Here is a 115,343-nt window from a genome sequence, read left to right as displayed (position 1 = left end):
GGCTATTGGTATATAACACGTTTTGAAGTAGGTAAGGACTATCCCATTTTCACAAGAAAAAAGGAAACTTTGGAAGCTGAAGAAGAGATTCTTTTTGATTGTAACAAAATGGCCAAAGGTCACTCATATTTTAAGTTAGGGGGATTAAATATAAGTCCGGATAATAATTTGGTTGCTTTCGGTGTCGATACGGTTTCCAGAAGAAAGTACACCATTCAGATTAAAAACTTAAAAACTGGTGAGATTTATCCTGAAAAAATCGAAACTACCACTGGGGGAAGTACTTGGGCGAATGATAATAAAACGTTGTTTTATACCCGGAAAGATGAGAAAACCCTAAGAGCGGATCGTATTTTTAAGCACAAGCTTGGTGAGGATGCTGTTAAAGATGTAGTGGTTTATAGAGAGGCAGACGATACTTTTGGAACATTTGTTTATAAAACAAAATCAAAAAAATATCTGGTAATTGGATCATACAGTACCTTAACTTCTGAATACCGGATTCTGAACGCTGATAATCCTGACAACAATTTTGAGGTATTTCAATCACGAGAACGGGGGTTGGAGTATAACATAAGTCATTTTGAGAACCACTTTTATATTGTAACCAACAAGGATGAAGCTACTAATTTTAAATTAATGAAAGCGTCTGAGGCTAAAACTTCAAAGGAAAATTGGGTAGAAGTCATTCCACATAGAAAAGATGTGCTGCTAGAAGATATTGAAATTTTCAAGGAATACCTGGTAGTAAGTGAGCGCTCAAATGGTCTAAATAGAATTCGCATTAAACGTTGGGATGGGGACGATGATTATTATTTGCCTTTTGATAATGAGACCTATTTTGCCTATACATCGACTAATGTCGATTTTGATACCGAAGTATTGCGTTATGGCTATACCTCATTAACGACACCTTCTTCTATTGTTGATTTTAATATGAATACCAGGGAAAAAACGGTAATGAAAGAGCAGCAGGTGCTGGGTGGAGATTTTGATAAAGCTCATTATACTTCAAAACGACTTTGGGCAACAGCTGCAGACGGTACTAAAATTCCGATTTCACTGGTTTACAAAAAGGGAGTGCTGTTGGATGGATCCAGTCCGTTGTTACTATATGCCTATGGTTCTTACGGTTCCACAATCGATCCGTATTTTTCTTCTACGCGTTTAAGTCTTTTAGATCGTGGTTTTATATATGCAATTGCGCATGTACGCGGGGGACAGTACTTAGGAAGACCGTGGTATGAAAATGGAAAGCTATTAAATAAAAAGAATACCTTTTCTGATTTTATAGATTGTTCAAAATACCTGATTCAAGAGAAATATACATCACCAGAACATTTATATGCGATGGGTGGTTCCGCGGGCGGGCTTTTAATGGGGGCTGTTGTTAATATGGCTCCCGAGTTATACAACGGAGTGATCGCTGCCGTACCCTTTGTTGATGTGGTAAGTACGATGTTAGATGACAGTATTCCTCTTACCACTGGTGAGTATGATGAATGGGGGAATCCGAACGATAAAGAGTTTTATAAATATATAAAATCGTATTCCCCATATGATAACGTAAAAGCTCAGAAGTATCCCAATATGTTAGTAACAACAGGCTTGCATGACTCACAGGTGCAATATTGGGAGCCTGCAAAATGGGTTGCAAAGTTACGAACGTTAAAAACTGACAGTAATAAATTGTTGCTTCACATCAATATGGAAGCTGGTCATGGAGGAGCCTCAGGCCGGTTTGAAGCACTCAAGGAAACCGCAGAAGATTATTCTTTTTTATTAGACCTAGAAGGGCTTGTTAAGTAGTAATTTCGTTATAAATCAGTCTAATTGTCAAAAATTAAATATAAATTTGCATCGTTTTTGACTATTGTTTACAACAAGGGTTAAGAAAGGCAAAAATGTTATGTATGCATAATCAGATCAATGCGAAAGAAAACGTATTATCCTTAATAGGAAATACTCCCCTAATCGCACTTAAGAAACTTACTGCAGACTTTGTCGGTGAGTTTTATGCTAAGGTCGAGGCATTTAATCCTGGTCATTCTGCCAAGGATAGAATTGCACTTCATATAATTGAAGAGGCAGAACGCAGAGGTATTATCAAACCTGGTGATACTATTATTGAAACAACATCTGGTAATACAGGGTTTAGCCTAGCGATGATTAGTGCTATTAAAGGCTATAAATGTATTTTAGCGGTAAGTTCAAAATCATCTCCTGATAAAATAGACATGCTTAAGACAATGGGCGCTCAAGTATACGTGTGCCCGGCGCATGTGAGTGCAGATGATTCGCGTTCGTATTATCAAGTGGCAAAAAGGTTGCATGAAGAGACCCCGGGTTCTGTTTACATCAACCAATATTTTAATGAGTTGAATATTGACGCACATTATAAAACTACAGGGCCTGAAATTTGGAATCAAACGAATGGTGCAATAACACATTTAGTTACTTGCAGTGGTACAGGAGGAACCATATCAGGAACAGCACGTTTTTTAAAAGAGCAAAATCCTGATATTAAAGTTATTGGAGTAGACGCTTATGGATCCGTTCTAAAAAAGTACCATGAAACAAGAGAGTTTGATGCTAATGAGATATATCCTTATCGCATTGAGGGCCTTGGTAAAAATTTGATTCCTACAGCAACTGATTTTGATAGCATAGACTATTATATTAAAGTAACTGATGAAGATAGCGCACATACTGCAAGAGACATTGCAAAAAAGGAAGGATTATTTGTAGGTTATACAAGTGGAGCAGCTTTTCAAGCAGTGAAACAATTAGTTGATGACGATGTATTTGACGAAAATAGCCGAGTGGTAGTTATATTCCCTGATCACGGATCGCGTTATATGAGCAAAATATATAGTGATGAATGGATGCAGAAACAAGGCTTTTTGGAAGACCTTCCAGAAATGAAAAAAGAGCAAATAGCGTATATTAAATAGTAAATAAAATCCAACAAAAAGGCACCTTAATAGGGTGCTTTTTGCATTTTTACGGAGCATATTTTATTGAAAAATAGGATTTGATAAGCTCATAAAAATGGTTAGTTTTGCAAATTGTTTGAACTAAGTTTACCTAAATAATAATAGTATTCCCTAGATGAGAGATTTATTTGATCGGATAATTGAAAACAAAGGCCCTTTAGGAAAATGGGCTTCACATGCAGAAGGGTATTTTGTCTTTCCTAAACTGGAAGGGCAGATAGCAAATAGAATGGAGTTTAATGGCAAAAAAGTCATTACATGGAGTATTAATGATTATCTCGGTTTAGCCAATCATCCAGAGGTTAGAAAAGTAGATGCAGAAGCTGCTTCTGATTATGGTTCGGCTTACCCAATGGGAGCGCGTATGATGTCAGGTCATACTTCGATGCACGAGCAATTGCAGGATGAACTGGCAGCTTTCGTAAAAAAGGAAGCGGCTTATTTATTAAATTTTGGTTATCAAGGTATATTATCAACCATTGATGCCTTAGTTACCAAAGATGACATCATCGTTTATGATGTAGATTCTCATGCCTGTATTATCGATGGTGTTCGATTGCATATGGGTAAGCGCTTTACTTACAAACATAATGATATTGAAAGCTTAGAAAAGAATCTTGAGCGGGCAACGAATATGGCCGAGCAAACCGGAGGTGGGATTTTGGTAATTTCTGAAGGTGTTTTCGGTATGCGGGGTGAGCAAGGTCGCTTAAAAGAAATTGTTGAACTTAAAAAGAAGTTTAAATTCCGTTTATTAGTTGACGATGCTCATGGTTTTGGTACCTTAGGTGAGACTGGTGCAGGCGCGGGTGAAGAACAGGGTGTACAAAATGATATTGATGTGTATTTCGCAACATTTGCAAAATCTATGGCGAGCACAGGAGCTTTCATAGCAGCCGATCAAGAAATAATCGACTATTTAAAGTACAACTTACGTTCGCAAATGTTCGCTAAGTCATTGCAAATGCAATTGGTCAAAGGTGCTTTAAAACGTTTAGATATGTTGCGTACCATGCCAGAACTTAAGAATAAGTTATGGGAAAATGTAAATGCACTTCAAAATGGACTAAAAGAACGTGGATTTGATATAGGTACTACCCAAAGTTGTGTAACACCGGTATATTTAAAAGGAAGTATTCCAGAAGCAATGGCTTTGGTTAAGGATTTACGTGAAAATCATGGTATTTTCTGTTCTATTGTAGTGTATCCGGTGATTCCTAAAGGATTAATCTTGTTAAGAATGATCCCAACGGCTTCTCATACGCTGCAAGATGTTGAAGAAACATTGGAAGCATTTTCTGCAATTCGATCTAGATTAGAAAATGGTACTTACAAGCGTATGTCGGCTGCAATTGCAGCGGCAATGGGTGAGTAATCGCTGATTATATAAAATATATCAAAACCTGATAATTTTTTTATCAGGTTTTTTTATTGGATAAATTCTATTAGAAATTATTTCAATTGTATTGAGAGGGTACAATTAATTTTTTGAAATTTATGGTTTAGAAAAAAAAATCCATATTCATGAAATTGAAGATAACGATTCTGGTTTTGTGTTTGATCACAGCTTGTAATAACGCTAACAAGAAAGAAGAAAAAATTATGATAGCACCGAAAGCAGGAGACTCATTTTTTCTGGGTACTTATACCGATACCTATAGCGAAGGTATTTATCGCTTTACTTTAAATGAAGATGGTACTTTTGAAAATAACGGCTTGGTAGCGAAATCGAACAATCCTTCCTTCTTAGCATATAGCGATAATCGTAATTATGTGGTAGCGGTAAATGAAATAAGTGATGAAAATAAAATGGGGACTATTGAGTCGTATTCGGTGTTGAACGATAGCCTGCAATTTATAAATAGAAGTTCAACAGGTGGGGCCCATCCTTGTTTTGTTACGGTTAATGAAACCGGAACGATCTTGGCAGCAAATTATACAGGAGGTAATCTTGGGTTATTGAATATAGCTAGCGACGGAAAGTTATCGGAGCTGAAATATGTTAAACAATACGAAGGTAAGAGTGTTACCGATCGTCAAGAGGCTCCCCATGCACATTCAGCTTGGTTTGATCCCAATAGTGATAACATCATAACCGTAGATTTGGGTACCGATAATCTTTGGTTTGCATCACTTAATGAAAAGAACGAAATAATAAGTACGGAGCCGGAAAAGAATTCATTGCCACCAGGATCAGGACCACGTCATATTGCCTTTCATCCTACTAAAGCATGGTTTTATGTTATTAACGAATTGAATAATACGGTCAGTTTGTTCGTGAAATCTAATTCTGGAGGTTATGTGGCTGCTTCGACAATATCAACGTTGCCAGCTGATTTTGAAGGAGACAGCTTTTGCGCCGATATTCATATTTCCAGTGATGGTAAATTTGTATATGCTTCCAATCGTGGGCACAACAGCCTTGCAATATTTAGTGTGAATGAATCGAATGGCGAATTAAAATTGGTTGGTCATGAGTCTGTAAAGGGCGATTGGCCCAGAAATTTCTCATTATCTCCAGATGAGAATTATCTAGTAGTCGCAAACCAAAAATCACAGAATTTGGTTTCTTTTAAACGAGACAAAAACAGCGGACTTCTTACATACACCGATCAAATCAAAGCGCCAAGCCCTGTATGTGTGTTATTTTGATTTATTGGAGTATATATTCAAGAAAACGGGGATTAAACTAAAACCTATAACAGTCAACTATAATATCTGTTAACAGAAGGCAAATCACAATTCCCTGCGATACGTACTTCGTCTCTTGGCAATTCTTGGGTCGAAATTTTTCCATAACTGCTGGATAGCAATATTATCCTCGAGTTCTGGGGTACGAATACAATTCTTTATACCGGCTGCTGAAAATGATTTGTGATACTCGTCAAATAAAATGGCTGTGACACCCTTATTTTGATAATCAGGATGTACACCAATAAGGTAAAATATGGCATCTTCATTTTTCTTTTTCGCTTTTAGAAAATGAAGAAACCCAAACGGAAACAATTTTCCTTTTGATTTTTGTAGTGCTCTAGAAAATGATGGCATCGTAACTGCAAAAGCAACCAGGTTATCATTTTCATCGGCCACATATTTTATGAATTGTGGATTAATAAAACTGATATACTTTTCTTTAAAGTACTTTTTTTGTACTTTATTAATGGCTACAAATGAAGATAGTTTTGAGTAGCTTTCGTTAAAAAGATCGAACATACTATCAACATATGGCATGATATCCTTGCTCGATTTGAAGTTTATGGCTTTTAGCTTATACCTTTTTTTAATAAGTCCGGCTGCCTTACTAAAAAACTTAGGATCAGCATTTTTAAATGGAAAACGGTATTCTAAATACCCTTTTTCCTTTTTAAAACCTAATTGCTCTAAATGATCTTTGTAATAAGGGTGATTATACCAGGTTATCATGGTGCCAAGTTCATCAAAACCATCAGTTAAAACTCCAACCTTATCAAGATTAGAAAACCCAACTGGGCCCTCGATAAACTCAAGATTATGTGACTTGCCGATCTCTTGAACTTTATTAATAAGTGCTTTAGAAACTTCAGTGTCATCAATCATATCGAACCATCCAAAACGCATTTTCCTGACTTCTTGCTTATTAATCTCATCCCAGTTGACAATTGCAGCAACACGGCCAACAATATCCTTACCGCGATAGGCTAGGAAAAATCGAGCTTCAGCGGTATCAAAGGCCGGATTTATGGTGGGGTCAAAACTATCGACTTCGGCATTGATTATTGGAGGTACCCAATATTTGTTGTTTTTATAAAGAGAAAAAGGAAAGGTAACAAACTGTTTCTTTTCCTTTTTTGTGGTAGCTTCTTTTATGGTGATCATTAAATACTTTCGTAAATGAATTAATTTGTTTTTCTACTGTTTACTGTATTCCAATAATAGTTGTAGAATTTTCTTTTTTTCTTATCGTTTGCTCGTATTAATGCAACAACGGTATCAACGATAGAATTTCTTTGATTAACCTGAGACAATTGATCCTCTCCTAGGCCATTTGTTACAATAATAGAAGCATATAGTTCTTCGTTACTTTCTTTACCTTGAGCAACAATGTTATATCTAGTCTTGTCATCTTTTATTAAAATTCTGTTTTCCCAAACCAACATAGGATGTCGCGCATTATTGGGAAAAACAGCAGCATCCCAATCACCAAAACTATCAAAAAGCACCTTTTGAGTAAGCATAGCGGTAGTAACACATTCAAATTTTATTTCAGTTAGTCTAAAAGTATCTTTTTCAACAATAGACAAAAATGTGTCTTTTATCATGTTACTAAAACTATTGTAATAAAACTTTGGGCACTTGTTATTAGTTTTGACAAAAGTATTTACTCGGTAATCTTCTTTATAAGCCGTTTTCTTAGTCCTACATCCAAAAAACAGAATGGCAGAAAATGCAATAGTAAAATACTTGATTTTAAGACGATAAGTTAGTTGGCGAAAATTAGATTTAATCATCTAGCCTTATTAATTACTAATTTTTCATTTTTCATTAAGAACTCCGCCATCATCTTCAAACTTCTTTTTGGAGTTTTTAGCTTTTTGACGTTTGCGTTCTTTTTTATTGTTAATATTATTTGTCTTTTTAGAAAACTCATCATTCTTAATTTCTTTATCCTGATGGTTGTCTATTCTGTAAGAAATACCAATGTTTCCGAATACTTGAAAAGGCGTATTTTTAAAATTACCGCCGTAAGTAGCTTCTACTTGTATATCTTTATTTAATAGATAGGCGAGTCCGCCTCTAAAAATGACATCAGCATAATTATCACTTTTAACCCCTTGATTTTCTACATATAATGACCAGTTACCATTAAATGAGTGGGTAAGCGTTACAACATAGCCATATTCCGGAAAATCTTGACCAATATTGGCATAACTAAAGTTGGTTACCAATACCAAACGTCCTAAAAAATTATGTTGCGTGGCAACCATTACCCTTGGACTTACACTAAACTCGTTTGGAAAGGTAAAAGGTGGGTCTTGAGAGGTGTATAAGTTGGCTCCTGCAAAAACTGATACTGCCGGTAATAAATCTCTCCATTGAAATTTATTATTGGCATTCCAGCTATATAAATTAGGTTTTTGTTCCTTTTTCCAGGGGTCGAAAACCAGATATTTAGCACCAACCAGGGTTTGTTTTAGTCCACTTTCCTTTAACTCAGTTCCTGATGCTTGAAACAAATAATCTGCAAATTCATAACTTACTTCTGCACTTAGTTCCAGCTGCTCTAATAAAAAGCCATATCGAATTTCAAGATTCGCATCAAAGCCTGTTGCTTCTAATCTTCTTAATTCATGATCAACCTTTCTGTATTGAAACCCTCCTTCAAATTGCAGAACACCTGTTCCCACTGAAAATGGACCTTTGGAAACCCCCGGCCTATTGCTATTAATTACTTCGGTGTATTGCGAGTGAACAGAAAATGTACTCAAAATGGCGATTAGGCTAAATAGTGGGCGCATAGTGTAAGCTTTGTGGTAAATATAAATATTTAAGATGATTTTTTGATTTTTGCTTAGTAGCTGTTGTATTTTTGTTTTTTAACATTTAAGAAAAAGTCTTAGTTTACAAACTAATATTTAATGGGTTTATTACGTACCATCTTAATTATTCTGCTAGTGTATTATGGCCTCAAAATCTTTTCGAAGCTTTTTGGACCGGCTATAATGAAGTCAGCTGCTAAGAAGATGGAAAAGAAGTTTTCTCAGCAATTTAACCAACAACGGCCTCAACAAACCGTTCGCCCTGAGGGTGAAGTCACTATTGACAAAGCTCCAGAGAATTCTAAAAAATCGAATGATCGGGTTGGGGAGTACGTAGATTTTGAGGAAATTGAATAAGACCACCAACCACCAACTTAATGATACAACATCTTAAGAAACTAGCACCTCACCTTTTAGTACTTGTAGGATTTATAGCTGTAGCATTGGCTTATTTTCACCCTGTTTTACAAGGTAAACAAATGTACCAAAGTGATATTGTGTGGAGTAAAGGAATGTCGCAAAAACAATTAGATTATCGAGAGGATTATCCTGGAGAGGAATTATATTGGACAGACAGCGCTTTTGGAGGAATGCCGACTTATCAACTAGGAGCACGCTATCCGCATGATTACATAAAAGCAGTAGATGGATTCATAAGGTTTTTACCAAGACCAGCGGATTACTTATTTGTTTATTTCTTTTCATGCTACTTATTGTTACTGGTCTTAAAAATTGATTTTAGAATAGCCATATTGGGAGCGCTAGCCTTTGGTTTTTCAACGTATTTTTTAGTCATACTAGAGGCTGGACATAATGCAAAAGCACATGCTATTGGCTATATGCCGCTGGTACTTGCAGGTATATTATTAGCATTTCGAAAAAAATATATTTGGGGTGGAATTTTGACCGCTTTAGCAATGGGACTTCAAATTCATGCTAACCATTACCAAATGACTTACTACCTATTGCTACTAGTATTAGTTTTAGGAGTAGTGTATTTGATATACGCTTACAAAAAGAAAGAATTACCTCATTTTTTTAAAACAATCGGAGTATTATCAGTAGCCGTTGTTATCGGGTTGCTTATGAATGCAACACCTCTAATGGCAACTAAGGAATATGCAGATACCAGTACACGAGGTAAAAGCGAATTGACCATTGCCGAAGATGGTTCAAAGAAAGAAGTAACTAACGGACTTAATAAAGATTATATTTTAGAGTATAACTATGGCATATTTGAGAGCTTAAACCTCTTTGCGTCTCGTCTGATGGGAGGGGCGAGTTATGAGGCGTTAGATAAATCATCAAATATTTATAAGTTCTGGTTAAGTGCCAGATTACCAAGGGCACAAGCTGCTGATTTTGCATCACAAACCCCGACCTATTGGGGCAAACAACCGGGAACTTCTGGCCCCGCTTATGTTGGAGCGGTAGTGCTCTTTTTGTTTGTACTTGGGTTATTTTTGGTTAAAGGCAAACTTAAATGGTGGTTGCTATGCGGTGCTTTATTGTCTTTATTTCTCTCTTATGGGAAGAATATGGCCTTTTTAAGTTATTTCTTTATTGACTACTTCCCGCTTTATAATAAATTTAGAGCAGTCACTTCTATTCAGGTGATTTTAGAACTTTGCGTTCCTGTACTCGCAGCCCTAGGTTTGGCGGCATTTTTTAATAAAGATGTTGAAGCTTCAAAAAAATTAAAAGCATTATTAATTACAATAGGTATTACTGGGGGGACAGCTATTTTATTGTTACTAGCTAAAGGTACTTTAGGTTTTGAAGCAGATAGGGACGCGTATTTTGTGCAACGTTTTGGTCCTGATTTTGCCAAGCAATTGGGGGGCGATTTTATTAATGCACTTGTTGCCGATAGAAAATCGATGTATACCTATGACCTAGTCAGAAGTTTGATCCTGGTCTTATTTGCAGGAGGTGGTTTATGGTTGTTTTTAAAAGAAAGAGCAAAAATCAATGTTGTACTTATTCTCATTGGGGCACTCATTCTTTTTGATCTCGTTGGTGTAAATACCCGTTATGTAAATGAGGACGATTTTGTTTCAGCAAGACAAGTCAATAAGCCATTTAGTCCAACTGCAGCAGATAATGAAATTTTAAAAGACGATAGTCATTACAGGGTATTTGATACGACTGACGGTGCCTCACGCGCCAGCTATTTTCATAATTCTATTTGGGGGTATCATGCTGCTAAACCAGGAAAATATCAAGAGCTGTATGACTTTTATATTGCTAAGCAGAATACAGAGGTAATTAATATGCTTAACATTAAATATATCATAGGAGGAGAAGATCAAGTAATGCAAAATGAAGAAGCCTATGGTAATGCTTGGTTTGTAAACAGTATTAAGTGGGTTGATACTGCTGATGAGGAAATGCAAGCGTTAGAATCAACGAATGCGAAAACTACTGCTGTGGTTAACAAAAAGTACTTAATAGGGGGGGAGCAGTTTAATCCAACCGCTCAAGATCAAATTATTTTAAGCAATTATAAACCAGATCACCTTATCTATAAAACATCGGTTTCTTCAAGACAATTTGCAGTTTTTTCTGAAATGTATTACGAAGATGGTTGGAATGCCTATGTTGACGGTAAGTTAATACCACATGTTCGCGTAAATTATGTTTTAAGAGGTTGTGAAATACCAAAAGGTGATCATACTGTCGAATTTAAGTTTGAACCTCAGGTGGTACAAACAGGAAGCACAATAGCATTAGCTGGGTCTCTTATTTTTGTATTGATCTTTTTTGGGGCATTATATAAAGAATTTAAAACCGGAAATCTTGCTTAAATTCGCTTACTATGAATAAGCGAGTGCTAATCATTACTTATTATTGGCCACCTGCGGGTGGACCAGGTGTGCAGCGTTGGTTGAAATTCGTAACGTATTTGCGAGAATTTGAAATAGACCCTGTTGTTTTTATCCCCGAAAGTCCATCGTATCCTATTGTAGACTATTCAATGATCAATGAGGTTCCTGAAGATATTAAGGTACTAAAACAACCCATATTTGAACCTTATAGCTTGGCAAAATTGTTGTCGAAAAAGAAAACATCGCAGATAAGTTCAGGAATTATTCAAGATAAAAAACAGTCTTTGGTGGAACGTTTTATGTTGTTTGTTAGAGGCAATTTTTTTATTCCAGATGCAAGAAAGTATTGGGTAAAACCCTCGGTTAAGTTCCTATCTGGCTATCTTCAAGAAAATAAGATCAATACTATAATTACTACTGGTCCGCCCCATAGCGTACATTTAATCGGGCTTGAACTAAAAAAACTACTGACTATAAAATGGATTGCTGATTTTAGGGATCCATGGACCACGATAGGGTATCATAATCAGTTAAAATTGACCAGCCAATCACAGAAAAAACATAAAAAGCTAGAATCTGAGGTTTTAAATTCGGCAGATGAAGTAATAGTCACTAGTTTTCAAACTAAAGAAGAGTTTCAGTCAATATCTAAGAAGCCAATAACCATTATAACAAATGGTTATGAAGACAATGAGGAAACCGACAAAGTTTTGGATACTAAATTCTCGATATCGCATGTTGGCTCTTTATTAACAGCTAGAAACCCGCTGGTTTTGTGGCAAGTTGTAAAGGAATTGATTGAAGAGGATAAAGGATTCGCTGAAGATGTTTCCATACAACTCGCGGGAAAAGTGAGTGAGACTGTTATAAAGAGCATAGAAGATCATGGCCTAGAACATTGTGTTAACTTAATGGGTTATGTAAGCCATGAAGAAGCGAGGACAATTCAGGTAAAAAGTCAAGTGTTACTTCTTGTCGAAATAGACTCCGTTGAAACCAAAGGTATTATTGCGGGTAAATTATTTGAATATTTGGCAGCCAAACGTCCCCTTTTGGCCATTGGCCCGCAAAATGCTGACATCGCTACCATCATTGAGCAAACACAGAGTGGATATTTCTATTCTCCCGTACAAAAACAAGAATTAAAGAATACGATTGTTAGTCTTTATAATCAATTTAAAAACGGATCGCTAACTTGCCAAAGTGTCAATATAGAACAGTATCATCGCCGTAACTTGACCGCTAAGCTGGCAGAATTATTATAACATGGGAATTGTACTAAACCAATCGTTTAAAAATATGCTGGCCACTTATGTTGGTTTTGGCTTTGGGGCGGTAAATACCCTTTTTTTATACACGAATTTTTTAGGTGAAGAGTTTTTTGGGCTGGTGATGTTTATTCTTGCTGGAGCCTTAATCATTCAACCATTATTATCATTTGGTATTCAGGATACTATCATTAAGTTTTATAGTAGTTACACGGACGAAAAGAATCAAAAAAGGTTTTTAACGTGGATGCTAATTTTACCACTGGTAGTAGTTGTCCCGTTTGGTGTCATAGGTTTTATCTTTAGAAATAGTATATCGGAATGGTTATCGATTAAAAATGAACTAATTAAACCGTACGCATTTCTCATATTTATTATTGGCTTTTCAATGGCATATTTTGAAGTGTTCTATGCCTGGTGTAAAGTGCATTTGAAAAGTGTTTTTGGAAATGTGATGAAAGAGATTTTTGCAAGGGTATGCGTTAGTATACTGCTGATATTAGTTTTTTTGAAGGTAATTACCAATGAGCAGTTTTTATATGGATTAACCTTTGTTTATATAGGTCGCACAGTTTTTATGATGTGGTATGCCTTCTTCCTAAAAAGACCTTCTTTGGGCTTAAAACCACTTAAAAATATCAATGAAATAATACGCTACGCCACTTTTATTGTCCTGGCAGGTTCTGTTGTAATTGTGCTGTTAGAGATTGACAAACAGATGATCGGTATTTTAAAAGAAGGTCTGGGTAACGTCGCTTATTATGGCGTTGCAACATTTATTGCTACTGTGATTGTAGTACCCAATAGAGCGATGAGTCAAATAACACACCCTCTTACTGCAGAGCTTATAAATAAAAATGATCTTATAGGATTGAATTCGCTATACCGAAAAACGTCATTGAACCTTTTTACTGTGGGAGGGCTCATTTTCTTATTGATTATTTTAAATGTCGATCAACTTTATGAAATCATTGATCCAGCTTATAAGCAAGGAATTTTGGTTGTTATTTTGATAGGAATTGCTAAACTAATGGATAATGTAATGGGTAATAGTACAAGCATTTTATACAATTCCAAATACTACAAAATGGTATTGGTGTTAGGAGTTGCGTTAGCAATTTTCACCATCTTATTCAATTGGATTTTAATCCCGAAAATGGGAATCAATGGTGCTGCAGTAGCCACCTTGTTATCTTTATTAATTTACAATACAATCAAAGTGATCGTGGTATGGCGATCGTTTAAGATTCATCCTTTCCAAAATGAACAACTCATTATTTTAGCTGCGCTATTAGGATTTAGTGGGCTATTTTATTTTTGGAATTTTTGGTTTCATCCTATCATTAATATCCTCTTAAAATCAGTTGTAGTGGGAATACTGTATCTCTTTTTAATATACAAACTGCAGGTATCTACAGATATTAATACCCTAGCGGATAGTTTTTTGGGTAAGCGTAAAGCCCAGTAATAAAAAACGCTCCCGAGTGACTAGTTCGAGAGCGTAATTGATTTACTAACTAATTCAAATATCTAAAAGCCTAACTTCTAGTTCTTGCGCTTCTTCCTGAAGAACTTCTTCTTGAAGAGCTACTTCTTTTAACCGAAGCTTTTGGTCTGCTTGATGAAGACCTACTTACGGTACTTCGCGATCGCTTTTGCGGCGCTGATCTTTTTACAGAAGCCGACCGTCTTGAGTTATTCGACCTGCTTACTCCACTAGAACGGTTTGATGAATTACTTCTTCGTACCGATTGATTTCTTTTACTATTACTACTTCTTTGAGCAATGGTGTTTGAACTTCTTCTTGAGTTACTAGATCTGTTTATTGTGCTCGATCTTCTAGTAGTCGTACTACTTCTTCTTACTTCATTGTTACCACTGCGTCTCGAGATTGCACTATTATTACTTCTGTTTACAGTCCCGCTTCTTCTAGAAACAACACCATTATTTCTTCTTGTTGTTGAGCTTCTGCGAGAAACTCCGTCAGTACTTCTTCTTGCTGAAGACCTTCTATTGTAATACGCTACATCATTTCTTCGAGAGACTCTTCGATCATTTCGGTATATAGATCTTCTGCTGTTAACATTTGCATATCTATGCTCACGACCTACTCGATAAAAAGATCTTCTAAAGTTATTTCTATACGGTCTATAATAACTGTATCTAATAGGGGTATAAAATCTTCTGTAAGGTCTATAATTAACTAAACACAAATCTAAACGTGGTCTAGCAAAAAAGTCGAAATAAGGCCTATAAATATATCGTCTATTAAACACATTGATAAAACCAGTGCAATAATCAAAAGCGCCAAAGTTGTTGTAGAAAACTCGTAATCCACCTACGCGAGTTACACGGTTATTTCTATAGTTGATATAGATATCACCAATTCGGTTTACTCGACCATAAAAATCATAAAATATAGGAGTGTTTTCAACTTGTATGACGGCACCATAATCATCATACTGCACATAAGCACCATAATCATAACCAGAATTGAAGCTAATATTTACATTTCCAAAATTTGCATTAGCACCTATAATATCATCTCTGTAGATCTGGAAATCAAACTCTCCGTCAGGAAAAACAGAGAAGGTGATATTTCCTTCAACAAATACAAACGACCTACCATAGCCATTATAACCAGTTACAGCGCTAAACATGGGTGCTGTAAAAACTAAAGCGATTAAAAGTGCGAATTTTTTCATCTTAATACATTTTGGTTTGAGACTTGTTTAAAATCTCTTCGCTTAGTAGATATCAAAGCGCGTGCCAAAATTTTATTCGAAGATTTTAAAGTAACACTTTTAAAATTTAAATTATTGATTTACAATACATTAAATTTGTGTTGCTCAATGTGACTCGTTAAATAGGAATTAAATTGAATTCAACTAAACTAAAAATTGAGCAATTAAGAAGTTGAGTGATATCGTGTTAGATTATATATTCCCCAAACTGCATATACAGCTTCTAAGATCATACCAATGCCATACTGAATAGAGAATCCATCCATAATGGTACTTACCAATCTACCTAAAGCAAGACCTCCCATGAATACAATGTTGGAAATAGTAGCTCCCCTCCACAATTCAGTTTTACGAACGCCCACTATCCAGTAAATACCAAGAGCAAGGTATAACCCCATCTGGGCTCTAAAAATGTTTTTCAGTTCAAGGTCTTCAACATCAAAACCAAATAGCCAAGGCATAATTTTACTAGGAGCTGCCCCGTAAAGTAGTCCTACGCTAATAACAATCACAGCAGAAGTTATGAGATGTAAATGTTTGAGGTCAAGTAGTTTTTTCATTGTGCATCATACCTGAATCACTCCTAGATTAAATCGTTTTTCGATAGGAGCTTGATTGGCTGCTTCAATGCCCATGCTAATCCATTTTCTAGTATCTAAAGGATTGATAATCGCATCTGTCCATAACCGAGCTGCAGCATAATACGGAGATACTTGATTGTCATAACGGGATTTTATCTTGTTAAAAAGCTCAGTTTCCTCTTCTTTACTGATGGTTTTCCCCTGTTTTTTTAAGGTGGCGGTCTCGATTTGTAGCAAAACTTTTGCTGCTGAGTTTCCGCTCATAACTGCAAGCTCCGCGCTTGGCCATGCTACTATGAGCCTAGGATCATATGCTTTGCCACACATCGCGTAATTACCCGCACCATAACTATTACCAACGACCACTGTAAATTTGGGCACTACCGAATTACTAACTGCATTTACCATTTTGGCGCCGTCTTTTATAATACCACCATGCTCACTCTTGCTACCCACCATAAATCCGGTTACGTCTTGTAAAAAAACTAGTGGAATTTTCTTTTGGTTGCAGTTAGCAATAAACCGCGTTGCTTTGTCGGCAGAGTCGCTATAAATAACACCTCCAAACTGCATTTCTCCTTTTCTGTTTTTAACTACCTTTCGTTGGTTGGCTACAATCCCTACCGCCCAGCCATCAATACGAGCATAGGCAGTTATTAAGGTTTTACCATATCCTTCCTTGTATTCTTCGAATTCAGAGTTATCGACCAAACGTTTAATGATCTCTTTCATATCATATTGGTCTGACCTTTTTTTGGGTAATATTCCAAAAATGTCATATTCATTTTCAGTAGGTTTTTTGGATTGCACTTTTGAAAAACCGGCATCTTCAGCTTTGCCAATTTTACCTACTATTTTACGTACTCTAAAAAGTGCATCTTTATCATCTATTGCTTTATAATCAGTTACCCCACTAATTTCACAGTGCGTAGTTGCACCACCAAGTGTTTCATTGTCAATATCTTCTCCAATCGCTGCTTTTACCAAATAACTCCCGGCGAGAAAAATACTACCGGTTTTATCAACGATCATCGCTTCATCGCTCATTATTGGTAAGTATGCTCCTCCCGCTACACAGCTACCCATTACAACAGCAATTTGGGTAATACCCATGCTACTCATCACTGCATTGTTTCTAAATATTCGACCGAAATGTTCTTTGTCAGGAAAAATTTCATCCTGCATGGGTAAATACACCCCAGCACTATCAACTAGATATATAATAGGTAATCTATTTTCAATGGCAATCTCTTGAGCACGTAAATTCTTTTTCCCTGTTATAGGAAACCAGGCACCTGCTTTTACTGTAGCATCATTAGCGACAACAATGCATTGTTTACCACTAACGTATCCAATTTTAACCACTACACCTCCCGAGGGACATCCTCCATGTTCTTTGTACATATCGTCACCAGCAAACGCGCCAATTTCAATTTGCTCTTTTTTCGGGTCAAAAAGAAGTTCGACCCGCTCTCTGGCAGTTAATTTACCTTGATTATGCAGTTTGTCTATTCGCTTTTGGCCACCACCAAGTTTCACCTTTGCAAGTCGTCTTTTAAGATCAGATAGCAGTAATTTATTATGGTCTTCGTTAGCGTTAAATTTTATGTCCATTCTGGTTTTTTCAATACATGGCTAAAGTACAAAATAGCACTATTTTTTTTGGTAACTTAGTTTAGGTAAAAAAAACGATATTTGCCATCTAGACTTTAATAATGTCATCAATCCCCCTAATACTAATCTAAAATTATAACAAGATGGGAATGAATAAAAATACGGTATTGGCATTGGCAACCTTTATCATGATTATTGTTGGCTGCGCACTAATTGCACTTGGTGCTTTTAGATATGATGAGATTGCTGGATGGGGGTTTGCTGCTGTTGGAATTGGATTTTTTGCTATCGCCTGGGTTTTTAATGCCTTGAAAGGAAGAGTTTAATAATTACCAAAATATAATTGTAACAACTTATGTCTGATGATAAGAAGGTTATTTTCTCCATGTCTGGAGTGTCTAAAACCTATCAGAGTGCTAATAAACAGGTTTTAAAAGATATTTATTTGAGCTTCTTTTATGGAGCTAAAATTGGAATTCTTGGTCTTAATGGGTCTGGTAAATCAACCTTACTTAAAATAATTGCGGGTGTTGATAAAAACTATCAAGGTGATGTAGTATTCGCACCAGGATATTCTGTTGGTTATTTAGAGCAAGAACCGCAGTTAGACCCCGAAAAAACAGTTATTGATGTCGTCAAAGAAGGAGTAGCAGATGTGGTTGAAGTCTTGGATGAGTATAACAAGATTAATGACATGTTTGGTTTGCCAGAAGTATATGAAGATGCTGACAAAATGCAGCAGCTTATGGATAAGCAAGCTCAACTTCAAGATAAGATTGATGCAAGTAATGCATGGGAACTAGACACTAAGTTGGAAATTGCAATGGACGCGCTTCGCACTCCCGAGGCAGACAAGAAAATTGGAGTACTATCAGGAGGTGAGCGAAGAAGAGTTGCTTTATGTAGACTTTTATTACAAGAACCTGATGTGTTATTATTAGACGAACCAACTAACCATTTAGACGCCGAGTCGGTGCACTGGTTGGAACATCATTTAGCGCAATATAAGGGCACTGTTATAGCTGTAACCCACGACCGTTATTTTCTAGATAATGTTGCTGGATGGATTTTAGAATTAGATAGGGGAGAAGGCATACCTTGGAAAGGAAACTATTCTTCATGGCTTGATCAAAAATCGAAACGTCTTGCGCAAGAACAAAAACAAGCTTCAAAACGTCAAAAGACCTTAGAAAGAGAATTAGAATGGGTTCGCATGGCTCCAAAAGGAAGGCAGGCGAAGCAAAAGGCTCGTTTAAATAATTACGACAAGCTTTTGAGTCAGGATCAAAAACAGCTCGATGAAAAATTAGAAATATATATACCTAACGGTCCCCGACTAGGAACCAATGTGATTGATGCAAATGGTGTGAGTAAGGCATATGGAGATAAGTTGTTGTATGAGAATTTGAATTTTAAACTACCGCAGGCAGGTATTGTTGGCGTCATAGGCCCAAACGGAGCAGGGAAAACTACCATTTTTAGAATGATCATGGGAGAAGAAAGCCCGGACAAAGGAGATTTTAAAGTAGGCGATACCGCCAAGATTGCTTATGTAGATCAAAGCCATTCTAATATTGATCCTGAGAAATCTATTTGGGAAAACTTCTCGGAAGGCCAAGAATTAGTAATGATGGGAGGGAAGCAAGTTAATTCGCGAGCATATTTAAGCAGATTTAATTTTAGTGGTAGCGAGCAAAACAAAAAGGTAAGTACGCTTTCCGGAGGTGAACGGAACCGGCTTCATCTGGCAATGACCCTTAAAGAAGAAGGTAATGTTTTATTACTCGATGAACCTACGAATGATTTGGATGTGAATACACTTCGGGCTTTAGAAGAAGGGTTAGAGAATTTTGCTGGATGTGCAGTTGTAATATCACATGACCGTTGGTTTCTAGATAGAATTTGCACCCATATATTAGCATTTGAAGGAGATAGTCAAGTGTACTTTTTTGAAGGAGGTTTTTCTGATTATGAAGAGAATAAGAGAAAAAGACTTGGAGGTGATATTATGCCGAAACGCATTAAGTACAAAAAATTAGTTAGATAAATAATTACCTACTTGCGCAATTGCCCCCTAAACAGATTGGTGTTGATAAAGAAAAATAGATTTTTGGTCTTATTGGTCGTATTGATCAACGTGGGGAATATTGGAGCGCAAGTATTAGATACTTCTAAACTGTATATAGATAGTTTGATTCAAAAAGCAACAAACTATCATGTCAAATATGAGGTTAAAGCATCTATAGAAACGGCAAATAAAGCCATCAAATTTGCTGATAAAGTTGAAGATCATTATAACCGCGCTCACGCCTATAATCTTATCGGACTTAATTATGAGTTAATTAAGAATTTTGATGAGGCCGAACGCAGTTATAACAAAGGTATTTATCATGCCAATAAAGCGAAAAATGATACGCTGCTTTGTTGGTTACATAATAATATTGCAGAAGTATACGCATCGGGTTATAACAACAAAGAAAAATCTATTGGTAGTTATCAGCAAGCATTAAAATATGCAAAAAAGATAAATGACACATTAGAGGTTTTAACTCCTATTTTAAATATTGGGTGGACACATATTGACGATAGTGATTATGAAAAGGCGTATCCGTTTTTAGTAGAGGCTAAAACTTACATTGATAGCGCTGGCGACACCCAATCCAAGGCCCAGGTAAATTATCTTTTTGGTAAATACAATACACATAAAAATGATTTAAAATTAGCCTCACAAAATTATGCTGACGCTGTAGTGTTTGGCGAGGCGGCTTTTATGCATGATCAACTTGCTGACATTTATATGGATTATGCGCTACTTGAGCAGATACAAGGTAATATTCAGCATGCCAATGAATTGTTGTTAAAACATATTGAGGCGAAGGATAAAGTACTAAATGAGCAGAAAATTGCTCAAGCATCAATTGCGCAATCAAAGTTTATTGTTGATGAATATAAACGGGAGTTAGAGGTTGCTACCGAAAGACAAATAGTGCAAGAAAAATTGAGTCAGAAACGCCGTATGATGCTCATCATTGTAGGTGTCACTACGCTTCTTCTGCTTATTCTTTTGTTTATCTCATTTAGAATGATGGGGTCTAAGAATCGCTTGAGTACAATGTTGAAAAAGAGGAATGCGGAACTTTTTCAGGCAAAAAAGGAAGCGGAGGATTTAGCTAAGGTTAAATCGGAGTTTATTTCAACCGTAAGTCATGAGTTAAGAACACCTTTATATGGTGTGGTCGGGTTAACTTCCTTGCTATTAGATGACGCTTCGTTTTCTAAGAAGGAACATTCCATACTTAAATCTTTAAAGTTCTCAGGAGACTATTTACTTAATTTAATAAATGACGTGCTTCAATTAAGCAAGATAGAATCAAAGAAGGTAGTACTTAACAATACTAGTTTTAATATTAAAGCACTGCTGAAAAATATCCAACATTCTTTTGAATATCAAGCTGAACAGCGTAATAATAAAGTTAAGATAAAGCTTGATAAAAATGTGCCAAGACAGTTAAAGGGAGATTCAGTTAGACTTTCTCAGATTTTAATAAATCTAGTGGGTAATGCTATAAAATTCACGGAGAATGATACGGTAGTTATTGCAGTACAGAGCCATGGTATTGATAATAGTAAAGCCAAACTGAGATTTGAAATAATTGATAATGGTATTGGGATTCCTAAAGAACGACAAAAGGAGATTTTTGACAGTTTTACTCAAGTAGACAGGGCACAAGGTAATATTGTTGGTACCGGACTGGGGCTTACTGTTGTTAAGCAATTAGTGAATCTTTTTGGAGGAGATATTGCCTTAGAAAGTGAGGCAAATAAAGGTTCAAATTTCTCTTTTACGATTGATTTGGAAGTTGATGTTCATATGCACGAAAATGCTAGTAATGAACTTGGCTTTTACAAAGGAGGTAAAAAGAAAAATGTGTTGATCGTAGAGGATAATAAGATTAACCAAATGGTTACTAAACGAATCTTAGAGAATGCCAATTTTACCTGTGAGATTGCCGAGAATGGTAAAGACGGAGTTGATTTTATGAAAGACACGAAAAAGCAGTTTGATTTGGTATTAATGGACATGAATATGCCAAAAATGAACGGAATTGAGGCTTCGCGTGCCATTCGCGAGTTCGATACCCATACTCCGATTGTATTTTTAACCGCCACCGAATTAGAGGAGATAAAAGATGACATCTTCAATGCAGGAATTAATGATTACATTATAAAACCCTATGACAAGTATGAGTTTTATCAGGTAATTATGAGAAACTTAAATGGCAATTAGATAAGTTACATATTGTGTAACTTTATAACATGGCAGAATTGGTTAAAATTTATCCTGAAAATCCTAATCCAAAGGAAATAGATAAAGCTGTAAAATGTTTAAGATCAGGGGGACTGATTATTTATCCAACGGATACTGTGTATGGTTTAGGTTGTGATATTACTAACACACGCGCTTTAGAACGTATTGCTAGAATTAAAGGCGTAAAACTAGAAAAAGCCAATTTTTCATTTGTATGTCATGATCTTAGCAATTTGTCAGATTTTGTAAAACAAATCGATACCCCAACATTTAAAATACTGAAGCGGGCATTACCCGGTGCTTATACATTTATTCTTCCAGGAAATAATAACTTACCCAACGTATTTAAACGAAAGAAAACTGTGGGTATTCGCGTACCTGATAATGAAATTGCTTTATCCTTGGTAAGGACTTTGGGCAATCCGATTGTTTCAACTTCTATTCGTGATGAAGATGAATTAATTGAATACACCACTGATCCTGAACTCATCTTAGAAAAATGGGATCATCTGGTCGATATGGTGATTGATGGGGGCTATGGTGATAATGTACCATCCACGGTTATTGATCTTACTTCAGATCCAGAAGTTATTCGTGAGGGAAAAGGCAGTTTAGCAATTTTATAAAACAAAAAAATGCCACTTCATTAAAGTGGCATTTTTAATTATTTATTGTCAAGTTTGACTTTATTTTCCGCCTTGCGTTGCTTCTTTCATTCCTTCTTCAATCATGCTATAAAACTGATCTAGTTTAGGCAGCACCACCACCTTAATACGACGGTTTGTTGCTCTACCTGTTGCAGTCGAATTTTCAGCAATTGGAACATATGAACTTCTTCCGGCTGCTGTCATACGCTCTGGCGGCACACCAAATTTAGTTTGAAGTCTTCTTACAATTGCGGTAGCGCGCTTTACGCTTAAATCCCAGTTATCTTCTAAAATACCACTTTTGTAAGGTACGTTATCAGTATGGCCTTCAACCATAAATTCCATATCTGGTTTGTTCAGTACCACCTTAGCAACTTTTGCTAAAATATCGTTTGCACGGCTCGATACTTTATAACTTCCTGTCTTAAACAATAGCTTATCAGATATTGAGATGAAAACAACTCCTTTTTCTACATTTACTTCGATATCCTCATCCTGAAGATTACCTAATGCACCTTTCAAGCTTGTCACTAAAGCTAGTGTTACAGAATCTTTTTTGTTGATAGCATCTCGCATTGTTTTGATTTGCATATCTTTTTCCTTGATGCTTTCTAAAGAGCGTTCTAGGTTTTCAGCACCTTTTTGAGAAAGTGTAGCTAACCCCCCTACATTATTTAAAAGGGCACTGTTGGTCTTCTTTAAATTCTCTACCTGATCTTTAAGACTTTGCATACTTGCAGTAGCAGCATCTTTCTCAGATAAACAGCTGTTTAACTTAACCGTAGCGCTGTTTAATAAATCTTGTGTTTCTTGTTGTTTAGCTTCTAACTCAGCGTATTTTTTATTAGACACACATGATGACATAAATATCATAGCTGATGCCGATAGCAGAAGTATTTTTTTCATTATTCTTGGTTTAATTTACGTATTACTTATTCAAAATTAACAATTATAAAGCCCTTGTAGCAACTGTTAACAAAACTTTGTTATTGGGTTATTAACAGACTAAAAAGTTTCTTTTTATATACGTAGTAGTTAAGAACAATAGATTTTAAAGCGTAATAATATTGATTCTTTTTTGATAGAGTACGTTTTCTGTACATTCTATTAATATTGATGTAAAAACTAAAATGAGCTTTTATAACGGCAAGAAAATGAACTGGTTTAAGGGTTAAAATGAATTGAAGCGCAGCAATTCCGTCCAAAACCATTCTACCAAACAATATTGGAATAATTTTTTGTTTGGGAAGGTTTTTCAAGAGCATAAAAAGGGAGTTCCTAAAATTTAGAAAGGTTTTTTTCGGATTTGAAGCTTCTAAAGTTGCACCACCCACATGGTATATTACTGATTGTGGCTCAACATACGTATTAAAGCCAAGATTGAAAGCACGCCAACACAAGTCTATTTCTTCTTGATGAGCAAAAAAGTCTTCGTCAAAACCTCCTATATCTTGAAAAACTTGTTTTTTTATAAAGAAACAAGCTCCCGAAGCCCAAAAGATAGTGGTTGCATCATTATATTGATCAACATCTTCTTCTAGAGTGTGAAAAACCCGTCCCCGACAAAAGGGATAACCGTATTTATCGATAAACCCACCTGAGGCGCCAGCATATTCAAAACGAGTTTTATTCTTGTAGTCCAATATTTTTGGTTGAATAATGGCAACTGTTTCATCAGATTGAAATCTTTTTACCACGGGAACTAACCAATTTGAAGTTACTTGGACATCAGAGTTTAAAAGACAAACAACATCCTCTTTAACATATTGTAATGCATCGTTATATCCCTTTGCGTAGCCTCCATTTTCTTGATTTTGAATAATTGCAACTTCGGGATAATTGCTTTTTACATAGGCAACGGAATCATCGGTAGATGCATTATCGGCTAGATAAATAGTGGCATTTCTTGAATGGGTAACTACTGATGGTAAAAACTTTTCAAGTAATGCTTTACCATTCCAATTTAAGATGACGACTGCAATTTTCATAAAGACTGATAAGCGGGCAATTTTTCTAAGTAAGTGTAATTTTGAGTACCATAGTCAATGGTACAATAGTAATGATTAAGTCCGTTAGTAACCATTAACATCTTTGCCTCTAGCGCCATATTATATTGTGCAATTTGATCAAAAGTTTTTTGCGTAATAGATACGTTCGGCGCTTTGCATTCAACTAATATCTCAATACCTCCATTCAGATTATGGACTACAATATCATAACGTTTTTTTATGTTGTTAACTAAAAGTTCTTTCTCAACATTAATATGAGAAACCGGATAATATAATGCTTTTTGTAGGTATTGAATAGTATGTTGTCTTACCCATTCTTCAGGTGTTAAAATCACAAATTTCTTTCGAATTGGGTCGAATATCGTGGTTTTATTTTCCTTATTTTTGAATCGAAACGAATAGTCCGGGAAAGACAACTTTATCATAGTGTAAAATAAATTCTTTTCTTAGGTATAGCCATCAAAATTTGCAGATTTTTTGCTAATGGATGAAATTAAGAGAATAGTAACTGACATTAAAAATAGAAACATTAAGCCCATCTACCTATTACAGGGGGATGAACCTTACTATATCGACAAGATTTCAGAATATATTGAAGATAACATCTTAAGTGAAGAAGAAAAAGGTTTTAACCAGGTAATTTTATATGGTAAGGAAACTACTGTTGGCGATATTATTGCGAGCTCAAAACGTTTTCCTATGATGGCAGAACATCAGGTCGTCATTATCAAAGAAGCTCAAGATTTGGCCCGCACAATAGATCAGCTTGAGGATTATGTTCAAAATCCACAGCCAAGTACGGTACTGGTATTATGTTACAAATACAAAAAACTAGATGCCCGTACAAAGGTTTTTAAGGGGATCAAAAAAAATGGACTCGTTTTCGAAAGCAAAAAGCTCTATGATAATCAAGTAGGAGACTGGATACAAAAAGTGCTTGCAGGTAAACAATACAAAATAAACTATAAGGCATGCCAAATGCTGGTTGAATTCTTAGGAACTGATCTTGGAACGATCAGTAAGGAACTTGAAAAACTGCGACTCATCATCCCTCCAGGAAATGAAATTACACCTGAAGATATTGAGAAGAACATAGGCATTAGTAAGGACTATAATCAATTTGAATTACAAGCTGCACTTGCGACTAAAGATGTTACCAAAGCCGTAAAGATTATTAACTATTTTGGAGAAAACGAAAAGAATAACCCCATGGTTTTTACCGTTACCATGCTTTTTACGTTCTTTTCGGCTTTACTAAAATATCATGGTGCTTCAAATAAATCTTGGGATCACATGACCAAGAAAGTTGGAATACGGTCTTACCTGTTGAAAAATTTGAAACCGGCTGCTAGTTTATATCCTTTAAAAAAAGTTAGTACTATTATTAGTATTCTTAATGAGTATGATGCGAAAAGTAAAGGCATGGGTTCTAAAGCAGCCAATACTGATTTGATGAGGGAGATGATTACGAAGATTATGGCTTAATCTAGTGGTCAGAGGGGAGAAATTCATGTGTGGTGAGACTCTCTTCCTTCAATGGTTTTTCAACATAATCTTTAATATGCTCATACATACTTGCTTTTTTCTTGTCTTCGGGATCTACTGAAGAAGTGACCATAATGATATATACTTCATCAGGATCTTTTTCATCTTTTAGTTGCTCCATGAATTGAAAGCCGTCCATTATAGGCATTTTTATATCTAATAAAACGACATCATAATTTCGTTTTTGTAAACAAATAAGTGCTTCTGATCCGTCTTCAGCGAAATCAATTAAACTATCTTGATGTACTTTTTGAATCACCCTTGAATTGATCATTCTATCAATTGGATTATCATCAACTACAAGAATGTCTAATGGTGATTCGTAAGAAAGGGAAGGCATTGTATATGGTTGTAGATGTTTAGCGTTCAAAAGGTTAATCTCATTTTAGATTTGTACTCACAATCTACAAAAAAAAGTTTAAAGAGCTAATAATCAGATAATTTCGTCGTTAACTGAACTTTAAATTAAGATGTTTGGCTATTTTTTGATAATTTTTTTGACCTATGAAGAATGTTATTCATCTCCTTAACAACATCGTCCATCTCATTGGCGGATTGGATTAGGCACTCCATCAAATCTTTTTCATCTTTTTTTAATGAGGAGGTTTTGAGCAAATCAATAATTCCTAAAATCCGCGCCAGTGGTGCCCGAACGTCATGTGAATTCATTTGAGAATACTTTAAAAGCAGTTCATTTTTTTCCTCAAGATCCATGGTCCGATCTTTAATAATTGTCTCAAGGTTTTCATTAATTCTAGAAATTTCACCATTAGATGCGCTTAATTCATTTGCAATCTCGGTGATTTCCTTATTTTGATTTTCAATTAATGAGTTCTGCGCATGCAATTCCTTATTATTCTGTTTAATTGTTTGGCCCTGCTTTAATAAAAAAAGTAAGGCTACAAGAAATAGAACAGAAACGAGACTTATCAATACCGTAATACGGGTCGTGTTCTCTAATCGATCACTGGTTTTTTTTAGGTTTTCATTTGTTTTTTCAAGATTATTGGTAGCTTCCTCATTTAAGATCGCCAATTCTTTATTTTTTGAAATAGTATATTCCAAACGCTTGTTTTCAATACTTTTTTCAGCGATCAGATTGATTAATTCGTCCTTTCTTTCTCCCAATTTAATGTGTACATTCAGCGCTTCTTCCACATTGTTTAATGCATATGCATTTTTATATATGAGGTCTAAAGCTTTAATTTCATTATCGAAGTTCTTAGTTTGAAGGGCTATTTCTAGGCTTTTTTGAGCTAGGTCTTTTGAAGTTTGAAACTTCTTCTCATTGTACAAAAGTTCGCTTAGAATAAGTCTGTTGCGATTAATTTCTAAATTATAGTTTATCTTTTTGTAGGTGATATCAGACTTTTCAAGCATCTCATGGGAAAGTTCATAATCACCAGTTTTCATATGAGCTAGGGATAGTTCTTGATAAGCTAAGGCAAGCCCATATGGGTTTGTTGTTTGTTGGTAATATTCAAGTGCTTCGGTATATAAATTGATACCATCTTGATAAAGACCCAAATTAATTTTAAGCTCTCCAAGGTTGATATTTGCGAAAGCGATCTCACGTTTTAGATCATGTATTTTAGCATATGCTAAAGCCTTGGTTAGATACTGATCGGCTTGTTGGTTTAATTTGACATCTCTATAATTGATCCCGATTTTAGAAAGAATTCGTGCATGTATTATGTGATTATCGGTGTTTTCAACCATTTCTAAGCCTTCAAATAGAGCAGTTGCAGCGCTTTCATAATCCCCGATAGCGGTGTAAGCTTCCCCGGAGAAACTTAGGGTGTAAATGAGTCCTGTTTGATCGTCGATCTGGCTATATAATTGTTTGGCCTCGTTCCATTGATTAAGAGCGTCAATAAAATTGTTATTTGCGTATTGATAAACTCCCCAATGATATTTTGTATAAGCCATGGAAGGTGTATCATTAGCTTTTTTGGTGAGTTGATACAATGCATTGATATTTTTATTGAATACGTTTGAATCAATCTGATTGTATGTCACTTTCCGAATGAATTTTTTATACCATACAATTCTGATAGAATCCGTTGCGGCAGCTTTGATTTCATTTTGAATTTTTTCTATCGATTCGATAGGAGCAGGAACCATTTGCGCAAAGCAAAAATTAACTTGAAACAGAAAAGCAAATATTACAAAAAGCTGTCGCATAGGTGACTTGGGGTCTTCAGTTTCTTATTAAATTAATGAAACATCCTAAGTAATGCGTATTATACTTCCTTACTTTGAACTGTTTTCGACAAACATATAGGCTTCATCGATAAACGACTCAAACAATCTCATAATGAACACATTACATCGACTTTGTTTTATAGAAGGATCAAGGAAGTTTTTAAAATTACAAAAGCTAAATGACAAGCACTTTTTATAAGATTAAAGTTAGAAATCAATTAAAAAGTGCAGGATATTTGTTAGGAGCAGCTTCATGCATTATTTGATATATTTTTTCAAAAATATCTTCGGCACTTGGTTTTGAGAAATAATCACCATCTGTACCATAGGCAGGTCTATGCGCTTTGGCGGTTAGTGTTTGTGGTTTGCTGTCAAGATACTCATAGGCATCTTGCTTTTCCAGAATTTCCTGTAAAATATATGCGGATGCACCTCCAGGCACGTCTTCATCAATTATAAGAAGTCTGTTTGTTTTTATAATACTTTTTACGATGTCGTGATCAAGATCGAAAGGTAGTAAAGATTGAATATCGATTACTTCAATATTGATATCAACTTCCAACAGCTCTTTGGCTACCTGTTCAACAATACGAAGGGTAGACCCGTAAGAAACAACTGTAATATCTGATCCTTCCTTTACCGTTTCTACCTTACCCACAGGAGTTCTCAATGTACCGAGATTGGTTGGCAAAGGTTCCTTTAACCTATAACCATTTAAACACTCAACTACTAATGCAGGTTCGTCACTTGCGATGAGTGTATTATAAAACCCAGCAGCTTTAGTCATATTTCGTGGTACTAAAATATGTATACCTCTAAGCAGGTGAATAAGTCCGCCCATTTGAGATCCTGAATGCCATATTCCTTCCAATCGATGGCCTCTTGTACGAACAATAACAGGAGCTTTTTGTTTACCTACTGTGCGATATTGTAATGTGGCAAGGTCATCGCTCATTGTCTGTAACGCATATAAAATGTAATCGAGGTATTGTATTTCTGCAATAGGACGAAGACCGCGAAGTGCCAGTCCTATTCCTTGCCCTAGAATAGTAGCTTCCCTAATTCCAGCATCAGCAACACGAATATCGCCGTACTTTTCTTGTAGGCCTTCTAAACCTTGATTTACATCTCCAATAGTGCCCGAATCTTCACCAAAAACTAGTACTTCTTGATTGTTTTCAAAGAGTTTGTCAAAATTATCTCTTAAGATTATTCTGCCATCGACCAGTTCGGGATTATCGTCATAAGAAGCCTTAATTTCTTTGATATTGGCTAACTTATTTTTGGTCTCACTATAAAGATGTGAGCTGTATTTTGGTTGATAGGTGTTAAAATAGTCGTTAATCCAGTTTTGTAAGCTAGTTTTTGCTGCAGTAGCATCACCTATACAATATCGTAACGCCTTACGGGCCGTTGCGATTACATCCTTTCTGTTAGGTTCATCAAGTTGTGAAAGGCCAACCGCAATTTTTTCAATGAACACGCCATTAGTACTTTCTTTTGAAAGCGTATCTAAAAGCGAAACAAGTTCTTTTTGCTCTGCAATAATGGGTTCGATAAAGGCGCTCCATGCATTTTTCTTTCCCAAACGCACCTGCTTTTTTATCTCTTTATCAATCGCTGTAAGTTCGGCGTCTTCGGCAATACCATTGGCAATCATCCACTCTTTCATCTTGGCAATGCAGTCGTGTTCAGTTTCCCAAACTAATCGTTCTTGCGTTTTATATCGCTCATGAGAACCTGAAGTGGAATGCCCTTGTGGCTGGGTCAACTGTTGTACATGAACCAATACAGGTACATGTTCTTCACGTGCGATTTTGGAAGCTTTTTGATAAGTTTCAATCAGAGCAGGGTAATCCCATCCGTTAACAACTAATATCTCATATCCGTTTCCATGTTCGTCACGTTGGAAGCCTTTAAGAATTTCCGAGATATTTTCTTTTGTGGTCTGATGTTTCGCATGCACTGAAATACCATACTCATCATCCCATACACTAACAACCATTGGTACTTGAAGCACCCCAGCTGCGTTAATCGTTTCAAAGAAAAGTCCTTCACTAGTACTGGCGTTTCCAATCGTCCCCCATGCTACTTCGTTTCCATTTTTAGAGAACTTATGGCTGTCAATATCGTTTAGATGACGGTATACTTTGGATGCCTGAGCGAGTCCCAAAAGTCTAGGCATTTGCGCTGCAGTAGGAGATATATCTGCGCTAGAATTTTTTTGTTGCGTTAGATTTTTCCAACTGCCATCTTCATTTAAGCTGTGGGTTACAAAGTGCCCTCCCATTTGCCTACCAGCAGACATTGGCTCAACCTCAATATCAACATGCGCATACAGACCGGCAAAAAACTGTTCAATTGTAAGTTCATCAATAGCCATCATGAAGGTTTGATCTCGGTAGTAGCCAGATCTAAAATCTCCATTTTCAAAAACTTTTGCCATCGCAAGTTGTGGCAATTCCTTACCTCCTCCAAAAATTCCAAATTTGGCCTTTCCAGTAAGCACTTCACGTCGACCAAGTAAACTACATTCTCTACTGGTTACCGCAATCTTATAATCGTTGATTATTTGGTCTTTGAAATCTTCAAAAGAAATTGCTGAATTGGTAACTGTATCTGTCTGCATGTGCATCGCTTAAATTGACTGCAAAGGTAGTTAAAAACAAGGGCAATAGCAAGATGTGAAAACCACAAATAATTAGATAATTATCAGTTTAACGATGTAAAATCTGATAATATCTCAAAAAAATATAGAAAAATAAAATTCTGTTGCCAAATTGTTAGTTTTCTTAACTAGAACCATTTTCTTGTAAAGAGGCCAGTAAATGATCGTGGACTTAAGGTTATAACAAATCGGATGCGCTCAGCATATGAAGGTTGCGCAATTTCCCATCCTAGTTTTGAATAAACGGGAAAATAAAGCTCAAAATAATCGGGCACTAAGTTTAATCGAATACCACTATCGTATACAAACTGGGTTGGTACGTTTTTGTTTTTGACCAAACCAACATCACCATAAACTTCGATCCAACTCCAAATGTTAATACCGGCGTTTACAGTGGCAATCCAATCATTGGAGAAACTTGGTTGTAGTTTTGACTTAAAACCACCTTCAGCAGCTATAAACTGTTGACTCACCAGCCCAGTACTTTCTGATCTACCTAAATAATCAAAATCGAATAAATAATCTGTTGGTCGGTCTAAAGCAAAGCTAAAAAAGTTACCGCTAGAAGCTTGAGAGTCATTATACAAGAACTTACCAGCAAATAGCCTAAGCGTTACTTGGCGATTGTTGGTAAATAGTCTACGGTATTCATAGTTAAATGAGACTTTTGCAAATTGATTGGCCACTTGAAAGTCTGCGAACCATGATTTGAAGTTAATGGCTCCAGGAGATGATTCTATAAAACGAGCGTTAAAAACACTATAATCGGGATCAGCCTCCAGTGCTAGTTCAGAAGCATCCCGATCTCTTAATATATTAACGAAGCGAAAAAAGATGGCTTGACGTTTGTTATCCCTGAAGTCATCAGTTCTAAAATTAAAGCTGACCGAAGGTGTAATGCTTGTAAAAAATAGGGAAGGAGCATAATGAAAACGCCTCACGTTAAATCGGTAGTCAATTTTGAATAGATTGCCTTCTTGCAAGTATTGATTATACTGTAGTTTAGCACGACCAATCAGTGCTTTTTCTTTGGTGCTGTACGTGGGTACAATATCATAAACAAAAGGTTTAGTCAAGAATGGTTTATTGTAAAAACGCAGCCCTGGTGATAAGCCATCATATACATTAAAAGCGATTTCCGGAACGTAGAATATCTGGTTTTTATCCGGGTCTTCTGCATCTTTGAAAAATTTGAAACTTAGTTTTTTATTATTTGAAAACAAGCCGCCAAGTGTTTTCCAATTATCTCTTTTATTTATTTCTGGAACTGTTTTGTCATAATTTAAAACAAGTTTTGTCGCATCTTCTTTTGGAATGGTTACCACCTGTTTATCAGTAATATCTTTAAACCAATATTTATTGATCACTGAATCTTTTTTTAAGCTAAACAAAGAGATAGGTGCTTTTGACCCTGTTTTATTTTTGATAACAACATCTAAAGAGTCTCCGCGTTTCTTTATTTTTTTGATTTTATAATCAATCTTTTTTCGGGTAGCTACGTACTCATCAAAATACCACTGTATATCTTTTGTGGCGATTGCGGTTAGTTCATTTTCAAATTCTTCCCCAGTGGTGGGTTTAGATTGGTGGTTTTTGAAGAATTCTTTGATAAATGTATCTACCTGGTCATTATTTAAATAATCATCTAAATATATAAGACCTAATCCTGATTTGTACTTGTTTCCAATCTGATAATTGAATTTGATAAGAGAATCTTTCGATGTGGTTAATGGCTGGTCCAAGTTTTTACGCGCCATAAACATATAGAGCAACGGATAAGCTTCATTGAATTTCATTTGTGCCAGCTTGTAACTGCGAACACCCCAAATTTTAGAAAGGCGACCCAATACTTTTTCATCAGGGTAGTTTTCATTTAAATATTGCATTAGCAAATAGTATTGTAATGCGTCAGTAACCCATTTTTCTTTTCTAGGATCGACCGCGATGGTATTGTCTATATATTTTCCTAATGCGGCTTTCACCAGTTTTATTTCATATAAAAAATCATTTGGGAATGGACTAATAAACGTAGGAAGTTGATTTAAACCATAAACAGGATTTTTTCTGTAGTATACTTCAGAAATTAGAACCTTCTTAAACGGATATTCTCCAAGCCGATCATTCATGAACCCAACTACTCGTTTCATTAGCTCGTTCTTGCGCTCCGGAGTTACACCGCGATCCTTTAGATCTGTTATGATAGCAGTATCTTCGGTGTCAAAAACGTTAAACGAAAAGTCCTTATTGATGAACAAGGGAATATGAATTCTATTTTTTCCTTGTAAAATATAGTTCGTGACTTTCTCTTTTTCCTCTCGTTTATCAACATCTAGATCGGTAATTAATTGATATGGTTTAGGTACCTTAAACGAAATGGTATAGTTTGAGGGTAATAGGAATAAATCATCAAGATTTTTGTTGCTGTAGGTGGCCCACTTCTTATTTTGATAGGTAGCCGCACTTATATACCAAAACTGTAATTTGTATTGATCATTATTGTCTACCCCATATCGCGTAAAACGATCATGTGGCACTTTTGTCTCATAGGTAAGTCTAAGCTTATAGGTTTCTCCAGGATAGATAGGGGATTTTAGTTGAACTCTAATAATATCTGGTTGTTTTTCAGGTCGTTCCCAATCTAAAAATCGAAACGCATTATCGGTTAAGCCAATAATTTTTGAATAGCCTTTATCTCTTTTTTTGGCAAGATGTAGTGATCGGTCAAATTCCTCACCCATATACTGGGTCAATGGGGTATCTGGACTCGAATAGGCGTTAGGCCAATCATTTAAATAAATGGCATTCAGGGTGTCTTTGCTCGTATTTTTATAATCAATTTCTTGACTTATAGAAATAATCTTTGTTTCAACATTAAGACTAGCCTCAATGGCATAGTCATGCTGCGCGCTTAGGTTATTTGTAATACCAAATAACAACCCAATAAAAAATATATGTACAATGTGTTTTTTCAACAAATCGCCCGAAACTATTATAAAATGTTATTTAAAAGTTAGGGCTTAATTTGTACTCTTCGTAGAATCTATCAAGTACATCAATTACCTCTTCTTCTGTATCTACTAAATGAATAAGATCTAAATCTTTTGCGCTAATATTTTGAAACTGATCTAACAACGTATTTTTCACCCAACCTATTAGATCTTTCCAGAAGTCAGTTCCTACTAAAATAATAGGAAACTTATCTATTTTGTTGGTTTGTATTAAGGTTATCGCTTCAAATAATTCATCTAAAGTGCCAAAACCACCAGGCATGACAACGAAGCCTTGTGAATATTTTACAAACATGACCTTGCGAACAAAGAAATAATCAAAATCGAGGCTTTTATCGCTATCAATATATGGATTGTCATGTTGTTCAAAAGGGAGATCAATGTTTAATCCAACTGAGGTTCCACCACCAATATGGGCACCTTTATTTCCCGCTTCCATAATACCCGGGCCTCCTCCAGTGATTACTCCGTAACCTGCATTTACAATTCTTGTTGCTATATTTTGTGCAAGTTGGTAGTATTTATGATCTGGTTTAGTTCGTGCAGATCCGAAAATAGAAACACAAGGTCCTATCGCACTCATTTTTTCAAATCCATTCACAAATTCACCCATGATCTTAAAGATTGCCCATGAGTCATTTGTTTTCTTTTCGTTCCATCCTTTTGAACGCTGTTCTTTTATCATGTTTGTACTATTGTTAGTTTAACTCTTTTATCAAAAATCTTGCCGTATGGCTTTTATCGTGTTTAGCCACTTGCTCCGGCGTACCTGTTGCAATAACCTCTCCGCCATTTTTCCCTCCTTCATATCCTATATCGATAATGTGATCAACCATTTTAATGACATCTAGATTATGTTCAATAATTAATACGGTGTTGCCTTTGTCTACCAACTCATTCAAAACTGTCATTAATACCCTTATATCTTCAAAATGAAGTCCGGTGGTAGGCTCATCTAATATATAAAATGTATTGCCAGTATCTTTTTTAGAAAGCTCAGTTGCCAATTTGATGCGTTGTGCTTCACCACCGGAAAGTGTAGTAGATTGTTGTCCTAAGGTGATGTAACCAAGTCCAACATCCTGAATGGTTTTTAACTTTCGATATATTTTAGGGATGTGTTCAAAAAAACCGACTGATTCGTTGATAGTCATATTCAATACATCAGAAATTGATTTTCCTTTGTACCGTATTTCCAGTGTTTCCCGATTAAACCGCTTCCCATTACACGTTTCACATTCCACATAAACATCAGGTAAAAAATTCATTTCAATAACCTTTAATCCTCCACCTTCACAAGTTTCACATCGCCCTGTTTTAACATTGAAGCTGAATCTGCCAGGTTTGTAACCACGAATCATCGCCTCTGGCGTTTTAGAAAATAAGGTGCGAATTTCTGAAAACACACCTGTATAGGTGGCCGGGTTGGATCTTGGGGTACGGCCAATTGGAGATTGGTCAATTGCTATTACTTTATCAGTATGCTCTAATCCCTTTATGCTTTTGTATGGCATAGGTTCTTTTACACCATTGAAATAAAAGTTATTTAATATTGGGTAAAGCGTTTCGTTAATTAGTGTCGATTTGCCGCTTCCAGAAACTCCAGTAACGCCAATCATTTTACCAAGCGGAAAGTCAACCGATACATTTTTTAGGTTATTACCAGTGCAACCTTTCAGGCTGATTTTTTTACCGTTGCCTTTTCTTCTTTTTTTAGGGACTTCAATTTCTTTTTCTCCATTGAGATAGGCGGCTGTCAATGTATGATAATCTAATAACTCTTTAGGACTTCCTTCACTAATGATCTCACCACCATGTCGACCTGCAAAGGGGCCAATGTCAATAACATGATCAGCATGAACAATCATGTCTTTATCATGTTCTACCACAATTACAGAGTTTCCGATATCCCGTAGCGAAACTAGCGAGTTTATTAGCTTTTCATTATCGCGTTGATGTAAACCGATACTTGGTTCATCAAGAATGTAGAGAACACCAACTAATTGAGAACCGATTTGGGTTGCCAGACGAATTCGCTGTGCTTCACCGCCAGAAAGTGATTTTGAACTTCTATTTAAAGTAAGATAGTCAAGACCTACATCCAATAAGAAACGGATTCGGGTATTTATTTCTTTAATGACCTCAGATGCAATTTTTTGCTGAGTTGTTGATAAACGGTTGTTTAAATCTTTAAACCACTCAGCCAAGTCAACAATATCCATACTTACTAAGTCATAGATGTTTTTGTTATCAACTTTGAAAAAAAGTGATTCTTTTTTTAAACGTGAGCCGCTACAAGTTTCACATTTAATCTGGTCCATATACGCTTTGGCCCAACGCCTTATCGAGCTTGAGCCGCTCTCATCATATTGACTCTTGATAAAGTTGTTAATACCCTCAAAATCGATATTGTAATCTCGTGTAACCCCTAAAGTCTTTGACTGTACGGAAAACTTTTCGTTTCCACCGTTCATAATAATGTCAATGGCTTCTTCAGGAATTTTTTTAATAGGGTCTGTTAACTTAAACTTGTATCGATCAGCAATTAGTTGAAGTTGCTTGAACATCCAACTTTTTTTATACTCACCTAGTGGAGCAATTCCTCCAGCATTAATAGATATCGATTGGTCAGGCAAAACCTTATGTATATTAACCTTATTCACAACACCAAGACCATTACATACATCGCATGCACCTTTAGGCGAGTTAAATGAAAAGGTATTTGGCTCAGGATTAGGATATGAAATACCGCTGCTGGGACACATCAAGTTCCTGCTGAAAAAACGTGCTTTATTCGTTTCATTATCAATAACCATTAACACATCATTACCATGATACATGGCTGTTTTTATGGTTTCTGTAAGGCGTTTATCATCACTTTCGTTATCAGTAACCTTTAAACGATCGATTACAATTTCAATATCGTGCGTTTTGTAGCGGTCTACCTTCATACCTTTTACAAGGTCAACGATTTCACCGTCTACTCTAACTTTGACAAAGCCTTGTTTTGAAATGTTTTCAAATAATTCTCTATAGTGTCCTTTACGAGAGCGTATAATAGGCGATAAGATGCTTACTTTTTTATACTTAAAGTCCTTAGTTATTAAGTTTTTTATTTGCTCATCACTATAACTAACCATTTTTTCGCCAGTTTGATAGCTATATGCATCTGCACCTCTGGCAAATAACAGTCTCAAAAAATCATAGATTTCAGTAATGGTACCTACGGTAGAACGCGGACTTTTACTGGTGGTTTTTTGTTCAATAGCTATTACTGGACTCAAGCCATCAATTTTGTCTACATCGGGACGCTCTAGTCCACCCAAAAACTGACGTGCATATGCAGAAAAAGTTTCAATATACCGCCTTTGCCCTTCGGCATAAATAGTGTCAAAAGCAAGCGAGGACTTACCACTACCGGATAAACCTGTGATTACAACAAGTTTTTCTCTGGGAATAGTAACATCGATATTTTTAAGATTATGAACTCGAGCTCCTTGTACCTCTATTTGTTCGTCAACCTGATGGGCCATAGCAAAATTCAAAACCCGCAAGGTACAATTTTAGGTTTGAAAAGGGAAGCTTGGTGAATTTAGTTTTTGTTAATTGCTTGTGAAAAGAAATAATGTTTTTTAGCAGAAAATTGATCTGAATTGAGACTACTGTAACTTTTTTATTAAAAGCAATACATATTTATAAATAGCTATTTGTTTACATAAAGCATATAGCTATATTTAACAACATAAATTTTTTTAAAACTACCGAACCGATGGCTGACGATTTTGACTTATTAGAAACTGATTCTTCTTCTGCAAAACAGGAAAAAGTAGATGTGAACTGGGGTAAGGCTATAGACCAAATGAAGTCTAAACTTTCTCAGGAAGATGATCCTGAAATGCGACAAAAAATATTGAATGCAACCTTGGACGATGTTGTCGATATGGCCGAAAAAGACCGTACAACATTGTTAGACGCTATTAAAGACCTAACGGATTATCAAGATGAAGTAGGAATCATTTTTGAAAAATTTTCTACGCTTAATGCCAATGAGCAGAAGGTTATTGATAATGCTCAAAAACGTCTTGAAAAAGCAAAGGTTGAATTGGATGAAGCAGAAGCGGTTAAAGATAACTGGTGGAATAACCTTTGGGGACGAAAAAGTAAGATTAAAAAGCGTGAGGAAGAGTTAAAAGCTGCCCAGAAAGCACGAGAAGATGCTGATATTACTGCGAAGCAGATGTTTCAAGAGCGTATTGAAAAAGCCGATGTTCAGACGTTGCTAAGCGAATTATCATATAAAAGTCAGGCTGCCGTTTCAAGATTGAAAAATCGTGAGGTAGAGATCAAAGAAGTAGAGGAGAAACTTCAAGAAGCAATAGTTGAAGCCAGTAAAAATCATACTAAAGCCTTAGAGAAAAAGAAAGAGGTAGAAGACAAGCTTGAAGAACAATATGCTTTGTTAAAACAAGCCCGTCAAGAATTAGATGAGGTTGCTGATAAGCAATCTACTGAGTATTCTGAGGCGATAGGAAAAGTGACAACACTTGAGCAAAAGGTGGAAGAACTTGAGGGATTGAAGAATGCTTATACAACACTTGCGGCTAGTAAAGATAGTTTTGTTCATAAGCATAACCTTACGATTAAGGTATTAACCTCATTGCGTAGCAATTTGCAAACGCATAGAGCAAAACTTAAAAGTGATACTGATGAGCGTTTAAAATATTACGATGGTTATGTAATTGCTTTAAAAGCAAGAACGGATCAGGAGTTTGCTGCTATTTTAGAACATTTGGGTGTTAAAACCGATGAACATATTGGTGAAACATTGGCTGCAATGCATACTGCCAGTGCGAAAGCACGTCAGGATATGATGGAAAATATTCCGGTACATGAGAAAATGATGAAAGGTATTTACAGCAGTTATGCGGAAGCCTTGCAGGAAATTAGAACGAAGGATGTCGAGATCCAGAAGAATTTTGCTGAACGATATGGTATCGATATGAAAGAGATCTTTGAAGAGTATTATGCGGTAGATCCTACTGCACCTTCTGATAGTGATGGAGAAGGGGGAGATGATCCTGCACCGGCACCTAAACCAGAAGAAGATGATCTTTTAGGATAGTATTATACAACTAGTGTCTGGTCGGGAAAAATCGAGACTTTTCGCAGTGAAATGTTCGACCAGGCTTGTATTTCTTTTAAATTATTAATTATCAACTCTTAATTAAGTTGGAGTAACACTTTATGTCCTTAAATCACATTACAACTGCTTTAGATGCTGCATCTTTAGAAAGTAAAGAACAATATGTTTTTTACCATAAGATGGTAGACTTTGTAATGAAGGAAACAATTGCGGCAGTAAGCAATAATCACTTATGTACAGAGCAGGAAGCTCAATTTTTGAAGCAGTTTTGTGACATTTTATTGTATTCAATTGATGCGATGCGTATTAAATACATGTATGATGAAGAAGACGCTATGAAAATTGACCTTACAGAAAGTGGTTTTCCAAACTATTTAGAATTTCGTTATCTGTACAACGATCTGGCGCTAAAAGAAAATTATTCAGATAGACTAAAAGGTGCTGACAGCCTTAAAAAATCTTTCCTTAATAGATTACTGAAGGAGAAGAAACATATCAACCCAAGCCAATTATACCAAGCCGCTTCGGTAGTGTATTATACCAAAGTACAACAGCGTTTTATTTTTAACCGATTTGTTCAGGGTAAAATAGTACCTTCTGAAATTGCGCAAGACCCCGGTATGGTAGTAAGTTGGAGTTTCTACGATGTATCATTAAATCGTCCTTTTATTTGCTTCATGTATTTTGATGTAGATGCGAAAAACAAAGAAGGCCTTAAGGAAGAAATATATGAAGTGTTATCGAATGCAGCAGATAGAAAAATGGATTTAGATACTATGGCATATGCGATTGATAAGAAGTTGCCTAAAGTATATCCGTATAAGGTTAGGCGAATAGATCTTGGACCCTTACATAATGTTTTTGCTAAAGATGTGCATGAGATTACGCATGCTGTTTTAGAGGGGTTAATTGACAAAACAATTCCACTCGAAGCATATGCACTCAGTCTAACCATTGATGAAATTGAATCAGAGGATATTTTTCAAGAAGGTGGTTTTTTTAAAAAGCAAACCATTCAACGTTGGGGAGAAGTAAAGAACAAAAAGTACTTATTGGCCCCCCATCGGGTAATTCAATTATTATATGCACAGGTACCGGAGCTTATCGATAAATTAGAACAAGCTCCAATACATTTAGCGGATTTTCCGCGAATAAATTAAATAAAAGTTAATGGAACACAATACTACTTTTCCTATAAAACAATCTGAGCTTGACGTACTTCGTGATGAAGCTTCTTCATACATAAAAAGTGTGCAGTGGGAGCAAGGTAATCGAGCAAGAAATAAAGAAAAGGATAAGAAAGATGATAATATACTACTGTACCTTTCAAGAGCGAAAGGGAATGGTGGCAGTGATGTCACTTCAGTTTCTAAAACTATTTTAGCACTTAAAAAAAGATTGCTGGCTGACTCGGTAGCGATTCCGCTTAAATTAAATGAAACCTTATACCAATTACAAGAAGGTATTGGGTTGGGTATTTGGATTAAGGATAATTATTACGACTCTTCGGGATTATCTGGTCTGGTTGAACGAAAAGCATCATTAGATAATGCAGGTCGACGTGAATACGAGTCGAAAATGCAAACCGCCACAGCTTTTATGCTATTCGCAATGTCATATTATATAATCGATAGACTACATGGCGCAGCCTCCGATGATTTGGGAATTATCAAAAATAAGTTTGCTGGCATTCCTGAGGTTTCATTGGCATCACCACTTAAAGGTATTTCATGTGTTCTTTATTACTATGATAAATATCTAAGCCATCCTGAGATGATTACATCCGAAAAAGATGTAGTTGATTTCACAATGGTTTTTTTCGAAGCATTAATTGATGAAATACAACTTCGCAAAGGTTCATTAGAATATACAGAGACCATAACTGATCGCACGTATAAACTTGAAAAAAGTGAGTTTGCTGTTTCAGGTTGGGATAATGTTTTTATTGGGGCAGCAAGCAGTGTTGAGTTCAATAGAGTACAGTTCGAAGACATAGTAGGGAATCGAGATGCAAAGCACTTTGCGAGACGATTAACTGAACGAATGTTAAGTTATGATTTTGTAGCGAAGAAAAACCCTTTTCAAGAATTAGGTGGGTTCATGCCTGTATTTATGGGATACGGTATTCCTGGTACCGGTAAAAGTATGCTTATCGCTGCCATTGCCACCAGGTTGAAAGATTATTGTGAGCAATTAGATATGCCCTTTTTGTTTCATCCAATGCCAGACACACTAATTTCAACATTTCAAGGAGGTTCAGCTGAAAAAATGGTAGAATGGATGAAACCGCTTCAAGATCCTTCAAAAATAATTTTTGCACCCATTGATGATGCTGAAAACAATCTTCAAGAACGCACGCAACAGGGAGTTTCTGCTGGTGTTAAAGAAGTTATTGGAGTATTCCTTCGTTACACTGAAGGGGCCTATGCGGTTAATTACGGGAACAGTTCAATTGGGTTATTCACCAATTTACCTGAGCAGTTAGACAAAGCAGTAATTTCTAGGATTCAGGGACGATTTAAAATCGATGGCGCACAAACACCAATTGATTTCTTAGATCAAGATTATTTATGGTGGAGGAAATTAGATAAAACCATGCCAGACTTTGTAAATATGACAAGCCCAAATTATGAGTACTTAAGTAAACAAGGCTTAGCAAAAAATATGGGAGAAATTTTAGATAAAGCCGAAAAACCGACGGAAGCGCGGGTGTTGGCAATCTATGATGAAGTTGCGGCTAGATTTAAAGCATCAGAGCACGATTTCTTTGCGCATTTGTATAAGGAAATACAAAAGTCTTTTCCATTTTTCTCATCCAGAGATGTTCGAAACATACAAAGTGCTATTTCGCTTCGTTTGACAGATTTTGATTTGGAAGATGATTGGTTTGAAGATCCTGAAGTATATTTCAAAAAGGATTACACGACCAAGTTTAACATGCTACAAGAACTTATGCGTGCTAATATGAAAGGACTTGATTTTTCAGAGATTCGCAGGCAAGAAGTGGTGCGCTATTTGGACAATATGGCTACCATAGCAGATACTGATTTTAAGCGAAAGGTAGAACAGCGAGTGGGGCAAATGAAGGTAAATTTAGAAGCGCAAAAACAGTTTGATAGTTAGTCTCATGCTACGGCAATGATTTTAAGATGAAAAAATGAAAAAATTAATAGAAGCCAATTTATATCATAGTGAGTTAGTACCTATCGGTGGTGCATTGGTTTCTCGTTATAATCAATGTTTAAAGCGATTAGGTTTCAAACCTACCAAATTAGAAAGTTTTCAGATAGATGGCATTGGTTGGAGTCCTGAAATTGCCGAAGAACAAGGAGATATAAGCTATTTAAATAATGGAGATGCTAACCCTCATGCCATTATTGTTTCGCCGCAGCAGCGAGGTAAACCTGTGTATTATCCTTTCCATACGTTTGATCGTAACATTATGAAAATGGTGTTTAAAACCTATGGAATACATATAAGCGATATCACTCGGGATGGTGCACTTTGTGTAGATCTTGATCAAGATATAGATGCATTTTACGAACCTTTAGACGTGCTTAAGTACAAAGAGATTACTGTTGGTTTTCGAATTTTAAATAACCTTGATAGAGCACAAAAAGAGCAAGAGCAGTTAATTGAGACGTTCAATAAAGGAAACAATTTTATTGACGAGTCCCTACATATGAAGATTCTGGCGTCTTCTAGAAAATATGGAGATTTGCGAGGTAGAAAACTACAATTATCACCTTTAACCTACACATCGGGTTCATTTTTTACCAGAGCTTTTGGTGGCGTTTTTGTTTTGCGTGATTTTATTACACCAATCGTAGTATTTAAAGATAAAAAGCAATACAATAAGGCAATAAAAGATTCTTTTCATGATGTTTTAATTTACCATATCAAGCAACCGGAATTAATTGAAAAACTCAGAGAACATGTTATCGTAATTTACGATTTAGAAGAATCAGTAAAGACAAAACGTTATGATCGTATTAAAAAGTTTTTGTTTTATGAGGTGTTAAAGGATGTTGATGAAAAAACACATCCGGTATATGATATCTTGAAGGACAAAATGCTCTTTAGAAGCTACTTCAATCGTATTGAAAGCAAGAATAGAACTAGAATCGCTAGCGTGGAGCGGTACGTTGAAAAATTAGAAATTAGCAATGAACTGAAGATTGATACATTTGTCGATAAAGATTTTTTTCATGCACTTCATAGGCCTCACTCTTCTTTAACGGGAGAGCATCAAGATCTTATTTGGATGTTGCTTGCTGAAGTTTCCGGAAAAGATCCCTTACATTTATATTGGTATCAAAAAGAACGTTTTTATCAGGAATACCAACAATGGGATAATTCATTTAGAGAGTGGGTGATAGACATAATTAAACAAAACATTTAAAACGAGGGTATGACATTAGAAGTAATCATTTTTACAGCAGCTATTTTGGTGGGTATCTTATTGTATTGGCGAGAATCGCAGGGTAATAAACTATATCGTTTTATCAATAAGATTGCTTATTCAAAAGAGTTGCAAATGTCTGAAAATGATCCTAAAGGGTTTGTTTATCAGCAGCGTTTTTTGCTCCGGTTGGTGTACATCGTACTATTTTATTTAGTGACAATTGGACTAGTAACTTTTGTAATTCCTTTTGGTTTGGCAACGGTTCAAATTTTTGCTGCTTGTGTAGTAGGTACCGTAGTAGGGACCTATGTTGCGTCAGCTTTTTTCTTTGCTGATGAAAAGATTGATGCTAATAAATCGATCGCTGTTGACTTTGTTGAAGAAAAAATAGAGCAGGGGAAAGAATTCATTGAAGAATTAACAGAGGGAGATCCTATTCAAGAAGTACCAAAAATTGAAGAGAAGCCGGAACCTGTTAAAAAGGAAAAGAGCGCCAGAGATCGATTAAAAGATAAAGGGTACTTGAAATAAATAATGCGCATACTGTCTTTTCGTCATTCTAAAGTCCTCTCCGTTCGGCAGGGGGCAGAATCCGATCCAATCTCCTTAATAAGAGCCTGAATCAAAATTGGGTTGAAGAAGTTGTCTAATTACTGAACATCACCGCCGTTAAAACCATCGTCATTAAAAAAAAATTAAACTAAATTGCACCAACAAAATAAACCCATATGAGTAAAGCACCTTTTATAGACTCCTTGTCATTGCCTGCTATGGCTGCACCAATGTTTTTAATTTCCGGACCTCAGTTAGTAATTGAGTGTTGTAAAAACGGTATAGTCGGTACATTTCCTGCTTTAAATCAAAGAACTACTGAGGGCTTTGAAGAATGGGTCATTGAAATAAAAGAGGCTTTAGCGGCTTTTGAGTCTGAAACGGGTAAAAAAGCTGCGCCTTTTGGTGTTAATTTAATTGTTCATGATACGAATCCCCGTTTAATGGCCGATTTACAAATTTGTATCAAGCACCAAGTACCATTAATTATAACTTCTCTAGGAGCCGTTTCTCAACTGGTTGAAGCTGTTCACAGTTATGGCGGATTGGTTTTTCATGATGTTATTAAAAAACGTCATGCACAAAAAGCAGCTCAAGCAGGAGTTGATGGTTTAATATTGGTTGCTGCGGGAGCAGGAGGACATGCAGGTACTATTAACCCAATTTCTTTGGTGTCTGAAGTGAAAAAGTTTTTCGACAAAACTATTTTGTTGTCTGGTTGTATAAGTACAGGTCGTGACATTGCATCGGCAATGCAAATGGGCGCAGATATTGCCTACATGGGAACTCGCTTTATTAATACGAAAGAGAGTAAGGCACCTGAAGAATATAGGCAAATGATTGTTGATGCGGGCGCTAGTGATATTGTATATACTGCAGCTATTTCAGGAGTACATGCGAATTTTTTGGGTCCAAGTTTAAATGCAATGGGTATCACTGAAGATCAACTAAAATCATCTAAAAAAGTAGATTTTGGTAAAGAATTGGATAGTGAAGCTAAAGCATGGAAAACAATTTGGTCGGCAGGACAAGGTGTTACATCAATCGATGATAGTCCTTCAACGAAAGAGTTAATAGAAAGGCTCAAAAATGAATTTAAAGATGCCATTACCCAACAATCAAAATTGCTGGAAAAATATGCGTAGTAATCATTTCATTTTACTGCTGTTAGTAGGATTCTTGTTGCTAATTGGCTGTGACAATAAATCGTCAAAAACAGTTAAGTTAGCGGAGACCGATATATCTACTGAGGAGACACCAGAAAATATATCAACAGTGGCACATTATATTTGCTCAAAGGCGTGTGGAGCAAAAGGGGCAGATGGTCCTGGCAGCTGTAAAATATGTGGTGCAGAGCTTGCACATAATCAGGCGTTTCACAATAAAGATGCAGACAACAACACACCGAAAATAGAAAACCCTTCCGCTGTACCACTACCTTCAATTAGTAATGCATCAGCTAAAAACGCCAAAGGCGAATATCATTACAAGTGTCCAAGTGGTCATGAAAAAGGAGGTGCCGGTGCTGCCGGAGCCTGCTCGGTATGCGGGGTTGCCTTAGTGCACAACCAGGCGTTTCATAATTAAAGACATTATAACCAACTTAAATTCAGGTTTAAAATATTGTTACAGCACTGATAAGGACTTGATAGACATCCTAGCATAAGTACTAATCAAGGTATAATTGGCCTCTGTGTGGTTTAAGATCGTTTCGTAACGCTGGCACATGTTTTTCCATCGTCACTAGCCAAACTTCAGCCTTAAAGTCAGAGATAGCTTGTACTTTTAACAAATGATATTCAATCTTTTTTTGGTCTAGATAGGTTTTTAAGTGTATTTCGTGGTGGTTAGCGGTTTGTAAGGCAGCCGGACCACGAAAATCCCATATCATTTTGATCTTTTTCTTTTTCAACTTTAATTTGACTTATCTTAAATTCTTTGTAAATGTAGTGATATCTGTAATAGCTTAATTTTTTTTGCGTTAGACATAGGTGTTGCAAACATTGGTAATATTGTTATTTTTGCGGCTATCCGTATTTAAACTACAAATTCTTTTTTTGACTAAAATAATAGGCCATATAAAAGTTCTTAAAAATCTACTTGTTGTGTTGAGTATTGCTTTTATTTTTAAAGGCTGTGATTTATTCAGGCCAAAACAGGAAAAAGAGGCAATAGCGCGAGTTGGGGAGTCTTTTTTATACAAAGAAGATATCGAACGTTTGTTAAATAACAATATTTCTAAACAAGACAGTGCAGTTGTAGTTTCCAACTTTATAAATAATTGGGCCACACAGCAATTGTTATATCAAAATGCGTTGATCAATATCTCTGAAGAACGCCAACAAGACTTAAATGCTTTGGTTGATGAATATAAAAATGATCTTTTTGCCAAAGTTTATAAGGAAGCGGTGGTGAAAAAGAATATTGATACGACGGTCATCTCCAGCGATCTCTCGAGATATTACGAAGCCAATAAGGAAAACTTTAAATTAAACGAAGAGCTATTAAAACTTCGATATATTCACTTGGGGTTAGATAATTCTAATCTTGACGAAGTAAAAGATCATTTTCGTTCTTTCGAGAAAGAAGATCAAAAGTTACTTGATTCAATATCATTACAATTTAATGCTTTTTCCTTAAACGATTCTATATGGGTAAAAGCAGCTCAGGTATATAGTAGAATACCCAAAATGTCCGATAGAGAACGGACTAAATACTTAAAAAAATCACAATTCTTTGAGCTTAAAGATTCCTTAGGGGTATATTTGATTTACATTAAAGATATGCTCCAAAGAAATCAAACTGCTCCCCTAGAATATGTCAAACCGACCATCAAACAAATCATACTTAACAAGCGAAAGTTAGAGTATATAAGAAATTTTGAAAAGGAAATATTGACAGATGCTACAAAAAATAAAAAGTTTGAAACGTATTAATATGATGAAGAAAAGTGTATTTGCATTCGCTTTATTGATGACAGTGGGTTTAGCAAAAGCGCAAGATGAGGCAGTTGCGATAGTAAACGATTCGGTAAGCAAAACTGCAGTTACGAAGGATACGGTGAAGATACCCTTTAAGCGAGTAAAATTAGATGGTGTTTCTTCCGTAGTTGGGGACTATGTTATTTTAGAATCAGATATCGACAAAACCCTTTTCGATTTAAAACGTCAAGGTATTGACACCAAAAAGCTTACACGCTGCGAATTACTGGGGAAACTAATGGAAGATAAGTTGTATGCACACCATGCGGTTCAAGATAGTGTGGTAGTTAGCGATGCGGAAATTAATGACTATGTCGATCGGGTGATTCAATATTTTGTTCAGGAAATGGGAGACATGGATAAGGTGCTGAAATTTTACCGTAAGGACAATGAAGCAAGCTTTAGAAAGCAGTTATTCGATATTAATAAAGAGCAAAAGCTTTCTCAAAAAATGCAAGAAACCATTACTGAAGAGGTAGAAATCACTCCAGAGGAAGTACGTACTTTTTTTAAAGAAATTCCTGTCGATGAAAAACCAAAATTTGGTGCTGAACTTGAGATCGCTCAAATCGTTATAGAACCTAATATTCCGAAAGAAGTCGAAGATGCTGTGGTCAACAGATTGAAAAAAATGAGAAAGGAAATCGTTGAAGACGGAGTTCCTTTTAGAACGCAAGCGATTTTATATAGCCAAGATCCAGGTTCAAGCTCAAAAGGAGGCTACTACCCATTGACTAAACAAACACCATTTGCAAAAGAATTGAAGGATATGGCCTACAGCTTAGAAGAAGGTCAGGTGTCTGAACCTTTTAAAACTGACTTTGGTTGGCATTTGGTAACGGTTGATAAGATACGCGGGCAAGAACTTGATATCAGACATTTGCTATTAATTCCAGAAGCGCCTAAAGCGGAGATCCAAAAAGCAAAAGCACGCATGGATAGTATTCGTACAGCTATTATGAAAAATGAGATCACATTTTCTGATGCAGCTTTAAAATACTCTCAAGAAAAAGAAACCCGTCAAAATGGAGGTAAACTTATCAATCCTGCAACTTTTGATACGAAGTTTGAGCTTACCAAAATGGAACCGACCTTGTATCAACAAATACAGAATTTAACTGATGATGAACTATCGTTGCCTTTAATAGATGAAAGTCAACCTGGCCAGAAGAAATTTAAAATATTAAAAATTACCAATAGAATAGAAGCTCATGAGGCCGACTATTCGAGAGATTACATAAAAATTAAAGAATTAGCACTCAAACAAAAGCAACTTAATGTTGTTAGAAAATGGATGCGGGAAAAAATAGAAGATACATATATTAACGTGAGCAATGATTACTCGGGCTGTAATTTTGCAAACAACTGGTTAAAACAATAACTGCATGTCCGATGTTGCCGCTGTCAACCTGCTGGTTGAAAAACATAAAGCGTTAAAAAATGAAATAGCCAAGATCATCATTGGCCAAGAAACAGTCATAGAACAGATTTTGCTATCCGTCTTTTCTGGTGGCCATGCTTTGCTTATTGGGGTGCCTGGTTTGGCAAAAACCTTAATGGTGAATACTATCGCTCAAGCATTGGGCCTTAATTTTAAACGGATACAGTTCACACCTGATTTAATGCCCAGCGATATTTTGGGTAGTGAAATATTAGACCAAAACAGGGAATTTAAGTTTATCAAAGGACCAGTATTTTCCAATATTATTTTGGCAGACGAGATAAACCGTACACCACCAAAAACACAAGCAGCCTTATTAGAAGCAATGCAAGAACGTGCAGTTACTGTTGCCGGGCATCATTATCAATTAGATCTTCCTTATTTTGTATTAGCGACACAAAACCCAATTGAGCAAGAAGGTACGTATCCATTACCAGAAGCACAACTAGACCGCTTTATGTTTGCTATCGAGTTAACATATCCTTCTTTTGAAGAAGAAGTTAATGTTGTTAAAACCACTACAAGTGATGAAACTGCTACTGTTCGACCTTTATTTAACGCACAAGAGATTATCGATATTCAACATCTAATTCGACGTATTCCAGTTGCAGATAATGTGGTAGAATACGCGGTGGAGATAGTCTCTAAAACAAGACCTAACGGAGATAAAGCTACTGATTTGGTTAAACAATATGTTGATTGGGGAGCAGGACCAAGAGCCTCTCAAAATCTGATACTCGCTGCAAAATCGCATGCTGCGATCAACGGCAAGTTCTCCCCTGATATGGAAGATGTTCGTGCAGTTGCGATGGGAATTTTACGTCATCGTATTATTAAAAATTATAAGGCCGAGGCCGAGGGCATAACAGAGGAACAGATCATTACTAGTTTGTTTTAATACTTTTTTGCTGCTAAGAAAGAAACCTTGTAATAACCTAAAGAGTCTAGTACTTAAAACGGGCATCGCTACTATTTTTTATTCATTTTTTGAGCTATATACGATAACGATTTCGTATTGTCTTGTTGTTTGATTTGATCAGGCTCAGAAAAATAGTATCAACTTATCAATTTTCAATACCGATTTTTGCTGTTTTACTAACAAAATCTTAGAATAACTTCTTATTATTTATAATTGATTAAATGATATGCTTCTTAGTTGAATATCTTTTAAAAGACTACCGCATTTCGTAAATTTGAACCACTTTATAAACCAATAAACAAATATTTATGGCATTTGATATTGATATGATCAAGAAGGTTTATGCTAATATGGCAGAACGCGTAGATACAGCCCGTGAGCTAGTAGGTAAACCCTTGACACTTTCAGAAAAGATTTTATACTCTCACTTATGGGAAGGTAAGCCCACAGAATCTTTTACTAGAGGTAAGGACTATGTGGATTTTGCGCCAGATCGTATCGCTTGTCAAGATGCTACCGCACAGATGGCTTTATTGCAATTTATGCAAGCCGGTAAAGATAAAGTTGCTGTACCAACCACTGTGCATTGTGATCACCTTATACAAGCAAAGGAAGGAGCAGAAAAAGATCTTAAAAATGCAAATGACGTTTCTAGCGAAGTTTTTAACTTTTTAGAGTCGGTTTCAAATAAATATGGTATTGGTTTCTGGAAACCGGGAGCTGGTATTATTCACCAAGTTGTACTTGAAAATTATGCGTTCCCAGGAGGAATGATGATAGGTACTGATTCGCATACTGTAAATGCTGGTGGACTTGGAATGGTTGCTATTGGAGTTGGTGGTGCTGATGCAGTAGATGTAATGGCAGGAATGGCATGGGAACTTAAGTTTCCAAAGTTGATCGGTGTAAAATTAACTGGTAAGCTTTCTGGTTGGACGGCACCAAAAGATGTTATTTTGAAAGTAGCTGAAATTCTAACTGTAAAAGGAGGAACAGGCGCTATTGTTGAGTATTTCGGCCCTGGGGCTACTGCAATGTCTTGTACCGGAAAAGGGACAATATGTAATATGGGTGCTGAAATAGGTGCTACAACGTCTACCTTTGGTTATGATGAATCAATGGAACGTTACTTACGTGCTACAGAGCGGGCTGATGTTGCAGATGCAGCGAATGAAGTAAAAGAATATTTAACAGCTGATGCTGAAGTATACGAAAACCCTGAGCAATATTTTGATCAAGTAATTGAAATCAATTTATCGGAACTAGGACCATTATTAAACGGACCTTTTACTCCAGATCTTTCTACGGAAGTCGGTAGCGATATGACCGAAAAGGCAACTGCTAATGAGTGGCCACTAGATGTTGAATGGGGATTAATAGGTTCTTGCACCAACTCCTCATACGAAGATTTGTCAAGAGCATCTTCAATAGCGCAGCAGGCGCTGGATAAAGGTCTTAAAATGAAATCGGAGCTAGGAATTAATCCTGGATCTGAGCAGGTGCGTTATACAGCGGAAAGAGATGGTATTCTCGATGTGTTTGAAAAATTAGATGCTAAGATTTTTACGAATGCCTGTGGACCATGCATTGGTCAATGGGCGCGTTACAGCGATCCTAAAAATGCACCTAAAAACAGTATTGTACACTCGTTTAACCGAAACTTTGCTAAACGTGCAGACGGTAATCCTAATACGCATGCTTTTGTTGCTTCACCTGAGTTAACAGCTGCTATTGCGATTTCTGGACGTCTTGATTTTAATCCAATTACTGATACCTTAATTAATGAAGATGGTCAAGAAGTGAAGTTCGATGAACCGACAGGGTGGGAATTACCACCAAAAGGATTCGACGTAAAAGATAATGGATATTTAGCTCCGGTTGAAGATGGTAGTGGAGTAGAAGTGGTAGTAAGTCCGACATCAGAAAGACTTCAATTACTTACACCGTTTGTTCCAATCAAAAATGAAGATATGCAGGGTATGAAGTTACTTATCAAAGCATTTGGTAAGTGTACTACAGATCATATCTCAATGGCAGGACCTTGGTTGCGTTTCCGTGGTCACCTTGATAATATATCTAATAACTGTTTGATTGGTGCTGTTAATGCATACAACAAGAAAACAAATTTTGTTAAGAATCAACTTTCTGGTGAATACGGAGGCGTTCCAGACACGCAACGAGCGTATAAAGCTAAAGGAATATACACTGTGGTGATCGGAGATCATAACTACGGTGAAGGATCATCGCGTGAGCATGCGGCGATGGAACCTCGCCATCTTGGTGTAGCTGCTGTCATTGTTAAATCGTTTGCTCGAATTCACGAAACAAATTTGAAGAAACAAGGTATGCTAGGTTTAACTTTTGCTAATGAAGCAGATTACGATCTGATTCAGGAAGACGATACGTTCAACTTCGTTGATATTGCTGATTTTGCTCCTGGGAAACCACTAACAGTTGAGGTTGTGCATGCTGACGGAAGTAAAGATACTATCAAAGTAAATCACACATACAATGAATCACAAATTGAGTGGTTCCGTGAAGGAAGTGCTTTAAACCTAATTAAAAAGGAAAACGCAGTATAGTTTTAATACTTGATGTAACAATATAAAAAGCATTCTGAAAAGTCGATTTCAGGATGCTTTTTCTTTTTTCCGTATCTTGCTTGTAGCCAACCAACTAAACTTCTGTATGAAAACAGGCAATATGCTGTGGGAGCGAATTAAGAAATTTTCGCATCAAGATCTGTTTTTGGTCATCACTATTATTGGATTATTGCCGGCAATTTATGACTTCTCACTTTTTGCATTGTTTGGTTTTTCTCAATCTAATTTTGGCGATCTCGATCCGGAAAAAGTAAGTTTCTTACAAAAATTGCATTTTCGGTCCCTATGGTTATTTCCTTTAGGATTGTATCTCGCGGTTAGATATCGACGCCCAGATAGATTTATCGGTCTTTTACCGTATGTTTTTTCTTTTGCCGTATTCATCATCCTGCAATACGATCTATTACCCGAGAACAGTGGTTTCCTCTTTACTATCTTTTATTTTGCATGTTACAAGCTCGCTTTTTTCTATATGGTAGAGGAAGGAAACCTAAGATCATTACCAATGGTTGTAGGGTTGATGGTAGTTTGGATTTTGTTAGATGTCTATCATTTTTTTCTATTTCTTACCTATACAGCACTGGTAAAACTTATTTACCTAGCCATTGTTCAGAATTTTGCTATTTTCAAAAACACACGGGTTAAGAAGAATTTTTCATTATTTGGAAAGTCAGTTTTGTATTGGAGTCCACTATTATTATTCATTATACCCAGTGCTATTTTTTCGAATAAAATCCACAAAAAAGCAGTAGACGGTATTTATGCGAACACTTTTGTTGAGACTACAGATTCAATTAATAGATTTAAGCGAGTCCAGTTTGAAAAAGATCTGAAAATCTCGGTAGATAAAGAAGTAGATTCTCTAAAAGTGAGCATTAACGCTGCGATGGACTCTGTTAAGGTTGAAAGCGAAGAAATGAGTGTAGCTCTACCAAATAAAGCAGGAAAAACCTTTTATAAGGTAGTTCCGGATGAATTGGGCAAAGTAATTCCCGGTTTGATGAAGGAGGAATGTACTTTTCCTAACATCTTCTGTTATTTTGAAAATGGGGTTAAGGGTGAAATGGACAAATCCTACAAAAAATCAAGAAAAAGGGGACATAAAAACTTGGTGAAGGAAGTACGCGACTTAACCCAAAGTAAAAACGATAGTATTCAAGCGTTAGCAAATAATACTAAGCAATTAGTAGAGACAAGGTTAGAAGATGTTAAAACAGGTCTGCGAAAAACAATCCAAGGTGTTTTCGACCTCAATTTGTTCATCAATTTACTACTAGATATTTTATTCGGTTTCGTCATTGTCAAGAGTTTTATGTACGTATTTTCTAGGGTTGCATTTTCGCAAGAAGCTAGTAATTATATCAGTCTTTTAGAAAATGAGGAAGGGATGAATAGCGGAACGCTCAAAAAATTTGAAAATCAATATACTATCCCGATATCGAGCAATCAAGATTTCTTTGTTTCACGATCTTACGAGCCAAGTGGCAGGGCACCAAAATTTAGTATCCCACAGTGGAATAAAGCTTTTATAGGCCGTATTTTCACAGGTAACTATGCAATGAACCATATAAAAATGGATCAAGCCGATACCTCCGTTTATTTTCGTGCGATGGGTGGTAAGGAGTTTGTAGAATGGGAACTTGCCGAAGATGAGGAGGTGATCTTCAACTTTAAAAATTTTGTAGGAATGAGTGCCAATATTAAGATATCGGCGGTTATTAGTATGCGTTTAACCTCCCTGCTTTTGGGTCGTATTATTTTTACAACGGCAAAAGGTCCAGGAAAATTAGTTTTAATGACTACTGGGAAACCAATTATTTCTGATGAGCGCAAAGCGGAAGCCAGTGTAGCCGTTAGTCGAATATTAGCTTGGCAACGTAATACACGGTTTCAAGTGGAGTCTGAAGTCAATTTGGTTGATGTTTTCATGAGTGGTATTTACCTAAAAAAACAACCGTCTGATTTGATCTTGATAGATGCTGATGTAAAAGGAAAAGCTAAAAGTGGTATTGTCAAGTTTATCAAGAATTTTTTGATGCCTATTTAATATAAACCTAGCTAATGTAGTTCCATATATTCTTGTATTTCGCCAGTTGTGAGTAGGTAAATCGGATAATCCTATTCGCTTCTTTAGACAAGGTCGGGTCATCTTTTAATAATTTGATAGCGAATTGTCTAGCCAGCTTTAATATATCATTATCTTTTACAATATCGGCTATTTTCAAATTTAGTACACCGCTTTGTTGCGTTCCCATGATATCCCCCGGACCTCTTAGTTTTAGATCGACTTCAGCAATTTCAAAACCATCATTTGTGCGAACCATAGTTTCTAATCGTGTTTTACTATCATTACTCAATTTATGGCTTGTCATTAGAATACAATAACTCTGTTCTGCACCCCGACCAACACGACCTCTCAGCTGATGCAATTGAGATAATCCAAAACGCTCGGCACTTTCAATAATCATAACCGAAGCATTGGGGACGTTGACTCCAACTTCAATAACTGTAGTTGCAACCATAATTTGAGTTTCACCTTTCACAAAGCGATTCATTTCATAATCCTTGTCAGCCGGTTTCATTTGACCGTGTACAATGGATATCTGGTATTCTGGCATGGGGAATTCCCGAACAATGCTTTCATAACCATCCATAAGGTCTTTATAATCCATTTTTTCCGATTCCTGAATTAGCGGATATACGACGTAAATCTGCCTGCCTAGTTTTATCTCATCTCTAATAAATTGAAAGACTTTTAGCCGATTACTATCATATCGATGTACGGTTTTAACAGATTTTCTCCCCGGAGGAAGTTCGTCAATGACTGATATATCTAGATCTCCATACAAACTCATGGCCAATGTACGAGGAATAGGTGTGGCGGTCATTACCAAAATATGGGGTGGTTGTTCATTCTTATGCCATAATTTAGATCGTTGCGCCACTCCAAAACGGTGTTGCTCATCAATAATGGCCAAACCGAGATTAAGAAACTGTACTTTATCTTCTAAAACGGCATGAGTACCAATTAAAATATGCAATTGTCCGTTTTGTAAATCGGCATGAATCTCTTTTCGTTTCGATGTTTTGGTCGATCCGGTTAGTAATTGGATTGTAATAGGCATATCTATTAACAATTCAACTAATCCATGGAAGTGCTGCGTAGCTAATATCTCAGTTGGTGCCATCAAGCAAGCTTGAAATCCGTTGTCGATTGCAAGCAACATGGTCATTAATGCTACTATTGTTTTACCTGAACCAACATCACCTTGAAGTAGTCTATTCATTTGTGCATTGCTGCCCAAATCGGTGCGTATTTCCTTAATTACACGCTTCTGGGCATTAGTTAATTCAAATGGAAGATGTTCTTGATAAAACTGACTAAAATAACTACCTACTTGATTGAAAGGATAACCCTTTATCTTTCGCTTTCTGAGCATATTCTTGCTTATCAGTTGGAGTTGAATATAAAATAACTCTTCAAACTTTAATCGAAATTGTGATTTAGCCAGCAGTTCTTGCGATTTGGGAAAATGGATGTTAAATAGCGCTTCGCTTTTAGAAATCAATTTTAGATCATCTAATATCGTAGAAGATAAGGTATCCAAAAATTGTCCTTTAGTTTCAATAAATAACTGTTGAATAATGTTAGAAGTAGTTTTATTAGTGATCCCTCTAGTACTTAGCTTTTCAGTGGATGGATAAACAGGCTGCATGGCTGTCCGCAATTTTTTCTCATAAGTAGATAACAACTCCATCTCAGGATGCGGCATGCTAAAGCCGTTGTAGTAGTTTACTCGACCAAAAATGACATAAGGTTCGTTAATTTTTATGTTTTCACGAATCCATTTTTGTCCTCTAAACCATACCAGTTGCATTTTCCCGGTATCATCTATAAATGTTGCAACTAGACGCTTTCCTTTCTTCTGCTCAACCGTCTTTAAATGAATGATTTTACCAACGATCTGAACATCGGCATTGTTGCGCTGTAGTTCACTAATTTTATAAAACCTGGTCTTATCAATATATCTATGAGGAAATAGATTAAGAAGATCTTGGTAGGTATGTATGCCAAGTTCTTTTCGAAGTAATTCTCCCCGATTAGGCCCTACGCCCTTTAAATATTCAATAGGAGTTTGAAGCACATTCGGGTTCATAAAACTAAATTAAATGTTTTAGTCCAAATCAAAAATAATATGTGAACGCATTTCGTTACTTTGGAGTAGTTATTGATAAATCTATCGCATGAGGATCTGTTTTCTGTTGTTATTTCTTATATGTTCCAACTGGTTGCAAGCACAGCAAACAAGTGTTGTTGACTTTAAGCATATTCATGCTACATTGAACATTGATGTTTTAAACGAAAAGGTTGCCGGTAGCATCAATGCAAGTTTTACCATTATAAAGGATACCACTGTTGTTTATCTAGACGCTAGAAACATGAGTGTCCTTGATATTGATGAAATGGACGAAGTAATCGTTACTAATGATAGTGGTAAAATCTATTTAAAAGGTAACTTTAAAAGGGGAAACACATATAACGCCTCCTTCAGTTATGCGGCAAATCCTAAAAAGACAATGTACTTTTTTGGTTGGGGTACTGATAGTGATGTAAAACAAGTATGGACTCAAGGTCAAGGCAAATATACAAGTCATTGGTTACCTAGTTTGGATGATATGAATGATAAGATTGAATTTGATCTAAGCATTCGTTTTGACAAGGATTATCAGGTAATTGCAAACGGAAAGTTGGCAGAATCTAAGATGGTAGGCAATCAGCTAGAATGGCATTATGATATGACACAACCGATGAGTAGCTATCTAGTTGCGCTTGCTATTGGGAATTTTGAAAAACAAGAACTGTTAAGCGATAGTGGCATTCCACTAGTTAATTATTATCATCCTAAGGATGTAGATAAGGTAGAACCGACTTATCGATATACAAAAATGATGTTCGACTTTTTAGAAAATGAAATTGGCATAACATACCCTTGGCAGAACTACAAACAGGTACCGGTTCGCGATTTTTTATATGCAGGGATGGAAAATACCGGAACCACAATTTTTGCCAATAGTTTTATGATTGATAGTATTGGCTTTGTCGATCAAAATTACGTCAATGTCAGCGCTCATGAGTTGGCGCATCAATGGTTTGGTAACTTAGTAACCGAGACCTCCGGAAAGCACCATTGGCTTCATGAGGGTTTTGCCACTTATTATGCATTGTTGGCAGAACGAAAGATATTTGGTGAAGCCTATTATAGCTTACGTTTATATGAGTCTGCATTACAGCTCAATCAAATGAGTGCTCAAGGTAAAGGTGAATCACTTGTAAACCCTAAAGCGAGTAGCTTAACCTTTTATCAGAAAGGAGCTTGGGCATTGCATATGCTTCGAGAAGAGGTGGGCGATGATGCATTCAAAGCTGCAGTTAAAAAGTACTTAAAGCTGTATGAGTTTAAAAATGTAACCACCAATGATTTTATTGCAGAGGTAGAGTTAGCGAGTGGAAAAGATTTAGTAGAATTTGTTGAACAATGGCTGCAGTCGAAGCAGTTTCCTTACGAGGAAGCGATGGCTAGCCTTATTTCGCAACCGGATTTTTTCATCGATCGTTTATTTGAAGTTACACAAAACGAGTTTCAGCATTCATCAAAGAAGAAAAGTCAAGAGCGGTATCAGTTTTTTAAAGGTGTTTTAGAAAAAGATGTGTATTATCCGATTAAAAGTGAGGTAATCGACCAAATTAAAGATGATGTGGTCCCATTTAGAAACAATCTTTTAAAACAGGCATTGGCAACTAATGATTTAAAATTAAGACAACATATCGTATCAGTATTAAATGAAATACCTTCTGAGCTTCAAGCGGATTTTGAAAGCCTACTTGATGATAAATCGTATATAACTGTTGAAAATACCTTATTTAAACTTTGGGCTAATTTCCCTGATATGCGAGCTACCTACCTTGATAAAACTAGAGGGCAAGTGGGATTTGAAAATAAAAATATTAGAACGTTATGGCTTGCTTTGGCATTGGTTACTCAAGACTATGAAGATGAAAAAAAAGCCGGCTGGTATCAGGAGCTATCGTCCTACACCGCACCAAAATATGGGTTTGAAACACGAGAAAATGCATTTAGATACTTAATTGAGTTATCCGGCTTTAACGATCAGAATTTACTTGATCTCATCAATGCATCGACACATCCTAATTGGCGTTTTGCAAGTTTTGCCAAAAAAACACTACAAAGTTTACTAAACGATGGTACTTGGCAAGAGCGGATCACTAAATTGTCTTCAAAATTATCGTTAGAGGAAGAAGAAATCCTAAAACAACTACAAACTAAATGAGAGCACTTGTTATAAGTGGAGGCGGAAGTAAGGGTGCATTTGCTGGTGGGGTTGCCCAATATCTTATTGAAGAAAAAAAGAACAATTATGACCTTTATTTGGGAACGTCCACAGGTAGTTTACTAATATCTCATTTATCTTTAGAAAAAGTAGGTAAGATTAAAGATATCTATACTTCAGTAGATCAGAATAGTATATTCAGTAACTGCCCATTCAAAGTCAAAAAAAATATGGTGTGCAGCAAATAGCAATCAACCATTTTAACGTGCTTTTGAATTTTTTAAAAGGACAAAAAACCTTTGGAGATAGTCATAATTTAAGAGCTTTGATCAAAAGCTCCATTGGAATTGAAGAATTTAATAAAATTAAATTTGGACCTAAGGAAGTAATTGTAACAGTATCAAATCTTTCATTAAATCAGGTGGAATATAAATCGATTAAAGATTATGATTATCAGGATTTTATAGATTGGATATGGATTTCATGCAATTATACCCCGTTTATGTCATTGGTCAGAAAAAACCACTACGAGTATGCTGATGGAGGTTTAGGTTGTATGATTCCCTTAGAAGAAGCTGTAAAGCGTGGCGCAACAGAGATCGATGCTATCATTTTGCAAACGGAGATTACAAGTATTAATCGGATGCCCTCTAGAAATGCTTTTTCTTTAATCACCAATGTGTTTAATTTTATGGCAGACAGAATCGAATATCAGAATATTCAAATTGGTAAGTTCGCAGCATCACATAAAGATGTGGTAATTAATTTTTATTATACACCAACCATTCTCACTACTAATTCTCTTATTTTTGATCATGAACAAATGACAAATTGGTGGCAACGTGGTTTTAAATATGCAAAACGCAAAGATGCTAATGCCAATGAATTAGTAATTTAATAGAATTGAGTTTTTATGCGGGCACTTGTAATAAGTGGTGGTGGAAGTAAAGGAGCCTTTGCAGGTGGTATTGCCGAGTATTTGATGAAAACAAAAGGCTATGAATACGATCTTTTTGTAGGCACATCAACTGGGAGCTTATTAATCCCTTTTTTAGCCAATGGGCAGGTTGATAAAATACATGATATTTATACTAGTGTAAATCAGCGCAAAATATTTAGTAATAATCCTTTTCTCGTAAAACATAAAAAAGGACAAGAGTACGTTAGCATCAATCACTTGAATGTAATCTGGCAACTTCTTAAAGGAAAAAGAACCTTTGGAGAAAGTCGTAATCTCCTAAAAACAATAAAAAGAAATTTCTCACCTGAAGATTTTGAAAAAATTCATTATCGTGCAAAAGATGTGGTAGTGACTGTTTCGAACTTAACAAAAAACCGTACTGAGTATAAAAGTATAAACGATTTTAGCTATGAAGATTTTTGTGAATGGATATGGATTTCTTGTAATTACATTCCATTTATGTCGCTGGCTAAAAAAGACGGATTCGAATATGCTGATGGGGGGTTTGGTAATGTAGTGCCCATTCGTGAGGCGATTAGGCGAGGTGCGACCGAAGTAGATGCAATAATCCTTGAAACGGAGAATATGGATCAGCAAAAAGTACTGGGCAAAAACCCATTTTCGTTAATGGTGAGTTTGTTTGCCTATTTGTTAGACCAAATAGAGCGGCATGATATCACCATAGGAAAATTAGCGGCAAAGAACAAAAATATTAAGCTTAATAGGTACTACACACCGACTCAGCTGACCGAAAACTCACTGGTCTTTAATAAGAAAATGATGAAAGAATGGTGGGAAATGGGTATTGAATATGGCAAAAAAAGAAACGCCTTGCTAGAGGCCCAATAACTCAGTCCTTACCAAATATCAGAAATCTCCTTCTTAATAAAAGTCAATGCTGTTGCAGATGGCGCATTTTTATCAAGCATTTCGCTTAAGATCGCCTCTCTAAGTTTATCCGCATTTTCAATTTTAGCACTCATATTAGTAGTTCTGATCAGCCGGATAGTAGCATTTTTAGCGGAGTTGATAACTCCCCAACATTCATCACTCATATAAATTTGTTGTGCTAAGTTGTGCTCAAACTCGTTCTCTATATTACTCACCAAAAGCGCTTCATAATCATTTTTGTTGTCTCCTTTAGGCTTTACCCTAATTAACAATTTTGCCGGAACAATACGTTCCAGATAAAGGGTCATGCGCTCATAAGCCTGTAATCGCTGGGGTAAAGCATTCACCTGTAGGTCCTTTTTTAATAAAAAACGCCTTCTGCCATCCTCATTTTTTGTGTGTAGTCTGAAAAAATAATAGGCAATCATTCCAGTAACGATAGTTGGAATGGTGTATTTAATAACTTCAAGTAAGCCCTGCTGCTCAGCAAATAATAACATAGAATTTTAAGTTAGTGTTTCTAACAAACGAAAAACATTTGAAAGTGTTGTTCTTTATAAGATAAAAAAACAACTAAATATTTATGAGATCTTAGCTGTTTGAACAAGCTGCTTTATCTTAATATTAAGGGCCGCAAATAATAAGGTCATAAATGGACTTAACCAATTAAATATGGCATAAAAGAAATAATCAGCAACGGGAACACCAAGGACTCCACTTTGATATGCTCCACATGTATTCCAAGGAATAAGTACCGACGTTACAGTACCTGAATCCTCTAATGTTCTTGATAAATTTTCTGGAGCTAAACCACGATCACGATATGCTTTACTAAACATTTTTCCAGGGACTACTAGTGCTAAGTATTGGTCGGATGCGGTCACATTCAATGCCAAACAGCTCGCTACTGTACTTGCGAAAAGCCCAAAGGTAGTTGTCGCCAAACTCAATAACGCTTTACTGATTCTTGATAATGCTCCGATGGCATCCATTACCCCACCAAATACCATTGCACAAATAATTAACCAAATGGTACCTAGCATTCCGCTCATTCCACCGGAAGAAAACAAATCGTTTAATTCTGCACTGGAAGTTTCAACCGAGGTATCCACAGTGATAGCCTTCATAACTCCTTTGTAAGCAGCATTGAAATCTAAGTTTTTTGCTTCGGCGATGTTCAATACGATATCAGGTTGTGCTATTATGGCAGTAACTGCTCCGAGTAAAGTACCCATAAGTAAGGCGATAAGAGGTGGTGTCTTTCTAACGATAAGTATTATGACCATTATCGGAACTAGAAAAAGCCAGGGGCTAATATTGAAGGCAGCATCCATTGCAATTAATTTGTCTGAAATGTCGGGTGTACCACTTGTCTCAATATTCAATCCTATGATTAGAAATATAATTAGAGTAACCGTAATAGTTGGGACGGTCGTATACGTCATGTACTTTATATGAGAGAAAAGTTCTCCGCCGGCCATAGCAGGTGCAAGATTGGTGGTGTCGCTTAAAGGAGAAAGTTTATCTCCAAAGTAAGCTCCTGAAATAACCGCACCAGCAGTCATTCCCAGAGAAATTCCTAATGTGTCGCCTATACCGATTAAAGCAATACCAACTGTTGCCGAAGTAGTCCATGAGCTTCCGGTTGCAATGGAAATGAGAGCACAAATTAGGACGCAAGCTACCAGAAAGTACGTAGGGCTCAAAATTTGTAATCCATAGTAAATCATTGAAGGTATGATACCGCTGATCAACCAGGTTCCTGCCAACGCTCCAACAAGTAATAAGATTAATAGAGCTCCAGTGGTAGATCGTACATTTTCAGCAACTTCTTCAACCATTTTTTTATAGGACACTTTATTAAAGAAGCCTACAACACCAGCAACCGCAGCTCCTAGAAGAAGAATGAATTGATTACTCCCGCTTAGTGCATCATCACCAAATACATAGAACACATTAAAAAATAACATTAGTACAAGTGCTATTACAGGAATGAGCGCTTCAAATAAGTTTAGTTCTTTATTTTCGACAATGTTTTCGTTTTGAGGATTTAACGGATTGATATTTTCGTCTTGCATTGAGTTTGGTAGTTTAATCGAATGGTAATGTTACGATTTTGCCTACTGCTATGCAAATATGAGTCAAGGTAACCACTGTAAAACAAAAAAGGCTATCAATTAATTGATAGCCTTTTTTGATATAAAGGTTATATCTTTAGTTTAAGCAATATCTAAATCCTAGCCCGAACCTACCGGGTGTGAAGGTATCTGCACCATCAGCATTTCCTAGAAAGATGGCAGGTCTCCAATCAAACGTTATAGAAAGCGGTACATCAGGAATTTTAAAATCTAACCCCGCTGTTGGTCGTAAGAAAAAATCTGAACCGCCATCAAAAAGTACAATTTGTGGACCAATACCAGCAAACCATTTTAAACTCTCGGCATTAGGAATACCGTCATTATAGTTCCAAATGGCTGAAATAGCAGTAAGATCATCACCAAAAGTTACTTCGGCAATTGCTGCATGATTAGCGCTAAAAAAGTGTTTTACAGATGGTCCTACCAAGGTGCTTCCTTCACCAAAATCAATACCCAAACCTATTGCGGTGGTATAGTTGTCTTGAGCTTGTAAGGTTGTGGTTCCAATCATTAAGGATAAAGCCAATAGGCAAAGAAATTTTTTCATTATAAAAGGTTATTTGGTTAATACTAAAAACTATGTTTTTGAATTGTAGTAGTTAAACTACAACAAATACGATTGTTTTTAATGATTTGGATGTTATAATTGCCTAAAAATACTGGTTTTCTGGTAGAAGATGTAACTGTTTCATACATGCCTTCATTTGTTGATAGGTTCTTTCGATGTCATTATCTAAGCCTATTGAAAAGCGAATTAATCCATTACTTAATCCCATTTCCTTTTGTTCCTCTTCCGGAATTTCTGAAGACGTAGAGCTCCCTGGAGCACTGAATAAAGTTTTGTAGAAACCTAGGCTAACAGCCAGATACCCTAGATTTTGCTTTTGCATTAATTCCATTAAGGCATTAGCATTGTCGATCGATCCGACATCGATCGTTAGCATACCCCCATAACCATATTCAGTATTCATCATTTTAGTAAATATTTCATGGCTAGGATGTGTTACAAGTCCCGGGTAAACTGTCTTTAAGCCATCTTCCTGAAATCTCTTCGCTAGAAACATTGCGTTATGACTATGGGTTTTCATTCGAATATGTAGGGTGCGCAAGTTTTTTAAAATGCTAGACGCTCTCAAACTATCCATTGTTGCACCTAATAACATACATGCACCATCATTAACATTCCGTAATTGATCAATAAACGTTTGTGTGCCGCAAACCACTCCGCCAACGGTATCACTTGATCCGTTTATGAATTTCGTCAAACTATGTATGACTACATTAGCACCAAGCTTAGCCGGTGAAATGCTTAAGGGCGAGAATGTATTGTCGACAACAAGTTGTAAATCATATTTTTGTGCAAGTGCAGCTAACGATTTGATATCGGCTACTTCTAACAAGGGGTTACTTACCGATTCACAATAAATCACTTTTGTTTTTGAATTAATGGCGGCTTCGACAATATCAAGCCTTGTTATGTCGACAAACGAAGTCTCTATTCCCAATCTTGGGGTGAAATTCTTCAAAAAAGCGTACGTACCTCCATAGATGGTTCTACTTGAAATAATATGATCACCACTTTGACATAATTGAAGTAGAACAGGAGTGATTGCTCCCATGCCAGAAGCGGTGACGGTAGCGGTTTCAGTTCCTTCCATTGCAGCTAGGGCTTCACCTAAATATAAATTACTGGGGGATGAGTGTCTTGAGTATAAGTAGCAACCATCAGCGTTACCTTCAAAGGTGTCAAACATCGTTTTGGCTGATAAAAAAGTATAAGTAGATGAATCAGAGATTGAAGGGTTAACTCCACCAAATTCTCCAAAATATTGTAGGTCTTGTATGCTATTTGCGGGTTTGAATTTCATCACGTACGTATTTAATTATAATCCCAAAATTCGATCATCATAGAATTAAATACAATTATTTTATTTATATTTAGAGTTATAATCTTAATTTTTTGGTTTTTTTAGATTTTTTTTCATTGATTAATCATAAGTTCGTACTTTGCTAGAAAATATGACACATGGAATTGGATCAAATAGATAGAAAACTTCTGCTTTTACTTCAAAAAAATAGTAAGCAAACAACAAAACAACTTTCGTTACAGCTTGATTTGTCGGTTACTGCTGTTTATGAACGAATTCGAAAACTAGAAAGAGCTAACATTATTACTGATTATGTAGCGCTAATAGATAAAGATAAAGTGCAAAGGGGTTTTGCTGCCTTTTGTCACGTGCGTTTGGTGCAACATAGCAAATCTTTTTTAACAGCTTTCGAGAAAAAAATACAAGAACTAGATGAAGTAAAATCGTGTTTTCATGTAAGCGGAGACTATGATTATATTTTGCATGTATTGGTAAAAGATATGCAGGCCTACCGAGAATTTATGGTGACCAAATTAACTTCGATTGCGCATATTGGTAATACCCATAGTTCATTTGTAATGACGGAAGTTAAAAACCATAGTGCGATTAGCATTTAGTCCGTCATTTTGGTACTTTTAAAAAGTGAAAACGATCGTTGCAAATAAACCTGTCGCTATCTACAAAGCAATAGAATTTCTTGTTCTTTTTATTTTTATTCCAGTAAGCTACGCTTTCGAATACAATCCGATAATTAAAGGATGCATTGGCTTAGCTGGTTTTATCTATTTGATTTATATATTGCTCAAGGTAGAAAAGATAAGTTTTAAAATAAACAGGGGCCTTGATTGGCCACGGTTCTGGCAAACAACCTTAGTAAAGTTAGGGCTGATTATTTTCATAACCTGCCTTTATGTTTATTTGGTTGCACCAGATAAATTATTCAATGTACTTTTAAATAAACCCAAGCTTTACGTTATTATCTTATTTGTGTATGCGTTTTTCTCAGTGTATCCACAGGAAGTATTGTACCGCACTTTTTTCTTTAATCGATATGAGCAATTTTTTACAAGTAAGTATCAAATTGTTTTCATTAATGCGATTATCTTTTCGTTGGCCCATATATTTCTTAAAAATATGTTGGTTGCCGTATTGACCTTTGTTGGCGGATTACTTTTTGCTTATACCTATTACAATGAGCGTTCTACCTTAATGGTTTCCGTCGAACATGCCATTTATGGTAGTTGGTTATTCACTGTTGGTATGGGTGATATGTTGGCGTTTCCTTCTTAAAATCAGGTTCAATTTTAATGTTCAATATGTTGATGCAGGCAGCCCAATTTCTAAAAAGGAATTTCTATTTTTGTTTATCAAATTAAAACAGACTTAAAAATACTATATGAGTTCATATGATGTAGCCGTAATTGGCTCAGGACCTGGAGGATACGTGGCAGCAATTCGTTGTGCGCAACTAGGGATGAAAACCGCAATTATTGAAAAGTATTCAACACTAGGAGGTACTTGTCTAAATGTAGGTTGTATTCCATCAAAAGCACTTCTTGATTCATCGCACCATTATGAGGATGCTGTAAAGCATTTTGAAGAACATGGTATTGAGATTCCGGGAGAGGTGAAGGTGAACTTAGAAAAAATGATTGGTCGTAAACAAGCAGTTGTAGATCAAACGACCAAAGGAATCGAGTTTTTAATGAGTAAAAATAAGATTGATGTTTTTGAAGGCTTAGGCAGTTTTAAGGATGCAACACATATTAACATTGACAAAGCTGATGGAAAAACAGAAACCATCGAAGCTAAAAATACCATTATTGCTACGGGTTCTAAACCGTCAACACTGCCTTTTATTACAATTGACAAGGAGCGTATTATTACGTCTACCGAGGCGCTAAAATTAAAAGAAGTACCTAAACACATGATCGTGATTGGCGGCGGTGTTATAGGACTTGAATTGGGTCAAGTATATAAAAGGCTAGGGGCCAATGTTTCAGTGGTAGAATATATGGACCGTATTATTCCCGGTATGGACGCTGCACTTTCTAAAGAGCTAATGAAAGTAATGAAAAAGCAGAAAGTGAAGTTCCACTTATCGCATAAAGTAAAGTCTGTAGAGCGTGTAGGTGATGAAGTAGTTGTGAAGGCGGATGATAAAAAAGGCAATGAAGTTGAGTTTAAAGGAGATTACTGTTTAGTATCTGTCGGTAGACGTCCATATACAGATGGATTAAATGCCGAAGCAGCTGGAGTGAAGTTAACAGATCGTGGACAGGTGGAAGTTAATGATCATCTTCAAACTACTGCCTCAAACATCTATGCTATAGGAGATGTTGTTCGTGGTGCAATGCTTGCTCATAAGGCAGAAGAAGAAGGCGTATTAGTAGCTGAACAATTAGCTGGTCAACAACCACACATTGATTATAATTTGATTCCAGGAGTGGTATACACCTGGCCTGAGGTTGCTGCTGTAGGTAAGACAGAGGAAGAATTAAAAGAAGCGGGAGTTGCTTATAAGTCCGGACAATTTCCCATGAGAGCATTGGGTCGTGCAAGAGCGAGTATGGATATTGATGGTTTTGTGAAAATACTAGCTGATGCAAACACTGATGAGGTTTTAGGCGTGCATATGATCGGAGCTCGATGTGCCGACATAATTACCGAAGCTGTAACTGCCATGGAATTTAGGGCAAGCGCTGAAGATATGGCAAGAATGAGTCATGCGCATCCTACCTATGCCGAGGCGGTGAAAGAAGCTGCATTGGCCGCCACAGAAGATCGGGCGTTGCATGTGTAAACGTAAAATTTAACTACAAATATCAAGTAGCATAAAAACCTTGTTAGCAATTAAATTTTGCTAACAAGGTTTTTTCGTTTTATCTAGTGATGCTGAACTTGGGGCGGGTCTCAGAAAGATATGTTGGTTGAAATTTCATGTATCAGGTAATGCAGAAACGAGGACTTCAGAATCAAATACTATAAATTTTCTAAATGCTCTTTTTTGCAGTCATGATTCGTCGGTATGATTGCTCAATTCGCTCTTTACTAATCTCACCACTTTGAACCATTTTATAAATGGCATCAACCATTTTTATACTAATGTCAGGATCGTATTCTAGATTATTACCCACAACAAGAATGTCTACATCAGCTTCAATGGCTTTTTTCAATATTGTTTCGAAAGGAAACATAGCATTAACTGCTTTCATTTGTAGGTCATCCGAAAACACCAACCCATCAAACTCAAACTGATCTCGTATTATTTTTTTGATGACATTTTTTGATAAAGTAGCTGGGTAGGTTGAATCCAATTCCTTATTCATTACATGAGCAGTCATAATGGCCATTGCCTTCTTATTACTCAGTTTTCTAAATGGAATAAGCTCCTCTATGGACCAAAAATTGGTAATGTCTGTAATACCTTTATGAGAATCGGCATCGGCGCTACCATGGCCCGGAAAATGTTTTAAAGTAGAGATAATTCCTGCTTCAGCATGTGCGTCGATCCAAATTGCTGCATGTTTTTCAACAACTTCGGCTTTTTCGGAGAAACTACGCTCGTAACCGCCAATTACGGGGTTATTCTTATTGATATCCATATCAACGACTGGAGCAAAATTAAGGTTAATACCGATGTTTTTTAGTGTTTTTGCGTTTAGCTGGGCATAAAACTGTGTGGAATCCACAATGTCAATAGCCCCCAAGTATTTAGCGGATACACTTGCTGGAAATCCGTATGTTGGTTTCAACCGATTCACCTTACCACCTTCCTGATCAACAGCGATGAATAACCTGTCTTCATTAAGGTTTTGAAGATCGTTAACAAGTTTTTTTAATTGTTCAGGCGACTTTATATTTCGATCTGCCTTTTTGTAAACCACATCGTAATCAAATACGATAAGTCCTCCAATCATCCCATTTTTCAATTGATTTTTCAATACAGTATCTACTTTCTGAATAGCATCACCTCGAAAACCAACCATGATCATCTGACCGATTTTCTTTTTTAATGTTATATCAACTTTGTTCTGTTCAGGTTGTTTTTCTTTTGACTTGCAAGAAAGTGCTGTCAAAACAAGGGTAAAGATGATTAGTCGAATTCCGTTTTTCATGGACTAGTATTCAATGAATTATTAACCCCTAAATTAGAACATTTATTTGATCAATACTGTATTGGGATAGGCGGCTTGCCAACCAAACCAAAATGCATTAAAACTGCGTAGTCGTCTCAGTTCATTCCCTAAGACACTGACTATTTTATCCTCATAAAGCGTCCACACCCGACCACTGTCATCAACAATGGTAGAATTTCCGTCATAGTGACGAAAGATGATGTTACCAGAATCATACAATCTATTTGCCCCACTATTATCAGTAAACACAACAAACGCTTGGTTGCCAATTGCGCTTTGATAAATAGGATTTTTCTTTAAGAATTTTGTTGATATTGCAAGAGATTGCTCCGGGTACTCTTCGAATTTGACCGCTAGAATTGAGGCTTTGTTTTTAAGTTTTTTATCGATGTTTGGTACATTAAACATCAAATCATCGGTTGCGAAATATTGTCGGTATGCAACGCCTTCTCCATAATCTCTTTTAAAACCTGTTTGTAATGATAGTACTTTGGTTTTGGGGTGAGACCGTTTCCATGCTCCCCAAGTAGTGGTAACAACACTGCGATAATTAAATTGAATGTTTTTACCAACGAGTGGACCAACAACGGGTTTACCCTCTAAAGTACTCCAAAGTGACTGTGTCTCCTTATCATACATTAGTTTATTTGACCGATATAAAAATCCGCTAGTACCCATTTGATATTGCTTTCCATTATGGGTAGTTTCATACAAAATGACAGTACCACATAGCGTACAATAAACACCGGCCACTGGAACGTTTCCTACGGTATCTGTAAATAGTTCATGCCAAGCCAGAATACGTTTTGGATATGCTCGTACATCTCCATTGACGGCTATACCAAAAACAACATCATCATCACTTAGATAATCCGCTTCCTGAGCGCTGATCATCGTTGGATTCCGCAACGGAGGGATTCCATCTTGTTTGACACCTCCCCAGCGTATTTCATCAAAGCGAATCAGGGCATTTTCCTGTCGGTTCTCGAAGTAGGTTCTAAACTTGCGATCTAGTAAACTGTGTAATTTAGCTTTAAAAACATGGTAAGTTGGAATGATCTTCTGAGGTTTGTTCCATATATATTCGTACCACTTGTTAGTGTCAAAGCCATATTCTTTTCTTGTTTTTTTCTGTAACAGCTGTAGCATTTGCTGTCGAAATTCAACACCCTCAGAAAAGTATAATAACTCTAACAACATTACTTCATAACCTTCTTGCCAGTTGTGATCAATATTCTTTAAAATCAATTTTTGTATTTGAAAATCATCGGTGGTAAGTAGTAATAAGAATTGGTCTACAATGGGATGATTTTGTTCTGCACTGGCATTTAAAGGAATATAAACAGCTTCACTATAGGCCTTGTTGAAACTGAGAAATAAGAGAAGTATATAAAAGGTTTTACGCATGTCATGAGATTTTTTCTTTTCCCATTTTCAGTCGACATGTGTCAAATAAACTAACAGTTTAGGCGTTATGAGAGCCGTCGCAATATGGTGGATTTTTGGTTAGTTTGCAAGTGCATAACCAAGCTTCTTTTTCTTCTTCTACACTAAAAGTAAGTGGTAAGGTTGCTTTTTCTTTTCTATGTGAACCATTGCAAAATGGCTGATCTCCATGACCACAAGAACACCATGAATAGTTTTTATCAGCTTCTAATTTTACCTGTATTGGAGCATCACCACCACGAATATTATTTTCTTTCATAACTGAAATTTTACCTAAAAATAAAAAGATTCAATATCAATAGATAGCTCAGCATAAAATATAGAATGGTTTTAAATACGGGCCTGGTATGTATATAGCTGGTAATACCTTCCTTCTTCCTTAATAAGTTCATTGTGTGTGCCGCGTTCTGCTATTTTTCCCTTTTCGATCACTAAAATTTGATCCGCCCTTCTAATGGTGCTAAGTCGGTGGGCAATAACAAAAGTGGTACGTCCTTTCATTAATTCCGCTAAACTTTTTTGAATTAACGATTCGCTTTCTGTATCTAAATTTGACGTAGCTTCATCTAAAATGATGATCTTTGGATTGGCTAAAATGGCTCGTGCAATTGCAATACGCTGCCTTTGTCCTCCGGATAGCTTAACTCCACGTTCTCCGATTAAGGTATCTAGACCATCATCAAAACGATCGGTAAACTCATCCACATAACCAGCCTTTACCGCGTTTGAAAGTTCTTCCTCAGTGGCATCAGGCCTTGGGAATAAGATGTTCTCTTTAATAGTACCTTCAAATAAGAACTCATCTTGTAGTACAACTCCCAAATATTGACGATAGCTGTTTAAGGTAATTTTTGACAAATCGTGATTGTCGACTGTAATTATTCCTTTTTTCGGATTTAAAAATGAAGCAGCTAAACCTGCAATGGTTGATTTACCTGACCCAGAACTTCCCACCAACGCGGTAACTGATCCTGATCCCGCTTGAAATGAAATATCGTGTAGTACGTCCTTATCAGCTTCGTAAGCAAAAGACACATTTTTGAAATTAATATCTCCTTTTAGATTTTCCAGTTTTATAGTACGCTCATGATCTTCTTCTTCAGGAATCATGTTCATAAGTTCCTCGGTACGATCAAGACCCGCTAGTGCTTCGGTGAGCTGACTACCAATGTTGCTCATTTGTACAATAGGCGCAATCATAAATCCCAGCAGTAGGGTGAAGGCCAGAAAATCCCCAATGGTTATTTGATCGATCATTACCTTATACCCGCCAATTCCCATAATACCTGTGGTAGCAAGACCTAATAAAAAGGTCGAACTACTTGTCATGAACGCAGTCGCGGTCAAACTTTTTTTGACATTTTGAAACAGTCGATCTACTCCGGCTTCAAAAATCTTATTTTCTTGATGTTCTGCGTTAAATCCTTTGATAACGCGAACGCCCGCAAGTGTTTCGGTTAATCTACCTGTTACTTCCGCATTGATCTTTCCTCTTTTCCTAAAGATCGGGCGAATGTATTTAAATGCCTTTAAGGCAACAACAGCAAAAATCGAAATAGGAATAAGGGTGAACAATGTCATTTGCCAGCTTATTCTTATTAATAATACTACTGAGATGATTGCGGTGATTGTACCACCCACTAATTGGACCAACCCAGTACCGATTAAGTTGCGCACACCTTCAACATCACTCATAATACGAGATACTAAGGCTCCTGATTTAGTATTATCAAAAAAGCTAATGGGTAATGACAGCACTTTTTTTTGTACTTGCGCACGCAGTTCGGAAATAAGATATTGTGCCTGAACACTTAAAATTCTCGTTAATAAGAATGAAGTTACTGACTGAATTAGAATTGCAATCAGCACCACAATTAAGAGCCATTTTAACAGGTCGAAGTCCTTTTTACCAATAACGTCATCCATCAGGTATTTACTGGCCATTGGGATTACCAATTTGGCAACCTGACTTATAACGATTAAAATAAGACCTATTAAAACTAAATTTCTTCTAGGCCAGATAATGGTTTTAAATGCTTTACCAATGCTAACCGTACTTTTCTGTTTTTCCTTCTCTGCCATAGCGTTGTATGCGATTGCAGATCAAAAATAAACACTATCGGCTACGTTGCCTAATTAATCGGTAGCGAAGTATAAGCTGGGTTTTCAAATAAAGCAATGCTTGTATCATCTTTTGCTTTAACAAGCCTAATGCTTTGAAAAAAGCAGGTTCTATTTTATAGTATTGAAGTACGACCGTGCAGACTACAACAATAAAAGTAAGGGCGCCTAAAACTGCAAAAAGAGGATTTAAGCTGTTATAGAAAAATCTAGAAAGCCCAATACCAGTTAAGCTTCCATATAAGATGATAAAATGAACAATATAGATGGATAGCGTTCGGCTACCAATATCAACAACTAACTTTTTTTCAAAGTATTTTCGGACCATAGCAAACAGCGCAAAGATAATAAGCACATCACCCATACGTGTAAATAAATAGTTATAGTTAGCAGACGCGAAAAATATGTTAATACCTGTTAGGTCGTACATAAGACTTAAAAGCCAGCTTGAAGTGAATAAAAGTAAGGAACCTGTAATAAGCAGTGTATAAATAAACCATTTATAGAAACCAGATTTCGAAACATTATTTTTGAAAATTAACGCCATGAATCCACCAGCAGCAACGTAACCAAACCAAGGAAAAATTGTAAAGACAGATCCGTTTGCTTTGGTAAACCAGTTGGCTAGGTAATCAGGCAAAAAGGAAAAACTATAAGCTGCATACGCACGTTCCCATAAAAAAATAATAACCGTTAAAATGAGTAGCGCATACTGAAATATTTTCTCCGAAACTTTTGAAAACAACAAATAAAGTCCAATAATTAAAAGGATAGAAAGACCAATTATTTGAAGTACATTAATTAAAAAGAAATAGTCGCCAAAACTACCACCAAATAACGAGCTCAAACTTAAATGCAACATGTACCCCCATAAAATGAGTTTGAATGCTCTTTTGATGCCTTTCAAAACACGCGGGTTTTGATAGCCTCGCCCTTTTTTCATTAGTAAAAACACGAAAACAAAGCCCGTTATAGTAAAGAACATAGGCGCTGTCACACCTCTGAAATACTCCCAGAAATTATAAGCAAAGCTGTCATGATTCTTAAAAGAATCGGCCAATAACGAGCTTATAAAATGCCCTTGTAACATCATCAAAATGGCAAATGCACGAATAGCATCAATAAAGTATATTCTATTGCTCTTTGTATTCACTTTAGGGGTTTTATCCTATATACGTTATGTTCAACTTATTAGACGTGTAATAGTGCAAAGGTATGTTTTTTAAATTATGTTAATTTTTATCTGGTTTGAAGATCCTAGAGGTGTGATTAAAATGAATTTCGAGTATGAAACTTAATCACTAATTTTATCGTGAATTAAGATCATTTTCATCAACATTTATTCTATGGTATCAATTTTAGCATTTGCTGGGAGTAACAGTAGTACTTCTATAAATCATCAATTAGTAAAATATGCAAGCCGATTAGTCCTGAATCAGGATATTCGATTATTGAAGATGTCTAATTATCCATTTCCAATGTTCAGCGAGGATCTCGAGAAAAACGAAGGCTACCTTAATTCGCTTATCGAGCTAAAAGATGATATTGCTGTTGCAAATGGTTTAATAATAGGTATAAATGAACATAACTCCATGCCATCCGCTTATTTTAAAAATTTAATAGACTGGTTATCAAGAATAGAGCGGCAATTTCTTGTTAACACAAAGGTACTGTTACTAAGTACATCACCGGGAAAGCGAGGAGCACAAACTGCCTTAGCACTTACTAAGGATTTGCTACCTAGATTTGGTGCAGAAATATATGATGCCTTTTGCTTACCATCGTTTAAAGACAACTTTTCGTTAGATAGCAATTCAATTTCCAATGCGGATCTTGATGAGCAATTAAAGCTAATTGTTGAGGGATTTTCAAATCAATTTTCTGAATAATTGCGCACAATATTTAGCACTAACATTAACAACACCAAAAAGTTTAAGAGGCAGTTGTTGCAATGGTCACAACAGTTTCAAGAGATTGTTTGGTTAGACAGTAACGAAATAAGCCATCCCCATGCTAAATACGATGCTATTTTGGCGGTTGATGCGCTGACCACTTTCAAAACAGATTATTCTGATGCTTTTGAGCAGTTAAAGGAATATAAAAACAGCGCAAACGATTGGATTCTTGGTTATCTATCATATGACCTCAAGAATGATGTGGAGCAATTATCATCCACAAATCGGGACGATCTAGGTTTTGCAGATTTACAGTTTTTTCAACCAAAAAAGTTATTTCTTTTAATGGGAGATAAGCTCGATATGCTATATCTACGAATGTGTGATGATGAAATGGAGTACGATTATAACGTAATTTCAACAACATCAATACCAAGTTTGCAATCGATTATTGAAAAAAAGAAAAACGAAACGACGCCACCGGTAAAGATCAAGCTTCGTATTCATAAGGAAGCATATTATGAAAAGTTAAAAGGTGTTTTAAGCAGAATTTATAGAGGAGATATTTATGAAACCAATTTCTGTCAGGAGTTTTATGCAGAAGATGCTCGGATAAACCCGATGGAAACGTATCTGAATCTGAACGATATTTCAATACCTCCTTTTGCGACGTTCATGAAGTTTGATGAACATTATTTGTTGTCGGCTTCTCCTGAACGCTATCTAAGAAGGGATGGAGACACCATAATTTCCCAGCCTATTAAGGGCACAGCTAAACGATCTGATGATAAACTTGAAGATAAAAGACTTATTGATGCCCTTGCGAATGATCCAAAAGAACGATCAGAGAACGTGATGATCGTAGATTTGGTCAGAAATGATCTCTCAAAGTATGCAAAAAAAGGAAGCGTTCAGGTAGAAGAACTTTGTAAAGTTTATACCTTTAAACAAGTACACCAAATGATTTCTACCATAACAGCCGAACTTAAAACAAATACTGATAGCGTTGATGTGATAAAGGCCTCGTATCCAATGGGGAGCATGACTGGGGCTCCAAAGATTTCTGCGATGAAAATTATTGAAGAATTTGAAGAAACAAAACGAGGTGTTTATTCGGGAGCAGTAGGTTACTTTACACCGGACGATGATTTTGATTTTAACGTGATTATTCGCAGTATTCTTTACAACAATCGAACAAAATATGTGTCTTACTCTGTTGGAGGAGCCATTACTGCTGGTTCTATTCCTGAAAAAGAATATGAAGAATGCTTGATTAAAGCCAAGGCGATGCGACAAGTACTAGAGGGGTAGTTTTCAGCATACAGTAAGTATTTTTTCTATTAACCATCTGTTCAATAACCCAAAAACCACTAATCAACTAAGTATTACCTTTATCGCATGAAGCATAAAGAGTTTTTTTTAAAAAAATATCATCAGCAAATATTCGCACAAAGTTGGACACCTAATGAACCGAAAGCCATTGTATTATTAGTACATGGTTTTGGCGAACATTCTAGTCGGTATGCTGAATTTGTTGTTCCGCACTTAATTGACAATAGTTTTGCTGTTTTTACTTACGATAATATCGGTCATGGGAAGTCAACCGGTAAACGAGGTGATTGTGAGAGTTACGAACAGTTAATGGCAATTTTAAATGATGCATATGATGAAGTTAGAGAACGTTTTGTCGACCTCCCGGTATTTTTATACGGGCATAGTATGGGGGGTAACCTAGTCATTAATTATACACTTCGTATTGAGCCGGGAGTAAAAGGAACAATTGCGTCAAGTCCTTATCTACGGTTGGCTTTTAAACCACCAAGTTGGAAAATGAGCATTGGCAAGTTATTTTATAAAATTGCACCATCGATTACGCTGTCCGCCGGACTAGAAGTAAATCATTTAACTAGAGACAAGGTGGAAGTTGAGAAGTATAAAAACGACCCGCTCGTACATGACAAAGTAAGCCCTATGTTCACGTTTCCAATAATGGAAGCAGGGGAGTGGGCTATTACTAATTCAGAGCATTTAAGCACACCAATGCTTGTTGCGCATGGCACTGGAGACAAGGTGACGAGTCATGAAGCTTCGAAAGAGTTTGCTAAGGGAAGCCCAAAGGCCAGCCTACAACTTTTTGATGGCGGATATCACGAAATGCATAACGATCTTGATAAAAAAGACTTTATGAAAACCTTAATTACTTGGATGGATAAACAATTGTGAAAACTGCATTTTCAGATCATATACGTTCTCATTTTCCTTCACTAAAAAAGGGAAAACTTCTTATTGCAATTAGTGGCGGACTTGACAGCGTAGTTTTGACCCATTTATTGCATTCATTGTTTTTTGATTGCACTCTGGCGCATTGTAATTTTAAACTAAGAGGGGAAGAAAGTGATACTGATGAAATGTTCGTTATTCAATTTGGAGAAGCCTTAGATTTTGAAGTATTTACACAGTCTTTCAATACTAAAGAATATGCTGCTAAAAATGGTATTTCTATTCAAATGGCCGCCAGAGAATTGCGATACGAATGGTTTTATGACCTCGTGGGACAATTTAGTTTTGATGCCATTATTACCGCTCACCATGCGAATGACAATTTAGAAACTATGTTGATCAACCTTACGCGTTCAACTGGGATTGAAGGTTTATTGGGAATACCAAAGGAAAAGGATTTATTAGTCAGACCACTCTTACCATTCAGTAGAAATGAGATTGAAGATTATGCAAAGTCTCATCAGCTAAATTGGCGAGAGGACAGCAGCAATGTTGATGAAAAGTATTTGCGTAATGCTATTAGACAGCAGATTGTTCCTGAACTAGAAAGAATTAATCCTAATATTAATCAAGCAGTTCAAAAAACACAAGAAAACCTGTCGGATGGTTGGCAACTGATTCAAGATCGAATAGCATGGCTAATAAATGAGCTACAACCAGAGTTTAAATTAGGTGAAATCCGGATAAATACCTTAAAAAAACTATCAAATCCTAAAGCATACCTATACTACCTCCTAAAGGATTATGGATTTACTGAATGGAATGATGTGGTCAATTTACTAGATGCGAATTCAGGTAAACAGATACATTCTAAAACACATATACTATTAAAAGATCGGGATTATCTTGTTTTAAAACCCCAAGTTTTAAACAGCCAATCTGTATATTATATAGATGAAGATAGTAACCAGATTTCGGTACCTATTGTGCTTGATGTAAGTCAGGTTACCAAATTGGATTCGCATAACGTAAATGTCTTGTTTGTGGATAAAGAAACGTTAAAATTCCCTTTAAAGTTAAGGAAATGGGAAAAAGGCGACTACTTTTATCCCCTGGGCATGCATGGCAAGAAAAAGAAACTGAGTAAGTTTTTTAAAGATGAAAAGTATTCCCTATTTGATAAAAATGAACAGTGGCTGTTATGTTCGGATAATGAAATTGTATGGGTGGTTGGAAAGCGGGCTGACGAACGTTTTAAAGTGACCAATAAAACGAAAGAACTATTAAAGTTTATATATTCTTGATGAGATCAATTATTCTGTTTTTTACATTATTGTTTGTAGGTGTAAGTAATGCTCAATTTGAAGATCGTGTTGAATGGACAACCGCAATAGAAGAATTGAGCGAAGGCGAATATCAACTTACTTTTACCGCTATTATTGATGCAGGATGGCATATTTACGGTCAACCTATTGAAGGAGAAGAAGATCCTTTCGGGCCTATACCTACCGAATTTGCATATAATAACAGCGAGGGTAATTATGAATTAATTGGTGCTACAAGCCAGCCCGATAAGGAACCATATTATGACAAAGTTTTTGATCAAGAGGTTATCTATTTTGAGGACATTGCCATATTTACGCAAAAAATAAAGCTGGTTAATCCTGATTTTAAATCGATTTTGGTCGATGTTTCTTTCGGTGTTTGCAATGATAGACAATGCTTGCCGCCTGATACGGTTGATATTTCTATCAATCTTGATGGAACATCATTTGAAAAAGAAGAAAAGTCGGTTGATGCTACTAGTTTGATAAAAGCAGATCAGCTTAAAATTGACATTCAAAATCCTGAGTTATTGCAAACTGAAGGAAAATCAGCTGAGCGACAAAACAATCTTTGGGCTATTTTTGGTTTAGGATTTTTAGGTGGGCTAATTGCATTGTTAACTCCATGTGTGTTTCCAATGATACCATTAACAGTTTCCTTCTTTACTAAGCAATCAGGAAACCGAAGTAAAGGAATAGCAAACGCATTACTTTACGGTCTTTTTATAGTTGTTATATACTTTTTGTTGAGCTTGCCATTCCATTTAATGGATAATCTAGATTCAGAGATACTAAATAATATATCAACCAATGTATGGCTTAATGTGTTCTTTTTTGCCATTTTTATATTTTTTGCTTTTTCATTTTTTGGGTATTATGAGTTGACACTTCCCGCAAGTTGGGGGAGTAAAATGGATAGCGCATCAAATGTAGGTGGTGTGATTGGTATTTTCTTTATGGCTGTTACTTTGGCGATCGTCTCATTCTCATGTACCGGGCCAATTTTGGGTGGGCTGTTAGGTAGTACTACCCTGGCTAATGGTAATGTAGCAACCAATCTTTCTGCGGGCATGACCGGCTTTGGTGCTGCATTGGCTTTACCGTTTGCCCTATTTGCTATGTTTCCTGCTTGGTTGAATTCGCTTCCAAAATCCGGTGGATGGTTAAATACAGTAAAAGTACATCTTGGTTTTGCGGAGTTGGCATTGGCATTTAAGTTTTTATCAATATCTGATTTAGTACAGCATTGGGGCATCTTAAAAAGGGAAGTTTTTATTGGTATTTGGGTTTTGATCGGAATTTTGTGGCTGCTTTATACATTGGGCAAATTAAAATTCCCACATGATGGCCCCATTAAAAAGTTAGGCTTCTCACGAATTGGTTTTGCGACTTTATTAATAGCGGTGATTGTTTATATCGCTCCTGGGTTAATGAAAAATCCAATGTGGGATGCTACTGCATTTAGTGGTATGTTTCCACCGGACTTTTACAGCGTATATAAAAGGGATAATAACTGTCCTTTGGGTATCGATTGTTACAAAGATTTTGATGAAGGTTTAGCAGTGGCCAAATCGCAGAATAAACCAATTATGATTGATTTTACCGGTTGGGGTTGTGTAAATTGTCGTCGGATGGAAGAAAATGTATGGGTGGAAAACGATATTTATAGCATGCTTAAGGATGATTATATACTGATCTCCTTGTATGTAGATGATAAAAAAGATCTTGAAGACAGCCAGCAGTTTGATTATGAATTACCTACTGGAAGAATAAAAGAGATCAAGACTGTGGGTAATAAGTGGGCGACATTTCAGACCATTAATTTTCAAACAGCATCTCAACCCTACTATATTTTGATAGATACTAATTTCAACTTACTGAATTCACCACAGCAATATACTGATAAAGCTACTTACAAAAGTTGGTTGAAAGAAGGTCTGGCAAGATTTGAGATAAGCACGGCTAAACCGAAGTTTGCGTTTTAAAAGGAACCGAGCGTCAAGGAACTAGACTAAAAATTTTCACTTAATGTCTTTTTTTCATTAGGCATGCGCTATCATCTATTGCATCAATCTTCTTCCTCCAAGCTAAAAAGCTCTTCTACAGACTGACCGAAAAAACGAGCCAGTTTGAGTGCTAGCACAGTCGATGGCACATATTTTCCTTTCTCTAGTGCATTAATGGTCTGTCTACTTACGCCAATTTCATCTGCTAAGGTACCTTGAGTCACATCCTTAATAGCGCGGGCGATTTTGATCTTATTCTTCATAACGCAGTTCCTTTTTTGATTGATGAAGTAAAAAGTGAAATCGTATTACGAAAAATAAGATCGGAGTAAATGCATTAAAAATGAGTATATTAAAATATGGCATATCGTAAACAAAGATCGTTGCAAATACAAAAATGATCGAATTTAAGTAAATGGCCCAGATAAGAGATTCCGTGCGAATTTTTCCAATAAACTCATCCTCGTCTTTCACTTTTGCAAAACCAACAAAAATCCCACCCAGTATAATGCAAATGGTGAGTATTTCATCCAAAATTCCATTTTCAATAACCTTAAAGAAGTTATCGGAAGGGTCTGAAGACAAAAAAGGATCTCGCCAAATTGCAAATACTGAGGTTTTCATGACTTCGTCAAACTCAAAGCCGACTATGTGAATGTAAATTCCGTACAGTACACTAGGAATTAACAGTATCCAGCCGACTGTTTTTAATGAATGTGGTAATAAAAAGCGTGTGTTCATTTGATGATTGATTTTAATCAATAACGCCACAAATGTAAAGTAAAATTGATATAAAGTAAAGTAAACTTTACTTTTTTTAAAATAAACTTGTCATTGGATTAGAATTTTAACGATTAAGACTTTCTATTTGTGGTATATTTATGCATCTAAAACACCAATTCAAATGATTCGATTTTTTTTAGTTTTAAGTATGCTCTTGATTATCAGTTGTAAAGAGCAAATATCCCAAGAAACTCCTTCAGAAGCTGTTGACACCTATGTAGCAAAAGAGCATTACACAAAAAAAGAGATTTCCATTGCAATGCGCGACGGTATTAAGCTTCATACCACTATTTATAGTCCGAAGGATACCTCTAAAAAATATCCGATTATCATGTCTAGAACACCTTACAGCTGCCGGCCATATGGAGAAGACAAGTTTAGGGAAAAAATTGGTCCGAATACTACCATGATGAAAGATGGATATATCGTTGTTTACCAGGACGTCCGAGGTCGTTGGAATAGTGAAGGGGTTTATGACAATATGAGAGCGTTTATACCTAATAAATCTGGCAATCAAGTGGACGAGGCTTCGGATACTTATGATACGATTGAGTGGTTGGTTAATAATGTGGACAATAACAATGGTAACGTTGGGGTTTGGGGTATATCCTACCCGGGTTTTTACTCAACCTATTCTACTTTGTCAGGACACCCGGCTTTGAAAGCTGTTTCGCCCCAAGCACCTATAGGCGATTTCTTTTTTGATGATTTTCATCATAATGGAGCTTATTTGTTAAGTTATTGGAGAGCAACAGCAGTTTTTGGCTATATGAAAGATCAACCAACCAAAGAAGCTTGGTATTCGTTTCCTGATTTGGGTACTCAAGATCAATATCAATTCTTTTTAGATGCAGGTCCATTATCGAATCTTGATAAATATTATGATCAATCGAATGTTTTCTGGACACAATTAAAAGAACATCCTAATTATGATGAGTTTTGGAAAAGTCGTGGTATCATTCAGCATTTGAAGGATATTAAACCAGCTACTATGACTGTGGGAGGTTGGTTTGATGCTGAGGACTTGTATGGTCCTTTAGAGACTTATGCCAACATTGAAGAAAACTCAACAGCTAACTATAACACCATTGTTATGGGGCCTTGGAGCCATGGTGATTGGGCAAGAAATAAAAAAAGACAAGCTATAGGGAATGTTTATTTTGGCGATGACATTTCCAAATTTTTTCAAGAAGAGATTGAAACGAAGTTCTTTCATCATTTTTTGAAAGGAAAAGCAGATGGGAATACGGGCTTGCCGGAGGCTTATGTTTTTGATACAGGGTCAAAAGATTGGAAAACCTTCGATTCTTGGCCACCGAAGAATACCGTAGAGTCCAACTATTTTTTGCAACCAAATCAAACACTCTCAATTAAACGAGGAGAGCCGTTAACAAAGGTTGATTTTGTTAGCGACCCAAAGAAACCTGTGCCGTATTCAGAAGATATCAAAATGGTGTTCACACCAAGAAAATACATGACTGATGATCAGCGTTTCGCAGCCAGAAGGCCAGATGTATTGGTTTTTGAAACTGAAGTGTTGGATGAGCCAATTACTTTAGCTGGTGATATTATGGCAGCATTAGACGTTGCCACTACTGGGTCTGCTGCTGATTGGGTAGTAAAACTAATTGATGTCTATCCACCTGATCACCCGGATTATGAAGAAACTCAAGAATATTTAAAAATGGGTAACTATCATCAAATGGTGCGTAGTGAAGCAATGAGAGGACGTTTTCGCAATAGTTTCGAAAAACCAGAACCTTTTATTCCTAATCAGAAAACTAGTGTAAATATTAAACTACAAGACGTATTGCACACCTTTAAGAAAGGACATAAAATACAAATACAAGTTCAGAGCACTTGGTTTCCGTATATCGATATTAATCCGCAGACTTACGTAAACAACATTTTTAAAGCCAAAGAAGACGATTTTAAAAGGCAAACGCATACGGTCTATAGCAGTTCAACTATTAAGATGAATATTCTCAAAAACTAAACTTTCTTTGAGTTTGAAGTGCGGTTAATCGTGAATATTGCCTAATTACAGAATTAAGTTTTACGAGGCATTTAAACTTGATGGATTTTTCTATTTTTATCAATTCATTTAGTCCCCGACCTATTTCGCCTAGAATGCAACTATTATTAATGGTAATGGGCTATAGTACTTTATGAATAGAAATGAAAAATCACCTATTTCCATAGGCGGAATACTAAAATCTTTTTTGACGATAGTAATGCTGTCGTTTTCCACCTATTTGTATGCACAGGTTGATTTCCGTATGGAGCAAACTGGAGGACCGAATCCGGTTACACAAGTTGGTGATATTATTGATTTTACAATTACAGTTGATAATGCACAATTAGGGGCTATCCCGTTAAGCGGAGTAGTTGTTGAATTTGTGGACCCTAATTTTGTAGGAACCGTACTTACATTGGATTCCGGAGATACCGATTCTAATGGTGTTTTAGATGTTGGAGAAACTTGGCTTTATTCAAGTTCGTATACCATCATACAAGCTGATATTGACAATGGTTCGCGTTTGACAAATGCTGTTAACTTAACAACGAATGAACTTCCTACAGAAAATATTGCAGCAGTTACGCTGATTTCTGTAATTAATCGAATTTCAATTGAAAAAACACAAACAGGAGGGCCGACCAATATTACTGCAGCAAATGAAGTTATAGAATATACGATTGTACTTACAAATGAAGGACAGCTTAGTCAAACTGCTATTTCATTAAGCGAGACTTTTCCGGGAGCAGGACCTAATTCACTTAATGGTCCAACTGAGAGCGGTACTGTCGACAATATACTTTCGCCAGGGGAAACATTCACTTATAATGCAACCTATACAACTACTGCTGCCGATATTGTTGCAGGGGAGACCCTAGTGAACAGAGTTCGAGTAACAACTGATCAAATTTCAGACTCACAATCTTCTAGCGCTTCAACTCCTGTCAATGGCAGCCCGATATTTACAGTTACAAAAAATCAAGTCACAGGTCCAAATATTGTTACGACGGCTGGTGAGCAATTGGAATATGATGTTGTGGTTACCAATTTAGGTTCGGGAAATTTAACGAATGTTCAAATTCAAGAGTTTTTTCCTGGTAATGGGGTTTCTTCGCAACAGGCGATTCCTACAGAAAGTGGCACTACTGACGGTATCTTAAGTCCTGGGGAAACCTTCACTTGGCGCATTCGGTATCAACCGGATCAAGATGATATCGACACAAAGATTAACTTGATTAACAGGGTACGTGCTACAGTCGATGAATCTTCAGTAATTCTTGAGACACAAGCTACAACTCCTATCCAACCGATTACATCCTTAACGGTAACCAAAAATCAAACAGCCGGTCCGACTAATGTAACGGCTGTAGGTCAGCTGCTTACATATGAAATTGCGGTGCGAAATACTGGCACTCGTACCCTTACGAATCTCATTTTTACCGATGATTTTCCGGGTAATGGAGCCATGTCAATAAATGGCCCTGTCGAAAGTGGAACAGTGGATAATGAAATATCTCCTGGGGAATCCTTTGTATACACGGCTACGTATACAGTTACACAAGAAGATATTGATGCTGCCATTCCACTTGTGAATCGAGCATCTGCCGTGACAACCGAGTTTCCAACCACCATTACCGATACGGCGGTTACCCCGGTAAACGGAATTCCTTTATTTACTGTTACTAAGGTGCAAACCGCAGGCCCCTCATCAGTTTCGAATCCTGGTGAGGTCATAACGTACGAAATAGAAGTAGCCAATGCGGGGACGGTTAGTTTAACCAACATAGTAGTAGACGAGATTTTCCCGGGAAGTGGCGCAAATAGTTTGAGTACTCCCATAGAGAGTTTTGCAACAGGGGTAGCAGGAACGTTAGAGGTCGGAGAAACCTTCACCTATACCGCCACTTATACGGTATTACAAGAGGATATTGATACGAATTCAGAATTGATTAACACGGCCAATGTTACCAGCCAAGAAACGGGCGCAACCATTATAAGTGATACCGCGGTTACCCCTGTTGACGCCGTCTTATCTTTAGAATTGGTAAAGCAAGGTACTTATGTAGATGCTAATACGAATGGAATAACGGATGTTGGCGATGAGATTAGCTACACTTTTGTTGTAACGAATACTGGTAATAGAACATTAAATAATATAACAATTAACGATCTCAATGCTGATGTTGTAGTATCCGGATCTCCTATTAACCTTAATGCAGGAGAGACGAATAATAGTAATTTTACCGCTCAGTATTCGATTACGCAAGCCGATATCGATGCTGGATTTTTTGAAAATACCGCAATTGCATCTGCGGATGAAGTAGATTCACCAAATGCTGTTTCGAATGTACCCTTAATACAAACTTTTGGAATCACATTGGAGAAAAATGACACTTTTGATGCCGGTCCGGATGGAATTATCAATCCGGGTGATATCATTACCTATAATTTTACTGTTAGAAATACGGGTAACACCACCTTACAAAATATTCAGGTGGTTGATAATGTAGCTGGGGTTGTATTAAGTGGTGGACCTCTGTCCCAGTTAGATCCGGGAGCGGTAAATACAGATACTTTTACCGCCACTTACGCGATAACGCAAACAGATATTGATAATCAGCAATTTAGCAACCAGGCTAGAGTCACTGCTTTGGCACCGGATAATACTACTGTGGTAGAAGATAATGCGTCAGACGATCCGGATACCGCCGATCCTGATGACCCTACAATTACGTCAGCTCCAAACATTGCCGCATTACAACTTTTTAAATCAGGAATCTTCAATGACGAAAATGGAGATGCTTCAGCGCAGGCGGGAGAAACCGTTTCTTATACCTTTAGCATTACTAATGTTGGTACTGCTACTATTAGCAATTTAACGATTAGTGATCCCCTTGTTACTGTGGACGGTGGGCCTTTAACTTCTCTAGCTCCGGGCGACACAGACAATAACACCTTTACCGCCACCTATATCTTAACTGCTGCAGATGTGGCTAATGATTTCATATTCAATCAAGCTACTGTTTTAGGAACTGATCCTGATGGAGGTACAGTGACGGATTTATCTGATGATCCTAATACAGAAGAGGTTGATGATGAAACAGCAACAATTTTGGAACGTTTTCCGAACATTTCGTTATCGAAAGTAGGAGTTTTTAATGATGAGAACGGAGATGCCCTACCACAAATAGGTGAAACTGTAAGCTATACCTTTTCATTTAGAAATACGGGGAACGTACCACTTACTACTATAACTATTGACGATCCATTGGTTTCAGTGAATGGTACTTTTACAGGTAGTCTTGATCCCGGGGAAGAGGATACAACTACATTTACTGCTACTTATAGTATAGTGCAGGCGGATATTGATAGTAGAATATTATCTAATCAAGCAACCGTAAGTGCATTTTTTGATAATAATGGTGTGCAAGAAGAGATTCAAGATTTATCTGATGATCCAAATAATACGGCTGATGTTGATGCTAATGGAGACGGAGAACCAGACGATCCTACTGTATTGACCTACCCTGCAGATACAGATGGTGACGGAATTCAGGACCTTACGGATCTTGACGATGATAATGATGGTATTCCTGATGCGGTCGAACTTGCGGGAGATGCAAGTCGCGATACCGATGAAGATGGAATAATCGATAGCTTGGATCAAGATTCAGATGGAGATGGGTTGTTTGATTGGGTAGAAGCCGGGCATTTTGCCGAAAGCATTACCGCAGACAATCGTTTGGAAGGGCCATATAGTGGTGATGGGATATCAGATCAGGTGCAGGATGATCCTGATTCGGGAACTGTTAATTATGAATTGGCTGATATATCTGATGAAGATGGAATTCCCAACTTTCAAGATAGTGATGATGACAATGATTCTGTATTAACAATTTTCGAGGGCGCAAATCCTGATGGCGATGGTAACCCACTTACAGGGGAAACTTTGGATACTGATAATGACGAAGTTCCTGATTTTCTTGATCCTGATGATGATAATGATACAAGATTGACTATTGATGAATCACCGGACCCAAATGGAGACGGGAATCCAGATGATGCTATAGATACTGATGAAGATGGGGTTCCTGATTATTTAGATCCTAGCCTTGACGTTGAGTTTACTGAGTTTAATGCGATTACCCCTAACGGAGATTCGTTAAACAATCAACTAGAAATTAATGGTATAGAATTGTTTCCGGACAATAAAATGGAAATTTTCAATCGCTGGGGGGCAAAAGTGTACGAAACAAATGGTTACGGTATAGGGAATAATTTCTTCAGAGGTTTTGCCAATAGTGGTAATGAAAGTGGGAAAAGCTTACCCTCAGGCACCTATTTCTATGTAGTGAACTATTCAAATGGTGCAGAGCAAGTTACCAAATCAGGTTATTTATACATAAACTAAAATGAAGAACAGACAATTACTTTTTATATTATTGGTTATGTTCTCCGCTTTGGGGACTGCGCAACAGGATGCGCAGTTTACTCAATACATGTATAATACGGTGACCATAAATCCTGCATTCGCTGGTAGTCGTGGTTTATTCAACGGAACGATATTTCATCGATCACAGTGGGTTGGACTAGAAGGAGCCCCAGTGACGCAAAGTATTAGCTTTAATACGCCTTTAGGTGAATCAAATAAGGTGGGACTGGGGGTGTCAGCATTAAATGATGAAATAGGACCCTCAAAAGAACAAGTGTTCTTTGTTGATTTTTCGTACAACATTGATCTTTCTGAAAACACCAAGCTGGCATTTGGGCTAAAAGCGGGAGGGAACCTGTTATCAGTAGATTTTTCTGAACTTGGTATTCGGGATCCACAGGATCCGGGTTTTGGTCAAAACATTGATAATCGTTTTGCGCCAAATTTTGGGGTTGGTATTTATGTTTATGGAGATAGTGGTTACATAGGTCTTTCGGCTCCAACAATTTTAGAGACTGAGCATTTTGATACAGATGAAAATCCATCTTCAAATAGCCTTGCTGTCGAAAGAGCCACGATTTATTTAATGGGGGGTTACGTATTTGAACTCAGTGATTCGTTTAAATTTAAACCAGCTATTTTAACAAAGTATACTGCTGAAGCACCGATACAAGTCGACCTATCGACTAATTTTTTATATAACGAAAAACTCACTTTTGGACTTGGTTATCGATTGGGAGGAACAGCTAGTGGCCTAGCTGGTTTTCAAGTATCAAAAGGAATATTAATTGGTTACGCATATGATTTTCAACTAAACGGGTTACAAGATGCTACGAGTGGCTCACATGAAGTATTTTTGCGTTTTGAGATATTTAAGAAAGAAAAAGCAGCCGTATCACCGGTTTTCTTTTAGATTATGATAAAAAAACTGTTAATCATCATATTTGTTCTTGCACAAGCAACTGTCACGTCACAGAGTAAGCTTTTGCAAAAAGCTAACGAGTACTTTGATAGCTATTCGTATGCTGAAGCAATTCCGCTATATGAAAAACACCTAAAAAAGAATACGGTTGATGTTGACGGGATTAAGAATTTAGCTGATAGTTACTTTTTTACAGGTAATTTTTCTAAAGCCGAAATTTGGTATGAAAAATTAATGCTGTATCGTGAAAATGTAGATAATATAGAAGATTACATATTTCGTTATGCACAATCTTTGAAGGCTTTCAGACAGTATAAAGAAGCTGATGAATGGATGGAAGAACTAGGGAAGGAAAACCCAAATGATCGTCGTTATCAACTGTATAAAAATAACCCACAGTATATAGAGATCGTAGAAATGAATAGCAACCGTTTTGTGACGGTTAATGCACCTTTTAATAGTATTTACAACGATTTTTCCCCCACTTTTTTTAACCACCGGTTGCTTTTCAGCTCATCATTTTCAGGCAAGTCTTCAAAAAAAGTTCGGTCAGGCTGGAGCAACCAACCATTTTTAGATTTATACACTTATTCCGATACCGGAGAACGAGCTAGTCTAAAAGGTGATGTTAACGGTTCAGGTCATGAATCATCTGCGGTATTGTCACCCGATGGCGAAACTCTGTATTTTACACGTAGCACTAATTCGGCAAATACAGGAAAAGGAATTTTAAAAATTTTTATGGCTAGCAGAGATGGAAAACAATGGAAAGATGTTCGACCGGTTACCTTTAATGACGAAGATTATTCAACGGCGCATCCGGCAATTGATAAAAATGGTAAAAAAATCATTTTTGCATCCAATAGAGAGGGTGGATTTGGGGAATCTGACTTGTATGAAGTAGAAATTTTGGATGATGGCTCTTTTGGAGAACCAAAAAACATGGGATCGGCAATAAATACCGAAGGGCGAGAGTCGTTTCCATTTATTAGCAGTACTAATCAATTATACTTCTCATCCAATGGGCATCCCGGACTAGGAATGATGGATGTTTTTAGTGTTTCTCTTGATGATGTTGGTTTTCAGGTGTTTAATATTGGTAAACCGGTTAATAGTACAAAAGATGATATTACATTTATAGTCAATGAAGCGGATAACACAGGCTATTTTGCTTCGAATCGAGATTTCGGTAAAGGAGGTTATGACGTTTACCAATTTAGCAGAAAAGAAGCGCTTAAGACAACTTGTGAATCCGTGGTTAGGGGGTCAGTTATTGGTGCAACTCAAAAAAATCTAATTAAAAATGCTACAGTGTCATTAATGGATGTTAATGGAAACATTCTCGGCACCGATACAACTGATGGTAATGGTAGTTTTATAATATCCACGAGTTGCTTTGTAGGTAAGCAACAATTGTTGATTAAGCGAGATGGCTATCAGACCTATACTGAAAGCATTAATGTGTCAATTAAAACTCCGGAACTGGAAGTTGCGGCTGTTGTGGAAGAAGCTGAACCTTATTTATATAAGGATTTGATTACTACTATGAACCTATCGCAGGTTACTTTTGGTAATAAAGATGCTAACTTGGATGATGATTCGTACAAAGTGATCGATCAAATTATTAAGATGCTTAATGATAACCCAACAGTATCTATTAAAATAAGGTCACATACTGATCTAAGAAAAAATTATGCCTTCAATCTGAATCTATCGGCTAGAAGAGCTAAGGCAGTACAGAAATATATGGTTCAAAAGGGCATTTCAATAGACCGATTGCTGACCGAAGGGATGGGCGAAATAGAGCTCAAGGTCAGTTGTGGTTTCAAAGTACGATGTACAGAAGAAATACACAGGCAAAACCGCCGAATTGAGTTTGTTGTGGTTGCTAAATAATCTTTGTTCGAGAACGTTTTCCAATGTCCTGTCAATTTTCAATGCCTTTTCTCTGTAAGAAACTGCAATAATCACCAATAATTTCCTATTTTAGTCAGTATCCTACCTTCCAACAGCACGCTCAAGTTGTGCAACTCTCATATAGATAAATAAATTATGCTACAAAAAGTACATGGTAGTGCTGTTTTTGGGGTTGACGCTACCACGATAACAGTGGAAGTTAATATTGACACAGGTATTGGCTATCATTTAGTAGGTTTACCGGACAATGCAGTTAAGGAAAGTAGTTACCGCATAGCAGCTGCATTGAAAAATACGGGCTATAAACTTCCAGGAAAAAAGATTACCATTAATATGGCGCCCGCTGATTTACGAAAAGAAGGGTCCGCCTACGATCTTACTCTGGCAATTGGAATTTTAGCCGCTTCAAATCAAATACAAGCGGTAAATTTGGATGAATTTATGATCATGGGTGAGCTTTCTTTAGATGGATCGCTGCAACCAATAAAAGGGGCTTTACCAATTGCAATTAAAGCACGTGAAGAAGGGTTCAAAAGTTTCATTTTACCTAAACAAAATGCAAAAGAAGCGGCGGTTGTTGATAATCTTGATGTTTATGGTATAGATAACATTGAGGAGGTCATTGATTTTTTTAATGATAAGAGAAAACTAGAACCAACTCTAGTAGACACACGAGAAGAATTTTATAAGAATCTAGATTTCCCCGAATTTGATTTTGCTGATGTAAAAGGTCAGGAAAGTATTAAGCGCTGCATGGAAATTGCCGCGGCAGGCGGTCATAATATTATTCTTATAGGTCCGCCAGGATCAGGTAAAACTATGCTTGCAAAACGACTACCAAGTATTTTACCCCCTATGACACTTCATGAAGCACTAGAAACAACAAAAATACATAGTGTGGCTGGTCGAATTAAGGAGCATGGTGGATTAATGTCTCATAGGCCATTTCGTTCGCCTCATCATACTATTTCTGATGTGGCATTAGTTGGTGGAGGTGCTTATCCGCAACCTGGCGAAATATCATTATCACATAACGGAGTCCTTTTTCTAGACGAGCTACCTGAGTTTAAAAGAAGTGTACTCGAAGTAATGCGTCAGCCATTAGAGGACAGAGAAGTAACCATTTCAAGGGCTAAATTCACAGTGACCTACCCAAGTAGCTTTATGTTGGTCGCCAGCATGAATCCCAGTCCTGGAGGCTATTTTAATGATCCCAATGCACCAGTCATGACCACTCCTTCTGAGATGCAACGTTATTTAGGGAAAATTTCAGGACCATTATTAGATCGTATAGATATTCATATCGAAGTGACTCCTGTACCCTTTGAAAAGCTTTCTGATGACCGAAAAGGAGAATGCAGCGTCGATATTCGACAACGGGTAACTAATGCAAGAGAAATACAAACAAACCGTTTTGAAGGTATACCCAATGTGCATTATAATGCCCAAATGAGTACTAAACAAATTAGGAAGTATTGTGAATTAAGTGGCGAATCTAAGCAACTTTTGAAAACGGCAATGGAACGCCTCAATCTCTCTGCTAGAGCCTATGATCGAATTTTGAAGGTAGCAAGAACAATTTCAGATTTAGAAGGCAGCGAGACTGTTTTGGGTGATCACATATCTGAAGCAATTCAATACCGAAGCTTAGACAGAGAAGGTTGGTTAGGTTGATTTGGGTTTTAATTAATAGAAAAAATGAGATTGTCTATTATCACATTTTTCGTTTAGCTAGTCGAAATAACACATACCTCATAACTTTTATTAAAAATGTAAATAACTATTATTCAATTATATAAATGTATTTTCAAACGCTTTAGTATCATTTTAAATATTCTTTAATTCCTCGAACAGTAAATACTCAATGTTTATTTTAGCTATAAGTTGTGATTTTTTTACTATTTTTAATTAGATAACAACCAGCTATTATCAATTTTCAACTTCGAACCTGCTTTTTTCTTCCCTAACAAGTAAGCATTTTTGAAACAAACACACCAATTAGTTGATGATGTAGTGCTACCTGTTATTTAAGGGGAAATACTCCATTATGATTGATCGCGGGACTATAGTTTAGTTTTTTAATTGAAAAAGAAAACAACAGTTAAACCAAAAAAAATGCGTTATGTTCCAATTGTACTTAGAAAACAAAGAAATTGAAATCGATTTTAGATTAGAAACGAAAGCACAAAAAAATCCAAGTAAAAAGCCCAATAAGAGTCTTGAGCACAACAATGAACTTCTCGAAAGGACAACTTCCAAAGTAAAATAAAAGAATTTACATCTTAAAGATTGAAGTTACTGTTAGGTGGTATTTAGATGGTTTATCTTTGGGTATCACTCAATAGACTTATATGATACAGTGTACCATCCTAAACGCTCATGTTGTTGAATACAAGAGTTTCATTCTTACTAAAGGCATACTACAACTTAATGCGAATGATGGTAAAAAAGTAGCTAACCGTATCATTGATAAATGATTATGCCAAAGAGTATGAAGCAGTATTTAAGGTGTTTATTAGTATAGGTAATATTGATATTGCACAGGTCATTAAATCAAACGGAGTTGTAAGAAATGAGATGGAAAGTACATTAAGGAATTTTGGCGATGGTAATATAAGAATAAACAAGAAGGAACTAAGATATCTTATTATAGACCTATTAGCAATGCAACAGACATCCATCAATGAGTAAACAACCCAAAAAACAAAGTCTTGATGAACGGTTATTAAAATTGACTGAGAAGCAGAATAAGCGTCTCAAAGACTTTTCATTCATGACCTCTCATAATGTTCGAGTGTTGGTTGCAAATTTGTTGCCATTAGCCAATATGATTACACCAAATGAGGGGGAAGAAGATTTGGTTAAAATGATTCAATCAATTGCCGAACGTTTAGAAGAGACAGTGGTTAACATTAACCAGTATCTAATACTGGAACAGAAAGATTTACAAAGCAAATTACATCCGGTTCATTTAGGGGATGCAGTGTACAAGGCGCTGCATCAATTAAATACCTCGGTCGAGCGCTTTGAAGTAGATGTCACTGCTGCCATACCCAGTAGCATTCACGTAATAGGTATTGAGCATTTCGTGATTAATATTATGATACAGCTGTTGCGCAATGCATTTCGCTTCAGTGAAGAAAATGCCATTGCAAGAGTGCAGATGTTAGCTATTGAGCATGATGATCAAGTGGTATTGACAATTCAGGATAATGGACTTGGACTCGATATAGAAAAATACCAAGATAAGTTATTCACATTAGGATCTCGATTTCATCCCGAGCGGAGCGAGGGTATGGGGCTTGGTTTGTACCTGTCGAAGTTCCAAATGGAAGCTATGTGCGGAACAATTGCCATCGAAAGTACACCGCAGTTGGGCACGACAATAACCCTACAATTTAAGAAAGCTAAGCCGTTGTGAACAATAGCTTTTTTGTCAAGTTTGAGATATGATCTAAAACTAAAATTGAATATAAATTTACTACCACCCAACGACAAACTGATATTAACTAGTGACCGACAACGAACCACTTAGAACGGTAAACACCCAAACCCGATAGGGTATTTTCCCCATAATGTTGTCTTTCTTTTCATTTGGAGGTCATTTTATATACCTTCACTATTCTATTAACCAATCCAACACGAAAAATGAAAAAAGTTATTCAAAAACTTCCCTTAATAATGGTCTTGACGGGAATTATGCTCCTCATGAATTCTTGTAAAGAAGATGGAGGCGTAAAAGTTGATAAGCCAGATGGAACGCTAACACCGACGGAGGCGACTACCTTAAGTGAAAACTTTGTTAAGGACATCAAGACGTATGATGAAATAGCAGTTCGCTATTTCCAATTGCTAGAAGAATTACAAGGTTTAGATGTAAAGCAACGAGCTAGTTTGAGAGGTCCGGTTGCAGAAATGATGCAAAAAATGGTAAAGCAGCAACAGGAAGAGCCTTTGGTGAAGCCTACGTTCAAGTTATCAGCTTCCAGCGCATATTCGTTGGAAAGATTAAATACATATATGCAGCATGCTAAGTATGAAGCCGACAGTTTAGGCTATGACCTTACAGGATATCGTATTTATTTTGGAGTTTTTCCAAAGGATAAAAAATACGATCGCAAAAGTGACGAATTAACGGTATTCATTTCACCAACAGGAAAACTAAGGCCAAAACAAGAGGGAAATATGTTTTCTTCCATGATGTTTCAAGATAATGATGATGATATTCCGGGAATAGATCTTTTGGAATATGGAGGAGATCGAGATCCTCCGGCTGCAACCTATCCACAACAATAATTAAAAAGGTTATAGATTGAGCTATCTTCCTGATCATTTTACTGCCTATTTGGCTCTTCTGGTTGCAATAGTTGCTACAATAAACTATAAGAAATATTCTTTTGGAAGAGCCAAATATTTTCTTTGGTCTTTATGGTTGATAGTTTTGGCTGAGTTTTCTTATCGGTCTGTTTACTTATTATTTGATAGACAGATAAATACTTCTCCTCTGATTTCAAATGTTTATACGATTCTACAGTTTTCATTTTATATTCTATGGTACCGTAGCCTTATGAACAATACGGTAAAAAAGCATTTGCTTCTGGCAGGATTCATAGTGTTTATTTTATTTACTCTTGTTAATTCAATTTTTATTCAAGATATAATTTCTCAAAGACAAACATATGTTTATTCATGGGGAGTTTTATTAGTTATTCTTTCAATTTTTACTTATCTAATTGAATTTCTTAGATCGGAGAGAATTTTGAAATTTGAAAGATCTGTTTATTTTTGGTTTAGCCTAGGGATTTTATTATTTCATGTTCCCTATCTACCCTTTAGATACACCATAGAGTATTTTGGTTTTGAAAATAATAAAGTTTACGATTTAGTTTTAATTACCCTTAATATTTTGATGTATATCTCTTTTCTCATTGGAGTCTTATGGAGCAAGAAGAAATTCAATTATTAGTAATTATATCATCCTCGATATTATTAGCGATCATTATTTTTATTGTGATCATTTTCTCTGTATTTCAAAGGCGCAAAAACCAATTACTTATTGAAAAAGCTGAAGAGCGGCAGAAATTTGAAATTGAACTGGCCAATTCGCAATCAGAAATTCAAGAGCAAACACTGAAAAATATTAGCTGGGAGCTGCATGACAATATTGGACAATTATTATCGGTTGCTAAGTTGCAACTTAATATGTTGTCAACCCAGGTAAAAGAAACCAATCAAAAGGCATTAGCAGAGGTGAGCGATGTTATAGGCAAAAGCTTGCAAGACATCCGTATGCTTTCGCGAACGCTTAATCACGAGGTTTTACAGAATATTGGGCTTGTGGAAGCCATTAAAATGGAATTGCAACGCTTCAACCGTGTCAAATTTTTGGAAGCTTCTATTGATGTCAAAGGAGAAGCGAAAGAAATCAATAATAAAGATGAAATTATTATCTTTAGGATATTTCAAGAGTTCTTTTCTAATGTTACTAAACACTCAAAAGCCAGTAAGTTAGATGTAAAATTAGATTATGAAACTGAAAAATTAACCATCAGCGCCGAAGATAATGGCGTGGGCTTTAATATGAATGAAGTTAAAAGTGGACTTGGACTAATCAACATGAAGTCTAGGGCCGAGCTGATTAAAGCGGACTTTTATCTGACTTCAAAATATAATGAAGGCGTTAAACTAAAATTGGTTTATCCTTACAAAAACCAAAACCAAAATGAGCAAACATAATGTAGTAATTGTTGATGATCATCAACTGTTTGCAGGCTCGTTAGAAGGACTGGTCAACTCATACCCTAATTATGAAGTTGCCTATCATACCCTAAACGGTAAAGAACTTATTGACAAGCTTGAAGCTACCAACCGTACCCCTGACCTGATATTACTTGACATTAACATGCCAATTATGAATGGCATTGAAACAATGGAATGGTTAAAACAGAATCGTCCCGATGTCAAAGTATTAGCACTTTCAATGGAAGATGATGAAGATACCATTATTAAAATGCTACGCCACGGTGCAAAAGGCTACTTACTAAAGGATATTGAGCCGTTAGTTTTTAAACAGGCTCTTGACGACGTAATGAATAAAGGTTTTTATTACTCTGATAAGGTTTCTAATACCTTGCTTGGCTCACTAGACGGCAGTAAGTCTGACAGAGTAAAGCTTAAAGAGCGAGAAATTGAGTTTTTAAAACTAGCTTGTACCGAAAAAACATATAAAGAAATCGCCGCTGAAATGTTTTTAAGTCCAAAAACAATCGACGGCTATCGTGAAGCTCTTTTTGAAAAATTGGAAGTGAGAAGTCGTATAGGTCTTGTTTTATATTGTATTAAAAATAAAATTTACCGTGTCTAAATTTGTCTTTTGTTATAATAACGGTATACAATTTTAAAATCATAACGCTGAACTTTGAAAATAGCCCAAGGGATTTTTAAACAACCATTAACTCCGTAAACCAATAACTTAGCAACATTTTTGTTTAAAAAACTACAAAACATTGGTCCTGGTCCTTTAGTGGCCGCTGCTTTTATAGGCCCCGGTACCATTACGGTATGCTCCTTAGCAGGCGTTCGATTTGGCTATTCACTTTTATGGGCATTGGCTATATCGATAGCAGCGACTATAGTTTTACAGGAAATGGCGGCAAGGTTAGGTCTTATTTCAAAAGCTGGACTTTCTGAAGCAATTCGCTCTCAATTACAGCATCCCTTTCTCAAAATTATAACCTTGTTTTTAATTGTTTCTGCTATTATTATTGGTAATGCTGCTTATGAGGCAGGAAATGTCACGGGAGGCGTTTTAGGATTGGAGACTATTGTGGGAAGTGGTCAGTTAAAGCTAGGTAGCCAATCGTACAATTACATCAGTATTATCATTGGTTTTATGGCTTTTGGTTTACTATATATTGGTAATTATAAGTTTCTTGAACGTATTTTAATCGCACTAGTAATCTTAATGAGCCTGTCGTTTCTTATTACTGCAGTGGTCACTAAACCGAATATGACTGCAATCATAAAGGGTATTTTTATACCTAACTTAAACGAAGAGACAGTATTGGATGTTGCAGCCTTAATAGGCACTACTGTGGTGCCTTACAACTTGTTCTTGCATGCTTCGTTGGTAAACGCTAAATGGAAGAAAGGAACGGATCTTAAAAATGTTCGATTTGATACCTACATAGCCATAATTTTAGGAGGAGTAGTGTCCATGATGGTTATCATTACCGCAACGGCTATTAGTTCTGGCGAAATTACCAATGGGGCGGATTTGGCAAAAAGTTTAGAGCCTTTATTCGGTTCTTATGCAAAATACGTAATGGGAACTGGTTTATTTGCAGCAGGGCTTACCTCCGCTATAACAGCTCCCTTAGCGGCAGCGTATGTTGCGGCAGGCTGTTTTGGCTGGTCGCCTAACTTACGATCCAATAAATTACGTGCTATTTGGGCATTAGTACTTGTAATAGGTATTTTATTTTCTTCTTTAAGCATTAGCCCTATTCAAGTGATATGGTTTGCCCAAATTACTAATGGTTTGTTATTACCCATAATTGCAATTTTTCTTTTGTGGATAATGAATAAAAAACAGATTCTTGGCACGCATACAAATACTAAATTCCAGAATATTTTGGGAGTTCTTATTGTAGGGTTTACCATTTTTTTAGGCGCCAAAAGTATATTGAAGGTAATATCCCAGCTATGAACACCACGGTAGACATAAATTGCGATTTGGGTGAGGGCTTTGAGTTTGATGAACAGTTAATGCAACTTATTAGCTCTTGCAATATCGCTTGTGGTGGCCATTATGGAGATGAAAAATCTATCACGGAAACCATTAAGTTGGCACAAAGGTATGATGTCAAGATAGGGGCGCATCCATCATATCCGGACAAAACTAACTTCGGCAGAAAAGTACTTTCACTTGGTTTAGATGAACTACAAGCAAGCCTTGAATATCAGCTTGAGTTATTTAAAAAAGTAGCAGAAAGTTTGGATGCTACCATTCACCATATTAAACCGCACGGAGCATTATATAATGAGGGTGCCGTGAATATGACAGTTGCTAATTGTTTATTAAAAGCAATTCACAATGTGTTTAGTGATATACCAATATATACTCCTTATAATTCCGAAATTTCGGACTTAGCAATCAATTATAACCTGCCTGTTATTTATGAGGCTTTTGCTGATAGAAACTATGAAGATGATGGGAGGTTGGTTTCGAGATTTAAGGAAAATGCTTTAATTTATGATGTCGATACTGCCGTGAAACACGTTTTGAGTATATTAGGAAATGAGCTTTTGACTCACACTGGAAAACGTATTAAAATAAAGGCAGATACCTTTTGTGTACACGGTGATAACCCTAAAGCATTAGAGTTGGTAAAAGGCTTGACGAAAAAGCTAAATGAACAAGGTTGTACGATCGCATAAATGGAATTATTTCAACTACAATATTCCCAATATGGCTCCAACGGAATTTTAATTGAATGGCCCGATGAAATCGATGTGCGAATACTAAAAGATAAGGTAAGGTTTATCAATTTAATTAAACGCCATTCAGTTAAATTAATTGTTGATATAATACCTGCATATAACTCATTAATAATAATTTATGGCGATTCAATAGATAATTTCTATAGCTTTAAAAATCAACTTTTAGCCATTTATTTTAAGACTGAAGAGACGGAGCGTTCTGCTAATTTCCGATGGAGTGTTCCAGTGTGTTATGATGCTTTTTTTGGAGTTGATATGAATGAGTTTACTACACAAAAAAAGCTGTCAATTGATGAAGTGGTTGCCTTACATTCTAATACAATCTATACAGTGCATTTTGTGGGTTTTTTACCTGGTTTTTTATACTTGGGTGGACTTCGTGGGGAATTATTCTTGCCTAGAAAATCGACCCCTGCGTTAAACATTAAAAAAGGGAGTGTAGCAATTGGTGGTTCTCAGACGGGAGTGTATCCTTTAAATAGTCCAGGAGGGTGGTATGTGATTGGTAATAGCCCTATAAATTGGTTTGAGCCAAATGACACTAACCCTTGTTTTGCAAAAGCAGGTGATGAGATTGTTTTTATTCCTATAAACCGTTCTGACTTTAAGGAGATTAAGCAAAAAGTTGATTTGGGTAGATATCAACTCGAAAAAACGGTATTAAATGATTAAAGTGCTACATCCAGGTTTTTTAAGCTCTTTTCAAGATATGGGGCGCTTTGGTTATAGGCACTTTGGAGTACCGGTTTCTGGTGCAATGGACCAGCAATCAATGGTATTTGCCAATAAATTAGTCGGTAATCCTAATGGTGAAGCGGTCATAGAATTTGCAATACGGGCCCCTAGATTGAAATTTGAAACCAATACTAGAATAGCCATAACTGGGGCTGATTTTTCGCCGTTACTTAACAAGCGAGACATCCAGATGAATATATCTATAGAAGTCGCTGCCAATGATGAATTGAGTTTTAAAGGAAATAGAAAAGGGGTGTATGGTTATATCGCTCTTTCAGGAGGATATCAGTTACGAGCAGTTATGAATAGCCATAGCTACTATTCAAATATCAGCGATCATCTCCGTCTGCAAAAGGGAGTGACTGTGGCTTTAAAAAAAAGCACAAATAAGATAGTTTCTTCAATGATTGCTGATTTGCCTTCTAACAAAGTTCCTATTAAAGTATACAAAGGCCCAGAATTCAAGTTACTTTCTAAACATCAACAAGAAGCCTTACTAACTATTAATTTTTCGATTTCTAATATATATAATCGAATGGGAATTCAACTTGAGGAAAAAATTGAAAATAGCTTGCCATCAATTTTAACTTTTGGGGTATTACCGGGAACAGTTCAATTGACGCCTTCGGGAACACTAATAGTCTTGATGCGTGATGCACAAACTACAGGGGGATATCCGCGCGTTTTGCAACTCACAGAAAATGCCGTTAATTCCATTTCACAATTTAGCCCGGGAACTGCCTTTAAGTTTGAAGTTTTGACTTAATAGTTTAAGTATAGTATTGGTCTTTGCAATTTGCTATTTAATATATAAGCTCACATCTAAACTAAAACCACTTCAAAAACAATCTCAATTGCCCAAGTTTTCCTTTATATGGCGCATATCTGATGGGAGCATCTAGCCAGTTGGCTCTTTTAGAGATTGCTTTGTTATGGGTAAAGGTGTCAAAAGTCTGTTTTCCATGATATCCGCCAATACCGCTGTTTCCAACACCTCCAAAGGGTAAATTGGGGTTTGCATAATACACGATGGCATCATTAATAACACCGCCGCCAAACGAATAAGTAGAAAGTATTTTCTTTACAAAGGACTTTCTAGTAGAGAACACATATAATGATAGGGATTTATCATATGAACGAATGATTTGATCTATTTCTTGCTCATTATTATAACCCAATACGGGTAAAATCGGTCCAAAAATCTCGTCTTTCATGACCTCACTGTCCATAGCTGGTTGATCGATAATAGTAGGCGCAATATAATTTTCTGAAGCGTCAGTTGTACCACCAACTGCGATTTGCTCGCCTACCAGCATTTTTTCTAAGCGCTCAAAGTTTTTCTTATTAATGATTCTTGGATAGTCAGGCGAGTTTTTAGGGTTTTCACCATAGGCATTTTTAATTTCTAGGTCATAGTATTTAATAAAATCAGCCTTTATCTTGTTGTCAACTAAAATGTAGTCTGGTGCAACACAGGTTTGTCCACCATTTAAGAATTTTGCCCAGACCAATCGTTTTGCCGCTAACTTTATTTTTGCAGAGTGGTCGATAATGCAGGGATTTTTACCACCTAACTCCAATGTAACAGGAGTCAAGTGCTCTGCAGCTGCCTTGGCGACAATTTTTCCAACAAAAACACTTCCTGTAAAAAATATATAGTCCCATTTTTTCGAAAGTAATTCGGTAGAAATCTCCACACCGCCTTCTACTACCGCAACATACTCCTCCTCGAAAACCGCATTACAAATTTCAACAATTACGCTAGAGGTATGCGGAGTTAATTCAGAAGGTTTTACAACCGCCGTATTACCTGCGGCTATAGCTCCTATTAATGGGACCATTGCTAATTGAAAAGGATAGTTCCATGGTGCTATGATAAGTACCGTTCCATAAGGATCTTTATAAATATAGTCAGACGAGGGAAAATTAAGCATTGACGACTTTACTCGCTGTGGTCTTGACCAGCTGGCTAGTTTTTTTATTAAAAGATTTAATTCTTTCTCAACAATCCCGGTTTCTGATAATACCGATTCGAACTCAGATTTTTTGAAGTCTTGATGAACCGCTTTATGAATATCAGCTTCTCTTTTATGTATTTCAGATCGCAACCTTTTTAAGGCTGCTATTCGATATGGAATGGACTTCGTCTCTTGAGCATTAAAAAAGTTTCGTTGTGCGTTAATGATATTATCGAGGTCATTTTTCATAAAATGGTAAAATCAGCGTTGTTTTTTTATCAATCTCCTAAAAATTTAGGAAGACGGTGACAATGTAAAAAATTATATATAACCTTGTCTTCGTGTTTAAGAATTTAATTGTTAACAACGTACTGGTCATTATTAGTTCATTTATGAGCTGATACGGTTTTGCGTTGCTATATAAAAGCCTGTGTCAGATGTTGATACAGGCTTTTTTAATACAATCAAATTATAGATAATAAATATTGATTGGCAGTAGTATAAAATATCATTTAATAAATTGATTATCAAATACTTAATGATATAAAACAGCAATTGAGTTTGATAACTAAAGTCAAACTGTTAAAATTTCACTTTTTCAAACTAATTAATTTCGGTTAGCGGAACTATTTAATACAAAGAATGAGCTATAACAAATACAGCAAAGTAGTAACACAAGATGAGACCCAACCAGCCGCTCAAGCCATGTTGCATGCCATTGGACTTACCGAAGATGATTTTAAAAAACCCTTGGTAGGTATAGCAAGCACAGGCTACGAGGGAAACCCTTGTAATATGCATTTAAATGATCTTGCAGTATTGGTGAAAGAAGGAACTCAAGATGCTGATTTGGTTGGCTTAATATTCAATACAATAGGTGTTAGTGATGGTATTTCTATGGGAACACCAGGAATGCGCTTTTCACTTCCTTCGCGTGATGTTATTGCAGATTCAATGGAAACTGTTGTCCAAGCAATGAGCTATGACGGATTGGTTACGGTAGTTGGTTGTGATAAGAATATGCCTGGAGCTTTGATGGCAATGTTACGTTTAGACAGACCCTCAGTTCTAGTATATGGTGGTACTATTGCCTCGGGGTGCCTTAATGATAAAAAACTTGACGTAGTTTCTGCTTTTGAAGCATGGGGTGAAAAAGTAGCTGGTAAAATTGATGATAAACAATTTAAAAGCGTAGTTCAAAATGCGTGTCCAGGGGCAGGAGCCTGTGGTGGTATGTACACGGCTAATACCATGGCTTCTGCCATTGAAGCTTTGGGTATGGCGTTACCTTATAATTCGTCAAATCCGGCCACTAGTAATCAAAAACAAGAAGAATCTAGAGAAGCCGGTCGCGCTTTAAAATATCTCATTGAAAACGATATTAAACCATCAGACATTGTAACACGCAAGTCATTGGAAAATGCAGTGCGGCTAATTACCATTTTAGGTGGATCTACTAATGCAGTACTTCATTTTCTAGCCATTGCAAAAGCTGCTAATATTGAATTTACTCTCGACGATTTTCAAAACATTAGCGATTCTACACCCTTTCTAGCCGACTTAAAACCAAGCGGAAAATATCTGATGGAAGATGTACATAGAGTTGGCGGTATTCCGGCAGTATTGAAATACTTGTTGGGACAGGGTTTATTGCATGGTGATTGTTTAACGGTAACCGGAAAAACGCTTGCTGAGAATCTGGCAGTTGTACCAAGTCTTGATGAAAATCAGCAGGTTATTAAGCCAATAGATCAGCCAATTAAAGTGACTGGTCATTTGCGAATTTTATATGGAAACATTGCCGAAGAAGGCGCTGTTGCCAAAATTACAGGAAAAGAGGGATTAACCTTTACGGGAACTGCCAAAGTCTTCGAGGGAGAATTCGAAGCAAATGATGGTATTAAAAACGGAATGGTGAAAAAAGGCGATGTGGTAGTTATTCGGTATGAAGGTCCTAAAGGTGGCCCCGGAATGCCGGAGATGCTAAAGCCGACTTCGGCAATTATGGGTGCTGGACTCGGTAAGGAAGTGGCCCTTATTACAGATGGGAGATTTTCCGGAGGGACCCATGGTTTTGTGGTAGGTCACATTGTTCCGGAAGCCCAAGAAGGGGGGACGATCGCCATTTTACAAGACGGCGATGTTATTACCATCGATGCAGAAACCAATACGATAAACGTTGATTTAAGTGATGAAGAAATTGCTTCACGAAAAGCAAAATGGATACAACCACCATTGAAATTTGAACGCGGAGTACTTTATAAATATGCAAGAACAGTATCATCAGCTTCACAAGGCTGTGTGACTGATGAATTTTAAAATATAGTCGTATGGCTACACAAGCAAAAACTATTAAAAACCAACTTTCTGAAACTTCAATAAGAATATCTGGAGCAGAAGCGGTAATACGATCATTGTTAGCAGAAGATGTTAATATTCTTTATGGTTATCCTGGAGGTGCAATTATGCCAATTTATGACGAGTTGTATAAGTTTCAAGATAAGTTACAGCACGTATTGACTCGACATGAACAAGGGGCAACACATTCAGCACAAGGCTTTGCAAGAGTCTCTGGTCGAGTGGGTGTGGCTATGGCCACCTCAGGACCGGGAGCTACCAATTTAGTCACCGGTATTGCTGATGCGCAAATCGATTCAACCCCGATGGTATGTATCACCGGTCAGGTACCCCGACATTTATTAGGTTCAGATGCGTTTCAGGAGACTGATATTGTTGGTATTTGTACACCAGTAACTAAATGGTCATATCAAATAACAAAGGCTTCAGAAATTCCAGAAGTGATTGCGAAGGCATTTTATATTGCAAAATCAGGTCGTCCTGGCCCTGTTTTAATTGATATCACTAAAAATGCACAAATAGAAGAGTTTGATTTCAGCTATAAAAAGTGCACTGGTATTCGCAGTTATAAACCGGTTCCGAAAGTGCAAAAAAGCGAATTAGAAGCTGCAGCTAACCTAATTAATAACGCAAAAAAACCGATGATTGTTTGGGGCCAAGGCGTAATACTTGGTGAGGCAGAAGAAGAGTTCAAAGCTTTTGTCGAAAAAACGGGAATTCCCGCTGCCTGGACGATTATGGGAGTTTCAGCGATACCTTCAGATCATCCATTAAATGTAGGTATGGTAGGAATGCATGGCAATTATGGTCCTAATGTACTGACCAACGAATGTGACGTTTTGATAGCGATCGGTATGCGCTTTGATGATCGTGTAACAGGTAATCTAGAAACCTATGCAAAGCAGGCTAAAATTATTCATTTTGAAATAGATCCTGCAGAAATCAATAAGAATGTTTCTGTTGATGTTGGCGTTTTGGGAGATGTAAAAGAAACACTTACGCAGATTTTACCGATAGTAAATGCTAACTCTTATACCTCTTGGTTAGAAGAGTTTAGTAAAAAGGATAAAATTGAATTTGAGAAAGTGATCAAAAATGATCTTCATCCTACAAAGGAAGGTTTAACAATGGGTGAAGTGTTAAAATTGATCAATCAAGAAACAAAACAAGAAGCAGTTATCGTATCTGATGTTGGTCAACATCAAATGATAGCGTGTCGCTATGCTAAATTCAATCAATCAAAAAGTAATATCACCTCAGGCGGTTTAGGAACCATGGGGTTTGCTTTACCAGCGGCAATTGGTGCCAAAATGGGGGCACCTGAACGAGAGGTGATAGCTATAATTGGTGATGGCGGCTATCAAATGACCATTCAAGAGCTAGGCACTATTTTTCAAACCAAGGTTCCGGTAAAAATCGTGGTACTAAATAATGATTTTCTGGGAATGGTACGCCAGTGGCAGCAGCTATTTTTTGATAAACGGTATGCTTCAACTGAGCTTATTAATCCAGATTTTGTAAAAATTGCTGAGGGCTATTTTATTAAGGCAAAACGAGTAGAAAAAAGAGAGCACCTAGAAGCTGCTGTAAAAGAAATGATTCAATCTAAAGAAGCCTATTTCCTAGAGGTTTGCGTAGAGAAAGAAGATAATGTATTCCCAATGATTCCAAGTGGGGCATCAGTTTCAGATATAAGATTAAGTTGATCATGAGCGAAGAAAAGAAAACATTTACCATATCGGTGTATACAGAGAATATGGTCGGCCTTTTAAATAGGGTTTCAGGTATATTTTTAAAAAGACACATTAATATCGAGAGTTTAAACACTTCTCAATCAGAAATAGAAGGTGTAAATCGCTTTGTTATTGTTGTTAAAACTTCTGAACAATGGGTAAAGCGCATCGTCGGGCAACTGGAAAAACAGATTGATGTTATTCGCGCTTACTACCATACAGATGAAGAAACCATCTATCAAGAATCTGCTTTGTATAAAGTAAAATCAGATTCCCTTTTTGAACAGCGTCAGGTACAGAATATTATTAAAGATAGTCACGCAAAAATTGTAACCGTATCGCGTGAGTTTTTTGTGATTGAAAAAACGGGGTTTCGTCATGAAACTGAGCGTTTGTATAATGATTTAGTGCCCTATGGTTTGATGCAATTTGTACGATCAGGACGCATATCGGTTACTAAAGAAGAAATGCAAATTTCATCGTTACTTAAAGAATTTCAACCAGTTTAAATTATAAACCAATACTTAAAAATTAAATAAAACAAAATGGCTAATTATTTTAACTCACTTTCATTACGCGAACAGCTTACACAGTTGGGCAAGTGCAGATTTATGGAGCAATCGGAGTTTTCTGAGGGAGTTTCGTCATTAAAAGATAAAAAAATCGTAATCGTTGGTTGCGGTGCCCAAGGCTTAAACCAAGGATTGAACATGCGTGATAGTGGTCTTGATATTTCATATGCACTACGCGAAGGTGCGATTAAGGAAAAGAGAGCGTCTTTTATCAATGCAACTGACAATGGATTTAAGGTGGGAACTTATGAAGATTTAATCCCAACTGCGGATATAGTGATCAATCTTACACCTGATAAGCAACATACTAATGTGGTAAGTGCAGTGATGCCCTTGATGAAAAAGGGAGCAACCTTATCGTATTCGCATGGTTTTAATATCGTAGAAGAAGGAATGCAAATCCGTGAAGATCTTACGGTGATCATGGTGGCACCAAAATGCCCAGGATCAGAAGTTCGGGAAGAGTACAAAAGAGGCTTTGGTGTTCCTACTTTGATAGCAGTACATCCTGATAATAACCCGCAAGGCCATGGGTTGGAACAAGCAAAGGCCTATGCTGTGGCTACTGGTGGTGACCGAGCAGGGGTTTTAGAATCTTCATTTGTGGCTGAGGTAAAATCTGATTTAATGGGAGAGCAAACCATTCTTTGCGGAGTGCTGCAAACAGGATCGATTTTGTGTTTTGACAAAATGGTTGAGCAAGGTATTGAACCTAGCTATGCTTCAAAATTGATTCAATATGGGTGGGAAACTATTACCGAAGCCCTAAAGCATGGCGGAATTACCAATATGATGGACCGCCTTTCCAATCCGGCAAAAATTAAGGCTTTTGAGCTATCAGAAGAGTTAAAAGATATCATGCGAGATCTATTTCAAAAACATATGGATGATATTATGACCGGACATTTTTCAAAAACAATGATGGAAGATTGGGCTAATGATGATAAAAACCTTCTAGGTTGGAGAGCTGCTACCGGAGAAACTGCGTTTGAAAAAACTGCCGTTACGGATGCAGCGATTTCAGAACAAGAATATTTTGATCATGGAGTACTAATGGTAGCATTTGTGCGTGCTGGTGTCGAGTTGGCTTTTGAAACAATGACGGAAGCAGGAATCATTGAAGAATCTGCGTACTACGAATCATTGCATGAAACTCCGCTAATTGCTAATACCATTGCACGTAAAAAGCTTTATGAAATGAACCGCGTGATTTCCGACACTGCTGAATACGGTTGTTATTTATTCGATCATGCCGCGAAACCTTTGTTAAGGGATTTTATGGAGAAAATTGATGTGAATGTAATTGGGAAGGATTTTGTAAATGGTCAAGGTACTGGTGTCGACAACAAACGCTTGATCGAGGTTAATGATATTATACGTAATCACCCAGTAGAAATTGTAGGGGAAGAATTACGAGAAGCGATGACTGACATGAAAAAAATAGTTTAACAAGAAAATAACTCTAGTGCCCATTCTTTGATAGCTTGTGGGTAATGGCCTATGCCTGAAACAAAAAAAACATATATACCATTAATCTGGGATGTTCGCGAAGCCGCTTTGAATTTAAAGGGAGTAGCTGAAAAAACTCCTTTAACTTCAAGCATTACCTATGGCCGTGCTTTTGACGCGAATGTGCTCTTAAAACGTGAAGACCTTCAACCGGTACGGTCATACAAAATAAGAGGTGCGTTTAATAAAATAAGCACCCTTTCAGACGAAGAAAAAGCAGCAGGTGTAGTCTGTGCAAGCGCGGGTAATCATGCACAAGGCGTTGCCATGTCTTGCGAAAGACTAGGAATAAATGGTACAATTTTCATGCCCGCACCTACACCAAAACAGAAAATAGATCAGACCAAAATGTTTGGTGGTACACATGTACAAATTGTTTTAGAAGGTGATACTTATGATGATTCCTATAATGCGGCGATGAAATTTTGTAATGAAAATGGTAGCTCATTCGTACATCCGTTTGATGATAAAAAAGTAATAGAAGGACAGGCAACCGTTGGTCTTGAAATTCTTGAGCAAGCACCAAAGCAAATTGATTATCTGTTTGTGGCCGTAGGGGGTGGTGGTCTTGCATCCGGTTTATGTAGTGTGTTTAAAACACTATCTCCAAATACAAAAATCATTGGTATTGAACCAGAAGGAGCACCATCTATGAAAACATCGATCGAAAACGGAGTGAACACTAAGATTTTCGACATTGAAAAGTTTGTAGACGGCGCTGCTGTGCAACAAGTAGGAGATCTTACTTTTAATATCTGTAAAGAATTTCTTCATCAAATGACCACGATACCTGAAGGTAAGGTATGCCAAACGATCTTGGATTTATATAACAGAGATGCTATAGTGGTAGAACCGGCTGGAGCATTAACACTAGCCGCTTTAGATTATTATAAAGATGAAATTAGGGGAAAGCAGGTAGTCTGTATTGTAAGTGGAAGTAATAATGACATTACGCGTACCGCTGAAATAAGCGAACGGGCACTGCTATACGCGAATCTTAAACACTACTTTATCATTCGTTTTCCGCAAAGAGCGGGAGCACTTAAAGAATTTGTTGCCGAAATTTTGGGTCCGGATGATGATATCACCTATTTTGAATACACCAAAAAATCAAATCGAGAAAATGGCTCGGCAGTGGTTGGAATAGAATTGAAGCGAAAGTCGGATTTCGAACCCTTAGTCGCACGCATGAAAGCTAAAAACTTTTATGGCGACTACATCAATAACAAACCTGATCTTTTTCAGTTCCTAGTTTAAAAAAACAAGTAGAAACTACATATATGGCCCCAAGTGTAGTCGAGGGGTTTTTTAATCTTAAAATATGAATCCAACCAAAAACAATATACCCAAACGATTTCAATTAAATAAGTTGCTTAACCAAGATACCTATTTGGTTAATAATGAATTGATCAAATGGTCGGGAGCAACTTCTGAGGTGTATTCACCAATTTTAACTGAGAATGATGCAGGCAAATTTGAAAAAACCTTGTTAGGAACCATACCAACCTTGGGTGAGAAAGAGGCAATTGATGCGTTGGATGCTGCTTCTAAGGCGTATGATAAAGGGCAGGGTGTATGGCCTACAATGAAAGTAGCCGATCGCATTAAGTGTATGGAGATTTTTGTAGAAAAAATGAAGGCACAGCGGGAGGAAGTGGTAAAATATCTTATTTGGGAAATATGTAAAACAGTTGCCGATGCTGAAAAAGAATTCGATCGCACGGTTGATTATATAAATGATACCATTGAAGATTACAAACAAATGGATCGTGATAGCGCACGTTTTGAAAAGGAAAGTGGTATTCATGCACATATTCGCCGCGGTCCGCTTGGTGTAGTATTATGTTTGGGTCCATACAATTACCCACTTAATGAGACTTTTTGTTTGTTAATTCCAGCATTAATAATGGGAAATACTACCGTGTTCAAACCTGCTAAACATGGTGTACTATTAATATCCCCTTTGCTAAAGGCATTTAAAGAGAGTTTTCCTCCTGGAGTGGTTAATGTCTTGTATGGTCGGGGCAGGGCAGTGGCTTCACCGATCATGAAAGATGGCCGTGTTGATGTATTGGCACTTATAGGACACAGCTCATCAGCAAATGCGTTACAAAACCTTCACCCAAAAGCAAACAGATTACGCTTAGTACTAGGTTTAGAGGCTAAGAATCCGGCTATTGTGTTACCCGATGCTGATCTTGACTTGGCGGTTAGTGAATGTACTGCAGGAACATTGTCGTACAATGGGCAGCGTTGTACAGCGTTGAAAATTGTGTATGTACATGAAAATATTGCTGCTGAATTCAACAAGCGCTACACGGAGGCGGTCGATTCCATGAAATATGGAAACCCCTGGGAAGAAGGTGTGAAATTGACTCCGCTTCCTGAGCCTGGTAAAGTCGACTACATTCAAGACTTAATTCAAGATGCAAAAGATAAAGGAGCAGCGGTAATTAACCAACGTGGAGCGGAGGTGATTGACAATTTTATTTTTCCGGCGGTATTGTTCCCAGTAAATAAAGATATGAAGGTATATGAAGAAGAGCAATTTGGCCCCGTAGTGCCCATTAGAACTTTTTCAAATATCGATGAACCGCTAGATGATATTGCAGAATCAAATTATGGTCAACAAGTAAGTTTATTTGGTAAGGAAATAAAAACACTTGCCCCATTAATTGACACTTTGGTTAATTTAGTTTGTAGAGTGAACTTAAATAGCTCATGTCAACGAGGGCCTGATGTGTATCCTTTTACCGGCCGAAAAGATTCTGCTGTAAGTACGTTGAGTGTGCATGATGCACTGCGTTCTTTTTCAATTAGAACCTTTGTTGCAAGTAAGGATAATGAGTATAATAATGCCATTTTAAATGAGTTACTTGACTCTGGCGCTAGCAATTTTGTAAGTACTGATTATATACTTTAATAAGGGTTAAAGGCTTATAGGTAAAAGGTGAAGGAAAATAAGGTTATCTCCCTTTACCTTTTGCCTTTAAACTATTATCTTTTGCCTAGTTTTACCTTCTTCTTTGAGTTGAAAGTACCGTAGTTGATTTTTTGTTTTCCTTCTCTTTCTTTAAATAGTTTTTATGAATCCATTTTTTCTGATCCTTATCAATTGATGAAAAAGTCAAATAACCTTCTTTGGTTTCTCGAATATTTAATTCAGTCGTTTCATTAATTTTCTTTGTTTTATTAGAGTCTTCTATCATTTTTGATTGTTCAATGAAGTGCTTGACATCAACAATTTTTGCTTTTGTAGGGATACTGTCATTCGATTCGACAATCGCTTCAGTAACAATTGATTCTGTGATTTTTGGTGTTAGATCCTTGAATAATTTCTTGCTATTATAGATATCAACTCCATATACTTTTCCGTTAATGGCATACGCATATCCAATTACATTATCTTTATTTTTTAGGCCTTTTATAACGGATTCTTGAAGTTCCTTTTTCACTTTTTTAAGTTCGTTGCTTTCTAATGTTAATTGTAAACTGGAGGCGGATTCATTTTCGGTAACATCGACCTTATTGCCTGTTCGTGATGATAAATTATTATTTAGCTTGGATTGTTCTTCACTAACCTTTTCCCAAACTTTTTGTTGGTTGCTATCATACCTCGCGGCTAGTTTTAGTTTTTTTGAAGAGAGCATTTTTGAGTTTTCTTCAAATTTGTCAGATCGTTCACCTTTTCTAGGGCTCCATCTACCTTGCTCAACGCAAAAACTGGCCAAAGGCACGTTTTTGGCGTTTGGTTTAATAATAACATCGTTAGCAACTGTACGGTCCTGTTTTCCACCTTTTACAATATCACCAGAGTGAATAAAAATGGTATCTTCACTATTGTTGTCTATTCGTAATTCGTTTACATTGCTCGTCTCTCTTACTTCAACTTTCTTTTCTTTTAAAGCGATATCTAGTGTAATGTATTCTTTTTTAATCTCATCTTTACCAGTAATTGCAAATACTTGCAGGTTTTCTTTAGATGTAATTTGGCTTAACACATAAGGCCCCATGGCTAATTCTTTTACATCAGCTTCGTTAGGAATTTGGGTGGTCTGTTCTTTGTTTTTCTTACACGATATAATAACCAATAAGGTAATAACGATTAGTATTGAATAATTTTTCATGATTATTTTATTTTGAGTAAACCTAATCAGGAAAGGATTATGTTGCTACAGAGAATGAGTGAACTCACTTTTTCAAAAAGTGAGTGATCATATTTAACAAGACACTAACAAAAGACTGATTTAGGGAATCAATAATTTACAGATTAATCACTTTTTAAGTGATTTTGTGAGTATTTCATAAAAAAACAAGAAATATTAATATTGATGATCGCTGAGTCAGATTTATTTTATAGGTTTGACTTGTATAATAAAGAACGGTGAACCTTTTAATAACAACATATTACATTTTCTTCGGTGACTTATCAGTTGCCTTAGTACCTGTTCGTCCCGTTCGCCGTCCCCGTCCGCGCCTTTGCGCGTAACATTCCTTTTTGAAGAGGGTGCGTCCTTCTTCCCCGTGAGTTTCCAGAACCCTTTTTAATTCAACGTTTTACTAAAACATCGTTTACACGCTATGAAGCGCGTTCAAATTGTTGTTGCATCTAAAGATCATCTTGATTTCGCTGAAGAAATTTGTCAAGTAATGGCCAATTCTGCTAAAGTGAGAGGTACTGGTATTGCCAAAAGATCACCAGACTATATTCATACAAAAATGAATAATGGTAACGCTGTAATTGCGATTTCTGATGAAGGAAAGTTTGCCGGTTTTTGTTATATCGAAGTATGGGGTCACCAGAAATATGTTGCTAATTCTGGTCTAATAGTCCATCCTGATTTTAGAAATATGGGATTAGCCAGAAAGATAAAAGCAGCTATTTTCAAACTATCAAAAAAGAAATTCCCTGAATCAAAAATATTTGGTATTACCACTGGTTTAGCTGTTATGAAGATTAATTCTGATCTAGGCTACAAACCAGTTACTTTTTCAGAATTAACTGATGATAAAAAGTTTTGGCAAGGCTGTCAAACCTGTTCCAATTATGATATCTTAAAATCGAAGCAGCATAAAATGTGCTTATGCACGGGAATGTTGTACGATCCTAAGAATGGCAAAAACGGGAAAAGAAAATGGTTCAACACCAAATTATTGAAAAGATTAAAGCAAATAAAACAATCTATTCTACTAAAGAATAACAATCAAAAACAATGGACAAAGTTGTTGTAGCATATAGCGGAGGCCTAGACACTTCCTACTGCGTGAAGTATTTAATTCATGAAAAGAACCTTGAGGTACATACCATATTGGTTAATACCGGTGGTTTTAAGGAAAAAGAGCTGGAAGAGGTAAAAGAACGCGCATTCGAATTGGGGAGTGCGCACCACGAAAACAAAAACATACTGAAAGAATTTTACCAAAAGGCAGTAAAATATCTCATTTTTGGTAATGTATTAAAGAATAATACCTACCCCTTATCTGTAAGTGCTGAGCGTATTTTTCAAGCTATTGCAGTGGTAGATTATGCGAATGAAATAGGCGCAAAATACATTGCGCATGGTAGTACGGGTGCCGGCAATGATCAAATACGATTTGATCTTATTTTTCAAACAATGGCACCACATATTGAGATTATCACACCAATTCGAGATTTACAATTAAGTAGGCAAGAAGAAGTTAATTTTTTAAAATCTCATGGGGTAGCTTATAGTTGGGAAAAAGCTCAGTATTCAATAAATAAAGGATTATGGGGTACTAGCGTTGGTGGTAATGAGACATTGTCTTCGGAGAAGCCTTTACCTGATTCCGCCTATCCAAGTCAGCTACAAAAAACAGATTCACGAACAATCACACTTCATTTTGAAAAAGGAGAACCTGTGGCGATAGACGGTTTAAAGGCCGATCCGGTAACAATAATTCAGAAACTGGAGGAGATCGCAAATAAGTATGCAATTGGTAGAGATATTCATGTCGGAGACACTATTATCGGAATTAAAGGTCGGGTAGGGTTTGAAGCAGCAGCGGCATTGTTGATTATTAAAGCACATCATTTACTGGAAAAACATGTGCTCAGTAAGTGGCAACAATACTGGAAAGACCAACTTGCCAATTGGTACGGTATGCTATTACATGAGGCCAATTATTTAGATCCTGTAATGCGAAATATAGAAGCGTTTTTGGACGATTCTCAAAAACAAGTAACGGGTAAGGTTTTCATTACCTTAAAACCATACCATTTTACTTTAGATGGCATTGAATCGGATTACGATTTGATGAAAAGTAATTTTGGTCAGTACGGGGAAATGAATAAAGCCTGGACCGCGGACGACGCGAAAGGATTCATTAAACTATACGGTAATGCAAGCAAAATTTATCATAACCTAAATAAAGAAGCATGATAAAAGCAGGAATTATAGGAGGATCGGGTTATACTGCAGGCGAATTAATACGCATTTTGGTTTTCCATCCAGATGTGGAAATCGATTTTGTGTTCAGTACTACCAAAGGAAATAACTTGTTAAGTGAGGTGCACGCCGATTTAATTGGCGATACGGATATAAAATTTACAAATACCGTGAATCCGGATGTTGACGTATTGTTTTTGTGTTTGGGCCATGGTAATTCAAAAGCTTTCCTGCGAGAATATACGTTTTCTACAAATACTAAAATTATTGATTTAAGTAATGATTTTAGATTAAAAAAAGATGCTGTTTTTCAAGGAAAAGAATTTGTATATGGTCTACCTGAATTGAATAAAATTGAGGTCGAAAAAGCTAATTATATTGCAAATCCGGGTTGCTTTGCTACCGCAATTCAGTTGGCAATACTACCGTTGGCCGGCAAGAATTTATTGCAGAAAGATGTTCATATTAATGCAACAACTGGAAGTACAGGCGCCGGTGTAAAGCCAGGAGGCACTACACATTTTAGTTGGCGAGATAACAATTTTTCGAGCTATAAAGTTTTTAATCATCAACATTTGGATGAAATAAGTGAATCTGTCAATCAGTTACAAAGTGAATTTAAAAATGAGCTATTATTTATTCCAAATCGGGGGAATTTTAGTAAGGGAATTTATGCTACTGCTTATACGGAAATAATGGCCTCAGAAGAGGAAATAAAATCACTGTTTAATGATTTTTACAAAGAATCACCTTTTACAATAATATCAGATTCATCTATTAGTCTAAAACAGGTATTAAATACGAATAAATGTATTCTACATATTAAAAAACATGGTAGTAAAATATTAATCACATCAATAATCGATAATCTAATTAAAGGTGCCAGTGGACAAGCAATTCAAAACATGAACCTAATGTTCGGTTTTGCAGAAACAACTGGACTCAATTTAAAAGGATCAGCATTTTAAAAATCAAAGTAAGTTCCTCCCCGAGGAGTCCCGATAGCTATCGGGATGAGGGAGGTGTATTACCTTCCTAAATAATAATCAAATGGAAAACATAACAATCATAGGCGGTGGAAATCTGGGAAAGTCAATCGCCATAGGACTTGTAAAAAGCAACCTTTACAGTGCAAATGAGATAATGGTCACTGGTCGATCTCTTAATCGATTAGCACTTATCAAAGAATCATTAGCAGTGGCAGTATCAACAGAAAATGCTGTCGCTATCCAAGATTCTAAATACGTTATTCTGTGTGTTCAGCCTAAGCAACTACCTAGTCTTTTAGCGGAAATACAACCAGCATTAAAACCGGAACAAGTATTGATTTCGACAATAACCGGCGTTTCCATTGCGGATATCGAGGCAATGGTGGAGGGTAATAAGGTTTTAAGAGCAATGCCAAATACAGCAGCGTCTAAATTGCAATCTATCACCTGTATTGCCTGTAATGAAAATGCGAAATCTGAACTAGATCAGGTGCAAATGATTTTCAGAACAATTGGTAAAACACTTGTTATTGGTGAATCACTAATGCAATCTGCCACGGTATTAGGTGCTAGCGGAATTGCGTTTTTCTTACGTTATATCCGTGCAGTAACCCAAGGTGGTATCCAAATGGGTTTTCATCCGGGTGAAGCGCAACTAATCGCGGTACAAACTGCAATTGGAGCGGCCACTTTAGTTGCGGAGAACAACACCCATCCAGAGCGGGAGATTGATAAGGTAACCACACCAATGGGCTGTACAATTGCTGGACTCAATGAAATGGAGCATCAAGGACTAAGTTCAGCCGTAATTAAAGGTTTGATGGCATCTTATGAAAAGATCAACCACATAAAATAAGTTTGGGATTCAGAGTTATAACATTAAAATCTAAAGTCGCATATCTTAAAAAGAAAAATGAAACTATTTGACGTATATCCATTGTATAATGTAGAGCCAACAAGGGCTGAAGGTTGTTATGTATATGACAAAGAAGGGGAAAAATACCTTGATCTTTATGGCGGACATGCTGTAATTTCAATTGGGCATTCGCATCCTCATTATGTGAGGTCTTTAAAAGACCAGCTTGACAAAATTGGGTTTTATAGCAATTCAATTCACAATAGTTTACAGCTTAAATTAGCTGAGAGCCTAGGCCGAATTTCAGGTT

At 36.5% G+C, this 115,343-nt stretch carries 90 protein-coding genes and 1 pseudogene (2 of these 91 cut by a window edge); 61 read left to right on the top strand and 30 right to left on the bottom strand.

Annotation, left to right across the window (positions count from 1 at the left end):
* From ABN763_RS03955 to ABN763_RS03940, 4 genes are all read left to right on the top strand, one after another.
* Window positions 1-1,809, top strand: the 3' portion of a protein-coding gene (locus ABN763_RS03955) for a S9 family peptidase (RefSeq protein ID WP_410484120.1). Its footprint begins 240 nt before the window's first position; the window shows 1,809 of its 2,049 coding nt (coding positions 241-2,049); its start codon lies off the left edge, out of view; the stop codon is at window positions 1,807-1,809.
* A 104-nt stretch (window positions 1,810-1,913) separates the two neighbouring features.
* Window positions 1,914-2,954, top strand: coding sequence for a PLP-dependent cysteine synthase family protein (locus ABN763_RS03950; RefSeq protein ID WP_410484119.1), 1,041 nt, complete (start codon window positions 1,914-1,916; stop codon window positions 2,952-2,954).
* 157 nt (window positions 2,955-3,111) lie between these two features.
* Window positions 3,112-4,371, top strand: a complete 1,260-nt coding sequence (locus ABN763_RS03945) for an aminotransferase class I/II-fold pyridoxal phosphate-dependent enzyme (protein WP_410484118.1) — start codon at window positions 3,112-3,114, stop codon at window positions 4,369-4,371.
* A gap of 149 nt (window positions 4,372-4,520) precedes the next feature.
* Window positions 4,521-5,648, top strand: coding sequence for a lactonase family protein (locus ABN763_RS03940; RefSeq protein ID WP_410484117.1), 1,128 nt, complete (start codon window positions 4,521-4,523; stop codon window positions 5,646-5,648).
* Between the two features lie 84 nt (window positions 5,649-5,732).
* On the opposite strand, the gene ABN763_RS03935 is transcribed toward ABN763_RS03940, so the two are convergent.
* Genes ABN763_RS03935 through ABN763_RS03925 form a run of 3 tightly spaced genes read right to left on the bottom strand, consistent with a single transcriptional unit; the run spans window position 5,733 to window position 8,491 of the window.
* Window positions 5,733-6,851, bottom strand: coding sequence for a GTP cyclohydrolase (locus tag ABN763_RS03935; RefSeq protein WP_410484116.1), 1,119 nt, complete (start codon window positions 6,849-6,851; stop codon window positions 5,733-5,735).
* Window positions 6,852-6,871: 20 nt separating this feature from the next.
* Window positions 6,872-7,483 (bottom strand): hypothetical protein, encoded by a 612-nt coding sequence (locus tag ABN763_RS03930; RefSeq protein WP_410484115.1) that lies wholly within the window; start codon window positions 7,481-7,483, stop codon window positions 6,872-6,874.
* Between the two features lie 24 nt (window positions 7,484-7,507).
* A complete protein-coding gene (locus ABN763_RS03925; protein WP_410484114.1) occupies window positions 7,508-8,491 on the bottom strand; it encodes a transporter in 984 nt (327 codons plus the stop codon).
* Window positions 8,492-8,611: 120 nt separating this feature from the next.
* On the opposite strand from ABN763_RS03925, the gene ABN763_RS03920 reads away from it, so the two are divergent.
* The 4 genes from ABN763_RS03920 to ABN763_RS03905 are packed head-to-tail and all read left to right on the top strand — an operon-like array spanning window position 8,612 to window position 14,076.
* Window positions 8,612-8,869, top strand: a complete 258-nt coding sequence (locus ABN763_RS03920; RefSeq protein ID WP_410484113.1) for a DUF4834 family protein — start codon at window positions 8,612-8,614, stop codon at window positions 8,867-8,869.
* 20 nt (window positions 8,870-8,889) lie between these two features.
* Window positions 8,890-11,319, top strand: a complete 2,430-nt coding sequence (locus tag ABN763_RS03915) for a YfhO family protein (protein ID WP_410484112.1) — start codon at window positions 8,890-8,892, stop codon at window positions 11,317-11,319.
* 11 nt (window positions 11,320-11,330) lie between these two features.
* Window positions 11,331-12,605, top strand: coding sequence for a glycosyltransferase (locus ABN763_RS03910; RefSeq protein WP_410484111.1), 1,275 nt, complete (start codon window positions 11,331-11,333; stop codon window positions 12,603-12,605).
* A 1-nt stretch (window position 12,606) separates the two neighbouring features.
* The gene (locus tag ABN763_RS03905; RefSeq protein ID WP_410484110.1) at window positions 12,607-14,076 is read left to right on the top strand and encodes a polysaccharide biosynthesis C-terminal domain-containing protein; all 1,470 of its coding nucleotides are present in this window, start codon (window positions 12,607-12,609) and stop codon (window positions 14,074-14,076) included.
* Window positions 14,077-14,146: 70 nt separating this feature from the next.
* Here ABN763_RS03905 and ABN763_RS03900 read toward each other — a convergent pair whose 3' ends face one another.
* The 3 genes from ABN763_RS03900 to ABN763_RS03890 all read right to left on the bottom strand — a co-directional run bounded on the left by ABN763_RS03900 (window position 14,147) and on the right by ABN763_RS03890 (window position 17,547).
* Entirely contained in the window at window positions 14,147-15,313 is a 1,167-nt protein-coding gene (locus ABN763_RS03900) for a hypothetical protein (protein WP_410484109.1), read from the bottom strand.
* Between the two features lie 203 nt (window positions 15,314-15,516).
* Window positions 15,517-15,912: a DUF4345 domain-containing protein gene (locus tag ABN763_RS03895; RefSeq protein WP_410484108.1), complete on the bottom strand. Its 396-nt coding sequence runs from the start codon at window positions 15,910-15,912 to the stop codon at window positions 15,517-15,519.
* A gap of 6 nt (window positions 15,913-15,918) precedes the next feature.
* Window positions 15,919-17,547, bottom strand: a complete 1,629-nt coding sequence (locus ABN763_RS03890) for an acyl-CoA carboxylase subunit beta (protein ID WP_410484107.1) — start codon at window positions 17,545-17,547, stop codon at window positions 15,919-15,921.
* Between the two features lie 143 nt (window positions 17,548-17,690).
* Between ABN763_RS03890 and ABN763_RS03885 the strand changes: the two genes are divergently transcribed.
* From ABN763_RS03885 to ABN763_RS03870, 4 genes are read left to right on the top strand one after another with little or no spacing between them, the layout of a single operon-like run.
* Window positions 17,691-17,873, top strand: a complete 183-nt coding sequence (locus tag ABN763_RS03885; RefSeq protein ID WP_410484106.1) for a CAL67264 family membrane protein — start codon at window positions 17,691-17,693, stop codon at window positions 17,871-17,873.
* Between the two features lie 29 nt (window positions 17,874-17,902).
* Entirely contained in the window at window positions 17,903-19,594 is a 1,692-nt protein-coding gene (ettA, locus tag ABN763_RS03880; protein WP_410484105.1) for an energy-dependent translational throttle protein EttA, read from the top strand.
* Window positions 19,595-19,636: 42 nt separating this feature from the next.
* On the top strand, window positions 19,637-21,835 hold the full coding sequence (locus ABN763_RS03875; protein WP_410484104.1) for an ATP-binding protein: 2,199 nt from the start codon (window positions 19,637-19,639) through the stop codon (window positions 21,833-21,835).
* A 29-nt stretch (window positions 21,836-21,864) separates the two neighbouring features.
* Window positions 21,865-22,482, top strand: coding sequence for an L-threonylcarbamoyladenylate synthase (locus tag ABN763_RS03870; protein ID WP_410484103.1), 618 nt, complete (start codon window positions 21,865-21,867; stop codon window positions 22,480-22,482).
* Window positions 22,483-22,542: 60 nt separating this feature from the next.
* Here ABN763_RS03870 and ABN763_RS03865 read toward each other — a convergent pair whose 3' ends face one another.
* The 3 genes from ABN763_RS03865 to ABN763_RS03855 all read right to left on the bottom strand — a co-directional run bounded on the left by ABN763_RS03865 (window position 22,543) and on the right by ABN763_RS03855 (window position 24,937).
* Window positions 22,543-23,409 carry a flagellar motor protein MotB gene (locus ABN763_RS03865; RefSeq protein ID WP_410484102.1) on the bottom strand — a complete coding sequence of 289 codons (867 nt, stop codon included), beginning with the start codon at window positions 23,407-23,409 and terminating at the stop codon, window positions 22,543-22,545.
* A gap of 80 nt (window positions 23,410-23,489) precedes the next feature.
* Window positions 23,490-24,491 carry a glycosyltransferase family 2 protein gene (locus tag ABN763_RS03860; protein WP_410484101.1) on the bottom strand — a complete coding sequence of 334 codons (1,002 nt, stop codon included), beginning with the start codon at window positions 24,489-24,491 and terminating at the stop codon, window positions 23,490-23,492.
* Window positions 24,488-24,937, bottom strand: a complete 450-nt coding sequence (locus ABN763_RS03855) for a type I restriction enzyme HsdR N-terminal domain-containing protein (protein ID WP_410484100.1) — start codon at window positions 24,935-24,937, stop codon at window positions 24,488-24,490. The genes ABN763_RS03860 and ABN763_RS03855 overlap by 4 nt, the downstream gene beginning before the upstream one ends.
* Window positions 24,938-24,995: 58 nt before the next feature.
* Between ABN763_RS03855 and holA the strand changes: the two genes are divergently transcribed.
* Window positions 24,996-25,997, top strand: coding sequence for a DNA polymerase III subunit delta (gene holA, locus ABN763_RS03850; protein ID WP_410484099.1), 1,002 nt, complete (start codon window positions 24,996-24,998; stop codon window positions 25,995-25,997).
* A 1-nt stretch (window position 25,998) separates the two neighbouring features.
* Here the strand turns inward: holA and ABN763_RS03845 are convergent, their stop codons facing one another.
* The 6 genes from ABN763_RS03845 to uvrA all read right to left on the bottom strand — a co-directional run bounded on the left by ABN763_RS03845 (window position 25,999) and on the right by uvrA (window position 37,471).
* Complete coding sequence (locus ABN763_RS03845) at window positions 25,999-26,397, bottom strand: response regulator (RefSeq protein ID WP_410484098.1); 399 nt, start codon at window positions 26,395-26,397, stop codon at window positions 25,999-26,001.
* 125 nt (window positions 26,398-26,522) lie between these two features.
* Window positions 26,523-28,241 carry a hypothetical protein gene (locus ABN763_RS03840; RefSeq protein ID WP_410484097.1) on the bottom strand — a complete coding sequence of 573 codons (1,719 nt, stop codon included), beginning with the start codon at window positions 28,239-28,241 and terminating at the stop codon, window positions 26,523-26,525.
* Window positions 28,242-28,476: 235 nt separating this feature from the next.
* Window positions 28,477-30,891: a thiamine pyrophosphate-dependent enzyme gene (locus tag ABN763_RS03835; protein ID WP_410484096.1), complete on the bottom strand. Its 2,415-nt coding sequence runs from the start codon at window positions 30,889-30,891 to the stop codon at window positions 28,477-28,479.
* A gap of 167 nt (window positions 30,892-31,058) precedes the next feature.
* Window positions 31,059-33,902, bottom strand: coding sequence for a metalloprotease (locus tag ABN763_RS03830; RefSeq protein WP_410484095.1), 2,844 nt, complete (start codon window positions 33,900-33,902; stop codon window positions 31,059-31,061).
* Between the two features lie 31 nt (window positions 33,903-33,933).
* Window positions 33,934-34,623 carry a TIGR00730 family Rossman fold protein gene (locus ABN763_RS03825; RefSeq protein ID WP_410484094.1) on the bottom strand — a complete coding sequence of 230 codons (690 nt, stop codon included), beginning with the start codon at window positions 34,621-34,623 and terminating at the stop codon, window positions 33,934-33,936.
* Between the two features lie 13 nt (window positions 34,624-34,636).
* Window positions 34,637-37,471 carry an excinuclease ABC subunit UvrA gene (uvrA, locus tag ABN763_RS03820; RefSeq protein ID WP_410484093.1) on the bottom strand — a complete coding sequence of 945 codons (2,835 nt, stop codon included), beginning with the start codon at window positions 37,469-37,471 and terminating at the stop codon, window positions 34,637-34,639.
* 236 nt (window positions 37,472-37,707) lie between these two features.
* Between uvrA and ABN763_RS03815 the strand changes: the two genes are divergently transcribed.
* The 7 genes from ABN763_RS03815 to ABN763_RS03785 all read left to right on the top strand — a co-directional run bounded on the left by ABN763_RS03815 (window position 37,708) and on the right by ABN763_RS03785 (window position 45,625).
* Window positions 37,708-39,060, top strand: coding sequence for a microtubule-binding protein (locus ABN763_RS03815; protein ID WP_410484092.1), 1,353 nt, complete (start codon window positions 37,708-37,710; stop codon window positions 39,058-39,060).
* 122 nt (window positions 39,061-39,182) lie between these two features.
* The gene (locus ABN763_RS03810) at window positions 39,183-40,241 is read left to right on the top strand and encodes a hypothetical protein (protein ID WP_410484091.1); all 1,059 of its coding nucleotides are present in this window, start codon (window positions 39,183-39,185) and stop codon (window positions 40,239-40,241) included.
* 10 nt (window positions 40,242-40,251) lie between these two features.
* Window positions 40,252-42,204, top strand: a complete 1,953-nt coding sequence (locus tag ABN763_RS03805) for an AAA family ATPase (RefSeq protein ID WP_410484090.1) — start codon at window positions 40,252-40,254, stop codon at window positions 42,202-42,204.
* Window positions 42,205-42,238: 34 nt separating this feature from the next.
* Window positions 42,239-43,483, top strand: coding sequence for a DUF6638 family protein (locus ABN763_RS03800; protein ID WP_410484089.1), 1,245 nt, complete (start codon window positions 42,239-42,241; stop codon window positions 43,481-43,483).
* Between the two features lie 9 nt (window positions 43,484-43,492).
* Complete coding sequence (locus ABN763_RS03795) at window positions 43,493-44,017, top strand: hypothetical protein (RefSeq protein WP_410484088.1); 525 nt, start codon at window positions 43,493-43,495, stop codon at window positions 44,015-44,017.
* A 197-nt stretch (window positions 44,018-44,214) separates the two neighbouring features.
* Complete coding sequence (locus ABN763_RS03790; RefSeq protein ID WP_410484087.1) at window positions 44,215-45,183, top strand: NAD(P)H-dependent flavin oxidoreductase; 969 nt, start codon at window positions 44,215-44,217, stop codon at window positions 45,181-45,183.
* Complete coding sequence (locus tag ABN763_RS03785) at window positions 45,176-45,625, top strand: hypothetical protein (RefSeq protein WP_410484086.1); 450 nt, start codon at window positions 45,176-45,178, stop codon at window positions 45,623-45,625. The genes ABN763_RS03790 and ABN763_RS03785 overlap by 8 nt, the downstream gene beginning before the upstream one ends.
* An 82-nt stretch (window positions 45,626-45,707) precedes the next feature.
* Here ABN763_RS03785 and ABN763_RS03780 read toward each other — a convergent pair whose 3' ends face one another.
* Window positions 45,708-45,929 carry a hypothetical protein gene (locus ABN763_RS03780; RefSeq protein WP_410484085.1) on the bottom strand — a complete coding sequence of 74 codons (222 nt, stop codon included), beginning with the start codon at window positions 45,927-45,929 and terminating at the stop codon, window positions 45,708-45,710.
* A 166-nt stretch (window positions 45,930-46,095) separates the two neighbouring features.
* On the opposite strand from ABN763_RS03780, the gene ABN763_RS03775 reads away from it, so the two are divergent.
* The 5 genes from ABN763_RS03775 to ABN763_RS03755 all read left to right on the top strand — a co-directional run bounded on the left by ABN763_RS03775 (window position 46,096) and on the right by ABN763_RS03755 (window position 54,029).
* Window positions 46,096-46,974, top strand: coding sequence for a peptidyl-prolyl cis-trans isomerase (locus tag ABN763_RS03775; protein ID WP_410484084.1), 879 nt, complete (start codon window positions 46,096-46,098; stop codon window positions 46,972-46,974).
* Window positions 46,961-48,400 (top strand): peptidylprolyl isomerase, encoded by a 1,440-nt coding sequence (locus ABN763_RS03770; protein ID WP_410484083.1) that lies wholly within the window; start codon window positions 46,961-46,963, stop codon window positions 48,398-48,400. Before ABN763_RS03775 ends, ABN763_RS03770 begins: the two co-directional genes overlap by 14 nt.
* 4 nt (window positions 48,401-48,404) lie before the next feature.
* On the top strand, window positions 48,405-49,358 hold the full coding sequence (locus tag ABN763_RS03765) for an AAA family ATPase (RefSeq protein WP_410484082.1): 954 nt from the start codon (window positions 48,405-48,407) through the stop codon (window positions 49,356-49,358).
* A 329-nt stretch (window positions 49,359-49,687) separates the two neighbouring features.
* The gene (locus tag ABN763_RS03760) at window positions 49,688-51,961 is read left to right on the top strand and encodes an aconitate hydratase (RefSeq protein ID WP_410484081.1); all 2,274 of its coding nucleotides are present in this window, start codon (window positions 49,688-49,690) and stop codon (window positions 51,959-51,961) included.
* 106 nt (window positions 51,962-52,067) lie between these two features.
* Window positions 52,068-54,029 carry an AIM24 family protein gene (locus tag ABN763_RS03755; RefSeq protein ID WP_410484080.1) on the top strand — a complete coding sequence of 654 codons (1,962 nt, stop codon included), beginning with the start codon at window positions 52,068-52,070 and terminating at the stop codon, window positions 54,027-54,029.
* A 7-nt stretch (window positions 54,030-54,036) separates the two neighbouring features.
* On the opposite strand, the gene recG is transcribed toward ABN763_RS03755, so the two are convergent.
* The gene (recG, locus tag ABN763_RS03750) at window positions 54,037-56,139 is read right to left on the bottom strand and encodes an ATP-dependent DNA helicase RecG (protein ID WP_410484079.1); all 2,103 of its coding nucleotides are present in this window, start codon (window positions 56,137-56,139) and stop codon (window positions 54,037-54,039) included.
* Between the two features lie 88 nt (window positions 56,140-56,227).
* Between recG and ABN763_RS03745 the strand changes: the two genes are divergently transcribed.
* The 3 genes and pseudogenes from ABN763_RS03745 (at window position 56,228) to ABN763_RS03735 (ending at window position 60,143) form a co-directional block, all read left to right on the top strand.
* Window positions 56,228-58,333: a M1 family metallopeptidase gene (locus ABN763_RS03745; protein WP_410484078.1), complete on the top strand. Its 2,106-nt coding sequence runs from the start codon at window positions 56,228-56,230 to the stop codon at window positions 58,331-58,333.
* Window positions 58,330-59,231 (top strand): annotated as a pseudogene (locus ABN763_RS03740) (patatin family protein). The gene ABN763_RS03745 and the pseudogene ABN763_RS03740 overlap by 4 nt, the downstream one beginning before the upstream one ends.
* 15 nt (window positions 59,232-59,246) lie before the next feature.
* On the top strand, window positions 59,247-60,143 hold the full coding sequence (locus ABN763_RS03735) for a patatin family protein (protein WP_410484077.1): 897 nt from the start codon (window positions 59,247-59,249) through the stop codon (window positions 60,141-60,143).
* An 8-nt stretch (window positions 60,144-60,151) separates the two neighbouring features.
* Here the strand turns inward: ABN763_RS03735 and ABN763_RS03730 are convergent, their stop codons facing one another.
* From ABN763_RS03730 to ABN763_RS03715, 4 genes are all read right to left on the bottom strand, one after another.
* Window positions 60,152-60,685: a hypothetical protein gene (locus tag ABN763_RS03730; protein ID WP_410484076.1), complete on the bottom strand. Its 534-nt coding sequence runs from the start codon at window positions 60,683-60,685 to the stop codon at window positions 60,152-60,154.
* An 81-nt stretch (window positions 60,686-60,766) separates the two neighbouring features.
* Window positions 60,767-62,263 carry a Na+/H+ antiporter NhaC gene (gene nhaC, locus ABN763_RS03725; RefSeq protein ID WP_410484075.1) on the bottom strand — a complete coding sequence of 499 codons (1,497 nt, stop codon included), beginning with the start codon at window positions 62,261-62,263 and terminating at the stop codon, window positions 60,767-60,769.
* 136 nt (window positions 62,264-62,399) lie between these two features.
* Entirely contained in the window at window positions 62,400-62,870 is a 471-nt protein-coding gene (locus ABN763_RS03720; RefSeq protein WP_410484074.1) for a hypothetical protein, read from the bottom strand.
* A 103-nt stretch (window positions 62,871-62,973) separates the two neighbouring features.
* Window positions 62,974-64,191 (bottom strand): aminotransferase class I/II-fold pyridoxal phosphate-dependent enzyme, encoded by a 1,218-nt coding sequence (locus ABN763_RS03715; protein ID WP_410484073.1) that lies wholly within the window; start codon window positions 64,189-64,191, stop codon window positions 62,974-62,976.
* 158 nt (window positions 64,192-64,349) lie between these two features.
* Here ABN763_RS03715 and ABN763_RS03710 point away from each other — a divergent pair, with 158 nt between their 5' ends.
* The 3 genes from ABN763_RS03710 to lpdA all read left to right on the top strand — a co-directional run bounded on the left by ABN763_RS03710 (window position 64,350) and on the right by lpdA (window position 66,994).
* The gene (locus tag ABN763_RS03710) at window positions 64,350-64,808 is read left to right on the top strand and encodes an Lrp/AsnC family transcriptional regulator (protein WP_410484072.1); all 459 of its coding nucleotides are present in this window, start codon (window positions 64,350-64,352) and stop codon (window positions 64,806-64,808) included.
* A 25-nt stretch (window positions 64,809-64,833) separates the two neighbouring features.
* The gene (locus ABN763_RS03705; protein ID WP_410484071.1) at window positions 64,834-65,481 is read left to right on the top strand and encodes a CPBP family intramembrane glutamic endopeptidase; all 648 of its coding nucleotides are present in this window, start codon (window positions 64,834-64,836) and stop codon (window positions 65,479-65,481) included.
* Between the two features lie 106 nt (window positions 65,482-65,587).
* Window positions 65,588-66,994, top strand: coding sequence for a dihydrolipoyl dehydrogenase (lpdA, locus tag ABN763_RS03700; RefSeq protein WP_410484070.1), 1,407 nt, complete (start codon window positions 65,588-65,590; stop codon window positions 66,992-66,994).
* A 190-nt stretch (window positions 66,995-67,184) separates the two neighbouring features.
* Here the strand turns inward: lpdA and ABN763_RS03695 are convergent, their stop codons facing one another.
* The 5 genes from ABN763_RS03695 to ABN763_RS03675 form a co-directional block, all read right to left on the bottom strand.
* Complete coding sequence (locus ABN763_RS03695) at window positions 67,185-68,309, bottom strand: glycoside hydrolase family 3 protein (RefSeq protein ID WP_410484069.1); 1,125 nt, start codon at window positions 68,307-68,309, stop codon at window positions 67,185-67,187.
* Window positions 68,310-68,351: 42 nt separating this feature from the next.
* On the bottom strand, window positions 68,352-69,737 hold the full coding sequence (locus ABN763_RS03690) for a DUF3179 domain-containing protein (protein ID WP_410484068.1): 1,386 nt from the start codon (window positions 69,735-69,737) through the stop codon (window positions 68,352-68,354).
* A gap of 58 nt (window positions 69,738-69,795) precedes the next feature.
* Entirely contained in the window at window positions 69,796-70,035 is a 240-nt protein-coding gene (locus ABN763_RS03685; protein ID WP_410484067.1) for a CDGSH iron-sulfur domain-containing protein, read from the bottom strand.
* 71 nt (window positions 70,036-70,106) lie between these two features.
* Entirely contained in the window at window positions 70,107-71,858 is a 1,752-nt protein-coding gene (locus tag ABN763_RS03680; RefSeq protein ID WP_410484066.1) for an ABC transporter ATP-binding protein, read from the bottom strand.
* Between the two features lie 34 nt (window positions 71,859-71,892).
* Window positions 71,893-73,050 (bottom strand): acyltransferase family protein, encoded by a 1,158-nt coding sequence (locus ABN763_RS03675; RefSeq protein WP_410484065.1) that lies wholly within the window; start codon window positions 73,048-73,050, stop codon window positions 71,893-71,895.
* A gap of 193 nt (window positions 73,051-73,243) precedes the next feature.
* On the opposite strand from ABN763_RS03675, the gene ABN763_RS03670 reads away from it, so the two are divergent.
* From ABN763_RS03670 to ABN763_RS03650, 5 genes are all read left to right on the top strand, one after another.
* Complete coding sequence (locus ABN763_RS03670) at window positions 73,244-73,786, top strand: NADPH-dependent FMN reductase (protein WP_410484064.1); 543 nt, start codon at window positions 73,244-73,246, stop codon at window positions 73,784-73,786.
* On the top strand, window positions 73,787-75,103 hold the full coding sequence (locus tag ABN763_RS03665; protein ID WP_410484063.1) for an anthranilate synthase component I family protein: 1,317 nt from the start codon (window positions 73,787-73,789) through the stop codon (window positions 75,101-75,103). It abuts the gene before it with no gap.
* A gap of 87 nt (window positions 75,104-75,190) precedes the next feature.
* Window positions 75,191-76,015: an alpha/beta hydrolase gene (locus ABN763_RS03660; protein ID WP_410484062.1), complete on the top strand. Its 825-nt coding sequence runs from the start codon at window positions 75,191-75,193 to the stop codon at window positions 76,013-76,015.
* Window positions 76,012-77,316: a tRNA lysidine(34) synthetase TilS gene (gene tilS, locus ABN763_RS03655; protein WP_410484061.1), complete on the top strand. Its 1,305-nt coding sequence runs from the start codon at window positions 76,012-76,014 to the stop codon at window positions 77,314-77,316. The genes ABN763_RS03660 and tilS overlap by 4 nt, the downstream gene beginning before the upstream one ends.
* Window positions 77,316-79,322 (top strand): cytochrome c biogenesis protein CcdA, encoded by a 2,007-nt coding sequence (locus ABN763_RS03650; RefSeq protein ID WP_410484060.1) that lies wholly within the window; start codon window positions 77,316-77,318, stop codon window positions 79,320-79,322. Before tilS ends, ABN763_RS03650 begins: the two co-directional genes overlap by 1 nt.
* 83 nt (window positions 79,323-79,405) lie before the next feature.
* Here the strand turns inward: ABN763_RS03650 and ABN763_RS03645 are convergent, their stop codons facing one another.
* Together ABN763_RS03645 and ABN763_RS03640 are read right to left on the bottom strand one after the other, a co-directional pair.
* Window positions 79,406-79,606, bottom strand: coding sequence for a helix-turn-helix transcriptional regulator (locus tag ABN763_RS03645; RefSeq protein ID WP_410484059.1), 201 nt, complete (start codon window positions 79,604-79,606; stop codon window positions 79,406-79,408).
* Window positions 79,596-80,084: a hypothetical protein gene (locus ABN763_RS03640; protein WP_410484058.1), complete on the bottom strand. Its 489-nt coding sequence runs from the start codon at window positions 80,082-80,084 to the stop codon at window positions 79,596-79,598. The genes ABN763_RS03645 and ABN763_RS03640 overlap by 11 nt, the downstream gene beginning before the upstream one ends.
* A 163-nt stretch (window positions 80,085-80,247) precedes the next feature.
* On the opposite strand from ABN763_RS03640, the gene ABN763_RS03635 reads away from it, so the two are divergent.
* The 14 genes from ABN763_RS03635 (at window position 80,248) to ABN763_RS03570 (ending at window position 99,417) form a co-directional block, all read left to right on the top strand.
* Window positions 80,248-82,122: a CocE/NonD family hydrolase gene (locus ABN763_RS03635; protein WP_410484057.1), complete on the top strand. Its 1,875-nt coding sequence runs from the start codon at window positions 80,248-80,250 to the stop codon at window positions 82,120-82,122.
* A 172-nt stretch (window positions 82,123-82,294) separates the two neighbouring features.
* Entirely contained in the window at window positions 82,295-86,554 is a 4,260-nt protein-coding gene (locus ABN763_RS03630) for a gliding motility-associated C-terminal domain-containing protein (RefSeq protein WP_410484056.1), read from the top strand.
* A 1-nt stretch (window position 86,555) separates the two neighbouring features.
* Window positions 86,556-87,488 carry a type IX secretion system membrane protein PorP/SprF gene (locus ABN763_RS03625; RefSeq protein ID WP_410484055.1) on the top strand — a complete coding sequence of 311 codons (933 nt, stop codon included), beginning with the start codon at window positions 86,556-86,558 and terminating at the stop codon, window positions 87,486-87,488.
* 3 nt (window positions 87,489-87,491) lie between these two features.
* Window positions 87,492-89,393, top strand: a complete 1,902-nt coding sequence (locus ABN763_RS03620; RefSeq protein ID WP_410484054.1) for an OmpA family protein — start codon at window positions 87,492-87,494, stop codon at window positions 89,391-89,393.
* A 156-nt stretch (window positions 89,394-89,549) separates the two neighbouring features.
* Window positions 89,550-91,088, top strand: coding sequence for a YifB family Mg chelatase-like AAA ATPase (locus ABN763_RS03615; protein ID WP_410484053.1), 1,539 nt, complete (start codon window positions 89,550-89,552; stop codon window positions 91,086-91,088).
* Between the two features lie 792 nt (window positions 91,089-91,880).
* Window positions 91,881-92,105 (top strand): hypothetical protein, encoded by a 225-nt coding sequence (locus tag ABN763_RS03610; RefSeq protein ID WP_410484052.1) that lies wholly within the window; start codon window positions 91,881-91,883, stop codon window positions 92,103-92,105.
* Window positions 92,098-92,835, top strand: a complete 738-nt coding sequence (locus ABN763_RS03605; RefSeq protein WP_410484051.1) for a sensor histidine kinase — start codon at window positions 92,098-92,100, stop codon at window positions 92,833-92,835. Before ABN763_RS03610 ends, ABN763_RS03605 begins: the two co-directional genes overlap by 8 nt.
* A gap of 227 nt (window positions 92,836-93,062) precedes the next feature.
* Window positions 93,063-93,710 (top strand): hypothetical protein, encoded by a 648-nt coding sequence (locus ABN763_RS03600; protein WP_410484050.1) that lies wholly within the window; start codon window positions 93,063-93,065, stop codon window positions 93,708-93,710.
* A 642-nt stretch (window positions 93,711-94,352) separates the two neighbouring features.
* Entirely contained in the window at window positions 94,353-95,150 is a 798-nt protein-coding gene (locus ABN763_RS03595; protein ID WP_410484049.1) for a sensor histidine kinase, read from the top strand.
* Window positions 95,137-95,778 carry a response regulator gene (locus tag ABN763_RS03590; protein WP_410484048.1) on the top strand — a complete coding sequence of 214 codons (642 nt, stop codon included), beginning with the start codon at window positions 95,137-95,139 and terminating at the stop codon, window positions 95,776-95,778. Before ABN763_RS03595 ends, ABN763_RS03590 begins: the two co-directional genes overlap by 14 nt.
* A 120-nt stretch (window positions 95,779-95,898) precedes the next feature.
* Complete coding sequence (locus ABN763_RS03585; protein ID WP_410484047.1) at window positions 95,899-97,122, top strand: Nramp family divalent metal transporter; 1,224 nt, start codon at window positions 95,899-95,901, stop codon at window positions 97,120-97,122.
* A complete protein-coding gene (pxpA, locus tag ABN763_RS03580) occupies window positions 97,119-97,853 on the top strand; it encodes a 5-oxoprolinase subunit PxpA (RefSeq protein ID WP_410484046.1) in 735 nt (244 codons plus the stop codon). Before ABN763_RS03585 ends, pxpA begins: the two co-directional genes overlap by 4 nt.
* A complete protein-coding gene (gene pxpB, locus ABN763_RS03575) occupies window positions 97,854-98,588 on the top strand; it encodes a 5-oxoprolinase subunit PxpB (protein WP_410484045.1) in 735 nt (244 codons plus the stop codon).
* Window positions 98,581-99,417, top strand: a complete 837-nt coding sequence (locus ABN763_RS03570) for a biotin-dependent carboxyltransferase family protein (protein ID WP_410484044.1) — start codon at window positions 98,581-98,583, stop codon at window positions 99,415-99,417. Before pxpB ends, ABN763_RS03570 begins: the two co-directional genes overlap by 8 nt.
* A 61-nt stretch (window positions 99,418-99,478) precedes the next feature.
* Here ABN763_RS03570 and ABN763_RS03565 read toward each other — a convergent pair whose 3' ends face one another.
* Window positions 99,479-100,858 (bottom strand): aldehyde dehydrogenase, encoded by a 1,380-nt coding sequence (locus ABN763_RS03565; RefSeq protein WP_410484043.1) that lies wholly within the window; start codon window positions 100,856-100,858, stop codon window positions 99,479-99,481.
* Between the two features lie 393 nt (window positions 100,859-101,251).
* Between ABN763_RS03565 and ilvD the strand changes: the two genes are divergently transcribed.
* The 6 genes from ilvD (at window position 101,252) to ABN763_RS03535 (ending at window position 109,704) form a co-directional block, all read left to right on the top strand.
* Complete coding sequence (gene ilvD / locus ABN763_RS03560; RefSeq protein ID WP_410484042.1) at window positions 101,252-102,928, top strand: dihydroxy-acid dehydratase; 1,677 nt, start codon at window positions 101,252-101,254, stop codon at window positions 102,926-102,928.
* 11 nt (window positions 102,929-102,939) lie between these two features.
* Complete coding sequence (ilvB, locus tag ABN763_RS03555; protein ID WP_410484041.1) at window positions 102,940-104,673, top strand: biosynthetic-type acetolactate synthase large subunit; 1,734 nt, start codon at window positions 102,940-102,942, stop codon at window positions 104,671-104,673.
* Window positions 104,674-104,675: 2 nt separating this feature from the next.
* Entirely contained in the window at window positions 104,676-105,209 is a 534-nt protein-coding gene (gene ilvN / locus ABN763_RS03550) for an acetolactate synthase small subunit (protein ID WP_410484040.1), read from the top strand.
* A 36-nt stretch (window positions 105,210-105,245) separates the two neighbouring features.
* Window positions 105,246-106,721: a ketol-acid reductoisomerase gene (gene ilvC / locus ABN763_RS03545; protein WP_410484039.1), complete on the top strand. Its 1,476-nt coding sequence runs from the start codon at window positions 105,246-105,248 to the stop codon at window positions 106,719-106,721.
* A gap of 51 nt (window positions 106,722-106,772) precedes the next feature.
* Window positions 106,773-108,038 carry a threonine ammonia-lyase IlvA gene (gene ilvA, locus ABN763_RS03540; protein WP_410484038.1) on the top strand — a complete coding sequence of 422 codons (1,266 nt, stop codon included), beginning with the start codon at window positions 106,773-106,775 and terminating at the stop codon, window positions 108,036-108,038.
* 64 nt (window positions 108,039-108,102) lie between these two features.
* On the top strand, window positions 108,103-109,704 hold the full coding sequence (locus tag ABN763_RS03535; protein WP_410484037.1) for an NADP-dependent glyceraldehyde-3-phosphate dehydrogenase: 1,602 nt from the start codon (window positions 108,103-108,105) through the stop codon (window positions 109,702-109,704).
* A 91-nt stretch (window positions 109,705-109,795) separates the two neighbouring features.
* Here ABN763_RS03535 and ABN763_RS03530 read toward each other — a convergent pair whose 3' ends face one another.
* Window positions 109,796-110,908, bottom strand: a complete 1,113-nt coding sequence (locus tag ABN763_RS03530) for an ARPP-1 family domain-containing protein (protein WP_410484036.1) — start codon at window positions 110,906-110,908, stop codon at window positions 109,796-109,798.
* A gap of 454 nt (window positions 110,909-111,362) precedes the next feature.
* Here ABN763_RS03530 and ABN763_RS03525 point away from each other — a divergent pair, with 454 nt between their 5' ends.
* From ABN763_RS03525 to ABN763_RS03505, 5 genes are all read left to right on the top strand, one after another.
* The gene (locus ABN763_RS03525) at window positions 111,363-112,013 is read left to right on the top strand and encodes a GNAT family N-acetyltransferase (RefSeq protein WP_410484035.1); all 651 of its coding nucleotides are present in this window, start codon (window positions 111,363-111,365) and stop codon (window positions 112,011-112,013) included.
* The gene (gene argG / locus ABN763_RS03520; RefSeq protein ID WP_410484034.1) at window positions 111,995-113,182 is read left to right on the top strand and encodes an argininosuccinate synthase; all 1,188 of its coding nucleotides are present in this window, start codon (window positions 111,995-111,997) and stop codon (window positions 113,180-113,182) included. Before ABN763_RS03525 ends, argG begins: the two co-directional genes overlap by 19 nt.
* Complete coding sequence (gene argC / locus ABN763_RS03515; RefSeq protein ID WP_410484033.1) at window positions 113,179-114,156, top strand: N-acetyl-gamma-glutamyl-phosphate reductase; 978 nt, start codon at window positions 113,179-113,181, stop codon at window positions 114,154-114,156. Before argG ends, argC begins: the two co-directional genes overlap by 4 nt.
* Before the next feature lie 82 nt (window positions 114,157-114,238).
* Window positions 114,239-115,033: a pyrroline-5-carboxylate reductase gene (proC, locus tag ABN763_RS03510; protein WP_410484032.1), complete on the top strand. Its 795-nt coding sequence runs from the start codon at window positions 114,239-114,241 to the stop codon at window positions 115,031-115,033.
* Window positions 115,034-115,090: 57 nt separating this feature from the next.
* Window positions 115,091-115,343, top strand: partial view of an aspartate aminotransferase family protein gene (locus tag ABN763_RS03505; protein ID WP_410484031.1) — the start only. It continues 881 nt past the right edge of the window; 253 of the gene's 1,134 nt are visible here — the first part of the coding sequence; it begins with the start codon at window positions 115,091-115,093; its stop codon lies off the right edge, out of view.

Source organism: Spongiivirga sp. MCCC 1A20706, assembly GCF_046524175.1.
Taxonomy (GTDB): domain Bacteria; phylum Bacteroidota; class Bacteroidia; order Flavobacteriales; family Flavobacteriaceae; genus Spongiivirga.
This window is presented reverse-complemented; position numbering and strand designations above follow the sequence as displayed.

Coding starts and splice junctions, on each gene's coding strand:
- ABN763_RS03670 (WP_410484064.1), top strand. CDS start 73,244: ATGGTATCAATTTTAGCATTTGCTGGGAGTAACAGTAGTACTTCTATA.
- ABN763_RS03815 (WP_410484092.1), top strand. CDS start 37,708: ATGGCTGACGATTTTGACTTATTAGAAACTGATTCTTCTTCTGCAAAA.
- ABN763_RS03745 (WP_410484078.1), top strand. CDS start 56,228: ATGAGGATCTGTTTTCTGTTGTTATTTCTTATATGTTCCAACTGGTTG.
- argC (WP_410484033.1), top strand. CDS start 113,179: ATGATAAAAGCAGGAATTATAGGAGGATCGGGTTATACTGCAGGCGAA.
- ABN763_RS03535 (WP_410484037.1), top strand. CDS start 108,103: ATGAATCCAACCAAAAACAATATACCCAAACGATTTCAATTAAATAAG.
- ABN763_RS03710 (WP_410484072.1), top strand. CDS start 64,350: ATGGAATTGGATCAAATAGATAGAAAACTTCTGCTTTTACTTCAAAAA.
- ABN763_RS03930 (WP_410484115.1), bottom strand. CDS start 7,483: ATGATTAAATCTAATTTTCGCCAACTAACTTATCGTCTTAAAATCAAG.
- ABN763_RS03780 (WP_410484085.1), bottom strand. CDS start 45,929: ATGATATGGGATTTTCGTGGTCCGGCTGCCTTACAAACCGCTAACCAC.
- ABN763_RS03755 (WP_410484080.1), top strand. CDS start 52,068: ATGAAAACAGGCAATATGCTGTGGGAGCGAATTAAGAAATTTTCGCAT.
- ABN763_RS03530 (WP_410484036.1), bottom strand. CDS start 110,908: ATGAAAAATTATTCAATACTAATCGTTATTACCTTATTGGTTATTATA.
- ABN763_RS03950 (WP_410484119.1), top strand. CDS start 1,914: ATGCATAATCAGATCAATGCGAAAGAAAACGTATTATCCTTAATAGGA.
- ABN763_RS03915 (WP_410484112.1), top strand. CDS start 8,890: ATGATACAACATCTTAAGAAACTAGCACCTCACCTTTTAGTACTTGTA.
- ABN763_RS03825 (WP_410484094.1), bottom strand. CDS start 34,623: ATGATAAAAGAACAGCGTTCAAAAGGATGGAACGAAAAGAAAACAAAT.
- ABN763_RS03625 (WP_410484055.1), top strand. CDS start 86,556: ATGAAGAACAGACAATTACTTTTTATATTATTGGTTATGTTCTCCGCT.
- ABN763_RS03945 (WP_410484118.1), top strand. CDS start 3,112: ATGAGAGATTTATTTGATCGGATAATTGAAAACAAAGGCCCTTTAGGA.
- ABN763_RS03600 (WP_410484050.1), top strand. CDS start 93,063: ATGAAAAAAGTTATTCAAAAACTTCCCTTAATAATGGTCTTGACGGGA.
- ABN763_RS03920 (WP_410484113.1), top strand. CDS start 8,612: ATGGGTTTATTACGTACCATCTTAATTATTCTGCTAGTGTATTATGGC.
- ilvA (WP_410484038.1), top strand. CDS start 106,773: ATGCCTGAAACAAAAAAAACATATATACCATTAATCTGGGATGTTCGC.
- ABN763_RS03660 (WP_410484062.1), top strand. CDS start 75,191: ATGAAGCATAAAGAGTTTTTTTTAAAAAAATATCATCAGCAAATATTC.
- ilvC (WP_410484039.1), top strand. CDS start 105,246: ATGGCTAATTATTTTAACTCACTTTCATTACGCGAACAGCTTACACAG.
- recG (WP_410484079.1), bottom strand. CDS start 56,139: ATGAACCCGAATGTGCTTCAAACTCCTATTGAATATTTAAAGGGCGTA.
- ABN763_RS03795 (WP_410484088.1), top strand. CDS start 43,493: ATGACATTAGAAGTAATCATTTTTACAGCAGCTATTTTGGTGGGTATC.
- ABN763_RS03730 (WP_410484076.1), bottom strand. CDS start 60,685: ATGTTATTATTTGCTGAGCAGCAGGGCTTACTTGAAGTTATTAAATAC.
- ABN763_RS03765 (WP_410484082.1), top strand. CDS start 48,405: ATGTCCGATGTTGCCGCTGTCAACCTGCTGGTTGAAAAACATAAAGCG.
- ABN763_RS03615 (WP_410484053.1), top strand. CDS start 89,550: ATGCTACAAAAAGTACATGGTAGTGCTGTTTTTGGGGTTGACGCTACC.
- ABN763_RS03855 (WP_410484100.1), bottom strand. CDS start 24,937: ATGATAAAGTTGTCTTTCCCGGACTATTCGTTTCGATTCAAAAATAAG.
- ilvB (WP_410484041.1), top strand. CDS start 102,940: ATGGCTACACAAGCAAAAACTATTAAAAACCAACTTTCTGAAACTTCA.
- ABN763_RS03685 (WP_410484067.1), bottom strand. CDS start 70,035: ATGAAAGAAAATAATATTCGTGGTGGTGATGCTCCAATACAGGTAAAA.
- ilvD (WP_410484042.1), top strand. CDS start 101,252: ATGAGCTATAACAAATACAGCAAAGTAGTAACACAAGATGAGACCCAA.
- ABN763_RS03870 (WP_410484103.1), top strand. CDS start 21,865: ATGGCAGAATTGGTTAAAATTTATCCTGAAAATCCTAATCCAAAGGAA.
- ABN763_RS03895 (WP_410484108.1), bottom strand. CDS start 15,912: ATGAAAAAACTACTTGACCTCAAACATTTACATCTCATAACTTCTGCT.
- ABN763_RS03760 (WP_410484081.1), top strand. CDS start 49,688: ATGGCATTTGATATTGATATGATCAAGAAGGTTTATGCTAATATGGCA.
- ABN763_RS03790 (WP_410484087.1), top strand. CDS start 44,215: ATGAGTAAAGCACCTTTTATAGACTCCTTGTCATTGCCTGCTATGGCT.
- ABN763_RS03630 (WP_410484056.1), top strand. CDS start 82,295: ATGAATAGAAATGAAAAATCACCTATTTCCATAGGCGGAATACTAAAA.
- lpdA (WP_410484070.1), top strand. CDS start 65,588: ATGAGTTCATATGATGTAGCCGTAATTGGCTCAGGACCTGGAGGATAC.
- ABN763_RS03845 (WP_410484098.1), bottom strand. CDS start 26,397: ATGCCTTCCCTTTCTTACGAATCACCATTAGACATTCTTGTAGTTGAT.
- ABN763_RS03595 (WP_410484049.1), top strand. CDS start 94,353: ATGGAGCAAGAAGAAATTCAATTATTAGTAATTATATCATCCTCGATA.
- ABN763_RS03865 (WP_410484102.1), bottom strand. CDS start 23,409: ATGAAAAAAATACTTCTGCTATCGGCATCAGCTATGATATTTATGTCA.
- pxpA (WP_410484046.1), top strand. CDS start 97,119: ATGAACACCACGGTAGACATAAATTGCGATTTGGGTGAGGGCTTTGAG.
- ilvN (WP_410484040.1), top strand. CDS start 104,676: ATGAGCGAAGAAAAGAAAACATTTACCATATCGGTGTATACAGAGAAT.
- ABN763_RS03885 (WP_410484106.1), top strand. CDS start 17,691: ATGGGAATGAATAAAAATACGGTATTGGCATTGGCAACCTTTATCATG.
- ABN763_RS03650 (WP_410484060.1), top strand. CDS start 77,316: ATGAGATCAATTATTCTGTTTTTTACATTATTGTTTGTAGGTGTAAGT.
- ABN763_RS03525 (WP_410484035.1), top strand. CDS start 111,363: ATGAAGCGCGTTCAAATTGTTGTTGCATCTAAAGATCATCTTGATTTC.
- ABN763_RS03735 (WP_410484077.1), top strand. CDS start 59,247: ATGCGGGCACTTGTAATAAGTGGTGGTGGAAGTAAAGGAGCCTTTGCA.
- argG (WP_410484034.1), top strand. CDS start 111,995: ATGGACAAAGTTGTTGTAGCATATAGCGGAGGCCTAGACACTTCCTAC.
- pxpB (WP_410484045.1), top strand. CDS start 97,854: ATGGAATTATTTCAACTACAATATTCCCAATATGGCTCCAACGGAATT.
- holA (WP_410484099.1), top strand. CDS start 24,996: ATGGATGAAATTAAGAGAATAGTAACTGACATTAAAAATAGAAACATT.
- ABN763_RS03800 (WP_410484089.1), top strand. CDS start 42,239: ATGAAAAAATTAATAGAAGCCAATTTATATCATAGTGAGTTAGTACCT.
- nhaC (WP_410484075.1), bottom strand. CDS start 62,263: ATGCAAGACGAAAATATCAATCCGTTAAATCCTCAAAACGAAAACATT.
- ettA (WP_410484105.1), top strand. CDS start 17,903: ATGTCTGATGATAAGAAGGTTATTTTCTCCATGTCTGGAGTGTCTAAA.
- ABN763_RS03900 (WP_410484109.1), bottom strand. CDS start 15,313: ATGAAAAAATTCGCACTTTTAATCGCTTTAGTTTTTACAGCACCCATG.
- ABN763_RS03715 (WP_410484073.1), bottom strand. CDS start 64,191: ATGAAATTCAAACCCGCAAATAGCATACAAGACCTACAATATTTTGGA.
- ABN763_RS03620 (WP_410484054.1), top strand. CDS start 87,492: ATGATAAAAAAACTGTTAATCATCATATTTGTTCTTGCACAAGCAACT.
- ABN763_RS03680 (WP_410484066.1), bottom strand. CDS start 71,858: ATGGCAGAGAAGGAAAAACAGAAAAGTACGGTTAGCATTGGTAAAGCA.
- ABN763_RS03925 (WP_410484114.1), bottom strand. CDS start 8,491: ATGCGCCCACTATTTAGCCTAATCGCCATTTTGAGTACATTTTCTGTT.
- ABN763_RS03590 (WP_410484048.1), top strand. CDS start 95,137: ATGAGCAAACATAATGTAGTAATTGTTGATGATCATCAACTGTTTGCA.
- uvrA (WP_410484093.1), bottom strand. CDS start 37,471: ATGGCCCATCAGGTTGACGAACAAATAGAGGTACAAGGAGCTCGAGTT.
- ABN763_RS03785 (WP_410484086.1), top strand. CDS start 45,176: ATGCGTAGTAATCATTTCATTTTACTGCTGTTAGTAGGATTCTTGTTG.
- ABN763_RS03935 (WP_410484116.1), bottom strand. CDS start 6,851: ATGATCACCATAAAAGAAGCTACCACAAAAAAGGAAAAGAAACAGTTT.
- ABN763_RS03910 (WP_410484111.1), top strand. CDS start 11,331: ATGAATAAGCGAGTGCTAATCATTACTTATTATTGGCCACCTGCGGGT.
- ABN763_RS03605 (WP_410484051.1), top strand. CDS start 92,098: ATGAGTAAACAACCCAAAAAACAAAGTCTTGATGAACGGTTATTAAAA.
- ABN763_RS03645 (WP_410484059.1), bottom strand. CDS start 79,606: ATGAAGAATAAGATCAAAATCGCCCGCGCTATTAAGGATGTGACTCAA.
- ABN763_RS03565 (WP_410484043.1), bottom strand. CDS start 100,858: ATGAAAAATGACCTCGATAATATCATTAACGCACAACGAAACTTTTTT.
- ABN763_RS03695 (WP_410484069.1), bottom strand. CDS start 68,309: ATGAAAAACGGAATTCGACTAATCATCTTTACCCTTGTTTTGACAGCA.
- ABN763_RS03690 (WP_410484068.1), bottom strand. CDS start 69,737: ATGCGTAAAACCTTTTATATACTTCTCTTATTTCTCAGTTTCAACAAG.
- proC (WP_410484032.1), top strand. CDS start 114,239: ATGGAAAACATAACAATCATAGGCGGTGGAAATCTGGGAAAGTCAATC.
- ABN763_RS03840 (WP_410484097.1), bottom strand. CDS start 28,241: ATGCGACAGCTTTTTGTAATATTTGCTTTTCTGTTTCAAGTTAATTTT.
- ABN763_RS03890 (WP_410484107.1), bottom strand. CDS start 17,547: ATGGACATAAAATTTAACGCTAACGAAGACCATAATAAATTACTGCTA.
- ABN763_RS03905 (WP_410484110.1), top strand. CDS start 12,607: ATGGGAATTGTACTAAACCAATCGTTTAAAAATATGCTGGCCACTTAT.
- ABN763_RS03640 (WP_410484058.1), bottom strand. CDS start 80,084: ATGAACACACGCTTTTTATTACCACATTCATTAAAAACAGTCGGCTGG.
- ABN763_RS03805 (WP_410484090.1), top strand. CDS start 40,252: ATGGAACACAATACTACTTTTCCTATAAAACAATCTGAGCTTGACGTA.
- ABN763_RS03810 (WP_410484091.1), top strand. CDS start 39,183: ATGTCCTTAAATCACATTACAACTGCTTTAGATGCTGCATCTTTAGAA.
- ABN763_RS03635 (WP_410484057.1), top strand. CDS start 80,248: ATGATTCGATTTTTTTTAGTTTTAAGTATGCTCTTGATTATCAGTTGT.
- ABN763_RS03720 (WP_410484074.1), bottom strand. CDS start 62,870: ATGAAAAAATTTCTTTGCCTATTGGCTTTATCCTTAATGATTGGAACC.
- ABN763_RS03860 (WP_410484101.1), bottom strand. CDS start 24,491: ATGAAAATTGCAGTCGTCATCTTAAATTGGAATGGTAAAGCATTACTT.
- ABN763_RS03570 (WP_410484044.1), top strand. CDS start 98,581: ATGATTAAAGTGCTACATCCAGGTTTTTTAAGCTCTTTTCAAGATATG.
- ABN763_RS03835 (WP_410484096.1), bottom strand. CDS start 30,891: ATGCAGACAGATACAGTTACCAATTCAGCAATTTCTTTTGAAGATTTC.
- ABN763_RS03940 (WP_410484117.1), top strand. CDS start 4,521: ATGAAATTGAAGATAACGATTCTGGTTTTGTGTTTGATCACAGCTTGT.